Origin of the sequence: Lysinibacillus sp. FSL M8-0216, assembly GCF_038595555.1 — a bacterium.
GTDB classification, from domain to species: Bacteria; Bacillota; Bacilli; order Bacillales_A; family Planococcaceae; genus Lysinibacillus; species Lysinibacillus fusiformis.
On the sequence record NZ_CP152007.1, the window covers coordinates 1,210,586 to 1,325,928 of the forward strand.

The following is a 115,343-nucleotide window of genomic DNA, read 5'->3' on the forward strand; positions in this document are numbered from 1 at the left end:
GCCATATGGGATTTTTACACCATTTAGTAGAGCGAAAGGTAGCAGCGCGCTATAAAATTTGTTCGGAGGTTCCAGCGTTATCCCGACCATTGTATGAAACTATTTTAACAGGGACACCCCCCATCGTTCATGGTGTCACAAGCAATATGACCGTCCGTTTATCGACTCAAAAAAGTGTCTTTCATGTTGCGAAGGAACACGGATTGACTACTGCAGCCTCAGCCTATTATTGGGTAAGCGAACTTTATAACAGAGCACCATTTAACCATATGGCTGACAGAATTCAATTGGATACATCCTTACCAATTGACAATGGATTGTTCTATTTTGAGGATCATTATCCGGATAGTCATGTATTTGCAGATGCAGCGTGGCTAATGGATGAAAAGCAGCCTGATTTCCTTTATATTCATCCGATGAATGTTGATGATGATGGTCATAAATTCACTGCGGATTCCGCACAATATCGCAATCGTGTTTTAGCGATGGATGCCTTATTATCATTATTCATCCCAAAATGTATGGCGCAAGGGTATGAGGTTATTGTTACAGCGGATCATGGCATGACGAGTGATGGCAATCATGGAGGAACAACGGATGAGGATCGTTATGTTCCACTGTTTGTGATAGCCGATTCTATCAAGGCAGGGATAAATGAGGGTGTCGTTTCACAATTACAAATTGCACCACTATGCTGTCATTTATTGAATATGGAGCCTACTGATGAGATGGTGCCACTTTTGATTGAAGGTGTGTATGCAGCAAAAGAGGTTTAACTAATAATAGTCGCTCCTATTAGACTGACTGGAGCGACTATTATCCCCTTGAGCAGCAGTAATTATAGAAAGAAGTGATTGTGTTGATATCGAAGCGGCAATCCATTGCCTGGCTTTCTCCTTTTCTAGTATTACTATTATTATTTTTCCTTGTCCCTTTATTGTATATGCTCATAACTAGCTTTCAAAATAGTGATGGCTTTACGCTGGCACAATACAAGGGGGTTTTTACAAACGGCTATATTCTACAGGGGTTTAAAAATAGTATTACCTTATCCGTCATTTCAGCTATTATCGCGTTAATGGTTACATTGTTCGCGGTCTATGCCATGATGAAGTTTTCTGAGCCAGTAAGGGAGAAAATTTTAATACTAACAAATTTAACATCTAATTTTTCGGGTATTCCGTTAGCGTTTGCTTTTATCGTGTTACTTGGCAACAGTGGTTTATTTACACTGTTATTTGAAAAATGGGATATTGATGCACTGTCATCATTTTCACTTTATAGTTGGGGTGGTCTTTTATTAATTTATATTTACTTTCAGCTTCCGCTATCGCTTATGCTATTATATCCGATTTATGATGGAATCCAGCAGCAGTGGAAGGAGGCAGCTGCACTTTTAGGGGCATCCAGTTGGCAGTTTTGGATGAAAATTGGTTTACCAGTTATGCTACCAGGGATTGTCGGAACTTTTAGTGTGTTATTTGCTAATGCTATGGGGGCGTATGCCTCTGCCTATGCGCTGACGAGCAGTAATTATAACTTAGTGGCGATTCGTATTGGCTCATTAATTAAGGGTGATATCTTTGCCCAACCAGAGCTAGCAAGTGCGATAGCGGTCATTTTAGCCGTATCCATGGTAACGGCTATGTTAATTAGTGAGTGGAGCATCTCAAAAACAAGGAGGAAACTTAAATGAAGAAGAGGGGCTTGGCCGATTTATTTTTCCTCCTATTAGTTGGGTATCTTATATTGCCCGTTCTAGCAACGATGCTCTATGCTTTTGCATCAAAATGGAATAAAACGATATTACCTGAAGGATTTACATTAAAATGGTTTACCGCATTGTTTCAGGATAGTGATTTTATTCAAGCATTTGGACGTTCAGTATTATTAGCAGGAGGTGCTGTTAGTATTGCGCTCCTTGTTATTGTGCCAGCCATCTTCGTTATTGTCTTGTACTTTCCTACGTATGAAAAGTGGATACAGATGGCCGTTGTCATGGTTTATTCTTTTCCAGGAATCATTTTAGCGGTAGGACTTATCCGCGTTTATAGTAAAATAGGGATACCGATGATTTTCGTTGTTTTAGGGGCCTATGTTGTTGGCATTCTACCTTATATCTATCAGGGCACACGAAATAGTTTGCGAAATATAGATGCAAGGCAACTTCTTGATGCAGCTCAATTGCTTGGCGCCTCTAAAAGGCAAGCATTCACAAAAATTTTACTGCCTACAGTTTATCCCGGCTTATTTGCAGGTGCGCTGTTATCTTTCTCTGTTTTATTTGGCGAATTTGTCTTAATTAATCTTGTTGTGGGCTCTCGCTTTGAAACCGTTCAAATTTATTTAATGAAAAAACTGAGTACAAGTGGACATATTGCTAGTGCAGTAGTTTTCATTTATATCGTGCTGATGGGTTTATTAACATTTGTCATTGCAATAGTAACGAAACGATCGAAAGGTGCTACAAATCTATGAGTTATCTTGTTATTGAAGGGCTTCATAAAAACTATGGGTCATCAACTGTTTTATCGAATATTAATATGAAAATTGACAAAGGTGAATTTATTACTTTATTAGGACCGAGTGGCTGTGGAAAAAGTACGATTCTTCGTATTGTTGCAGGCTTAACGGATGCAACGGCAGGCAAAATTTCCATTGAAGGCAAAGATATGAATGGTGTACAGCCGAAGGATCGTCAAGTGGGGATGGTTTTTCAATCCTATGCACTTTTCCCGAATATGACCGTGCAAGAAAATGTCGCCTTTGGTTTGCGTATGCAAAAAGAGAATTCAGTTGAGCTAGAACAGCGCGTTCAAGACATGTTGGAGCTTGTTCATTTAAGCGAAAAAGCGCACGCTTATCCGAAAGAACTATCGGGAGGTCAACAACAACGTGTTGCACTAGCGCGAGCGTTAATTGTCCGACCTAAAGTATTGTTATTAGACGAGCCACTTAGTGCGCTAGATGCTCAAATACGTAAGAAGCTTCAGGCAGATTTACGGGCCATTCAACGGAAGCTCAATATGACGATGATTTTAGTAACGCATGATCAGGAAGAGGCCATGGCTGTTTCAGATAGAATATTTGTAATGAATAATGGCAGTATTGCGCAAAGTGGGACACCAACTGAGATTTATACAAGACCTGATAATGAATTTATTGCTAATTTTATTGGGCATTATAATGTTTTTTCTCGACAGGTTTTACAGCAAATGCTCGGAGAACCTTTACCAGAGCCACACCGTAAATTTGCGATTCGTCCTGAAGCTTTGCATTTCGATAAAAGAAATGGTGATCTGTGTTTAACAGGAATAGCGAAACAATCGTTAATGAGTGGCAATATCATTCGAACAATGTTTGAGGGGGAGGTCTTATTTACAATCGAGCAGCTGCATCAACAGGGCTATTCAATTGAAATGGGAGCAACCTATAAGTGTTATGTCGCAAAAGAAGATGTGATTGCATTATCATGACTTACGCAAAACTAGAAAGATTCGAATTCATATTAAAACAATTAGAGTGGGAAGGGAAAATTATTGTTGCGAATATTGCTGATGCGCTTCAAGTAGCTCCTGAAACAATACGAAGAGACTTTGATGAATTAGAGCAACAGCGTTTGTTAACAAGAGTGCATGGTGGGGCTATTAAATATACGAACGTACGCAATGAGCCTGCCTTTTTGCGTAAGCTACAAATGCAGAAAGAGGCTAAGCGTCAAATTGCTCGTATGGCCGCAAAACGGATTAGCGATGGAGATACGATAGCAATTGATACGGGGACGACAACGGTTCATATTGCAGATTTTCTACTAGCTGTTGACGATATAACAGTTGTTACAAACTCGATTGCAGCAGCTGTCCAGTTTAATTTAGCTATAGAGGAAAGACGCATGACTGGGAAGGTTATTTTACTAGGTGGTACCGCGAATCCGCGACAATCCTCTGTCGCAGGAGCTATGACTTTGGAAATGTTAGATAATATGAATTTTGATAAAGCATTTATTTCATGTGGTGGCATTAGTGATGGTGTTGTTTACGATTATGATTTAGATGAATCTCTCATTTCAAAAAAAATGCAAAAGCATAGTAAGGTCAATTATTTATTAGCGGATGCATCGAAAATTAATGGAAAATCATTTTTTCAAATTTGTCATCTTGAAGAATGTACGGAAATTTTTTGTGAAAATACCTGTCCATTAGAATGGCAGGCTTATGAAGAAAAATGGACGGTATGTAATGGAGGGAAAAGTTGATGACAATTGATTATCATGTACATTTAGAAGAGGGGCCTTATTCATCGCGCTGGCTAGAGCGTACATCACAGGCGCTTGAGTTCTTTCAACATGTGGATGCTACTGCACAGGGTTCAAAGGAGCAGATGACCTTTCAACTACAGAGGTTAACAAAGAGGGTTCAAAATGGCTGCTATAGTGAGGAATGGTTGGATTTATATCTTCAGCAAGCAAAGCAGCTTGGTTTACGAGAGGTTGGCATTGTTGATCACTTATATCGTTTTAAGGAGACGCGTGCTTACTTCGAGCGCTTTATGAAATTGGACGATAGTAAGATTGGTCAATTACAGCGATATTGGCTAGATCGTGTCATGACAGAAAATATCGATACTTTTGTCTCTACTATTCAACAGGCGAAGGAAAAATGGCACCGAGAAGGCATTGCCTTGAAGCTAGGTATAGAGGCAGATTATTTTATAGGTGGGGAAATGGAGCTAACTTCATTATTAGCCGAACATCCGTGGGATTATGTAATCGGTTCAGTCCATTTTGTAGATGGCTGGGGCTTTGATAATCCCCAAACAGAATATCTATTTAAGCAAATGAGTCCGCAAGCATTACAAGAAAACTATGAGCGATTTTTTATGACTGTTGAAAACATGATTCAGTCCAAACTATTTGATTTTGTGGCCCATCTTGACAACTTTAAAGTATTTAATTATCAGGTAGAGGATCAGGCATTTCTAAAAGTTTGGTATGAACGTATCGCACAAGCTTTAACGTCAACTGAAACTGCCACGGAGATCAATGCCGGGTTGTATTATCGTTATCCTGTAAAAGAAATGTGCCCTGGCCCTCGCTTTTTACAAACCTTACTTGACTATGGGGTTATTTTTACAGTTTCCTCAGATGCCCATTTCCCTGATGATTTAGGAAAGCATACATTTGCCAATACAGACTTGCTAAAGAGCCATGGGGTTCAATCCATCGTCTCTTTTGAACAACGCATTAAAAAATTTATAGAAATATAGATACGGGAGAAGGCACTAAAGTTTTTATATTAGTGTCTTTTATTTGTGCTACATATGTCCAATCTAGTTCGCATACAAATGAATAAATTCATTTTTACTAGAGAGGTGATCCAATTGTCATACCTACATGTACAACCATTTTTGCCTATTGTTATACAATCAGGACAGCATGCCTACGGGGTAGCTCGTTCATTTTATGAGGCCTATACTATTAAGAGCCTTGTCATCGAGCCAGCTAGAAAGCGGGGGAATTTCCAATCATTTTTCTCCAGTGGTACGCGGGGAATCGCTACGCAAAATAGTGGTATCCTTGACTTTCGATATGTAGAGAATTTAGATGACCCTAACCATTTTGTACAAGCGCTGTTGACGCTGGCAAAGCAGTTTCAGCATCAACGATTGATATTATTAGTTTGCGACTGCTTCTACGCAGAGCTGATCATTAAAAATAAAGAGCAGCTAAAAAAATATTTTATTTTACCCTATATCGACCAAGTTTTGCTCAAGAAGGTTCAAACAAAGGAAAAATTTTATCAACTTTGTGACTTGTATAAGTTAAAATACCCCCAAACAGTGACTGTAACAAAGGAACAACAGACAAACTGCTTCATACCATTCCAATACCCAATCATTATTAAACCTTCCAATTCTGTGGCGTACTCTAGCTGCTCCTTTCCTGAGAAGAAAAAAATTTATCTAGTCCATAATGACAGTGAGATGCAACAGATTGTTCGCAGTATTTATAGCTCAAGCTATCAGGACACTTTAATTTTACAAGAGTTTATCCCCGGTGATGATTCGTTCATTCGCGTATTAGACGTCTATGTAGGGAGAGATAAAAAAGTGAAATTGATGTGTTTAAGCAATAAGCTTTTTGAGGACCCCTCCCCGCAAAACAAAGGTATCTCTTTAGCTGTCATGATCGATTATGATGAGCAATTGATGGATACAATCCGGCATCTGTTAGAGGACATCGGTTATACGGGTTTTGCCAATTTTGATATGAAATATGATCCGCGTGATGGGGAGTATAAGTTATTTGAGCTCAATTTACGAGCCGGTTCTTCCAGCTATTATGTAACAGCGAGCGGCCATAACTTCATGCAATATGTAGTGGATGATTATCTATTCCACATCCCGCTTGAACGAACATATGTCCAAACTAAGCATTTGTGGTCACTACTGCCTCCAAAAACTTTATATAAATGTATGGGAAATGAAAAATTAAAAATTGAAGCCAAACGATTAGTGAAACAAGGCCGATATACAAATGCTTTATTTTATAAAGAGGATATGAGTATGAAGCGTTGGGTCAAGCTGAAATTATACAATGGATACTTATATATAAAGCATAGGAAGTATTTTATTGATCGTAACGTTTAGCTCTCTTATTAGATAAGATAAAACTTGAAATTGGACGGATTTATCCTTTCAGCTACTTGTAATTAAGTCGAAACCACGACATTTGAAGCGCAAGCCTTGTAGGAAGTATCAACTATTCAGTATAATAGTAAGATGGAAATTCAAGTGCATGGATTTCGTTTGAAAGGAGTTACCTGATTGCGATGAATGAGGAACAACGCTTAGCTAATCAACAGGTCAATCAACCAAAAAAAGAAGACAAGCCTGAAAAGGATTACAGTAAATATTTTGAGAAGGTCTTTACGGCACCTTCCTTAAAAGATGCTAAAAAACGTGGTAAAGAAGATGTGAAATACCATAAGGATTTTAGCATTGATGATCAATTTGCAGGAATGGGTAAAGATCGTACTTTCTACATTCGTACTTATGGCTGCCAAATGAATGAGCATGACACAGAAGTAATGGCTGGTATTTTTATGCAGTTGGGTTACACACCAACTGAAATAATTGAAGAGGCTGACGTCGTCTTGCTGAATACATGTGCCATTCGAGAAAATGCAGAAAACAAAGTATTTGGAGAACTTGGTTTCCTGTTGAAATATAAACGAAAAAACCCAGAGATGCTAATCGGGGTTTGTGGCTGTATGTCGCAAGAGGAATCGGTTGTAAATAAAATTTTAAGAAGCTATCCACATGTCGATATGGTTTTTGGAACGCATAATATTCACCGCCTTCCAAACATTCTTAAAGAAGCGTATATGTCGAAAGAAATGGTCGTAGAAGTTTGGTCTAAAGAAGGCGATGTGATTGAAAATCTGCCGAAGAAACGTCTTGGTTCCATTAAAGCATGGGTTAATATTATGTATGGTTGCGATAAATTCTGTACGTATTGTATCGTACCGTATACACGTGGAAAAGAGCGTAGTCGTCGTCCAGAGGAGATCATTGCTGAGGTCCGAGAGCTAGCGGCAGCGGGCTATCAGGAGATTATGTTGCTTGGTCAAAATGTCAACGCTTACGGAAAAGACTTTGAGGATATCGAATATCGTCTTGGGGATTTAATGGATGCTTTAAGAAAAATTGATATTCCACGAATTCGTTTTACAACGAGTCACCCTCGAGATTTCGATGATCAACTAATCGAAGTACTTGCAAAACGTGGTAATTTAGTAGAACATATTCATTTGCCAGTACAATCTGGCTCTAATGACATTTTAAAAATTATGGCTCGTAAATATACACGTGAGCATTTCCTGACATTAGTAGAAAAAATTAAAGCTGCAATTCCTGAAGTAACATTAACGACAGATATTATCGTTGGCTACCCAAACGAAACGGAGGAACAATTTGAGGAAACGCTTTCCCTATACCGTGAAGTTGGCTTTGAGGCAGCATTTACGTATATCTATTCTCCTCGTGAAGGGACTCCGGCTGCAAAAATGGTCGATAATGTACCTGAAGAGGTGAAAAAGGAACGACTTCAACGTTTAAATGAAGTGGTGGGTGAGTATTCACGCAAAGCCTTAGAGCGTTTAAATGGTGAGGTTGTCGAAGTATTAGTTGAAGGAACAAGTAAACGACGAGATGATGTGCTAGCAGGCTATACGCGAAAAAATCGTCTGGTTAACTTTAAAGCACCAGCAGAAGTAATTGGTCAATTAGTAAAAGTTAAAATTATAGAGACTACATCTTATTCACTTACTGGTGAGTTTTTGGAAGTCGTAAAAAATGAAAAGGTGGAAGCGTAAATGACACAAATCTTATTCACAAAAGAAGATTTAATTAAAAAATCACATGAAATTGCACATATGATTGCAAATACACCAGAGGTTGAATTTTTCAAAAAGGCAGAAGCTCAAATCAACGAAAATCAACAAGTACGTGAACGAATCGCAAGTTTAAAAAGTTTACAAAAACAAGCGGTTAATTTCCAACACTTAGGAAAAGAAAAAGCGCTAAAAATGATAGAAGATAAAATTGCTAAAATCGAAGAAGAAATTAATGACATCCCAGTTGTTCAACAATTTAAAGAATCGCAAGGCGATGTAAATGATTTATTGCAATTAGTATCAAATACGATCGCTAATAATGTAACAAATGAAATTATCCGCTCAACAGGTGGCGATGTGCTACGTGGTGAAACGGGTTCATATGTAGACAATTCTCAACCAGGTAGCTGTTCTTAACAGATTATAGAAGTAAAGCTCGAATGACAACATTCGAGCTTTTTTATGTTTATTTCTATGGGGGAATGCTCTCGCTATAGCAGTCATCTTTTGAAAAGAGTTGTGGAGGAATCATTTAATTCTCTAAAATATATGTTCACCCAATGGGCGCTACCTGCATATGATGGAGTGAAAAGAGTCGAAGGAGGAATTGCGCTGAAACGTTTACGACAAATCGTGACGAAAGCAGTAGTTGCCAAAGGGAAGAAGAGAACGGAAGAGCGTGTAACATTATCACCAACAAATAAACCGACAAGTATTTTAGGATGCTGGGTAATTAACCATACTTGCTCTGCTAAAAGAGTCGGGAAATTTGTAGAAGTAACAGGGAAATTTGATGTCAATGTATGGTATGCCTATAGTAATCATTCAAAGACAGCTGTGTTTTCGGAAACAATTCACTATAAAGACAAAGTGAAGCTTCACTATCGAGAAGGGGAAATTAGCGTTGGTGATGATGTTCGTGTACGGGTAATACAAGAACCGAATTGTATTGAAGCAGTAATTTCTTCATGTGGGACGAAATTTGAAATTGTAGTAGAACGTGAAGTGGTTGTGGAAGTAATGGGTGAAACAACAATTTGTATTAGTGTACATCCGCTAGATTATGAAGAAGACTGGAGCCTTAATGATGAGAGTTCATCATCATCGTCCTCATCTAGCTCAAGCTCAAGCTCATCGTCAAGCTCTGATGGAGAAGGTAGGTATGTATTAGAGTCATCATCGTTTCCTGATGAACGACCAAGATAATTTTAGAAACCATTATTTTTCGATACATGCGAAACGCTAGCATCTTAAAAAAGGTGAATGAAGCGTTTCGCATGTATCTTTTGTTATAATAAAACTATCTATAGGTAAGAGCGAGGTAAATATTTATATGACAACATATACACCAATGATGCAACAGTATCTACAGGTTAAAGAAGATTACAAGGATGCCTTTTTATTTTTTAGATTAGGTGACTTTTATGAAATGTTTTTTGAGGATGCCATTAATGCCTCACAAATTCTAGAAATTACGTTAACGAGCCGGGATGCTGGCGCAAAAGAACGAATTCCAATGTGTGGTGTGCCGCATCATTCGGCTAAAAATTATATTGAAACACTTGTGCAAAAAGGCTATAAAGTGGCTATTTGTGAACAAACAGAAGATCCAAAGCAAGCAAAAGGCGTGGTCAAACGTGAAGTCGTTCAACTCATCACACCCGGTACAATTATGGAAGGTAAGACACTTGAAGGGAAATCCAATCATTTTATTGGAGCAGCCGAACAACTGGATGACACAACATTTGGCTATGCATATCTAGATTTATCAACAGGTGAAGCCGTGGCTTCGTCCATTGAAGGCGATGGCAAAGCATTATTAATGCAAATGCAGGCCTATGGTATTCGGGAACTTATTGTAACGGATGGTTTACAGTTATTGTTAGCAGAACATGCTGCAAATGCCGCCATTGTACTGTCAGTGGAAACCGATGAAATGACGGTGGATAAAGCAGCTAGCTATGTAGAAGCTGTTCCATCAGCCCTACAAATTTCATGCCTTCGATTATTGGCCTATATAGATAAAACACAAATGCGTTCGTTATCACATATTCAAGCATTTACGTTTAATGAAATGAAACATTATTTACGCATTGATTCTAGCTCAAAGCGAAATTTAGAGCTCATTCAATCCATTCGCGGTGGAGATCAAAAAGGGACACTGTTATGGTTGCTCGATGATACCGTCACAGCAATGGGTGGCCGTAAATTAAAACAATGGCTCCATCAGCCTCTTGCCACACGCTCAGCTATTGAGTCTAGACTAGCGATTGTGACTGATTTATTAGAAGAATATTTTGTTCGAACAGAGTTACAAACTGCCTTAAAACAGGTATATGATTTAGAGCGGCTAGCTGGTCGCGTTGCTTTTGGCAATGTAGGTGGCCGTGATTTAGCGCAATTACGTGATTCGTTGCGCCAAGTGCCAGCTATTCAGCAGCAGTTATTAGGTGCGGGTAAGGAGACACTTCAACAATTAGGAGCAGCTCTCGATACATGTACAGCTGTTGAGGAGCTTTTAGCAAATGCTATAACGGATAATCCGCCAATTACCATTAAAGAAGGGGATGTGATTCGAGACGGCTATCATGAACGATTAGACGAGCTTCGATATGCCGCTCGCAATGGTAAGGATTGGATTGCTCAGCTCGAGCAAGAAGAGCGTTTGAAAACAGGCATTAAAAACTTAAAAATTGGCTATAATCGCATCTTTGGTTATTATATTGAAATTACAAAATCGAATATCCATTTAGCGGATTTAACTCGTTATGAGCGCAAACAGACGCTAGCTAATGCAGAGCGCTATATTACACAGGAATTAAAAGAAAAAGAAGCATTGGTTTTAAATGCTGAAGAAGAAAGCCTTACACTAGAGTACAACCTATTTGTAGAAATTCGAGATGCATTAAAGGAATTTATTCCACGTGTACAAGCACTGGCAGCAAGTATAAGTGAGTTAGATGTTTTGCTAAGCTTTGCGAGCATCTCAGAAAAATATCGTTTTACAAAACCACAATTCCATAATGGACGAGCGCTTGAAATCATTGAAGGTCGCCATCCTGTTGTAGAAAAAATGTTGAATAAGCAAATGTATGTACCAAACGATTGTGTGCTAGAAGAACAGAATAATATGATGCTTATTACTGGGCCGAATATGTCTGGTAAAAGTACCTATATGCGTCAGGTAGCATTAATTGTTGTCATGGCACAAATGGGCTGCTATGTACCTGCTGAAAAGGCGAAGCTACCTATTACTGACCAAATTTTCACTCGCATCGGTGCAGCTGATGATTTAGCAGCAGGGCAATCTACATTTATGGTAGAAATGCTTGAATCTCAACACGCCATTATGCATGCTACAAAAAACAGTTTAATGTTATTTGATGAAATAGGTCGTGGTACCTCTACTTATGATGGGATGAGTTTAGCTCAATCCATGATGGAATATATTCATGACAAAATCGGTGCTAATACGTTGTTTTCTACGCATTATCATGAATTAACAGCTCTTGAAAAGGATTTACCACGCTTACAAAATGTACATGTCGCAGCGACCGAAAAAAATGGCATGGTTGTGTTCCTGCATAAGGTGAAAAAAGGTGCTGCTGATAAATCATATGGTATTCATGTGGCACAATTAGCGCAATTACCAGAAGAAATTTTGGCAAGAGCACGTGTGCTATTGGAAAACTTTGAGGCTGGGAACGAAGTAGTGGCTGAAACACAGAAAATAGTAGAACCGCCACTGCAAATGTCCTTATTTACTGAAGAAGAGCCAATTGCACCAGCTGGGGCAGAAGCTGGGGCAGAGGTGTTAAAAAAATTAGAGAAAGTTAATATTTTAGGAACTTCACCGATGCAGGCAATGAATATTTTATATGAGTTACAGCAAGAGTTATTAAACATGAAAAAATAAAGGAGTGATTCGTTAGTGGGAAACATACAAATTATGGACGAATGGCTCTCCAATAAAATTGCAGCAGGAGAAGTAGTTGAAAGACCAGCTTCAGTTGTCAAAGAGCTTGTAGAAAATGCGATTGATGCGGGAAGTACGTCCATTGATGTTTTTTTACTAGAAGCGGGTCTCACTTCCATTCAAGTAATTGATAATGGTAGCGGTATGGATGAAGAGGATGCCATCATGTCATTCTCTCGCCATGCAACAAGTAAAATCCATCAAGAACATGATTTATTTCGTATTCGGACATTGGGCTTCCGTGGTGAGGCATTAGCATCTATAGCTTCTGTTTCAAAAATGACTTTAATTACATCGAACGGTGAATCCGGTACACATTTAGAGCTGGAGGGTGGTCATATGTTGACGCATAAGCCCGGCCCTTTACGTAAAGGGACAGATCTGACGGTATCACAATTATTCTTTAACACACCTGCTCGCTTAAAATATATGAAAACTATTCAAACTGAACTTGGGCACACTATAGACTTAATGAATCGTCTTGCGCTTAGTAACCCTCAAATTGCTTTTCGATTATTGCATAATGGTCAAATATTACTCCAAACAAATGGACGAGGAGATGTGCAACAAGTGCTTGCTGCCATTTATGGGGTACATAATGCTAAGAAAATGGTGTCATTCCAAGGGGAGTCACACGATTATCGCATTTCTGGCTATGTGACCCTACCAGAGGTGACGCGGGCTTCAAAAAATTATATGTCTCTATTCGTCAATGGTCGCTGGGTTAAGCATTATTTAGTACAGAAAGCTATTGTTGATGCCTACCATACGTATTTACCGATTGAACGTTTTCCTATTGTGGTTCTTTATATAGAGGGAGATCCATTTTTGACAGATGTTAATGTGCATCCTGCGAAACATCAAATTCGTTTAAGTAAGGAGCCAGAGCTTTTAAAATTAATCGAAGACACTATCCGTGAAAGAATACGTAGCGTTATTCGCGTACCACAAATGGAGAAAAAAGAAAAAATCGTCAAGCCGGCTACAGAGCAATTAAATATTTGGAAGCCTGCACCTCAGATAGATGTGGAGAAGATGAATGCAATTGTAGAGAAGTTATATGATGTGCAAACCGTTCAAGAAAACAATCGAGAAACTACAGTAGAGCCAGAGCCTGTTTCTACTATTGTGGAGGATTACGCGCAGCCTATTCAGCCATTACAGGCTGAAGAAATAGAAGAAGTAACTGTTGTGGAGCAACATGAGGAATTAGTAAATGAGATGGCTAAGGAACCGTTCCCTGAGCTAGAAGTAGTCGGGCAAATCCATGGCACATACATTGTCGCCCAAATGGAGGATGGTTTTTATTTAATTGATCAACATGCTGCACAAGAGCGCATTAAATATGAATTTTTCCGGGAAAAGGTCGGACAAGTTAATCCACATGAGCGTCAGGCATTACTGCTTCCACTAACATTCCATTATGCGGCCGATGAGGCACTTTTATTACGAGAACACAAACATGAATTAGAAGCAATAGGCGTATTCTTAGAGGAATTTGGACAATCTTCCTTTGTTGTACGCGAGCATCCTAGCTGGTTCCCTAAAGGTGAGGAACAGGAAATTATTGAAGATTTAATTGAACAGGTGCTGACGACTAAAAAGGCAGATGTAAAGAAATTACGTGAAGCCGCTGCGATTATGATGAGCTGTAAAAAATCTATTAAGGCCAACTATTATTTAACGAAAGAACAAATGGAAATATTGCTGAGAGATTTACGCAAAGCTGATAATCCATTTACATGTCCACATGGACGTCCAGTGCTCATTCATTTTACATCGTATGAAGTGGAGAAAATGTTCAAACGGGTCATGTAGTGAAAAGGGGGAAAATAATGGGCGAATTTATTTTAGCAATTGATCAAGGCACAACAAGCTCAAGAGCTATCTTATTCAATAAAAAAGGTGAAATTGTTCATGTAGCACAAAAGGAGTTTCAGCAAATTTTTCCGAAGGCTGGCTGGGTAGAACATAATGCCAATGAAATTTGGGGTTCGGTCCTTTCAGTAATTGCAACTGTCTTAACAGAAAGTGGGCATGATGCTAGTGAGGTCCATGCTATTGGAATAACGAATCAGCGAGAAACAACCGTAGTGTGGGATAAACATACAGGAAAGCCTATTTACAACGCCATTGTCTGGCAGTCGCGTCAAACGCAGGAAATCGTGAATGACCTGAAAGAACAAGGGCATGAGGAGCTTTTTCAGCAAAAAACGGGATTACGACTAGATGCTTATTTTTCAGCCACAAAAATTAAATGGATGTTAGATCATGTAGAGGGCGCCCGTGAAATGGCTGACAATGGAGATTTATTATTTGGCACGATTGATTCTTGGATTGTTTGGCGATTATCAAAGGGAAAGGCCCATGTTACCGATTATTCAAATGCGGCTCGAACGTTACTATACAATATTCATGAATTACAATGGGATACGGAACTTTGTCAGCTATTAGATATTCCGATGTCGATGCTTCCTGAAGTGAAAAATTCATCAGAAATTTACACTGAAACGGCAGCAAGTATTTTCTTTGGCGAAAAAATTCCGATTGCCGGTATTGCGGGTGATCAGCAGGCAGCACTTTTTGGTCAAACTTGTTTTACAAAAGGAATGGCTAAAAACACTTATGGTACTGGCTGCTTTATGTTATTGAATACAGGGCAACAGGCAGTAAAGTCGGAAAATGGGTTATTGACGACAATTGCTTGGGGAATAGATGGTAAGGTGACCTATGCATTAGAGGGAAGTGTTTTCGTAGCAGGCTCAGCGATCCAATGGCTACGAGACGGACTACGTATGATTCGGACTGCTGAGGATTCAGAAACCTATGCTAAAAAAGTAGCCAATACGGATGGTGTCTATGTTGTACCTGCCTTCGTTGGACTAGGTACACCTTATTGGGATACAGATGCTCGTGGTGCCATTTTTGGTTTAACGCGTGGCACGTCTAAAGAACATTTCATCCGTGCGACACTTGAATCATTAGCCTATCAAACGAAGGATGTACTCGATGCGATGGAGGAAGCAGCCGGTGCACCTATTGAAGTACTCCGTGTAGATGGTGGTGCTGTAAAAAATGAGTTATTAATGCAATTCCAAAGTGATGTTTTACAGTTGCATGTAGAACTGGCAAAACTCAATGAATCAACAGCACTAGGTGCAGCTTATTTAGCAGGACTTGCTACAAATTTTTGGCCAAATCAAGAGGTTTTATCAGCACTGTGGGTAAATGGTCAAACCTACCAGCCAAAAATGGAAAAAGACCAAGCGACAGCTCTTTATGCTGGCTGGCAAAGAGCTGTAGAGGCAACACGAATTTTTAAATCTTAGCTATTGGGGGAAAAAGGTATGTTTTCATATGAGCATCGTCCAAAAATTTTATATTATTTAGAGCACTATAGTTTTGACGTTTTAGTCATTGGTGGAGGCATTACGGGTGCAGGTATTGCCCTGGATGCTGCCTCAAGGGGATTGTCCGTCGCATGTATCGACATGCAGGATTTCTCTGCTGGAACATCGAGTCGATCGACTAAACTCATCCATGGTGGACTACGATATTTAAAGCAATTTGATGTAGGAGTTGTAGCAGAGGTGGGACGTGAACGTGAAATCGTCTATGACAATGCTGTTCATGTGACAACACCAGAAAAAATGCTTTTGCCTTTATATAAAAAGGGTTCCCTTAGCCCAATGACAACATCTCTAGCCTTAAGAGTTTATGACCGTTTAGCAGGTGTCAAAAAACAGGAACGTAGAACGATGCTAAATGTGCAAGAAACATTAGCATTAGAACCTTTACTCAATCAAGAAGGACTTGTGGGTGGAGGCTATTATGTTGAATATCGTACAGATGATGCACGTCTTACAATTGAAGTATTAAAAAAAGCTGTTGAATATGGGGCACTTTGTCTTAATTATGCGGAGATGAAGGAGTTCATCTACGACAAGAAAAAGCTTGTTGGAATTAAAGTAGAAGATCATTTAACAGGACGCATGTTGAATGTACATGCTGCTCAAATTGTCAATGCTACAGGTCCTTGGGTGGATGATGTACGACAAAGGGATAAAGTAGCTGATAATAAGCAATTAAGATTGACGAAGGGTGTTCATATTGTCCTGAATCAAAAAGATTTTCCATTAAAGCAAGCAGTTTATTTCGATATTGCTGATGGACGTATGGCATTTGCAATCCCGCGTGATGGTAAAACCTATGTAGGTACAACGGATACTGTCTTTGAGGGCAATCCAGTACATCCTGTTGCAACACAGCAAGATGTGGACTATTTAGTTGAGGCGGCAAAGAAAGTTTTCCCTACCGCCAATATTACAAGAGCTACAATTGAATCATCGTGGGCAGGCGTTCGTCCATTAATTTATGAAAAAGGAAAGAATCCTTCAGAAATTTCAAGGAAAGATGAAATTTGGACGGCTCCGAGTGGTTTAATGACGATAGCAGGTGGCAAGCTAACAGGCTACCGCCAAATGGCAGAATCGATTGTAGATAAAATCGTAAAAACCCGTCGTTATAAGCATGCGAGTGCATCCATCACTCGAGAATTATCATTGTCAGGAGCAAAGGGTATTAACGCCATCAATTTCCCAGATTATATTGCTTATAAAGCTCGAGAGGGTGTTCAGTATGGTTTAAATTATGATGAAGCCAAGCAACTTGTCCAAAAATATGGCACGAATGTGGATGCTTTATTTGATCGTGTAAAATACTTACATGAGCATGGTAGTACAATGCCACTTACTTTACATGCGATGCTATTATATGGCTTAGAAGCTGAAATGGTCTATACTCCAAGTGACTTCTTTATTCGTCGTACTGGCATGCTATATTTTGACATTGAAGCAGTCAAGCTCTATAAGCAACAAGTGCTTCAAGTGATGCAACAACACTTGAATTATACGGAGGAACAACGAAATGCTTATATGGCTGAATTAGATCAAGCCATCATGGATGCCACTATTTTCGTGAAAGAAGGGGAATAAGCGATGGAGCGTTATATTCAAATGTCGGATGGACATTTTGTATTCACACGAACACTAGAATCTAAAAGGACATGTATTGGACATATCCATATTTTACACGGCATGGCAGAGCATAGTGGTCGTTATTTAACATTTGCTCACACGCTTCAAAATGCCGGCTATGTAGTGACGATGCACGATCATCGTGGACATGGTGAAACAGCTGCTTATAATGGAACTTTAGGATTTTTTGCTGAAAATAACGGCTTTGAACGTGTTGTAGAAGATGCACATGAAGTCATTACTCAATTACATGCACCGGTTGCTGACAAACCGCTCATTATTTTTGGTCATAGTATGGGCTCATTCATTACGAGACGCTATATCCAACGGTATGGGGGACAGGTAGACAATGTTGTGCTCTGTGGAACTGGCAATGTTACAGCTTTACATGCAATTGGTAATATTGTATCCAAGGCTTTAGCAAAAGGTCTTGGTAAAGAGACAGAAAGCAGGCTCCTCAATCAATTAAGTTTTGGTAGTTTTAATAAGCAGTTTCCAAATCCGAAGACTGCCTATGATTGGCTATGCTCCGTACAGGGAGAAGTTCAAAAGTATATAGATGATCCATATTGTGGCTTTATTCCAACCAATCAATTTTTTGTAGATTTGACTACAGGCTTTTCAATATTGAATCGCAAAAAGGAGATTGCCAAAGTAAGAAAGGATCTTCCAATACTTTTGATAAGTGGCAGTCAAGATCCAGTCGGTGAACAGGGACTAGGCGTGTACGCAGTGGCAGAACAATTAGCAACTGCTGGTGTGGAGGATGTCACTGTTTATTTATTTGAAGATAAGAGACATGAAATTTTAAATGAAGACAATCAAGAAGCAGTCTTTCAACTATTATTACGGTGGTTAGAAAAATATGATAGAAAATAAATTACAGCAGGCAGAGGTTGTAGCAATAGTGGGACCAACTGCTTCTGGAAAAACAGCATTAAGTATTGAACTTGCCAAAAAGTATAATGGAGAGATCATTAACGGTGATTCCATGCAAGTTTATAAAGGGTTAGATATAGGTACGGCGAAAATTACGGAAGAAGAGATGGAGGGAGTCCCTCATCATTTATTAAGTTTTCTGGAGCCGACAGAATCATTTTCAGTGGCCGATTATCAAAAGCTAGTCAGAGCGAAAATTGCTGACATACAAGCTCGTCATAAGCTACCGATTATAGTAGGTGGCTCAGGCTTATATGTACAAGCTGTTCTGTTTGATTTTCAATTTACTGATGAAAAAGTGGATGAGGCAGCACGTCAAGCCTATTATGATGAATTAGCGAAGCTTGGTCCTGAGGCCATGCACGGTAAATTAAAACAACTAGACCCTCAAACTGCAGAGGCCATTCATCCAAATAATACACGTCGTGTCATTCGCGCATTAGAGATGCTAGAATTAAGCGGTGTATCGAAGGCAGCTGAAGCTCAAAATCGAGGTGAAGTGCCTCTCTATAATCACTTGATCTTAGGTCTAGGTCAAAATATGTCACGAGACGTGCTTTATGACCGTATTAACCGTCGTGTCGATTTGATGATGGAGAATGGGCTTTTAGAAGAGGTCAGAGGGCTATGGCAACAAAATATCCGAGGTGTGCAGTCTATACAAGCCATTGGTTATAAGGAATTATATGATTATTTAGATGGTAAATGTTCGCTAGAAGGCGCTCTTGACAGCTTAAAACAAAACTCTCGCCGCTATGCGAAAAGGCAACTTACTTATTTCCGCAATAAAATGGATGTCCATTTTGTGATGACAGATGAGCAATTATAAAATTAAAGAAAAATTTCTAAAAATTACTAATTGATAAATTGGTAGAACGTGCTACTATAGGAATGAAGAGGTAGAAAGTTAGTAGGGAGGCTATTTGATGAAATCAATCAACTTGCAAGATACGTTCTTGAACCAACTACGTAAAAACAGTGTTTTTGTAACTGTATTTCTATTAAACGGATTTCAGTTAAAAGGGACTGTGAAATCATATGATAATTTTACAGTTTTATTATTGGATGCTGAAAATAAGCAGCACCTAATTTACAAGCACGCCATTTCTACATTCGTTCCAGCTAAACAAATAGAATTTTTAGAGACAGAAGCTTAAAAAAATTGTTAAACAGTTAGTGTGTTCTCCACACTGGCTGTTTTTTTTGCTACAGGCTATAATGATAGAGGAAATAGATATTTGGAGGACGAGTTTGATGAAATCAATGGAAACAACACAATTATTAGAACTATTAGATGCAAATGAAGACCTATATATTATTGATGTACGTGAAGAGGATGAAGTTGCACATGGCATGATTCCTGGTGCTCAGCATATTGCTCTTGGGACAATCCCAGAACGTCTAGAGGAATTAGATGAAACTAAGCCATATATTATCGTTTGTAAGGCTGGTGGTCGTTCAGCTAATGCTTGTTCTTATTTAGAGGCACAAGGATTTGATGTGACAAACCTAGAAGGCGGCATGTTAGCTTACGATGGTGAATTAGAATTTAAATAATGACATAATGAAAAAAGAAAGAGTGTATACTCTTTCTTTTTTCATATGCTTATTTTTGGAGTGAGTCCATGATAAGGCTAAAGTTTTTTTCAAAGTTCTTGTACGGGTTCACATTTTTTTGCCCGCGAACCTTTGAAGCATAGCTGGCAAAATTTAAACCAGCACCGTATATTTGTAAAGCGCCATTCGCAAGATCTCCCTTTTGTAAAAGCTCAATGCCATCCTTTAAGAAATTTTCACTCTCATCGAAATGACATTCCGCCATGTATTTATCTCCATTATAAAATAATTTCAAATTTTCCATAATGACATACGCTGTTTCTTCACTGATGGAAGCATCAACATTCATTAATAACTGATTAATCGGTTTCACTAACTGAGCGTAATGACTATCATAATTTTCACAAGTCTCTGCAATAGCGTTTCTTAATTCTCTTGCATTCATTCTAACTCCTCCTTAAAAGAAAATTTTATCCATACCTATGAAGTAATTAGCGATTCCTTTTCCCTTTATCTATAAATCGTACTCTATAATTTTCAGAAATATGTTACAATTATATCGGTGAAGGAGGGATTTTGTATGTTTCGTTCAATAGCACCCCCAACAATGTCTTGACAGTAGAATCTACTGTCAAGGCATACAATAACAGTTTGCTCATTTTCAATAGATTCTACTGTGTAGGTTAATGCTTATACGTAGAAAGTAGGAATTGTAATGAGCGGAAAATTAGCGTTTGTATTATCCATGATTATTTTTGGCGCAGTTGGTGTTTTTGCCAAGTATATCCCTTTGTTTTCAAGTGAAATCGCTTTTTGGATGAGTTTGATTGGTGCTTGTTTTTTGATAGTGATTTTTATTTATATAAAGGAAAGTTTAACGAAAAGAAGTATTCTCAAAAATAAGTGGAGATTAATACTTTCTAGTGTTGCCTTATGTGGGAATTGGATTTTCTTATTTCAGGCTAAGAAACAACAATTGCTAATGCTGCACTCAGCTATTATTTTGCACCAGTACTAGTAATCTGTTTATCTCCAATAGTCTTAAAAGAGAAGCTAGTTAGCAGAAAAATACTGTATGTCTGTGTGGCCATTTTTGGCCTATTTTTGATTGTCCAAAGTCAAGGCACTGGAGACAGTAAACATTTTATTGGCATTGTCTACAGTCTTATCGCCGCATGCTTTTATACAGCTCTAACATTTACAAATAAATGTATATGTGGCTTAAAAGAACTGGAAAATACAATTATTCAACTATCTTTAGCAGCTTTTTTCCTTTGTTTTTATATACTTGGGACAACAGGGTTTCAGGTTATGACACTCAGTTTTAAGTCAGTCCTATTATTAATGACATTAGGTATTGTCCATGCAGGGGTTGGATTTTTATTGTTCTTTTGGGGCATGTCAAAGCTGAAAGGGCAAAGTATAGCCATACTTAGCTATATAGCTCCACTAACATCATTAGTCATTTCAACGATGATTATTGGAGAAAAAATGACGCATCTACAAATAATAGGAGCGGTCCTATTATTAGGGTCAACATTGCTAAGCGAGCTAGAAAAAGAATAGGCATACGAGTATCGCATTTAAATATTGACAGAAGAAATATGCTGTCGTAGATTAAAAGTAGTTTAATACAAGCATTAGGTGCCCATTAAGGGAGAATAGGGAATAAAGTGAAAAGCTTTAGCGGACCCGCCACTGTAAAAGGGAGTTTAATAGTGAAGACCACTAGCTCATTGCTGGGAAGGTACTATGAAATGTTGAACTTAAGCCAGGAGACCTGCCTATTTGCTTTAAGTGGATATAGATGATGGAAAAGTCTGTAGTTTATTTGTCATGACAATAAACTACAGGCTTTTTATTTTGTCTTCATGAAGAACGAGAGGAGAAATGACAATGCAATTATTACATGACACAATTCAAAACATTCAAGGCGCTAATAAAAATAGTAGGGAGCAAGCAAGGAAGCGAATAGATATTCTATGTAAGCCGCCAGGTAGCCTAGGTAAATTAGAATCCATTGCTGTGCAACTTTCTGGGATTACAGGACAATTATATCCGGTGATTGATCAAAAGGTGATGATTGTCTGTGCAGCAGATCATGGAGTTTGTATGGAAGGTGTGACGACGAACCCACAAGATGTTACTTTATTTCAAACATTAAATTTTCCAAAAGGAGGTACGGGTGTTTGTGCGATTGCAAGTGTGACGAATACGAAGGTTGTAACGGTAGATGTTGGAGTAAAGGATGATCTTCCACTCAATGCGGGCGTAATCGTTCATAAAGTAAAATATGGTACAGATAATATGGCACAAGGCCCTGCTATGTCTAGAGAGGAGGCCATTCAATCTATTGAAGTGGGGATTCGTGTGGCAACAGATGAAATTATAAAAGGAGCCAATCTACTTGGAACAGGAGAGATGGGCATCGGTAATACAACGCCGAGTACTGCGATTTTAGCTGTTTTGACTGGCTATGACCCAATTGAAATAACAGGGTTTGGAGCAGGTGTTGGTCAAGGAGGAATTGCTCATAAAGCAGAGGTCATTGAAAAAGCAATTACGCTCAACAAGCCCAATCCTAACGATATCATTGATGTTCTAGCTAAAGTTGGAGGGCTAGAGATTGGGGCTATGGCTGGTATCATCCTTGCAGCCGCAAGTTACCGAAAACCTGTTGTGATTGATGGATTTATTTCAACTATTGCTGCGCTTATTGCTTATCAAATTGAACCAAAAGTAAAGGACTTTATTATACCTTCTCATGCATCGGAGGAGCCAGGGGCTAAAATTGCCGCTGAATTACTAGGAGTGGAACCCATGCTAAACATGAATATGCGGCTAGGAGAAGGTTCCGGTGCAACACTAGCCTTTCCTCTATTAGATGCTGCTTGCTCAATGATGAAAAATATGGTGACACTGGAAGAAGCAATGAATCTTTTGGCTAAATAGTTACCGAAAAACAATTAAGCGCAAATAGTTAAGGAACAATTTGCGCTTATTTAATCAATGATAGACTCTATGCCCGATTCAACCTTCGCAAAGGTAAACGCCATTTCATCATATAGGAAAGAATACGTAATGCTGTAATTACCGCAAATAACATATAAAGGAAAATGTCTCCTGTAAAAATATCAAATCCAATAACAAGCCCTGCGAGAGCAGCCCAAACACCATAGACTTCGTCACGAAGAACAAGTGGTTTTCGTCTAGCTAATAAGTCACGCACGATTCCACCACCTGACCCTGTTAAGACCGCAGCTACAATGACAGCACTAATCGGCATATCCAGCTTTACAGCGTAGAGTGCGCCTTGAATAGCAAATGCTGATAAGCCAATTGCATCTGTGAAATTGCCCCAACGATGCCAGTGTTGAATCAAATGATGAGGGAAAATAAAAAATATGGTAATTGCTGCAAGTGCAATTTGAAACATCATATCCTGTCCCCATAATGTTGTGACAGGTAGCCCGATAAGTAAATTTCGGATAGCCCCTCCACCAAAAGCAGTGACGATACCGAGTATATAAACACCGAATAAATCGTATTCCTCTTCCATTGCAATAATTGCCCCAGAAATAGCAAAGGCAATTGTACCAATAATACTAAAAACTTCCCAAGCCATCCCTTTCACCCCTTCTATAAATAAATGAATCTCATTCCTAAAGCAGAAAGATCCTGTAAGTAACAAAATCTATGAATTTAATAGCCAAAATCCATCATTAAATACTCTTCTTGAAATAAGTCCGCACATTAGCTTAGCGTAAATTTCGCTGAGAAACAATAGGCAAGTTTTACAGGTACCTATACAAATTGATAAGATGTTAATGAAATAAAGAAAAACATCTGTTATAAGCGTTCATTACAAGTAGACGATTAGGGAATTCTAGCATAATCGAGGTCCATTTAGATTCAAGTTTACGGAATGATATGCATGACAATTGTGAAATGGAGAAGAAAAAGAATGACGTTTACATCTAATTTATCAGCATCGACGCTATCTTTAGCGGCAACAATAGAAGAGAGAGTGAGACCTTTTCATGCTAAGGTGGAAGAGATGGCGTTTTATAACCAGCAAAAAGTGCTAGCGGCATTTCGAAAACATCAAGTTAGTGATTATCATTTACACCCATCCAATGGCTATGGCTATGACGATGAGGGACGCGATAATTTAGAGCGTGTCTATGCCGAGGTGTTTGGAGCTGAGGCTGCCATTGTTCGACCGCAGATTATTTCAGGGACACATGCAATTACGCTTAGTCTATTCGGTGTGCTACGTCCTGGTGATGAGCTGCTGTATATTTCTGGTCAGCCATATGATACGTTACAATCCATTGTCGATGGTGGTGACAAAGATACAGGTTCCCTGAAAGATTATCAAATCGGTTATTCACATGTTGATTTACTGGATAATCAAACCATCGATTGGGCCGGTGTGAAAGGGGCCATAACAGCAAAGACGAAAATGATTGCCATTCAACGATCAAAAGGCTATGCAACACGTCCATCCTTTTCTATTGCAGAAATTGCTGATATGTGTGCAAACATTCGTAAGTTAGCACCGGAGGCCATTATTTTTGTTGATAATTGCTATGGTGAATTTGTAGAAAAGCAAGAGCCTACAGAGATTGGTGCTGATTTAATGGCAGGCTCCCTCATTAAAAATCCTGGTGGAGGATTAGCGAAAATTGGAGGCTATATTGCAGGCAGAGCAGATTTAGTGGAGAAATGTGCGTACCGGATGACATCACCAGGGATTGGGGCAGAAGCAGGAGCGACATTAAATACATTAGGTGATTTTTATCAAGGATTTTTCCTAGCTCCACATGTTGTATCACAAGCGTTAAAGGGTGCCATTTTTACGGCTGCTATGCTGGAGGAAATCGGGATGAATACATCTCCAAGTTACCAGGCACATCGGACAGATTTAATACAATCGGTTTCTTTCCAAACCGCACAGCAAATGATCGCCTTTTGTAGGGAAATACAAGCCAACTCGCCAATTAATGCTCATTACGCACCAGAACCAGCCTATATGCCAGGCTATGAAGATGATGTCATTATGGCAGCGGGAACATTTATTCAAGGCTCTAGCATAGAGCTTACAGCAGATGGTCCAATACGTCCGCCTTTTACAGCCTTTATACAGGGTGGACTAACATATGAGCATGTAAAATTTGCCATTTGTAGTGCGGTACAAGCTATTCAAAAATAGAGAGGAGGAAATGGACAAACCGTAAATTTGAATAGTTTTTTACAATTTTCTCTCGGATTGAAAAAAATAGTGCCAACCATGTTAGGAAACCTAACATGGTTGGTTGACAGTGAAAAAATTTCGTTATATGATAAGCGGGTATTGGAGGAGGACTTAAATGAGTCGTGAAATTAGACGAACTATGCCGTTATTATCAATGAGTATTGTAATGCAATTAACTGAGCTCTCGGCACGACAAATTCGTTATTATGAAGAACACCATTTAATTGAGCCGCACCGAACAGAAGGCAACCGTCGAATGTTTTCATTAAATGACGTCGACACATTGCTTGAAATTAAAGACTACTTAGAACAGGGTATGAATATGGCGAAGATTAAAAAAATATTTGCTAAAAGGAAAGATCCTGTTGCTACAATTGAAGAACAAGATTTAAGTGATTCTGAATTACGTCAAATTATGCGCGAAGAAATGCGACAAGCACAGCGCATGCAAAAATCATCCATCCGACGAGGGGATTTATCTCGATTCTATTAAAAATAGGGTAGGGTAAACATAAAAGCTAGACAAATTATAGGAGTGTGGAAAACTGTGGGTAAATACACAAAAGAGGACATTAAACGTCTCATCGAAGAAAAGAACGTAAGCTTTATTCGTTTACAATTTACAGATATTCTTGGCACAATCAAAAACGTTGAGATTCCTGTAAGTCAATTAGACAAAGCAATGGAAAATAAAATGATGTTTGATGGCTCATCTATTGAAGGCTTCGTTCGAATCGAAGAATCAGATATGTATTTATATCCTGATCTTGATACTTTCGTAGTATTCCCTTGGACTTCCGAAAAAGGGAAAGTAGCACGTCTTATCTGTGATGTATATACTGCGAAAGGCGAACCGTTTGCTGGTGACCCACGTAACAACCTAAAACGTATTCTTAAAAAAATGGAAGATATGGGCTTCTCAAGCTTCAATTTAGGGCCAGAGCCTGAATTCTTCTTATTCAAATTAGATGCAAAAGGCGAACCAACATTAGAAGTAAATGACCATGGTGGTTACTTCGACTTAGCTCCAACAGATCTAGGTGAAAACTGCCGTCGTGATATCGTATTAGAGCTAGAAGAAATGGGCTTTGAAATCGAAGCTTCTCACCATGAGGTTGCTCCTGGACAACATGAAATCGACTTTAAATATGCGGACGCTGTTACAGCTTGTGACAATATCCAAACATTTAAATTAGTAGTGAAAACAATCGCTCGTAAACACGGTCTACACGCTACATTTATGCCAAAGCCATTATTTGGTGAAGCAGGTTCTGGTATGCACTTCAACGTGTCGCTATTTAAAGGTAAAGAAAATGCATTTTATGATGAATCTACAGAATTAGGACTATCTAGTACAGCTATGCAATTTATGGCTGGTGTCCTTGCACACGTACAAGGTTTCACAGCGGTTACAAATCCAACAGTTAACTCTTATAAACGTCTAGTACCAGGTTATGAAGCACCATGTTATGTAGCATGGTCAGCACAAAACCGTTCACCACTTATTCGTATTCCTTCAGCACGTGGCCTTTCAACTCGTGTAGAAGTTCGTTCAGTGGACCCTTCTGCAAACCCATATTTAGCAATGGCTGTTATTTTAGAGGCAGGTCTAGAAGGTATTCGTCAAAACTTGACGCCACCAGCAGCTATTAACCGCAACATCTACGTGATGTCAGAAGAAGAGCGCCAAGCAAATGGCATTGAAAACCTACCAGCGGCACTTGATGATGCTTTAACATTATTGGCTAAAGATCAAGTAGCACAAGCTGCTTTAGGTGAGCATATTTACGCTAACTTTAAAGAAGCAAAAGAAATCGAGTTCGATATGTATCGTACAACTGTACATCAATGGGAACGCGATCAATATTTAAAAATGTATTAATAACGCATAAAACCGAGTACCTCTGAGAGAGGCTACTCGGTTTTTGTTTTGTTTGAAATAATAAAGGGGCATTACTCGCCCCTCACTATCTATTAATAGCCCATATGTTTATGGGGATGATGCGGCATATGACAAGGGTTAGGTGGCATACCGCACATTGTATGTGTTTCACAGCATTCATTAACAACTGATTCTGTGCATGGGAAATAGTATTGATGATCAATCATATGTTTATTCACTGTTGTGACATGTGCTGGTTGTACATGTGGAACAACTGTATGGATATAATTTGTACGGACATATTGCTCGGGTGGTAAAAATTGTGGTGGATCAAATTGCATTGGCATTGTTTGTGGCGGACAGCAGTGTGGACCTTTTGCCGGATGGCGTCTTCGTTGAAACATGTTATAACCTCCTGTTTTGATAAGTTGTCGTTCATTATTAAGATATGAGATAGACGTCAATAGGGACTATTTATTTGCCTATTATTGAATAGGTAAATCTAACAAGTCGCTGAAATGGTAGAAAATCTAATGTTGATTTGCCTACAAATTAGGTGAAAGAATGAACTACCAAAAGCTTTTTTCACATTTTACCGCTGTCATAATGATGTTGAATCGACCTAATGTTGAAATAATAATTCCCTACATCTTGGCATGATTGTGTCGAAATTTTTACAAATAAACAACAAACCTAATGCTTCTAAACTATAGATAATCGAGCTGGAAGCTAAATGAGCATAAAAAATTAATAAAAAAGTATATTTTTTGAAAAAATAGATATTGTCAATAAAACAGTCATACAGTATACTCTTTAATTGATAATGATTATCGTTATTGATTATAACTTAGGAGGAAATGTATGTCGAAATTATCACTACGCAATAAAAATATTTTTATTCTTTTTGCTTTATTATCAATAGTATCTCTCTTGATGGTTGGATGTGGAGATAAAGCAACAAACTCTAGTAGTAGTTCACAAGAAACGGATAAAGCTGAAGAAGGTAATAACGAGTCTTCTAGCCGTGAAATTACCCACGCTATGGGCACTACGACAATTGAAGGAACACCTACAAAAATCGTTACTCTATACCAAGGGGCTACTGATGTAGCAGTAGCAATGGGCATTAAGCCAGTAGGAGCAGTAGAATCTTGGGCTGAAGCACCTTTTTATAATTATTTGAAGAAAGATTTAGATGGTGTTGCGGTTGTTGGACAAGAAACACAACCAAATCTTGAAGAAATTGCAAAGCTTAAACCAGATCTAATCATTGCATCGAAAGTTCGTCATGAGGAAATTTATGATCAGCTATCACAAATTGCACCAACTGTTGCTCATGAAACGGTATTTGATTTCAAAGGTACAGCTGAAATGATGGGTCAAGCAATGAATCAAGAAGAAAAGGTTAAAGAGTTATTTGGAGAATGGGATACGCGAGTTGCTGATTTCCAAACAAAAATTAAAGAGAAGCTTGGCGATAAATGGCCATTCCATGTTTCGGTTGTCAATTTCAGAGCAGACCATGCACGTATTTATGTAACTGGGTATGCAGGGTCTATATTGTCGGAGCTTGGCTTCCAAGGTCCTAAAAATTTAACAGATGACTCATTGGAGATCGTCAAGCTAACGGATAAAGAGAGTATTACGCAAATGAATGCCGATGTCATTTATATGTTCATGGAAAATGATGAGGCAGTGAAAAAGAATTATGAAGAATGGACAAATCATCCACTATGGAAAGAGCTTGATGCTGTGAAGGCAAATCAAGTTTATCAAGTAGATGAAATCAATTGGAATCTAGCTGGTGGATTTATTAGTGCTAATTTAATGCTAGATGATATTTATGACAAATTTGAATTAGATAAATAGAGAAAGTGATTAGGGCTGTTTAAATGACAGCCCTCTCCTTGTAGTGTTTAACCTATAAAAACCTGCAACTTTTCTCATAAGTTAAAATGTGGATCAAGAAAGTTGGCGCAAAATGAGAATTTTTCTTTCTACTACCTCGATGAAACAAATAGGGTTGTTCATCAGTTGTTTGATCCTTTTGCTGACGTTTATGTTCAGCATAACTATTGGTCAAACATCCATTCCCTTCTCGTCAATCTATGATGCCATTTTTCATTATGATGCTGCTAATAAGGAGCATGTCATTATTCGAACATCTAGATTTACAAGAGCTGTGATCGCTACAGTAGTTGGCGCAAGCCTTGCTATCTCGGGAGCATTAATGCGGGCATTAACTAGAAACCCTTTAGCAGCTCCTGATATTTTAGGTATTAATGCAGGGGCAATATTTTTTATTGTCAGTGCCATTACTCTTTTTTCTGTTAATTCCTTAATGAGTTATATGTGGATTGCCTTTTTAGGTGCTGGTGCAGCGGGAGCTATGGTGTTTTTCCTTGGATCATTAGGGAGAGATGGTTTAACACCGATTAAAATAGTGTTAGCTGGTGCAGCGATTACAGCTCTATTTGTCTCGTTTACGCAGGGGCTTTTAGTGATTGATGAGCAAGGTTTACAAAGTGTACTCTTTTGGTTAGCGGGGTCAGTATCCGGTCGAAGCATTGACATGCTCATACCTGTCCTACCATTTATTTTAGGGGGCACAGTCGTGGCAATAGGTATGGGTCGTTCAATAAATATTTTACAATCAGGCGATGATATTGCAAAAGGCTTAGGACAACGAACGATGCTGACGAAACTCACACTTGGTATCATCATTATTATTCTTGCAGGTAGCTCAGTTGCTGTAGCAGGTTCAATTGGCTTTATTGGTTTAATTGTCCCTCATATTGCGATTCATCTTGTTGGTATGGATTATCGTTGGATTATACCGTACAGTGCGGTATTAGGAGCTATCTTGCTGCTGCTTGCAGATATAGCAGCAAGATACGTAATTATGCCATTAGAAATGCCAATTGGTGTAATGACTGCATTAATTGGTGCTCCTTTCTTTATTTATATTGCACGAAAGGGGTTAGCAAAAAATGTCTAATTATAGGACGATTCGAATGAAATCCGATCGCATATCTTTTCAAATCGCCAAAAGAACTTGTTGGATTATACTATTATTAAGCTTATTATTAGTCATCATTACGATTATTGGCTTATCTGCAGGTAGCGATTTTATTCATCCTTTCATAGTAGTGAAGGAGTTATTAGGCTACGGGAACGGAGAGTATGATTTTGTCTTACATACATTAAGGCTCCCACGTATATTGATGGCCTTATTAGTTGGTGCTGCGCTAGGAGTTGCTGGTTTAATTTTACAAGGAATCATACGCAATCCGTTAGCTGCTCCAGATATTATTGGTGTAACGAGTGGAGCGTCTATGGGTGCAATTATTTTTATCGTGTACTTTATGGGATCAGTCGGTATTCAATTTTTACCGTTAGCGGCCATTTCAGGTGCGGCCATTATCTCCTTTATCATTTACTTGCTATCATGGAGAAAAGGTGTCACACCTATTCGCATGGTGCTTATTGGAATTGGGATTTCCGCATTAGCAAAGGCAGTTGTAACCATGTTACTGGTCATCAGCGAGGTAGCTGCTACTACGAAGGCCTATCTATGGCTGACTGGAAGCTTGTATGGGGCGAATATGACAGATGTCTATTTGCTTTTACCGTGGGTGGCTCTTTTATTACCTTTAACATTTGTATTAGCGAGAACAGTCAATGTGAAGGAATTAGGAGATGACATTGCGACAGGGCTGGGCGTAAAGGTTCAAGTGTACCGTTTGCTTTTTTTACTCATTAGTGTCATGCTAGCTGGTTCTGCGGTTGCTTTTGCAGGTGGAATTGCCTTTGTTGGATTAGTAGCCCCTCATATGAGTAGACTGCTTGTAGGGCGTTCTTTTGCAGGATTAATACCCGTTACTGCTATAATTGGTGGCATTATTGTCATTGTAGCTGACATTGTTGCACGAACAGCCTTTTTACCAAAGGATTTACCAACAGGCGTCTTTACGGCTGCTATTGGAGCACCATTCTTTATTTATTTACTATTTAGAACGCGCAATCAATAATGCCTAATGATAAATGAGTTAAAAGCGTGAGAGAAGAAGGTGAAGGGATTTTGAAAAACGTCTTAGAAGTACAAAATCTAGATGTTAGCTATGGTGAAAATCTTATTTTGGAAGATTTGAATCTTCAAATACCAAAAGGGAAAATTACGGTACTAGTAGGTGCCAATGGTTGTGGAAAATCTACGCTCCTAAGAACGTTTGCCCGACTGCAAAAACCAAAGTCGGGTGAAATTTTTTTAGAAGATCATCCACTAGATACGATTTCAACTAAAGAGGTGGCAAAACGTTTAGCCATTCTCCCACAGGGACCTGTTGCGCCAGAAGGATTAACTGTTCAACAATTGATTAAACAAGGTCGTTATCCTCATCAAAGCTGGTTAAAGCAATGGTCTACAGAGGATGAAAATATTGTGAACAATGCTCTTGAGGTGACACAGATGACCGAATTTGCAGATCGCCCAGTAGATGCATTATCCGGGGGGCAGCGCCAGCGTGTGTGGATTGCTATGACATTAGCTCAAAAAACAGATCTTATTTTACTTGATGAACCTACAACTTATTTAGATATGGCTCATCAAGTAGAAATTTTAGATTTACTATTTGATTTAAATGAAAATGAAGGCCGTACAGTTGTTATGGTATTGCACGATTTAAACTTAGCTTGTCGTTATGCTCATCATATTGTAGCTGTGCAAAATAAACAGGTGTACGCACAAGGTAAGCCAGAGGAAGTGGTGACACCTGAGATGGTACAAGCTGTCTTTCGGATGGACTGTACCATAATGAGAGACCCTCTATTTGGAACGCCGTTATGTGTTCCGCATGGTAAGGGACGAACAGTTCAGATGGAAGCATTTGAGGAGGTTGCGGCCACTTGAGCAACAAACTGTCAGCTGAAGAAATACCAATATTATTAAGGGATTATCGATTGACGTTTGAGCCAGCAATAGACGCTACTTACTCCATAAGTGCCAAAAATCTATTGGACGCTGAACAGGCTCTAGTCTATTTACAAACAATCGCTCCTTTTTTTCAATCGCCTTCTTTATTAGTGACGGCATCGTTATTTGGAAAGCGCTATAGTGTTTTGACGATGGCTTCAGCATTCTATGCCATGTCGAGATATGATAAAGGGCTACAAGTTGCTATCGAAAATATTTGGGTAGAAGCAGAAGGTCATGCGAAACCATGGCTGCCTAACGTTCGGTTTATTGATCATACAGTGTCAGAACCTACAACAGATCGTAACGCATGGCGTGACGAGGTGCTTAAAGGGATTTTTGCGGATAATCTAGCAAAAGTGTGGCAGTCATTAACGAAAATAAGTAAAATTCCAAAAACAATTTTATGGGAAAATACCGCTATTTATGTCAATTGGCTATACGAAACGAAAATAAGAGAAGGGGCCAATGAGCAAGAAATCAATCGCCTACAAGAGGACTATGACTACATTGTAAATCAGGCACCAGGTGCTCTCTTTGGCGAGAAGAAGAATCCTTTGACGAAATATTGTGGACCGAAAGTGAAGATAAAGGAATCCAAGCACCCTATACGCTTAAGAAAAACATGTTGTTTTTATTATCATACATCTGACGAAACAAATGACTATTGTATCTCCTGTCCTAAAATCAAAAGGCTCGTTTAACCTCATAAAGTATATCATTCCTCAAAGTGAATAAATGTCGTGTTTATTCACTTTTTTTTCCTAAAAAATTTCTGTTTGTTATGTTGAAATATTGTTATACTAGATTGAAGTGTCAGTAGTTTGTCTGTATAAAAATTCAATTAGCTGTAAGTTTTAACCAATTTACTTGTGGCTTTTAACTAGTTTTATAACAAAGTAATGTTATAAAAACATGAATGATGTAAGTGTTTTTCTGTTTAAAGCTCAAAACTCAATTGTTTTTGTAATAGTATTTTAACAAGGTATGATGGGAGATTTTGAATGGACACAACATATCGAGCTCGTAGAATAGTAGATTGGGAAATAGATCAAATTGCAATTTCATGCTTAATAGAAATGAGGTTTTAATCAAAAAATGAAAAAGTATGCTGTTTCTACATATGTTTATTTTATTATCCCTTCTTTAATTGGTATTTTTTTATTTATGACACCTGTCTTAACAGAAGAAGGCTGGAAGGTACCGATTGCGATTTTAGCAAATGTTTTAGCAACTATTGTTGCTCCTATCATTAGTTATTTTACAATTATTATGTTTGCCATTTCAGCAATTGGCGCACTTATGGCTAAATTCATACCACGTAAAAACGTGAAAGAGCCAAGTATTTTAGATACATTGTTTTATGTTAATTGGTTTTGGACGATTACCCGCTGTATCGGCTTAGTTTTTGCTTCGATGGTTGTCTTTAACTTTGGTCCTTTTGCCATCAATAACGAAAATACTGGTGGATTACTGATGGACCCTAATGGTGGACTTGTAACATTTTTATTTACCATCTTCTTGTTTGCAGGATTCCTTCTGCCGTTTTTGACTAATTTCGGACTTCTTGAATTTTTCGGTACAATGATGGTGAGAATTATGCGCCCCCTATTTAAAAGTCCAGGACGATCTTCCATTGATGCCCTTACATCATGGGTCGGTGATGGAACGATTGGTGTGTTAATGACAAGTAAACAATATGAAATGGGGAACTACACCAAAAAAGAAGCAGCCATTATTGCAACAAGCTTCTCTGTAGTATCTATTACATTTTGTATCGTAGTATTGGATACGGTTCATTTGGCACGCTATTTTATTCCTTACTATTTAACAGTTGTCTTTTGTGGAATTGTATTAGCGATTATTATGCCTCGTATCTATCCACTTGCACAAAAGGAAGATACCTATATAGATGGTACGCCTGTAGACTATTCACGTGAGGAATTACCAGAGGGCTATAATTTAGTCTCACATGGTTTAGAAAATGCACTAGCTGTTGCCCATGCCAATCGTGATCCACGCAAATTTATAAAAGATGGATCTAGAAATGTCATTGATTTATGGATAGGTGTTGCGCCTATTGTAATGGCTTTTGGTACGGTTGCTCTGATGCTGGCTGAATTTACAAGTATCTTTGTGATTTTAGGCAAACCCTTCGAGCCTATTTTAACGGTACTTGGCTTACCAGAAGCGGCAGAAGCTGCACAAACAATGGTGGTGGGCTTTGCAGATATGTTCCTCCCTTCTATTTTAGGTGCGGGTATTGAATCTGATACCACTAGATTTGTCATAGCAGTTGTTTCTGTCACACAGTTAATTTATATGTCTGAGGTGGGTGGACTTATTTTAGGTACGAAAATTCCATTGAAATTTTTCGATTTAGTGGTGATATTTATATTACGTACACTTATCTCACTTCCAATTGCTGCATTAGTGGGACACCTTTTATTCTAATCAAAATGCCAAGCCCTAGGTGGACTTGGCATTTTTCATGAAATTAATAGCATAGGATTTCTTTACTCGCTTCCATAAAACAAGCATATAGACAAATAACACTAAAATAATAAGATAACCACTAAGCGTAGGGCTCTCTACATTTCCCATAAAGTTAAAGAAATTATTGAATCCATGGAAAAGAATCGTAATAATAATCGATTGCCCATCTAAAATAAGTAAAGAAAGAACAAGGCCCACTAAAAGGGCATAGATGATTTGAATAATAGTATCTTCAAGCGATTGCCCACCAAGTAATTGTAAAGCATGTGTAATGCCAAACAATAAACTAGAAATGAATACCGCTGTAAATGCACCTTTGGCAAGAAGTATTCGCAGCATAAGGCCCCTAAATACGGTCTCTTCTATAAATGCCACAATAAGCACTTGCATTAAAAACATAAAAATAAGATCGCTAAATGATGTGAGATTTAATCCTTTTGTACTTACAAAGATGATTCCTAAAACGAAAAGTAGCGGTAAAATCATTAATAAATGATTCTTTTGAATGGGATGAAAGAAATACATTTGCCAGTTTTTTTTCAGAGCAATATAAAAGAAGAGTCCCAATGCTAGCGGAACTAACATAACAAACTGTAACAAAGGGCCAGATGGTTGTTTAATAGAAACAAAAGCTCCGTTACCAACATAGAAAAGTATGATAAGAAACTCTAAGCCAATTATTTTGGCAATCACTTTTTGTTTCATTCTGTTCATTTCCTCCTAATCATGCTAGCAGTAATTAATAAGAAGACACTTAAAAGAAAGTACTTCCGAAAAGAATAGGGAAATACATTCTAAAATGATGTTAAAATTCTCAACACGTAATAAATGTACTCGCCATAATTAATGAACTATTATCCATTGTATCAAATTTTTACCTTAATCACGGATTGGCTTTTTTTGGTGAGATTTGCCGATCAAGTAAGCACTAAAGGGGAGAAAGGAAATAATTTTTATGAGCAGCATACAGACGAGTAAAGTAGCTAGAAAAAGTGAAGTAACTTGTAGAGAAGTAGTAGGGAGTAAGGCACTATAGGGTGCTAGATATTCTTGAATAAGCCAGTGAATTAAAAAGATACCAAAGGAATAACGACTGATGATATGGATGAAGGGGAGCTTAGGCAAAATTTGAGCAAACGCTAAAATAAAAATCGTCATCGCTAACACGAATAGCATCATATCGATTCTTCGTGATGTAATTTGCTGGTCGCCTAAATAATAATTTATATAGATCATGACTGTTGCAAGTATGACCGATAAAACGGTAAAGAACTTATATTTAACGATATAATACGTGAATTTTTCATAATGACGACCAATGAAATAGGCAAATACAAAATAAGGAAGCCAGCCTATGAAGAGCAGTCGCATAAAATGATCATTTTCTACGAAGGTATCTAGATTTAATTTTGCTAGTGTCATATAAAAAATCCCCAGTAAGAACATAATAGGAGCAAACCATATACTGGATAGCTGATATTTTTTCACAATAAAAAAGAGAATATAGAGCTGAAAAATGGTCATGACAAACCAGCCAGAAAAATCCCCTAAAATAATGTGACGATACAAGGCATTCCAAAAATTTTCGTGATAATGAAAGGCTGCATTAGCCGCATATAAAATACCAGCAGCTACAAACGGCATGACAATAAACTGAAATCGATGCCATAAAAAATGGGAAGGTAGCTGATGTTGATAGCGATTAGCTAATATTAGTATAGATAATAAAATGAAAATGGGTGTAGCGGCACATAGTAATAGTCTAAAAAATTGATAGAATGGTTGATCAATAAAGCCATTAATAATTTCAATATTTGTCGTTGCGTGCAATAGCACAATACTTAAACAAGCAATAGCTCTCAATGCGTTCCACTCGTACACTATCTCAATCACCCTCGATTTCAGTAAATTGGCGAGCATCTCCTCCAGGATGCAACCTAACTAACTATATGAATTTGGCATTCTGGTTACAACTGGTCTGTCTCGTCACTCGAAAATAGTTTAGTTCGCAAATTATTATTAAAAACATCTAGTAAACTTGTCAAAAGCTCCATTTTTGCATATGTGTCACATAACCTCCCTGCATATACTGGGTCAAGAGGGGGGGAGGTGAGCTTTTATGAGAATTAACTGGAAGGTTCGTCTTCAACATATACCATTTTTACTAGGGCTATTTTCATTGTTACTCTTACTCGCACAACAAGTAGGGGCGATTTTCGGCTTTGATTTGACAGCTGCAATGAGTGAGCAAATTGCATCTATTTTAAATACAGTTCTATCTATTCTTGTATTAATGGGTGTCATAGTGGACCCAACGACAAAAGGTACAAGTGATAGTGAAAAGGCATTAATGTATAGGAGACCACGATAAATTATTCAAAAAAGTGTAATTTTACAATAAGGATAAATATGTTATAATGTTAGAAAATTGATAAAGTGGGGAGGATGATTGAATGTCCCTTGAAATGGAACGAAGAGTGGCTAAACTTGAGGAGGAAATGGCAGATTTACGCCAGGAGTTAAGTGAATTAAGGCGAATTCAAAGCAATGAAAAAATAAATACTCTTGATGCAAGACAGTCCATGATCGAGCAATCGGTTCCAATACAACCAACACCAACACCAACACCGAAACCGACAGTGGAGCCGAAGTCTACCCCAGTCAAAACAGCACAAAAAGAGGTGCAACCACAGCCATCGATGGAGGAACGTGTTATGTGGGCACTTCCAAAAGTATTCATGGTTATTTTAGTTATGGGGGTACTTTGGGGTCTCAAACTTGTTAGTGACTATGGTTATTTATCGAATGGCGTGAAAATCATCCTTGCCTATTCATTATCGGTAGGATTGGCGATTATCGCTTATATTCTGGAACGTAGAAAAGTAGGCTCACCTGCTATTACGGTCTCATTATATGGTGGAGCATTCATTGTTGGGATATTAACGACTGCAGCTAGTGCCATTTTGTATGAAATCATCCATCTTACACCAGCACTTGGTATTACGGTTCTTTATATTGGCTATGGTATTGCCATAAGTTACTTAAAGAAAAATGAGGCATTAACTGTTTTTGTTGCTTTTACCTCGTTATTACTACCTTATTTATTAGAATATATGGACTTTAGTGCCGTCATTATTTTACTATTTGTTATCGTTTTATTTGCCATGCTGCAATTGGTTGTCCAACAGCACAAGCAAAAGCTTGCTCTTTATATTTCAACCTTTTTCTCAGTGCTAGCAATAGGTGTTGTAGCATTTATGAATCATGACAAGCAAGTTGTCTTTGCTTTTGGTTTACTTGCTATACTAGCAATCTTTTATGTAAGCTGGTGTCGATTATATAATGCACAATCTAAATGGAAACCTCTTCATATTGGTCTCCAATTTTCGTTAGGGTCATTTAGTTTATTGCTGATGAACCTGATCATACGTTCACTCGAATATGGAGAAGCGGTGCTACTTATTTTCATTGGTTTATTAATAGCATTAGCGTTTTATAGTCATCGTCAAAAATGGCAGGAAGTATTTGATAGTGCTATAACACTCGCATTTATTGCCGTATGTAATACGCTACTTATTATGAATATCCCTGATAAAGTGGATGATTTACTATATCCATTGATCGCTTTTGCAGGTGTAATGATGAGCTTACGATTACGTGCCAGTATGATGAAGGTAGTCACATCATTTTTCCTTGTGATTACATTATTGCTAAACTTCATTTTCCATGAACCGACACCATTTATTAGCTTTGAGCATTTAAGTCTGTTCATGCCAATTATTTATCTAGTAGTCATTTACTTGTATGCTAGACGCCCAAAAGAAACGTTATCACCTTTTGAGAAAGTCATGAAGGATTTATATGCCATAGATATTTTAGCAGTAATAGCCACAGGCTACTTCTTAGCATATATGAGCAAACTAGATTCAGCCTATTTCGCGGCAACAAATGGTATTCAGTATTTGATGTGTATTGCACTAGCTGCTTTGTTTGCAGGATCTCTGCTCGTGTCAGAGAAATTCAAAGGGCGTGCTTTAACACCTGTCCTTGGAGCATTCTTTATAGTATTATCTTTGATGATCAGCACAAAGCCTTCTATGATGGATAGCTTAAATATGATGACCAGATTAGTTTATATAGCAGTAATTATGGCGATTATTGTAGACGTTCTAGTAAAGGGCCGTATTTATCGGCTGTATGAAGAGCGAATGGGGAAATATGTAGACACTATTGTTAGCTCAGGTGTCGTACTCACAATGATCTCAATATGGGGGCTTGTTCATCAATTTACGTATAGTCATCTACTTGATTGGAAGCTAAGTATAGCTCTTACAACGATTACATTATTCCTCACAGCGAGCATTTCGCTATGGCTTAGTTCCACACAACATTTAAAAACGCTTCGTACTACAGGTTTTGTTATTTTAGTCATTGCGTTTATCAAGCTTATTTTCTTTGACTTATCAGCCCTTGATTTATTAATTAGAGCTGTTCTATTTATAACAATTGGTGGCATTGGCATGCTGTTGTCAGGTAGGTTGCTGAGGAAATAAATTGAAGAGATTCCAATGATTTTTGGAATCTCTTTTATATTGTGCTAAACTGATACTACTCTTACTCTACTCCCTCTTTCTTCGTACCGTATGACTTCAAACCTTTTATGAAATATTCTTCAAATACATCACTCATTTTCAATGTCCATTGTTTTGAATAACATTCGATACGTGGATTGCTGAGCAAGACTACAATAATTATATGAATAGGCGCATCATACTTATTGTATGGGCGCCTATTGGTTTAGGAGGACATAAATTTGGAAATGGCTTATACAATTATCATTTTTTTAGTTGGTCTAGTCTTTGGCTCTTTTTATAATGTAGTTGGCTTACGTGTGCCGCGGAAGGAGTCTCTTGTATATCCTTCCTCCCATTGTACGAGCTGTCAGAGACAATTGACGGCTCTTGATTTAGTGCCAGTATTGTCTTATCTGTTTTTAAGAGGAACATGTAGAGGCTGTGGCTTTAAAATTTCTTGGCTATATCCAGTGATAGAATTGTTAACTGGGGGTTTATTCGCCTTTGCTTATTTGGAGCTAAACTGGAGTTTAGAATTTATAGTAGCTTTATCGTTCATCTCATTGTTAGTCATTATAGTTGTTTCAGATTTTATCTATCTGTTAATTCCAGATAAGATTCTTTTATTCTTTTTGCCTTTTTTGGTCATAGGACGTGTACTGTCACCCTTAACACCTTGGTGGGACAGCCTAGTGGGTGCACTCGTTGGTTTTGGCATATTATACAGTATTGCGGTCTTATCGAAAGGTGGAATGGGAGGGGGCGATATTAAATTCTTCTTTTTAATTGGTCTCGTTCTCGGTACTATTCATACGTTGTTGACTTTATTTATTGCCGCTATCATAGGTATGATAATCGGAATAGTTGTCTTATTAAAGCATAAACAAGGAAGACAAACACATATTCCCTTTGGTCCATCTATTGCATTAGCCGCTACTATTGTTTATTTCTACGGAGATTCGTTCATCAATTGGTATTTAGGTTATTGGTAAGTGTTTAATCTTCAATGTTGTGGAGGGGAATCAAGTGAAGCCGATTATTGGAATTACAGCTTTTGTAGAAGATGATTTATCAGCTCATTTAAATGCTGCTTACAGCAAAAGTATTATTAAGGCGGGTGGTATCCCCCTTATTATTCCGTTAGGTGTGGAGGAAGATGCTGCTCAAATTTTAGCCCTTACGGATGGCTTAATGCTATCGGGAGGCTATGATGTACATCCTTTTCTATTTGGAGCGGAGCCTTCACCAAAGCTAGGTAAAATTCATCCAGCTAGAGATGCCGTGGAATTAGCATTAATTGAGGCTGCATTTGTACGGAAAATGCCTATTTTTGGCATTTGTCGGGGTATCCAAATATTAAATGTTGCATTAGGTGGGACGTTATATCAGGACATTGATAGTGACCATTATAGTACGAAGCTAATCAAACATATGCAACAAGCTGGTAGGTCAGTAGCAACGCATTATGTACAAATTATTGCGGAGAATTTATTAGCGACTATTCTGGAACAAGAGAAAATTGCCGTCAATTCTTTTCATCATCAGTCAGTGAATGTACTAGCGGAGAATTTAAAAGTTGCAGCGAAATCAAGTGATGGCATTATTGAAGCAGTGGTGCATGAAGAATTACCATTCTGTTTGGCTGTCCAATGGCACCCAGAGGAATTAGCTGTAGCGGGAGATCAGCATGCACAAAAGTTATTTGCAGCATTTGTTGAAGCGAGCTTGAAATTTAAAAAAGAAGCATAGAGAGATCATTGTAAAAAGAATCCAATAGTTAATGGATTCTTTTTTTTGCGTAAAAAAGAGGATATATGCTCAGTGAAGGAACACAATCCTCAAACCCTCATTTAATTAATGTACACGGCGGTAAAGACCAACAACTTGTCCCAAAATTGATACTTGATCGACGATAATCGGTTCCATTGATGAATTTTCAGGCTGTAAACGGAAATGGTTTTTTTCCTTAAAGAAGCGTTTTACAGTAGCTTCATCCTCAGCTGTCATGGCTACAACAATGTCTCCGTTAATGGCCGTTGACTTTTGCTTTACGATCACTAAGTCACCATCTAAAATTCCTGCTTCAATCATCGATTCACCCATAATTTCTAACATGAATAACTGATCCTCACTCGTGCCATATGTATCTGGCAGTGGGAAATACTCTTCAATATTTTCGATAGCTGTAATAGGAGAACCTGCTGTAACCTTCCCTACAAGTGGTACATGGATGACATGTTGCTTTTGGATGGATTCCTCAGGCTCAAGAATTTCAATAGCACGTGGCTTAGTTGGATCTCGACGAATAAAACCCTTTTGTTCTAATCGAGCCAAATGACCATGAACAGTTGAACTTGAAGCAAGTCCAACAGCTTCCCCGATTTCACGGACTGATGGCGGATACCCTTTAGCTCGTACCTCGTCTTTAATGAACGCTAAAATGTCCTCTTGTCTTTTCGATACTTTTTTCATGATTGCTCACCTCTTTTTTCTAATATCAATCTTCTTATTTGATAGTATAACAGAATGCGAACACGTATGCAAACATAGGTTCGAAAAGCGTTTGACAAAAACGTTTGTTCGCTTTATTATGAGAACATACATTCCGAACAAACATTCTAGAAATGAGGTTTTAATGATGACATGGCTAAAGAAAAATACACATATCACTATATTATTAGGTGCTTGTTTACTCTTCGCAAGTTACCTTTACATCACTGATCCGGGGGATGTTAATTACGCTGAAATTCAAATCGAACATGGGGATAGCTTGTGGTCGTTAGCAGAACAATACCGTGGTAAAATGAGTAAAGAAGATTGGATTAAGCTTGTCAAATCAGAAAATGAGTTAGCAGACATTAAAATCGTGGCAGGTAAATCTCTAGTCATTCCAGTTTTGAGTGATCAAGCCAGTCCCATCAAAACTATTGAAATTGCGAGAAACGAACAATGAAAAATAATCAAATGACGGCTGTTATCTATTGCCGAGTAAGTACTGAAAAAGAAACGCAAAGCTCCTCATTAGAGCGCCAACAAGAAGAATTAGTGCACTATGCTAAAGAACAAGGCTATGAAGTAAAGGGTGTTTTTAAAGATAAGCATAGCGGTTATGATGTTGAACGCGAAGGCTTACTTGAAATGCTTGATTTTATAAAAGAGAAGGAAATAAAAGCTCTTTTTGTACAAGATGAAACTCGTTTAGGTCGTGGAAATGCAAGAATGGCAGTATTGCATTTATTACAAAAATCAGCAACAGATGTTTATTCGATGCGTGATGCAGGACCAGTCCAATTAAACGAAATGGATACGATGCTACTAGAGATTTTAGCAATTGTAGAGGAATATCAACGTAGAATACATAATGCAAAAATCCGCAGAGGTATGCGACGTGCTGTTGAAAATGGCTATCGCCCTGAAAATAACCTATCCAATCGTGGCAATCCACATGGTCAGGAACGTAAAGAACTCCCTGTTGATGAAATTGTGAAGCTACGGAATCGTGGTTTTACCTTTGAGGAAATTTCCATTACGCTTAGAGGACTAGGCTTTGAGGTAAGTAAGGCAACCGTACATCGCCGATTCCAAGAGCATCAAGAAAGATTAGCAGGCAAATAATATAGCCCGCTAATTTTTTTTAATATAAGCTTTCAATAATAACATTTTTGGGTAGCTGAAAAGGGTTATCTTTATTAATTCGATCATAAAACATAATGCCGTTTAAATGATCGATTTCATGTTGTACAACGATAGATTCATAGCCTTTTAAAGACATAATAAATTCCTGTCCATCAATATTATAGGCTTTTACTTTAATTCGTTCATATCTTGGTACAAAACCGTGAACAGGTCGATTAACAGACAGACACCCTTCACCCTCAGGCAAATAGATCATATTGAAAGAATGGCTCATTACTTTTGGGTTAATGAACATCATTTCATGTTTTTGATCGTGATTCTCAAAAAGTACAGCAAACATTCTCTTATCTACGCCAATTTGATTGGCAGAGAGGCCACTACCAGAACGGAGTTTATACTTTTTTATTAAAATCGGGTCTTGGCTGTTTTTTAAATATTGAAGCATAGATAATAATATATGTCGGTCCTCTAAGGGAACTGGTATGGCAACGTCTTGCGTTTGTTTTCGTAATAGGTTTGAGTGTTCTTTTACAAAATCTTTCATAGTAATCATGTAATCAGGATGAAATTTTGCCATCGAAACATACCTCCTCAATAGGACTTCTTCAGAAGTTCATCAAGCTAAATTGTATGGTCGGATCATAGATGCAGTGCCCAACAACGTTTATAGGCGCGCATTTTCACAAGTGTTTAACGTTCTTCTAATCTTCTAATAAAATATTCCAATCTTCACGTAAAACTGCGTAATAGTATTCGTCCCACCATCCATTCCCATATGGTATACACTTTTTAAAATATCCTTCACGCCTCATTCCGATCTTTTCCATAACTTTATAGGAAGCGATATTTTCGGGCTGACACGTTGCAATAATTCTATGAAGTTTCTTTTCATTAAATCCATAGTCTAATACAGCTCGAGCAGCTTCAGAAGCAAAGCCTTGATTTTGATAAGCTGGATTTAGTACCCAACCGATTTCATAAGTATGATCGCCGAAACAAGGATGGAAAACGATATGACCAATCACTTGCTCGCAATTATTTGAAACAATAGCAAAATGTTTTGCTTTGTCGTTACTATTTTCTGCAATAAATTTCTTTGCCTGTTCTTCATTGAAAACACCTTCAGGCATATAGTGCATCACTTTTTCATCTGAAGTATAGCTATAAACAGCTTCCCAGTCCTGCTCTTGAAATGTTCGAATGAGTAATCGCTTAGTTGTCACGTTCACATGTATATCCTCCAATAGATAGTTAAATTTTTCCTTCCATATAATATTTATACACTTCAAACATCTGGAAGTCATGTATTTTTTATTTCAACAGCTTGAATAGGGGTTGGTATAACTGCATTTAATGGGAAACCGTGCTATACTTTGCATACTGAGTTCAATAAGGTAGGTACTGAAAGGTGTGTAACGATGTTATCAAAAGAAAAAATTAACCGTATAAATGAACTTTCTGCTAAAGCGAAAAGCGGTCAACTAACGGATGAAGAGGCAAAGGAGCGAACAGCGCTTCGTAAGGAATACTTAGATACATTTAGAGCAACAATGCGTGATACGATTGAAAACGTAAAAGTGGTTGATGCAGAAGGAAATGATGTCACGCCTGAGAAGGTAAGACAAGCGAAAAAAAATAAATTTCTAAATTAATGTGACACAATTCAATAAAGTATGTATGAAAATACAAATAGTATTACAAAAGCATTGTTTTCTAAAGCAATGTTGACTAAACTGTAGAAGAACAATTATAGGACGAGAAAGGATGTCACAATATAATGACTCAACATGCGGATTTATTAGCAATTAATGCTATCCGAACTTTGTCAATCGATGCTATTGAAAAAGCAAATTCTGGTCACCCAGGTTTACCAATGGGGGCAGCGCCAATGGCTTATACGCTTTGGACAAAACAATTACGCCATAATCCAGCGAACCCAAAATGGTATAATCGCGATCGTTTTGTATTATCAGCTGGTCATGGTTCCATGCTTCTATACAGCCTACTTCATCTAGGCGGCTATGGTTTACCAATGGAGGAAATTCAGAGCTTCCGCCAATGGGATTCATTAACACCAGGACATCCTGAATATGGTCATACAGTAGGTGTGGAAGCGACAACTGGTCCTCTAGGACAAGGTATTGCCATGACTGTAGGTATGGCAATGGCTGAGCGTCATTTAGCAGCTACTTACAATAAACCAGGTCATGACATCGTTGACCACTATACATTTGCATTATGTGGTGATGGTGACTTAATGGAAGGCGTTGCAGCAGAGGCTATTTCATTAGCTGGTCACTTAAAACTTGAAAAATTAATCGTGCTTTACGATTCTAATGATATTTCTTTAGATGGTGACTTAGAAAAGTCATTCTCAGAAAACGTACAAAAACGTTTTGAATCTTATGGTTGGAATTATTTAAAAGTTGCAGATGGCACAGATGTTGATGCGATTAATGCAACTATTGAAGAAGCTAAAAAATCAACTGGCAAACCAACATTGATTGAAGTGAAAACAGTGATTGGTTTCGGTTCTCCAAATAAATCGGGTAAAGCAGATTCTCATGGTGCTCCACTTGGTACAGATGAAGTGGTATTAACAAAAGCTGCTTATGAGTGGGCACACGAGCCTTTCCAAATTCCTGCTGAAGTATATGATACGTTTAATGCTGCAGCTGAAGTGCAAGGAGCACAGTCTGAAGAAGCTTGGAATGCGAAATTTACTGCTTATAAACAAGAATTCCCAGAGTTAGCAGTTCAATTTGAACATGCTATGAATGGTGAATTACCAGCAGACTTCGCTTCTGAATTACCAGTGTATGAAGCTGGTAAATCTGTAGCAACACGTTCTTCTTCTGGTGATGCGATTAATGCTATCGCTAAGAAAACACCATCATTCTTTGGTGGCTCTGCTGACCTTGCAGGCTCTAATAAAACAACGATGAAGGGTGCAGGCGATTTTTCTGCAGACGATTATGCTGGTCGCAACATCTGGTTTGGTGTTCGTGAATTTGCAATGGGCGCTGCTTTAAACGGTATGGCACTTCACGGTGGTTTAAATGTATTTGGTGGTACATTCTTCGTGTTCTCAGATTATGTTCGTCCGGCAGTTCGCCTTTCAGCATTAATGGGTCTTCCTGTAACGTATGTATTTACACATGACTCGATTGCTGTAGGAGAAGATGGTCCAACACATGAACCAATCGAACACCTTGCATCATTACGTGCAATGCCTAATTTATCTGTTGTTCGTCCTGCGGATGCCAATGAATCAGCTGTTGCATGGGAGCTTGCCGTTGCATCAGAAAATACGCCAACAGTATTAGTATTGTCTCGTCAAAACTTACCTGTACTTAACGCTTCTATTGAAACAGTACGTGAAGGTGTGACGAAGGGTGCTTACACAGTATCTCCTGCTACTAAAGAAGTGGCGGATGCGATTTTAATTGCAACAGGCTCAGAGGTTTCACTTGCAGTTGAGGCACAAAAAGCATTAAAAGCTGAAGGCATGGATGTAGCTGTCGTTTCAATGCCATCTATGGACCGCTTTGAAAAACAAGATGCTGCTTACAAAGAATCTGTTTTACCAAAAGCTGTCACTAAACGTCTTGCGATTGAAATGGGTGCATCATTCGGCTGGCATAAATATACCGGCTTTGAAGGTGATGTGCTTGCAATCGATAAATTTGGCGCATCAGCTCCAGGGGAAATTGTAATGGAAAAATACGGATTCACTGTAGAGAATGTAGTTGCAAAAGTAAAAGCACTATAAGATTTTTAATAAAATACCACAACACTCAGCGTACGTATGAATTCGCAGGGTGTTGCGGTATTTTTTTTACTATTGGCTGTCGTATCACTAAAGGAATACATCCGGTGGCAAGGGTCTTCTAAAATATGTCTAATTAAAAAAACTGCATATGGTTATGCAGTTTTTTATGTAGAAATTATTTCGCAAGCCCATTCTGAAAGGCATAGACAACGGCTTGTGTGCGATCTTGAACCTCAAGCTTTGCTAGAATATTGCTTACATGTGTTTTGACAGTTTTTAAAGCAATATATAGCTCGTCAGCAATTTCCTGATTGGCTTTGCCTTGTGCCATCAGCAATAAAACTTCCATTTCACGGTCAGTAAGATGGTCGTAAAGGGGTGTATTATTGCCGTGGCGCATACGGTGCATCATTTTAGATGTAACTTCTGGTTCTAATACCGTTTCGCCACCCATTGTTTTACGAATGGCTTCCGCAATTTGTTTTGCATTAGATGTTTTTAATATATAACTCACTGCTCCTGCCTCTAAAGCAGGGTAGACTTTGTCATCATCTAAAAAGCTAGTCACCATCATGATTTTTGCCTCTGGCCAGGCGGCTAAAATTTCTGCTGTTGCCTCAGCACCAGTCATAATGGGCATAACATTATCCATTAAAATAATATCAGGCTTTAGGGCAAGGGCACGCTCAACTGCTTCTTGCCCGTTTTCAGCCTCTCCCACAACTGTAATATCTGGCTGTGCGGATAAGTACGCCGAAACGCCGATACGCACCATTTCATGATCATCCACTATGAGCACTTGTATCATTGTCATTGACCTCCTCTTTATGTAGTGGAATTTTAACTTCGACAATCGTTCCTTCTTCAGGGACTGACACAATTTTATATGTGCAGCCAATTTCAACAGCTCGTTCCGCAATATTTTGCAAGCCGTAAGAAGTGGATTTATCTGCCTCTACATCAAAGCCTAAACCATTATCTTGAATGCGTAAAATGGCTAAGTCATCTCGTGCAACAAGCAACAATTCAACCTCACTGGCTTTGGCATGTCGAAGTGTATTAGAGAGGGCTTCCTGGGCAATGCGGAATAGGTGATCTTCTTCTGCTTTCGTTAATGCCATTTCTTCTAGCTCATATTCAATATGGAAGTAAACCTTTTGCTGAAGCTCAATAATTAATTCCTCTAAGCCTTGCGCAAGTGTTTTATTGCGAAGTGCAACAGGTCGTAAGTGTAATAATAATGCACGCATTTCGAGCTGTGCTTGCTGAACTATTTTTTCCACTTGCTTTAAGCTAGTCGCATTTTCGTCATTTTCCGTTAATGCAGAAAGCAACATGGAGGCCGCAAATAATTGCTGCGACACAGAATCATGTAATTCTCTAGCCAGACGTTGACGTTCAGCAATGATGCGTTCCTGTATAATTTTGTCATGAGCTTCTGCACGTTCATTGGATAAGCGCTGTAGACTTTTACGCTGTGTATCTATTAATTCACTTGTTTGCACAAGTGCTTTTTTTAATGGTTTCGGAAGGGCTTGCTTTTTAGAAAGCACAAAATCAGGTTCGATTAACTGCTTTACAATTTTCGTTGCTTGAGCCTCTCGGGCACGAGCAGTCATACTAATCCAACTGGCAAAGAGGAAGCTAAGAGCAAATAAGCTGACTACAATAATTCCCCCAAGAGGAAAATTATCATAATTTTGTCGCCATAAAGGTTCCCAAGTTTTCTCATCAGGATTTCCCCATACTGCAACAAGCAATCCGAATGTAGCGCTCATTAAAATGAATAATAAGGTAAATAATCTTGAGATAAAGGCAATCATTTACGCAGCACCTCCAAATCTCCAAGCCATGTTGCAACATGAATAATTAAAATGCGTTTTGCATCCTCAGGATTTCCATCAGAAAAGCTAACACTTTCATTTAAAATACGTTGTGGACCCACATGTAAGCAAGTAAGCTCACCAAATAGGGTTGTATAGTGTATACGAAAAGGTATTTCATAGGGGATATAGATTTGAACTTTACCGATACCTTGACGAATTGTAATTAGACTTGTGCCAGCAGGCAAAATCGTTTGCGTCGTATCAACTGTAATATCTCCTGCTAAACGTTGAATTTGCACATCTTGCCATTTATATGCTTCAGTTGGTGCTGGTATGGTGCCAATTAAGTCATTTTTCGAGGTAGATAGTTTTTCAAAAAGCTCAGCACCAACTATTTTTGGTTCATTTTCTCGTTGTAAGTATTGATAAAGCATATATAAGAGCATAATTACAATGAATAGACGGAGGCTCCACATTGTGAATAATGCAATCGCAATGAAGAATATGCCGGTCCATTTAAAAAAGCGGACTTTTTTAGAAAAGCTTAAATAAAGCAGTACGGCCCCAATCAATAAACAAAAGGCGCCACCATTATTAAAAATAGTAAGCTCCACAAAAACGAGTAAAAAGAAGCATAGTACCCAAAATGTGAGCTTATTTGTAGTGAAATTTTGCAAGAGGGTCACCCTTCTTTCTACTAATAGTATAAAAGAGGGAATGGGACCCTCTGTTTTAAAACGTGAAAGAATGCGCCGGTTAGAGTTGGCGCATTGCTTCCATTATAACATGTTATTTATTTTCAATTAGCAGTGGAGAGCTTTCCTCTGAAGCTTTTTTTTCTAATTGTGCCAATCTTGCTTCAAATGTTGTAACTTCATGATCTTTGTCAATTTGATAAGCCAATTTATCAATATAAGCTTCCAAATCTTCAAAATTTGTTTTATTATTTTTGGCAATCATACCATCCATTTGATGATGGGCACGAGTGACGTTTTCTTTGCCCATTAACTGTAATTGACGAACTTTCATGTCTTTAATTTTATGTTTCATTGTTTCAAATTTACGCTCTAACTCGAAATATTCACGTGTACTTGCTTCGATACTGGCCTGTAACGTATGATTACGGGCAGTGTAAGCTGTCACTTCATCTGTTGCAAAATCAATTAAATCTTGCTCGCCACTAGTTTGTGCTAATGTCAGTTGAGATTCACGCTTAGCAAGTAAATCTGCATTTTGTTGATATTCTTGCTCAAGCTTTTCTTTTAATTGTCCTTGACGTTCTAATAATTTACCTGTTTCTTCCGTTTGTTTTTCAGCTTCACGGATGTACTGATTTAACATAGCAATTGGATTTTTTTGTTCCTTCTTATCAAATAACTGATGTAAGTCTGCCTCTACTGTATATCTAAAACGTTGAAATAAATTCATATTCATTCTCTCCTTTTATTTTGTTAAATTTGACCATTCTTTTTCGAAGTTTGTAAATGGATCTTCTTCTTTTTTATTTTCAATTGTTGGGATTTTTACATCTTCGCCATTCCATTTTTTATAAATGACATAGACAATTGCGATTGCTGCAAGACCAATCATTGCAGGAATGTTCGATACTGCTGATAGGATACCGATTAGACCAACCGCGAACCAAAAGATTTTACCAAAATTAGACTTGCTCGCCATGTAAAAATGCATCCCTAGTGCTACAAATAATCCGGAGAATAGTAAGCCTGCCAATGGTCCGATTAAGGCTAGTGCAACACATGCTGCGATAACCCCTCCAGTTAATAAAAGAAATTTTCTCATTTGTTTTAGCTCCTTTCGTTTGTACCTTTATGTTACCTATTTACAAGATTGTCTAAAACGGACTCGAAATTGATTTTCTACTAGGTCTTGAGGCTGAGAACTATCTAGGCTGCAACAAAAGTGGGTTTTTGGCGTACACAATGAGTGTATCTTGCTTGTTTTCATTGAAAAATAGCAGTTCATTTTAAGAGCTAATTATCATCTGCCATAAAGTAATTTTTAGATCCTAAACTAGAAGCTTTTCGACAAAAATAGAAGATGAAACCTTCCTCCGTTTGACAAATTAACAAGATGGGATGAGCTATACTTATGGAAAATAAACTGAGCGAAGGAGGATTTCTGGTGAGAACCTATTCCATATATAAGATAAAAGAAGAGCATTTAACGTTTATTTTTGGCAGAGAGCGAAAGTTGTTAGAGATGATGCAAGGCTGTGAAGACGCCAATGAGAAATCCTTAAAAGAGCTTGCGTATATATGTGAATCCGTTCGTTTTGATGAAATAGCAGCAATGTTGGAGCATCAACTTGATTCCAAATATGCACATTTAGAAAGAGCTCGTAATGCTTTGTTTTTAGAACATCCGATAAAAGGCAAAATGGCTATTTATTTAGTCGATCGTAAGATTTGTGTTTATTGTGAAGGTTCACGAATGCTAGATTTAGATTTATTTCAAATGCTTGCCAAGATGAGTGAACGATTCATTGCTTTCAATAAACAAGATAATGAATGTGGGTGGTTGAAACCTATGAAGTATACAATGCACTAGGAAATTTCACTACAATATATAGTAACATGCTATCATTTGGTGTATAATGGAGCGTGGAGAGTTTTTTCTCGGTATATTGTAGTGGAGGAGGTTGGTTGTATATGCCTACATGGGGCTGGATTATTATCGTAATTATCGCATTAGCAGCGGGAGCGGCACTTGGTTTCTATTTCGCTCGTCAAGCTATGATGAAATATTTAAAAGAAAACCCACCTATTAATGAGCAAATGATTCGTATGATGATGGCACAAATGGGTCGTACGCCGTCTGAAAAGCAAGTACGTCAAATGATGGCACAAATGAATAAATTCCAAAAATAATTGGAATTTTTAAGGAGCAGCTGGTTAAGGTAACTGGTTGCTTTTTTCATGGACTCATAATAAAAGGGGATGTCTCAAAATGGTTGAGACATCCCCTTGTTTTTAGTGATGAGAAGCGTTCAGCCAGTTAATTGCACTATGTACAACAACTGCTACACCTAACGGTAGAACACCCTCATCTAAAATAATATTTGGATTATGAAGTGGATAGTTTTGATTTCCTAAACCGTTTGATCCAGCCCACATAAACATCGTTGGTACACGCTGGCTAATATGTACCAGCTAAAGGTTCTTCGTTTATCTGTAAGTTTTCCTCACTGACTATTTCTTTGACAACATCGGGGTTGAAGGAGCTTAATGTTGCCTCGATAACAGCTGTATCGGGAATAATATTGGCAACTGTTCCGCCGCCCATTTTCCCAATAATGAGTATGGCTCTTTCTTTTGGGTCGACTTCTTTTAAGGATCCACACATTTCTGTAGCTCTGAGCTATGACCACCCTTACCTTGTATTTTCAAAAAGAAGCCATCAAGTGAAGAAGCGGCTACACCTGGCTTGTAGCCAAATTTTCCAACTTCTAAATCAGGACTCACATGGAGAGCAAAGGCTGCATCTACTTTTGGGTTTTCGAGTAATCCATCTTCAATCATGTCCTTTGCGCCTAGTCCAATTTCTTCTGCTGGCTGAAACATGATTTTTACTATACCGTTAATGTCATTTTCTTTTGCCTTTAGAAGCTTGACTGCACCCAGCATAAATGTTGTATGGATGTCATGTCGGATTCGGACCTTTGAGTAGCCCTACCTAAAAAGGATTCACCCCTTGGATTTTCTAATGATCCGTAAATATTTAGTTCCCCCGTCTCAACTGGTTTCAGCGATTTAGAAATTTGAAACTGACTATGATATTACAAGCCGTCTATACGGAAGTAAATCCTGAAAAATTCTTTAACAAAAGGCTGTAAAAAATTTTTTACAACGCAATTTCTTTTGTTGGTAAGATGTGTAGCAGTCTTTTAGAAACAAGAATGAAAAAATTTTTAACTCTATTCGTTTGAAATATTCTATGAAAACATAAAAAAACTAGCAATTTAAAATATTCCCACTAATTTTGGGAAAACTAGCTATAATAAATAGTATTCATAGAAAAGGAGCTGTTAAATATGGAACGCGAAAAGACAAATGTAGAAAGCTTTGATCTAGATCATACAAAAGTAAAAGCCCCGTATGTTCGGTTAGCGGGAGTTAAAGCAGGGAAAAACGGCGATGAAGTGTACAAATATGATATTCGCTTGAAGCAACCTAATAAAGAGCATATGGAAATGCCGGCTTTGCATTCCTTAGAGCATTTATCTGCGGATATCATTCGTAATTATTCTGACCATATCGTTGATTTCAGTCCAATGGGTTGCCAGACAGGCTTCTATGTATCCCTTATTAATCATCAAGATTATGAGGACTTATTAACTATTTTAGAAAAGACATTTACTGACGTGACAAAGGCGACAGCAGTGCCTGCATGTAATGAGGTACAATGTGGCTGGGCTGCGAGTCATAGCTTAGAAGGAGCACAAGCATTAGCGAAGGAATTTTTAGCGAAACGAGAAGAATGGCATATCGTTTTTGAAGAATAAATATGGAAAAAAACCTTGCGGGAATAATATAAGCAAGGTTTTTATTTGCGTTAAAAATGGAATGGAATGACATTGGAGGAGGAGGAATCACGATTTATTTTTTGGTAAATAAAACTTTCTAAAAAATCATGAATTAAATCTTCGTATTCATCCATATTTTCATTAAAGGATTGGGCATGTGCCCCAGTATCAAAAAGCTTTAATTTTTTAGGACCTACTTTTTTATTGTAAAGATCTAGTGACATGGACGCTGGAATAAATGAATCAGGGATACTATGGATAAAAAGTACAGGTTTTTCAATATGGGTCACTGCTTCGGCGGGGGTCACACTTTTGAAGGAGTAGCCGTCCCGGAGGCGGACAAAGAAATCGGCAAAACGGATGGGAATAATAGAGCCATATTTAAATTCAGTTTTGGCAATTTGCTTGAGCAACATGGAAAAATCGGAGAATGCACAATCAGATATATAAAAATCAGCACCATCTTCAACCGTACCTGCATAAAGTAACATTGTTGCTGCACCCATTGATTCTCCATGAATACCTAGTATTGCATCTTCACCAATCATGGCTTTCACTGTATTGACTACAGCATCAAGATCATTTTTTTCATAGTGGCCATAGCTAGTTGTTTTGCCACCAGATTCGCCATGACGGCGATGGTCAAAGATGACCGAATTATAGCCAAGCCTTTCAAATAACCGAGCGTATTTAACGGAATTTATTTTATTTTCGGTAACACCGTGACATATGATGATCGTGTTATTGGTTTGCAACGGCTGAAGCATAATTCCTCGAATCGTATAACCATTAGGAGAATCAATATTTAATTCGCATTTCAAGTTTTTATTGTACCAAGCCTCATCAAAGCGTTTGGCTGTCGTTTCTCGTTCACGAACAAATTCAGGATCTTTTTGTTGAATATACATTAATTTATTGGAAAGCGCGAAGCCGAACAGACCAGTAGCTGCTGCGGCAAGCGTTGTTGTAATACCAGAGAATAAAAGCATCTTTTTTTTCATCATAAAACACCTCCACATGCTGTTTCTTATTTGTAATGTTCCCAACTGAGATTGTTTAAAACACGTCAACATTTTACAATAACTTTGGCAAAACTGCGATTATTTCTATTATCGAAAATCGTCAAAATATTTGTTAAAATATACATATCTGCTAGTAGCATATGCAGCAGTGTTGATTTTTGAACGGGGAAAAGGGGAGAATGGACATGATAAATGAGGTAGTAATCGTGAGTGCTGTACGAACAGCTATAGGCTCATTTCAGGGGACATTAAAAGACGTACCAGCAGTAACTTTAGGTAGCATTGTTATTAAGGACGCTTTAGCGCGTGCAGGAGTAGCAGGGGAACAAGTCGATGAGGTCATTATGGGGAATGTGTTATCGGCTGGTCTTGGACAAAATCCAGCTCGTCAGGCAGCGATAAAGGCTGGTTTACCACATGAGGTATCAGCATTAACAATTAATAAAGTATGTGGATCAGGTTTAAAAGCTGTGCATTTAGCAACGCAAGCTATTTTAGCAGGTGATGCTGATATTATCGTGGCTGGTGGCTTTGAAAATATGAGCCAGGCACCTTATGTTTTAAAAAATGCGCGTGAAGGCTTCCGAATGGGCGATCAAAAGGTGGTGGATACTATGATCCATGATGGTCTATGGTGTGCTTTTAATGATTATCATATGGGAATTACAGCTGAAAATTTATGTGATAAGTATGAAATTTCAAGAGAAGAGCAGGATGCTTTTGCAGCTCGTTCTCAGCAACGCGCAGAGGCAGCAATTGCAGCAGGCAAATTTGAAAATGAAATCGTCGCTGTTGAGATTCCACAGCGTAAGGGAGAGCCTATTGTATTCGCCAAGGATGAATTTCCACGTGCAGGTGTAACAGAGGAATCTCTAGGTAAGCTACGTCCCGCATTTAAAAAAGATGGCTCCGTAACAGCGGCGAATGCTTCAGGCATTAACGATGGGGCAGCGGCAGTTGTTGTGATGTCGAAGAAAAAGGCACAAGAGCTTGGTATTCAACCAATGGCAATTATTTCAGCCAATGCAAGCGTAGGAGTAGATCCTGCAATTATGGGAACTGGTCCAGTTAAAGCAGTCCAAAAAGCACTGGCAAAGGCAGCAGCAACATTAGATGAAATAGATGTAATTGAAGCAAATGAAGCATTTGCAGCACAATCGATTGCTGTTGATCGTGAATTACGCTTTAATCATGATAAACTAAATGTCAACGGGGGCGCGATTGCTCTTGGTCATCCGATCGGTGCAAGTGGTGCTCGTATTTTGGTCACACTCTTACATGAGATGGAAAAGCGTGATGCGAAAATGGGTTTAGCCACATTATGTATCGGTGGTGGTCAAGGTGTAGCCACAGTAGTAAAGCGTCCTTGATGTCAATAAGAAGGTGAATGAAATGGGAAAGAAACGAAAACAACAACAGACAAGCAATAGCATGACAGCAAGCTTGCCAAAGCAGGAGGCAGTCACATTAGCAGACCAACTAGGTGGCGATGTGTTAGCTAAATTAAAAGCGGCAAAGCAAGATTTAACCGTGAAAGAACAGGCGGCAGAAGAAGAGCGCCAAGCAAAACTAGCTTTTGAACGTAAGCAACGAGAAAAAAATAAATCGTTTGAAGAATTATTAAACGAGTATGGCGATAAAGGCACGAAATATTAATAAGGAAACAGTGAATTCGCGCATGTGGGTTCACTGTTTTTGGATAACAGAAAAAGCCGATAATATATAAGTAACAATTCATGATGTGGGAGACGCTGCCAATAACATATACCTTATTATAGTTTAGTAAGTAGATTAAATTATGATAGGAGAACAATGATGTTTGAATTATATTCTAAAAGATTAAGATTAATTCCTTTAAATGCTAAGTATTTACAATTGCTAATTGAGCATGAGAATGATTTAGCAATTGAATTCTCTTTACATAAGCTAGAGGGAATTATTGATGATGAGCTAAAACAGGCATTGGACTATAGACGCTCCAAAGTTTTGGAAGATGAAGAAAATTATATTTGGCATACGAATTGGTTGATTGTATGTAAAGAACAGAATTGTGCTATTGGGGGCATTTTGCTAAAAGGGATGCCAAATGAGAGGCAGGAAGTGGTGATTGGTTATTATACCTTTCCTAGTTTTCAAGGACGTGGTTATATGACAGAAACCATTATAACAATGATAAACTGGCTACATCATCAACCAAATGTTCAGTCTATTATTGCAGATACAGAAAAAGATAATTTCGCTTCCCATCGAGTTTTAGAAAAAGCAGGGGCTACCTTATATAAAGAAACTGAGTCTCTTTATTATTGGAGATTCCTATAAGGATTATATAGGTAAGACAAAAGGCTAAACTAGTGCCTTTTGTCTTTTATTTTTCAACAATTTCCTGAAGACCACAACGACACCAACAAAAATAATGGCTCCAGCTGTATCAACAAGTACATCTTGGCCGCTCATTGTGCGACCTGGTGTAAAGCTTTGACGAAATTCATCAAGCATAGCAATAAAAGCCGTTCCAGTAATAGCAATAGTTGCTGCAAAACGGTGTCTTCCCCATGCAAAGTACAAACCAAGCGCAATGCATCCAAAACCGATAAAATGTGTTAGTTTACGAATTAAAAATTCAACAAATGGAAAATAACCACGTTCTTCAACTGATACGACTGTGTCCCAATAAGGGATCTTTAAAACGGATAGTTGTTTTTCAAAAGGTTTATTAGCTAATAAATCTTTAAGCTCTGGTAAAATACTTTGTTGTTCGTAAGTCATGCTCGAGGAAATGATAAGCACAACTAGACAGATGATGAAGATTAACCACTTTTTCATCGATGTTCTACATATTGCTCATTTTTTGTTAACGTATTTGCTACTTCAAAATTGGTTATAGCAGCCATATTTTCATAGGCAGAGAGGGTCTGTGCTAGTTGCTCCTGTGAACTTGCTCCAATTACTGTAGAAGCGATTGCAGACTCTTTTAAATTAAAGGCTAGTGCCAATGCATGTAAATCATTATACTGTGAAGCTAAGTTTGTTAACGTTGTTGTTAACTCTTCTGAAGAATAGTTGTTAAAACCGTTTACTCGTTGAAGGCGTTGCTGCCAGCTATTTGTTAATAAGCCCTTTGCCACTGTGCCACGAGTTACAACAGAAGCACCTTCGTTCGCAATGAGCTCCAACCACTCTTCGGGGCGGCGATCTAATGCACTATATTGCATCATGACACTTTTAGCAGAGCTTGCAGGTAAAAAACGTTGTAAAACATTTGGACGAATGGAGGAAATGCCATATTCACGGATAAGTCCTTCTTTTTTCAAGCCCTCAAAAGTGTCGATAATACCATTCCAGTCATCTTCGATTGTACCACCGTGTAACTGATAAACATCGATGTAGTCCGTCCCTAACCGTTTCAAACTAGCATGAATAGCTTGTTTTATATAAGATGGTGAAGCATCCCATTGCCAGCCTTCTACACCTTCAGTCCAACGATTACCTACCTTTGTGGCAAGGATAATCTCTTGACGACGCTTTCCTAATGCCGCGCCAATGATCTCCTCATTAGCCCCTAAATCATATAAATCGGCAGTATCCATATAATTTATGCCCGCATCTAATGCCATATCGACAATAGTAGCTGCTTGCTCTTTATCTGTCGAAAGTGACATGCCTCCTAAACTAATTTCAGAAATGAATAATTCACTAGAGCCAAGCTTCCTCTTTTTCATGAAACGACCTCCTTCGATTTCTTTACTTGTAATGGTACAATGAACATATCTGAAGGACAAGCGAGGTTATCGTCTATGAAAAAGTTTGAGGAAAAAACGACAAAAACGACACCAATCTATGACGGAAAAATTGTAAAACTACAAGTTGATGATGTCATGTTGCCAGATGGTCAGGTTGCAAAGCGCGAAATTATTAAACATCCTGGAGCGGTTGCGGTTATTGCCGTGACAGATGAGGGTAAATTAGTGTTAGTGGAGCAATATCGTAAGGCACTTGAACGTTCTATTGTTGAAATTCCAGCAGGGAAACTTGAACCTGGTGAAGAACCAGCAATGACAGCTCGCCGTGAATTAGAGGAAGAGACAGGCTACGGCGCGCATAGCCTTACATATTTACAAACATTTGCAACGTCGCCGGGATTTGCAGACGAGGTCATTCATCTATATGTAGCGAAGGATTTGTATAACATCGACAATAAAGCAGCATTAGATGAGGATGAGTTTGTCGAACTTTTAGAAGTTTCGTTGGAAGTAGCACAATCAATGGTCGCAGATCAACGTATATTTGATGCTAAAACTGCATTTGCTGTACTTTGGCTTGCTGCCCATTTAGAAAATAATCTTTAGCATAATAGAGACGGACGAGCATAAGCTGTACAAACCTTGATAGAAAAGGAGCATGTTTATGTCTCGTACGGTGTCTATATTTTATCACGCTTCCATCATTGCCGTTAGCTTTGTTTGTGGCGTTATTTTCTTTCATATTTTTGGTGGACCGAAAGCGGAACCGTTTATTTTATTTATAGAACCTCGTTTAGCCGATGGGGACAGGCATTCGATTTTTCGTTTAGTGCTTCCTGTCGCCATTTCCATAGGTCTTGTATTATTACTAGCAACTCACAGTGTTTTAAAAGTTTTAGTACGTGTAACTGTAGCCATGCGTGCCACTTTTTTTGGCTTTAGTTCTGTTTTTTTATTACAAAAACTTGAAGCTTTTTGGCTTTATACGATTTGGTGGTTTCCATTTCAGCTTATCTATTGTATATTGTTGCTAGTCCTATGCAATTTACTTGTACCTGCTTGGTCAAAGCGAAAAATCGGGAAACAAGTATCTGGTCGGACAATTTTGTTGAATTTTATCGCATTTTTCATCATAATAGTTGCTGAGTTTATTGTTGTTTCTTATGTGTTAAAATGATGGGTTTAATAGACAGACATTGTGATCAGATAAAAAAGTAGAACATGTTAGAAATCTATTCACTATCTTGTAATAGGATTTACTCCTTTGGTATAATGGAAAGAGTTTAGGGGGGCGTCACATGGAGAGCCGAATTGATCGTATAAAAAAACAGTTGCATAGTGCTAGTTACAAGCTGACGCCGCAGCGAGAAGCAACAGTTGCTGTCTTGCTTGAGCACGAAGAAGACCACCTAAGTGCTGAGGATGTATATCTTTTAGTAAAAGAAAAAGCACCAGAGATCGGTCTAGCTACTGTTTATAGAACGTTAGAATTATTAACTGAGCTCAAAATTGTCGACAAAATCAACTTTGGCGATGGCGTGTCGCGCTATGACCTACGCCAAGAGGGAGCTGCCCATTTCCACCATCATCTAGTTTGTATTGAATGTGGAGCTGTTGATGAAATTCAAGAAGATTTACTTGAAGATGTGGAAGCCGTTGTTGAAAAGCGTTGGAACTTTATCATAAAGGATCACCGACTAACTTTCCACGGCATATGCTGGCGCTGTCATGATAAAAACGACGAATCGAATGAAGAAAATTAACGAAAAGCTGTCTGTTTTAATCTCTGTTATAGATTAAATCGGGCAGTTTTTTGTTTTTTTATGAAATAATAAATCCTTATTACCGTTGGTTTATGTCGAATAGAGGAGGCTTTAGCACATTTCTAATAGCCATGCTAAAATAGAAAATAATTGACAGTAAGGGGGCGTTGTGATGAATGAATTTCAATATGCAGTAGAGGATTATATCCATTTTATCCAAGTGGAACGGCAGTTATCTGTTAATACATTAGCATCCTATCGCCGAGATTTAGAAAGCTATGTGAATTTTTTGCAAAATGCAGAAGGTATGGCTGATTTTAATCGTGTAGAAAGAACGACCATACTACGACATTTAGAGCAACTACGTGCACAAGGGAAGACAAGCCGTACGATTGCTCGCCATATTTCATCTATTCGTAGTTTCCACCAATTTTTACTCCGAGAAAAGCGTGCTGAATCAGATCCAACAGTACACTTAGAAATGCCGACAATTGAGCAAAAATTACCGAATATTTTATCTATAGAAGAAATTGAAGCCTTATTGACGGCGCCGAATCGAAGTAAGCCACAAGGTATCCGTGATTTAGCGATGCTTGAATTATTATATGGCTCAGGTATGCGAATCAGTGAGCTTATTGCTTTAGATTTAGCTGATATTCATTTAACAATGGGCTTTGTTCGGGTGTTTGGGAAGGGTGGAAAAGAAAGAATCATTCCTCTTGGCAAAAGCGCCTTATCAGCCATAAGCACCTATTTAAACAATGCTCGTGGTCAATTACAGGGAAAATATCCAAAAACTGATGCGTTTTTTATTAATCAAAGAGGGAAACGTTTAACAAGACAAGGTTGTTGGAAATTAATGAAGGAGCATGCTTTAAAAGCTGGCATCCAACATGAGTTAACACCACATACATTGCGTCACTCTTTTGCTACTCATTTAGTCGAAAATGGGGCTGATTTACGTGCCGTACAAGAGATGCTAGGTCATGCAGATATTTCAACAACGCAAATATATACACATATTAGCAAAACAAGATTATCGGAAGTATATAAGCAATTTCATCCCCGTGCTTAAAAATTTCAGAAAATTTTTTTCGGTCGGATGTCTGACCTTTATTTTTCGCATTTTTTTGGTAAAATAGAGTCATGAGATTGGAGGCAATAATAATGAATAAACCGTTTAACAAAATCCATGTAGTTGTGATGGACTCTGTAGGAATTGGTGAAGCGCCAGATGCTGCAAATTTTGGCGATGTAGGATCACATACATTAGGACATATCGCTGAAAAAATGAATGGGCTTACAATGCCAGTAATGGAGTCAATGGGTTTGGCAAATATCGAGCCGCTGCAAGGTATGCAAGCGACAAATGAGCCGAAAGCATACTATGGAAAAATGCAAGAAGCTTCTGTCGGAAAAGATACGATGACAGGACATTGGGAAATTATGGGTTTGAATATTGATAAGCCTTTTAAAGTATATCCGGATGGATTTCCTGCAGAGTTGATTGCTGAGCTAGAAAAACGTACGGGTCGTAAAGTACTTTGCAATCAACCTGCAAGTGGTACGCAGGTTATAGAAGACTTCGGTAAAGAGCATATGGAAACTGGAGCAATTATTGTCTATACATCAGCTGATCCAGTTTTACAAATTGCTGCTCACGAGGAAATCATACCATTAGATGAATTATATAAAATCTGTGAAATTGCACGTGAATTAACATTACAGCCTGAATATTTAGTGGGTCGCGTAATCGCACGTCCATTTATAGGTACTCCAGGGGACTTCTCGCGTACTTCAAATCGACATGACTATGCACTAAAGCCATTCGGTCGTACAACGATGAATGTTTTGAAAGACGCAGGCTTAGATGTAATTGCAATTGGTAAAATCTCTGATATTTTCAACGGTGAAGGTGTTACAGATGCTGTACGTACTAAAAATAATACGGATGGAATGGACAAATTTGCTGAAGTTGTCCGCCGTGATTTCCATGGAATGAGCTTCTTAAACTTAGTAGACTTTGATGCTAATTTTGGACATCGCCGTGATCCACTAGGCTACGGACAAGCTCTACAAGAATTCGATGCACGACTACCAGAAATTACAAGTGCAATGTCAGAGGATGATTTATTAATTATTACAGCAGACCACGGGAATGACCCAACCTTCCATGGCACAGATCATACACGTGAATATGTACCGTTAATTGTCTATTCTCCACGTTTTAATGGTGGAGCTGAATTAGAGCTTCGTGAAACTTTTGCTGATATTGCAGCTACAGTGGCTGAGAACTTCCAAGTAGAGGCCCCAGCATTCGGCAAAAGTTTCTTACAAGAATTGAAATAAGGGGGATTTTAGAATGAATATGGTGCAATTGTTTGAAAAGAAAAAACAAGGATTAGAGCTCTCACAAGCTGACATTCAGTATTTTGTAGATGGCTATACGACAGGTTCGATTCCTGATTATCAAGCAAGCTCACTGTTAATGGCGATTCGACTTTTAGGAATGTCTGATGATGAAACGTTTTATTTAACAAAAGCAATGATTGAATCAGGAGATGTTATTGATTTAACGTCTATTGATGGTTTTAAAATTGATAAACACTCAACAGGTGGCGTTGGAGATAAAGTAACACTTGTGGTCACACCTATTATTGCATCTCTAGGAATTCCAGTAGCCAAGTTTAGTGGTAAAGGTCTAGGTATTACAGGTGGTACAATCGATAAATTAGAGTCAATCCAAGGCTTCAAAACAGAGCTTTCCTCACAGGAATTCATTGACAATGTCAATAGACATAAAATTGCAGTTGCTGGGCAAACAGGCAATCTTGTACCAGCTGACAAAAAGTTGTATGCATTAAGAGACGTGACAGGAACGGTCGATTCGATTCCATTAATTGCTGCATCCATTATGAGTAAAAAAATCGCTAGTGGTGCGGATGGTATTGTGCTAGATGTTAAATGTGGATCAGGAGCGTTTATGAAAACGCAAGAAGAAGCTCAGCGATTAGCTGATACAATGACAGCTATTGGGGAAAAACTTGGGCGCAGAGTTGTTGCTCATATTAGTGATATGGATAATCCACTAGGTAAAATGATTGGCAATAAACTTGAGGTATTGGAAGCCTATGCATTATTAAGCGGTCGTATGGAAGAAACACATGAGGATTTACTAGATGAATGTGTAGTCATTGCTTCTTTAATGTATCAAGTTGCCGCAGGTGTTGATGAAACGGAAGCAACAGCCGCTGTTAAGCGCGTACTGGCAGATGGTTCTGCCGCTGCTAAATTTGAGGAGTTTATTGTTGCTCAAGGTGGGGACGTATCAGATATCGTACAAAATGAAACAGCCCATAAAGTTTCAGTAACGGCAGTGACAGAGGGTACTGTGGAAACAATTAATGCCCTTTTAGTTGGTGAAGCTAGTGTTAGTCTAGGTGCTGGACGTTTAACGAAGGAATCTGCGCTGGATTACGATGCAGGCATTCAGCTGATTGCTAAAAAAGGCGATCGTGTAAAAAATGGGGATATTATTGCTTATTTATATTCCAATAACCAAATCGATCAAGATACGATTCATAAAATACAGCAAGCTTATACAATTGCATAACATTTTATTTGCGAGAGCTCTCACATACGAGGGTTCTCGCTTTTTTTATCGTTCCAACATTAAACCTATGAAATGTTTACATTTTCGTAGAAATTTCATATTGAGATAACAGCAGCTTGTTTAAAACACGTTCACTTATCCCATACTGCACTTAAACCTAAAAAGCTATAAGTATGTCGATTTGACACTATTTCAGAAGACTTTGCACTAGTTCTGTCAGCCGCAAGGAATCAGCGTATTAAATGTGGAATTGCACGAGGAGGAGGCGATGTTCATGCATTTTCAATTAGAAATGGTCACAAGAGAGACAGTCGTTATACGTTTATTTGGGGAGCTCGATCATCATGCAGTAGAGCAAATTCGAGCGAAAATTTCTGCAGCAATTTTCCAAGGCACTGTGACGACCATCATATGGAACTTAGAAGGGCTATCTTTTATGGATAGTTCGGGAGTAGGCTTAGTGCTTGGTCGTATGCGTGAGTTAGAGGCAGTTGCTGGGCGAACTATTTTATTGAATCCATCGCCAACCATGCGGAAAGTTTTTCAATTTTCAGGTTTAGGGCCTTGGATGATGGATGCAACAGAGGAACAAGCGATTGATCGCGTAAGGGGGATTGTAAATGGATAACGAAATGACATTAACTTTTTTAGCACTTAGTGAAAATGAAGCCTTAGCCCGTGTAGCAGTCACTGGCTTTATTGCTCAATTAGACCCAACTATTGATGAGCTATCTGAATTTAAAACAGTCGTCTCAGAAGCAGTTTCCAATGCCATTATTCATGGCTATGAAGAGGATGGCAGAGGTGTTGTTACTGTTCATGCTAAACGTGAAGATGACATTGTAACGGTGTCTGTGATGGATAAAGGGGTAGGCATTGAAGACGTGAGTCAAGCAATGGAGCCGTTATTTACTACAAAAAGTGTAATGGAGCGCTCAGGTATGGGCTTTACGATTATGGACAGTTTTTCTGATCAGCTAACAGTTATGTCCAAGTGGCGTGAAGGCACAACTGTAACATTTACGAAGAAATTTTACACAGTTCGCACAGCGGTAATGTGAGGGTATCATCGTGAAGCCGTTAGAACAGTCGTCCGAAAAGCTTTTGTCTCAGGAGGAAATGCGTGATTTAATAGCACGTGCACAGAAGGGCGATCATGAGGCTCGTAAACGAATGGTAGAAGGCAATACGAGGCTTGTGTGGTCCATTGTTCAACGTTTTACAACGAGAGGTGTTGAGCTCGAGGATTTATTCCAGATAGGCTGCATAGGACTCATGAAATCAGTAGATAAGTTTGATTTATCGTATGATGTTAAATTTTCAACCTATGCAGTACCTATGATTATTGGTGAGATTCAACGCTTTTTAAGGGATGATGGCATGGTGAAGGTGAGTCGCTCTATCCGGGAGCTGAACTTTAAAATCCGACATGCTACAGACGAATTTATTAAAAAGAATGAACATCCGCCAACGATACAGGAGCTGGCACAAGTACTTGGTGTGACAACCGAGGAAATCGTGACAGCATCGGATGCATTAAGAGATCCAGCATCTCTACATGAGCAATTGTATGAAAGTGAAGGAGATTCCATCACATTGATGGATCAAATGAAGGATGAAAAATCTGAGCAGCCATTTGATTATATCCCCCTTAAAGAAGTGCTTACAAGGCTTGAACCGAGAGAACAGTCTATCATTTATTTACGCTATTTTTCAGATTGTACGCAAACTGAAATTGCAAATAGGTTAGGCATATCACAGGTGCAAGTATCCCGTTTGGAGAAAAAAATTCTTGCTCAATTAAAAAGTTGGATGGCTACAAGCGCAACTGTAGAGCAAGAAGCAATAAAAAAAGACATCTAAGAAAATGGTGACAGCATGACAAATAAATTATTTAGCAACTTAGAAGCAGCCGAAGATTTTCTTAAGGAGCAATTTGGTGACGGCGAATCATTTGACGTTGGAATTAAGCATTTATTTGTCAAAGATTTGCCGGTTCTTTGTGCCTATATTAGTGGACTTGTGGATGGAGAAGCCCTAACACAATTACTTTCAAGTATGCTCCCAGATGAGGACTATGAAATTGATGTGGAGGATGAGAAGGAGTATTTCGAGTCCTATTTTAACTTTCACGGACGTTCAGAGGAAACTGAGCGTAAAGCTTATTTATTAGCCATTTTAAGCGGGCAAGTGACCTTTATTACTAAAAGTGGCTATTGCTACGTTGCCGAGCTCAGAAACTATCCAGGACGTTCCCCTGAGGAGCCCGACAATGAAAAGGTTATACGTGGCTCAAGGGATGGTTTTACAGAAGGAATATCTCAAAATACAGCTTTAATTCGTAGGCGGATTCGCAATAGTAATTTACGTTTCGAGCTACATAAAATATCCAAAATCGGCCAAACCGACGTCGCCATAGCGTATATGAAGGATGTTGCCAATGAAGATATGCTCGAAAAATTACGACAGCGCCTTGACCAAATTAACCATGATGGTTTGACAATGGCTGATAAATCATTAGAAGAATGGCTGTTTAAGCAAAAATTCCATCCAGTTCCGTTTGTCCGTTACACGGAAAGGCCAGATATTGCTGCGGCGCATTTACTGGAAGGGCATATCGCCATAATGGTAGATACTTCACCGTCTGTTATTCTTGTGCCAATTACGATTTTCCATTTACTACAGCATGCGGAGGAATATAGACAGGCGCCACTAGTTGGTACATTTGTACGTTTTATGCGGTATTTCGGCGCCATTATGGGTTTACTTTTATTACCTTTGTGGTATGTATTTGCAACAAATGAATCATTGCTTCCTGATGCTCTTTCTTTTTTAGGGACGCAGGAGAAATCGCATGTACCCTTATTATTGCAAATACTTATTGCAGATATTGGTATTGAATTTTTGAGGATGGCCGCCATTCATACTCCAACACCACTGTCTACAGCGATGGGCTTGGTTGCGGGGGTAATTATTGGTCAAATTGCGATCGATGTGGGACTGTTCTCAGCAGAGGTTGTCCTCTATACGGCTGTTGCAGCTATTCTCATCTTTATTATTCCGTCCTATGAGCTAAGTATCTCCATAAAAATATTTAGGTTATTCTTATTGCTTATGGTAGGTATTTGGGGAGTTAATGGTTTATTCATTGGCATATTCTTAGTGTTTACGTATTTATGTTCATTACGACCAATGCAGGCACCCTATTTTTGGCCGCTTGTTCCATTCTTCCCAATGGCGATGCTACGTGTCCTAATTCGTTTCCCAATGACGGCAGATGCATTAAGACCTTATGTAGTCGCTTCCAAACAGCGAAAAAGATCATAGGAGCCGTTGCACTCGTTTTTTTCATGTGATAAAGTTCACATATAGTATTTTGTGATTTTTGCAAAAATTATTTTCATTCAGCAAAAGGGAGGTTTTATACATACGCCTCTTGAAGCTGGATGAAATTAATTTTTGATGGGATAGCTCTATTTCCAATGGTAGATCCTATCATATTTCTGTAAAAGTGACAGAATGGAACGAAGTGAAAAGGGAGAGATGCACATGCATTTATATGGAACACAAGCGATTTCTGAGAATGGTCATTTAACAATTGGACAGGTAGACACACTAGAGCTTGCCAAAGAGTACGGTACACCACTTTTTGTGTATGATACTGCACTTATTCGTAAGCGTGCTCGCAGCTTTATCGATACGTTTAAAAAACTAGGCGTAAAAGCAGAAGTAGCTTATGCTTCAAAGGCATTTGCATGTGTAGCTGTGTATCAATTAGCAGCAGAAGAAAACTTATCTTTGGATGTTGTATCAGGTGGAGAATTATTTACAGCCATAAAAGCAGGTTTTCCAGCTGAGCGCATTCATTTCCATGGCAATAATAAAAGCATTTCAGAATTAGAGCTAGCTTTTGACTCCAAAATCGGTTGTATTGTTGTAGATAATTTCTATGAGATTCAGCTTTTAAAAGAAATATCTGAACGTCGTCAACAAAAAATGCGTATATTATTACGTGTTACACCAGGGGTTGAAGCACATACGCATGATTTCATTACGACAGGTCAAGCTGATTCTAAATTTGGTTTTGACTTAAACAATGGTCAAGCGGATGAGGCATTCCAACAAACATTTAACCATGAATTCCTAGAGCTATTGGGCTTACATTGTCACATTGGCTCACAAATTTTTGACACTGCTGGCTTTGGGTTAGCAGGAGAAAAATTGATTGACAAAATTTCTGATTGGAACAAGGCTCACGGATTTACATGTACTGTGTTAAACTTAGGTGGGGGCTTTGGTATTCGTTATACTGAAGAAGATGCACCGCTTGAACCACAAGTATATGTAGAGGACATGATTACAGTAGTGAAAAACAAAGCAACTGTACTTGGACTGAAAATGCCAGAAATTTGGATTGAACCAGGTCGATCACTTGTCGGTGATGCAGGAACTTCTCTTTATACAATCGGATCACAAAAAACAGTACCAGATGTGCGAAAATATATTGCTGTAGATGGTGGGATGAGTGATAATATCCGCCCAGCATTATACGACGCTAAGTATGAGGCAATCATTGCAAGTAAAGCGAATGAGCCAAAAAATGAAATTTATACGGTTGCTGGTAAATTATGTGAATCTGGCGATAAATTAATTATTGATGCTAAACTACAAGATGCAGCTTCAGGTGATATTTTAGCCATTTTCTGTACAGGCGCATATGGTTATTCTATGGCAAGTAACTATAACCGTGTTCCTAGACCTGCTGTTGTATTTGTAGAGAATGGACAGCATCAATTAGCTATTCGCCGCGAAAGTTATGAAGATATTGTGCAAAACGATCTCCCGCTAACTTTAAAAAAGGGTGAGTAAAATTGAGAAAGAATAAATGGGTATTACTAGCATCCATTTCAACTTTTATTGTGTTGTGGGGTATTGTCTATTGGGTGTTGGCGTCTAAAGGAATTCTCGGACCTGGTTCGTAAGACAGAAATTGGCTTGCGGTAAAAGTACAAATCGTGTAGGATAGTCAAAGATTATGTACAGCTAGAAAAAGAGGGAATAGACAAATATGTTAATTCGATATAAAAAAGCTTTAGAGAAAATAGCAATGGGGCTACTTTCGTTTATGCCGAACGAAAAAGACGTAAAAAAGCTTACCGAGACCATCCACTCCTATGAAAATGATGATAATTGGGTTTTATACTTATGGAAAAAAAATGATGAATATGTTGGCATTGTTGGGCTTGTAACAGATGAGAATAATACTGCTACGATCCAACATGTATCTGTTGTGCCTTCCTATAGAGGCGAGGGTGTTGCGAAGGAAATGCTTCAGGAAATAGGAGAGCTAGGCCAATATGAAAATGTACGTGCGACAGATGAAACACGTCAACTAGTTCAAAAATGTATCAATTGCATCGATAAAAAAGCAGACGAGTAACATCGTCTGCACATAATGTAAACAAAGACCATCGAGAGTAAACTGATCTGACCCAAAAAAGTTAGACATATTTAGTTAAGCAACTGCTAAGACCTGAGTTCGGTACTCCACCGGGCTTAGGTCTTTTAATTTTTCTTTCATTCGTTTGTGATTGTAGTAGTGAATATAGTCATTGAGCTCCTGTTCAAAATGTGCCATAGATTCAAATTCTTGTAGATACAGGAGTTCAGATTTTAATAAGCCAAAGAAATTTTCGATGACTGCGTTGTCCAAACAATTACCCTTACGGGACATACTCTGCGTAATACCATGTTGCTTTAATGTTTGTTGATACTTTTTCATTTGATAATGCCAACCTTGATCTGAATGAAGAATAACTTGATCACTTGATTCAAGGCGCTCCAATGCTTGTTCTAACATATTATGGACTAGTTTATACACTGGACGCTTCATAACCGAGTATGCAATGATTTCGCCATTACATAGATCAAGGACGGGTGATAAATAGCGTTTCTCACCAAATAGATGGAACTCTGTCACGTCTGTTACCCATTTCTCGTTCATTTTTTCCGCTGTAAAATCGCGTTGTAATATGTTTGGGGCAATTTTTCCGACGTTACCTTTATACGAACGATATTTCTTCATGCGGACTTCACACTTTATGCCAATGGCATTCATCAAGCAGTTAATCGTTTTCGGATCATGATGAATACCAAATTTTTTTAGTTCTTTGGTGATCCGACGATAACCATAACGTCCCTTATGTTCATGATAAATGGACTGAATTGCGACTTTCACATCAGCGTATTTATCATGACGATTCAAACGCTTTTCCCAGTAATAATACGTACTACGTGGAATATCAGCGACTTTGATTAATTCCACTACTTCATAGATTTCCTTTAGTTCATAAATTACTTGCGCTTTGATTTGATTGGTAATTTTTCTTGCATTTGAACTAAAGTATTCAACTTTTTTAAGTACGCATTCTCCATTTCTAATTGTTTGATTCGTGCTTCTAACGCCTCAACAGATCCTTCAGCTGGTGTTGATTTCGTTGTTCTTTTTGTCTCTTTTTTCATAGATAGATGCCCCTTTTTCTTAGAAACAAGAGCATCATAACCACCAACTTCAAACTTCAACTTCCAATTCCGAATCATGCCAGGAGATGAAATATTGAATAGTGCAGCTGTGTCTCTCGAAGATGTACCTGTCTCGTTCATATAATTAAGTACATTCATTTTATAGTCAGCTGAATAGTTTGTATAGGACTTTAAGAAAGTCTCTACGCCATTTTTTTGATAACGGCGAACCCATTCACTGACAATCTGAGCTGTAACACCGATATCATTCGCAATTTCGATCAAAGTTTCATTTCCATTTAAATATCGTTGAACTGCTTGAATACGTTGTTCAACACTTACTTTTGTCATAAAAAAACCCCCGTAAAAGTTAGATTAATGTCTAACTTTTACGGGGCAGTTCAAACTCTTATCGATGGTTTTTGTCGTTCTATAAGTGGTCAACTACTAATTGACCACGTTCATTCATTCACTACTCGGCTATTATTGGTTAGCATCGCCAAAGTTTAGTTGAATGGAATAAAAGCCGGCAACACCTGCGGGAAAAGCGATGAAATCGAGATTCTGGTCAGAGTGAAGCTAGGGAAGCGATGAAATCAACTCATTTCCACAAGCCGAAAGCGTCTGTCTAAAGTGGAAATTAACGTCTACTTTTTCTTTGTTTGCTTTCTTGTCGCTCTGCAAGTATATGTGAGCGATCCCTTAGCATATGCTTATGAAGAAGATAGTTTGAGTTACTAGGTGGCATAATTTCTATACGCGCTAGTGCTAATTCCAGCAACTTGGGTGAAAGGGGGAGCTGGAATGCATGGAAGGACTTGCCTGCTTGGATCGCGGCGAGACAATTTTTTAGTTCGGTCAGGAGTTGATAATAACTAATTTCATGGAAAAAGATATGACCTTCATTTTGTTGAAAATTATGAAGTGCTTTTTCTAAAATTCGTATAGCGCCAGTATCATTACCACGCCGCCAATGGTATAAGCCTGTTGCGAGCTGTACATAGCCAACCAATGGGTGCATTTTATCACCAGGCGCGATTTCCTTCCAATATTCCTCAAGCACTTCATGGCATTCGAAAAAATCCTGATTGCCATTAAAATAAGCACAGTATTCGATAAATAAAGTATGATGCTGTGGATGCATTTTGAACTCCTTTCCACTATACTATAAGAACATAGAATCTCAGGGTGGTAAAATAATGTCTTATGAAGTAAAATTAGATGCCTTTTCAGGGCCTCTTGATCTATTATTGCATTTAATTCACAGGTTGGAAATTGATATCTATGATATCCCAATGGCTGAAATCACACAACAATATATCGACCATATACATGCCATGCAAGTATTGGAATTAAATGAAGCAAGTGAATATTTAGTAATGGCCGCAACACTGCTGGCGATTAAAAGCCGTATGCTATTACCTATTCATGAGGGTGAAATGGAGGATGCCGAATTGGAAGTAGATGGCCCAGACCCGCGTGAGGAGCTGGTGCAGCGATTAATCGAGTATAAGAAATACAAGGAAGCTGCTAGCAATCTGCAAGAGCTTGAAACAGATCGAGCACAAGTATTTACAAGGCCGCCAGCCGATTTAACAGGTTTAGCTTCAGATGAACAAATGGCTTTGTTTGATTTGAATGTAAATATTTATGATATGCTTGGAGCATTTCAAAAATTGATGCGTCGAAAAAAATTAAAGAAGCCTCTAAAAACGACAGTAACGAGGCAAGAACGGTCCGTGAAGGATCAAATGCGTTCGGTTGTAGATACTTTACGATCAACAGGTGGACGTGCATCATTTTTCGAGCTTTTTCCCTATGAAGATAAGCCGACACTTATTTTGACGTTTGTATCCCTTCTTGAATTGATGAAACGTCAAGTCGTCATCGTAGAGCAAGATGGTAACTTTGAAGAATTAATGGTTACCCTACAGAAGGAGGAATGGGAAGATGACGAAAACATCGATGTTACAGAGTAAAATTGAAGCCTTATTGTTCGTTGTCGGAGATGATGGCTTAACGATTAAACAACTTTCTCAGCTGTTAGGTGAACAGGATGAGATTATTATACAGGCAATGGATGCCTTGCGAAAAGTCTATGATGAAGATTTAGCTAGAGGAATAACTGTGAAAGAAATGGCAGGCGTTTTTCAGCTTATTACAAAATCCGATTTAGCAGATACTATTCAAAGATTAGTAGAAAACCCTACTGCACAATCATTATCCCAAGCCTCTCTTGAGGTATTAGCAATTGTAGCTTACAAACAGCCAATTACTAGGGTAGCTATAGAAGATTTACGAGGTGTTAAATGCGAAAGACCTATTCAGACTTTAGTGTCTAGAGGGTTGATTAAAGAGGTAGGACGTTCAGAGGGAACTGGACGTGCTATCCTATATGGAACAACTAAAGAATTTTTACATTATTTTGGTTTAAACAGCGTAGAGGAAATGCCACCTCTGCCTGAGGAAGAGCTTGCAGAAAATGAACAAGAAACCGATTTATTTATGACTAAATTCCAAGAAGCGTTTAATGGTGCAAAGTAATGTATAGGAATAAAGCATAACGACCAACATAAATATAAATCTATACTTTCCTATCATATTGAATAAGGAGTGGCTCGTTGCTTCGGTTATTTCGATTAATAATGTTGATGATCATTGTGTTAATGGTAATACTTCCGCAAACAAGCTTTGCGAGAGGTGGAAGTGGCTACGCGGTTTTAGATGGAGATACAGGTCGCGTATTAATAGGTTCAAATAGTAATGAACGGCTACCAATTGCTAGCTTAACGAAGATTTGGACGGCCCTAGTGGCCATCGAAAATAGTGATTTGCAAGAGGAAGTTGTCATTTCACCTAAGGCTGCCATGGCTGAAGGGAGCTCCATTTATTTGCAGGCAGGCGAAACGGTGACCGTAGAAACGTTATTATATGGTTTAATGCTGCGTTCAGGCAATGATGCTGCGACTGCTTTGGCAGAGCATGTAGGTGGTTCTGTAGAAGGCTTTGTCAAATTAATGAATGAAAGAGCTGTTATTGCGGGTCTTACCAATACGGTTTTTATGAACCCCTCTGGCTTACATCATGAAGACCACTTATCTTCTGCAAGGGATACAGCCGAGATGCTAAGAGTTGCCTTGCAAAACAAAACATTTGAAAAAATTGCTTCAACGGTTCTTTATCGAGCGAATACGGTGAACGGCATGCTATGGGAAAATAAGCATCGACTATTAAGAGAAGGCTCAGGAATGGCTGCGGAAATTGATGATGAGACGGAGCAGCCTGTGAGTTCTTTAAAATCTGCTACTGGCGTTGCTTATGCAGGTAAAACAGGTTTTACAAAGGTAGCTGGTCGTACGCTTGCAACAGCCTTTCAAAAGGACGGGCAAACCTGCATAGTTGTCACGTTAAATGTATCGGATGATTGGAATGTTCATCGAAGCTTTTCCAATCAAGTGTGGACAGATTATGATCTTGAAACAGTGGTGAAGAAGGGCAAATACAACGTGAATAAAAAGTTGGCTATTCGATTAGAAGAGCCAGTTCGCCTGCAGTTAAATAAAGAGGAAAAAGCGCAAGTGCGGCAAGTTTTACATGTTTCTAGAAAGCGTCAGGAAGCTGTCCTATCCATCTTTCTAGGCGAAGAACGTATTTATGCAATACCAGTAAAAGTTGAATCAGCGGATCGTTGAAAAACGATTGGCTGATTTTTTTGTTCTACAAAAATTTCCACTACATCGGAGTGCAAACAGGAAATATAAACATTTTTTTAAAACGATTTGCTTTTTGGTAAAAAGAGTATACTACTAGCATGGTGCAAGGAAAATTCTATTCTAATATTGATCAATATGGTGTTCAATGCGCTAATGAAAAAGTATTACGAATACTCCAACAATGAATGTGAAATTTGTTTTTCTTTAATATTACGCTAAAGTATGACATAATTTTCACAGATTAGCGGGAAAATTAACCCTATTCAATTGAACGAGAAATCGATTTTCGACGAAATTGTTAATGTGAAAGAAAACTAGAGGTGAAGAAATGGAAAGATTACAGAAAGTCATTGCCTATGCGGGGATTGCTTCAAGGCGAAAAGCAGAGCAATTGATACTAGAAGGTAAAGTTAAAGTGAACGGTAAAGTTATCCGTGAATTAGGAACAAAGGTGTCTAACTCAGATACAATTGAAGTGGAAGGCGTAAAGCTTGAAAAAGAAGATAAAGTTTATTTCTTACTGTATAAACCACGCGGAACAATTTCGGCCGTGACGGATGATAAAGGACGCAAAACTGTCACAGATTTATTTCATCACATTCCGCAACGTATTTTCCCAGTTGGTCGTCTTGATTATGATACATCTGGATTATTGCTATTAACAAATGATGGAGAATTTTCCTATATGTTGACGCATCCGAAATTTAAAATTGACAAAACGTATATCGCTCGTGTCAAAGGTATTCCAACAATTGAAGGTCTGAAAAAGCTTCAACGTGGTATTAAATTAGAGGATGGCAAAACTGCACCTGCCAAAGTAAGTATGACGTCCTTTGACGAAAAAGCTGGCAAGGCAATTTGCGAAATTACAATTCATGAAGGCCGTAATCGCCAAGTTCGACGTATGTTTGAAGCAATTGGTACACCTGTTGTCAAATTAAAACGTGAACGATTTGCCTTTTTAGATTTATTTGGCCTTGCACCAGGTGAGTTCCGTGAATTGTCGAAGCACGAAGTCAAGCAATTACGCGTGTTAGCAGAGACAGGGAAACTGGATTAAATAATTTGCCAGAAGAAAGTGATAGTACCTTAAAAGGTAATAAAAACTATTTTCACTTTCTTTTTGGTGAAATCGTTCATAAATCATTCATAATTAATAGCTAAGTGTTTTTGTATCATTTTGCTATAATAGGTGAGAATAGTACACCTAGTTACATTTTAGCCAGAAGAACTTCGTACATTGTTAACGTACAATTTTCATAGATGTTTGTACATACGTAAAGACGTTTATAAAATGAAAAAGTTCTATGCTAAAGTCTTTATAATGTAAAAGCTTCATGTCTACAATGTTTACGCAAAGTCGTAAATGATAGGGGGTTTATTAACTTGGAGAAAAAGAAAAAGCGTCTCGTACTACGGACTGTCATTTTAGCAGTATTAGCATTGGCAATCGGGTACACGGTATATGGAACAGCAACAAAGGAAAAAGTAGAGTTAGTAGCAGTTGGCTCAGAAGCACCTGACTTCACGTTAGTAGATTTAAACGGTGAAAAACATAAATTGTCGGATTATAAAGGACAAGGGGTATTTTTAAATTTCTGGGGAACTTGGTGTAAGCCGTGTGAAAAGGAAATGCCTGCGATGGACAGACAGTATCAAATATTTAAAGATCAAGGTGTACAAACTTTAGCGGTCAATATCGCTCAAACAGATTTTGAAGTTCAGAATTTTGTTGATCGATATAAATTGTCTTTCCCAGTTGTCATTGATAAAACAAAAAGTGTTATGACTGCTTATAACGTAGGTCAATTACCTGCTACAGTGTTAATTGATCCAGAAGGAAAAGTGGCAAAAATTATTACTGGTGAAATGACAGATGCAAATATTGCTTCGTACATGGAATTAGTGAAGCCGAAATAAGGAGTAAATGACGATGGAAAAAATCATTTGTGCTTGTGGTCATAGTAACCCTTACGGCACGAAGCTCTGTGAGAAATGTGGTCGTCCTTTAACGGAAGAAGAGAAGCAAAATAAAGTTGTCGATATGCGCTATGATGGTACTGCCATTCGTTCTAAGACTTATAATAAATCGATTGTCGACAAAATTTGGAATTTCTTCTCGAGTGTTAAAGTGGGTATATCTTTAATTATTATCACATTAATTGCTGCTTCAATCGGAACATTACTACCACAAGAGTTTTACGTAAAAGCCTCTGATATGGAGAAGGGAGCTTATTACGCTGACGTATATGGTACGTTCGGTAAAATTTATTACACGCTAGGACTCTCAGATTTATATAGTTCATGGTGGTTCCAAATTTTAGTTGGCATGTTAGCTGTGTCAATTATTGTAGCCAGTCTGGACCGAGGAATCCCGCTCTATAAATCTCTAAAGAATCAACGTGTTAAAAGACATGAAAGCTTTATGAAGCGTCAACGCATTTTTGGTGAGGGTCAAATAACGGCTGACGCTGAGGAAACGCTTGATAAAGTGGCTCAAAAGATGACTGAAATGAGATACTCTGTCCGTCGAGATGGTAGCGCTCTCTTAGCTGAAAAAGGTCGCTTTTCTCGTTACGGTCCGTACATAAACCATGTTGGGCTCATTATCTTCATAAGTGGGGTTATGTTACGTCTTGTACCAGGCTTCTATGTGGATGAGTCGATATGGGTCCGCGAGGGAGAAACACGTGCTATTACTGGCATGGACGGTTATTTCATTGAAAACAGAGATTTTATTTTAGAAACTCATGATAATGAACCCCAAGGAGAGCAAGTAAAGCAAAATGTTAATGTGGTTGCAAAAAACTTCCAAACTGACATTACGCTTTACAAACAGCCTAAAGATGCAATCCCGGGTGATACGGAAAATCTGGAAAAAGTTAAAGATTATTCGATTCGTGTCAATCACCCATTAAAAGAAGATGGCTATGCTCTTTATCAAATGGATTATCGTCTGAATGAATTAAAGCAAATGAATTTTGAATTAATTAATAAGGCGAGTGAAAAATCACTTGGTAAAGTGGAAATTGATTTAACAAATCCTAAAAAAGAATATGATTTAGGTAATGGGTCTTCCGTGCAAATTCTAGTTTATACACCAGATTTTGATGGCTTTGAAAATGGAGAACCCCAAACAAAAACATCGATTCCAAATAATCCAGCATTTTTATTTAAAATGACTACGCCAGAAACACCAGAAGGCGAAGTAAGCTTTGTGGAAATTATGCAGCCACCACTAGAACCGCTGGGGGAAAATCAATATAGAATGAAATTTGCTGCAGCAGAGATGCGTGATATGTCTGGTATTACGGTTCGTAAAGATAGTACAATTCCTATCTTATTTGTTGGTGGCGTTATCTTTATGATTGGTGTTGTAATTGGATCTTACTGGAATCACCGTCGTTTATGGCTTCAAGTAGAGCCGGATGGCCGTGTTTTAATGGCTGCCCATGTTAATAAAAATATGTTCAGCATGAAAAAGGATTTAGATGCTGTTACAGCATTTGCTGCATTGCCTTCATACAAAGATCAGTTAGAGAAAGAAGAGGCTGACGAAGAGTCCACTGATGGTGGCATTAAAGAAAAGGAAGGTGACAACACCTTATGAGTTTGATTGACATAAGTGGAAACCTGTTATTTGTAGCTTTTATTGCTTATTTAGTTGCGACGTTATTATTTGGTGGTTCCATTAAACAAGCGAATGCTACAGGTAAAAACACTGGTAAATGGGGTAAGCTTGCCATTGTGGTAACAATTATTGGATTTGTATCACAGCTTGCCTACTTTATTACACGATGGATTTATACTGGACATGCGCCAGTAAGTAATATGTTTGAATTTACAACTGCCTTTGGTATGTTCATTGTTGGTGCGTTTATTTTAATTTACTTTATTTATCGTTTATCTGCACTTGGATTGGTAGCATTACCAGTAGCACTTTTAATTATCGCTTATGCTTCAATGTTCCCGAAAGAAGTAAGTCCATTAGTGCCCTCATTACAAAGCCATTGGTTAACAATTCACGTGATTACAGCGGCATTAGGGCAATCTATTTTAGCGATCAGTGCTGTGGCTGGACTTATTTACTTATTAAAGGTTGTAGATTTAACGAAGCCTTCTAAACAACGATTTTGGTTAGAAGCCGTTATGTACTGTCTTGTAGTAGTTGTTGGGTTTGTCGCTGTGACATCTACATTCAGTGCAATGGATTATGAATCTAGCTACAATTATGTGGATAAAGAAGGAACTACGCGTAAAATCATTTACAATTTACCACCAGTTTTCGGTATGAATGAGTATGAGGCGGTTGAAGAGCATGGCATGTCACCAATAGTAGAAATGCCAGCATTAATTAATGCGAAGAAATTAACAACTGTCTTTTGGTCATTATTAGTAGGGTCAGTATTGTATTTATTAATTCGCTTAATTGCACGTCGTCGAATAAGTGCTATTTTCCAACCACTTGTGAAGCGTGTTAATTTACAATTACTTGATGAAATTGGTTATCGTTCAGTGCTAATTGGTTTCCCTGTATTCTCCCTAGGTGCTTTAATCTTTGCGATGATTTGGGCGCAAATTGCTTGGAGTCGCTTCTGGGGATGGGATCCTAAGGAAGTATGGGCTCTTATTACATGGTTATTCTATGCGGCATTCCTACATTTACGTTTATCAAAAGGCTGGGAAGGTCAAAAATCTGCTTGGTTAGCATTAATTGGTTTTGGTATTATATTATTTAACCTAATTGCTGTTAACTTAATTCTTGCAGGTTTACACTCCTACGCATAACCTGTGAAACAACAAGCCTTTTCGCTCTAGCGAAGAGGCTTTCTTTTCTTTTCAATATGTGTCACACCATGTACAATAGAAGTTAGAGAAAGATTGGAAGAGAGGGATCGTGAAAGTGTCAGAAAATATTTCAGTATTAGTAGTAGATGACGAGGATCGAATTCGCCGCTTATTAAAAATGTATCTGGAGCGAGAAGGATACCTTGTTGACGAGGCAGAAAATGGTGAACAAGCGATCGAAAAATCTTTAGAAAAAGAATATCACTGTATTTTACTTGATATTATGATGCCTGAAAAAGATGGGCTAGAAGTGTGTGCAGAAATTCGTGAACGCGCTGCAACTCCTATTATTTTATTAACTGCTAAAGGCGAGGAAGCTAATCGTGTTCAAGGCTTCGAGCTAGGAGCAGATGATTATATTGTAAAACCATTTAGTCCTCGTGAGGTAGTGTTACGTGTGAAGGCCATTTTACGTCGTTCACAGGCATTCTCACCAACGACAAATGCATCCTCTTCAAAAGATTTAGTGGTGTTCCAGCATTTGATGATCGATCATGATGCACACCGTGTAACGGCAGAGGGCATTGAGGTGAATTTAACACCAAAAGAGTATGAATTACTTTACTTCTTAGCGAAATCGCCAGACAAAGTATTTGACCGTGAACAACTACTAAAAGAGGTTTGGCATTACGATTTCTTTGGTGATTTACGTACAGTTGACACACACGTAAAACGTTTACGTGAAAAGCTCAACCGTGTTTCTGAAAACGCTGCTAAAATGATCGTGACGGTTTGGGGCGTTGGTTACAAATTTGAGGTTGTCAATGAATAGAATATGGAATAGTGTTGTCGGGAAGCTATGGGTAACCATATTGCTTCTCGTTTCATTTGTATTATTTGTTTTCACGGTATTAATGCTTGAATTTCTTCAAAACTACCATATGCAGCAAGCGGAAATATCTTTACGTCAAACCGCTGCCACTGTGGCAAGTATAGTGGATGACAATGAAACAGCTGAATCGACTTCGGAATTATTAAAAGATATTTTACCTAAAGGCACCAACGCACTAATCGCAATCAGCCATGTAGAAGTATCCTTTGCCATGCAAGAGGGACTCAATAAAAAGGAAATTCAAGATACTATTTTGGCAAATAAATCTTTCCGTGAGGTTTTTCAATCAGATGAACCAATTACTAAAGAAATGATGATGCCCTCCTCTACAGATCAAGAGAAAATGGAATCTTACGTTGTACTTGGTTTCCCATTAAATGTAGAGAATGCTGTACATGGAGCAGTTTTCATCTATCAAAGCCCCGATGCCCTACATAAAACGTCCAAGGAAACGACGAAAATTGTCTTTTTGGCAGCTTTCATAGCATTTGTTTTGACTACATTTTTTGCGTTCTTCTTGTCTTCACGTATTACTTCTCCACTTAGAAAAATGCGTGAGCTGGCATTTGAAATTGCAAAAGGGAATTTTGAAGCGAAAATGCCTACGACTCAAAATGATGAAATTGGACAGCTTGCAGTTGCTTTCAATCAAATGGGTCGTCAATTAAAGCATAATTTAGAGGTCATCAATCAAGAGAATGAACAGCTATCCAATATTTTGACATCTATGACAGATGCAGTGATTACATTTAATCGCGACCGTACAATATTATTAAGTAATCCACCAGCGGAACGCCTGATGCAAAAATGGTTTGTAAACAAAGGCTCACAAAGTGCGAAGCCAATACCGCCAGAGCTGTATCATATGCTGGATCATGTACTCATGTTTGAGGATAAGCTAGAAGAGGAAATTGAAATGGATGGTAATTACTATACGTTTACAATTAGTCCTCTTTATAGTGGAGAAAACATTCGTGGTGCAGTCGCTGTTATTCGTGATATGACTGAACAACACCGCTTAGAAAAACTTCGATCCGATTTTATTGCGAACGTCTCTCATGAATTGCGGACGCCAATCGCCATGCTTCAAGGCTATTCTGAAGCATTGATGGATGATGATTTTATTCAAGATCAGGAAGAACGTAATGAAATAACAAAAATTATTTATGATGAATCCAAACGAATGGGTCGCCTTGTCACGGATTTATTAGATTTAGCACGCATGGAATCAGGGCATATGACACTCTATAAAGATGAATTGCCAATTAATTCTACATTCGAACGTATTACCCAAAAATTTGCACAGGTTGCAAAAGAAAAGCATATTCGTCTACTATTTGATAGTGAATTTAATGACGATGCGATGATTAATATAGATGAGGATCGCATCGAGCAAGTACTCACAAATTTAGTCGACAATGCACTAAGACATACGGAAGAGGGATCTGTCACAGTAAAAGTGGAGCAGGAGCCAACATTCGCTAAAATTTCTGTTCAAGATACAGGACATGGTATTCCTCAAGATGATTTACCTTATGTCTTTGAACGCTTTTATAAAGCAGATAAGGCACGTACTCGATCTAAGGGTGGTACGGGACTTGGCTTAGCCATTGCACGAAATATTATAAAGGCACACTCAGGAAATATTATGGTAGATAGTGTGCTTAAGGAAGGTACTACCTTCACATTTTATTTACCGTTCGATTAATAACATGGTTTGTTATTAATTGACTGTAACTTCTGTGAATGTAAGACGACAAATAATATAGAACGGGGGTGGAGTGCATTGAATGACTCCGTGTTCCATCGACTATACGATGCCTATCATCAAGACGTGTTCCAGTTTCTAATCTATCTAGTAAAAAACCGTACACTTGCTGAAGATTTAGCGCATGAAGTTTATGTAAGAGTATTGCGCTCATACGATCAATTTGCAGGCAATAGTAGTGAGAAAACATGGCTTTTTGCAATAGCCAAAAATGTTGCGATTGATCATTTTAGAAAGCAAGCAGTGCGTCAGAAGCATTCGCTTGATTTCTTTGACTGGGAAACGGAACAGCTCCATTCAAACACACCATCACCGGAGGAAATGCTACAGGCCAGTGATGAATTTATGCAAGTAGAGTCAGCATTAGAAAACTGTACTGGCGATCAAAAAATGGTCATTATTATGCGCTATTTCCAGGATTTATCGATTGCAGAAACGGCGCAAATACTTGATTGGACAGAAGCGAAGGTAAAAACAACCCAGCATCGAGCCATTAAATTTTTAAGGCAACACCTACAGCCGATCAGAGAACAGGAGGCGAAACGGCAATGACACATAAGGCATTTGATGATGAGCAGCTTGAACATGTACTGAACAATGCCCCTAAGCTTTCTGACCACCGTTCGAAAGAAGATATATTAAATCGGTTAATGGCAGATGCTCGCTTGCAAGATAATATCCACCTTCAAGAAGCTATGCAAGAACCTATAGAAGATGAACCATCTCAACAGGAAGGTGCTATCATTCAAAAGCCTGCGACGAAATCAAAAGTACGTAATATGCAGATTTATATGAGTGTAGCCGCAGTCTTTGTGCTAACAATACTAGTTGGCACAATATTGAAGAACAATCAAGGTGAGCAAAAAGATCAAGCGAGTATGCCTGAAACGGCTCAGTTTTCGACGATGCAAGAGGATTCAGCAGCAAAGGAAGCGGCCACGCAGGATGAAATGCTGGATTCCAAAAGTATTGTTGCGGAACATGAGCGCATTTTATCTTTACGTACATCTGTCTATGAGGAGGATGTAAAAGATGCTGTCGTATTCCGTATTGGTTTGGCAGGGCGTGATGCGGAAAGTGTTCCTATGACGTATGTGATTCCAAATGAACGTGTGGCTACGGATTTTGGAGAAGAGAAGCCTTCTACCTTACGGATATATGAAAAGTATGCTCCTCAAATTGACGAGGAGGCCAAAGGGTTTACAGAGTATCATCCTTATAAAGGTGAGCTGAAGGAAAAGGATGATAAGCTTATCCATGTCTTGCCAAAGGGGAATGACTATGATGTTGCCTCTGCTGCAGTAAATGAATATAAAGGCACAATGGAAGACACATTCTCGGACTCTGAATACACCGAAGTGGAAATCCAAAATGAAGATGGAACCCCGTATGAGTTTTCTCAAGAAGGTGAGCCAAGTCAAGGAATGTCCTTAACGAATGCAAAGCACTATAATTATTACTTGTACCATGATTCCAATGGTGCAGAATATTTATCACCAGATTTCCGTCAATCTTTTGAGACAGTCACAGAGGCACTTACACTGATGAAAAATAAAAATGATGATGTCTATACATCCGTAGTGCCTGAAAATGTAACATACACAGTCACTGAACAAGCGGAAGGTGTCGTTGTTACTTTTGATATTCCGCTTGATTTAACATCTATGGAACCAATACGAGCTACTCAATTAATTGAGGCCATGATGTTAACTGCTGCTAGCTTTAATCAACAGCTCCTTTTAGATAATGTTGTGCAAGAAAGCTGGGAAGGCTTTGATTTGAAGGGTTATTTACCAAAGCCAGTGGGACCAAATAAACAATTTTTACCATAGTCGAAGGAAGAAAAAAACAAGAGAGGCATTCCTGTATGGCGGGAGTGCCTTTTCTATTTATAAAACATAGCAATTTAATCGGATTTTTTGAGCAGAACTATTTACTTTTACTTCGTAATTCATTATAGTAAAGCTGTAGTATAAAATAATATGATTCATCTTCGGGGCAGGGTGAAAATCCCGACCGGCGGTAATAGAGTCATAAATCGCTAGTGAATATATTCATTAGCTCGCTTGATTTATGTTAAACTCTTCAGCCCGCGACCTGTGCGAATTTTCGCATGGCTGACTTGGTGAAATTCCAAGGCCGACAGTTAAAGTCTGGATGGGAGAAGATGAAGGTACGATCGTCATTCATTGTCATGAAATGAACTATGACCGAGCGCTTTTTTGTATGTTTTATTAAACTGTGCTCAAAAATTAGTTGATGAGGACGCTTATTCGTTATGCCTTTCTCCCTTATGCTTTATTAAACGCATAAGGGTTTTTTCATGAAACAATTGAAAGATCGTCACCTTTCTTCTTGCGAGATTGAATCAGCAAAGAGGAGAGAGTTTTCTATGAAGAAAAATGTCAAACTTCAATCGTTTATTACGATTGGGATGCTGAGCAGTATTTCATTTTTATTAATGCTTTTTAATTTCCCAATTCCGCCATTCCCAGCATTTTTGGAAGTGGATTTCAGTGATATGCCTGCCTTGCTTGCAGCAATCACAATGGGACCTGTAGCTGGTATTTTAGTAGAATTGTTTAAAAATGTGTTGGATTGGATTTTCTCAGGCACTCCAACAGGCGTTCCGGTAGGGCATATGGCCAATTTTGTAACAGGTATTTTATTCATCTTGCCAGTAAGCTTTATTTTTAATCGATTTAAAACAATCGCTGGTCTTGTTGGAGGTTTAGCAATAGGAACAGTTGTGATGGCAGTAGGAATGAGTGTTTTAAACTATGCTGTATTTTTACCAATGTACACTTACTTCTTAGGAATGGAGCCTGTTGTAGGTGACTCACTTTATAAAATGATTATCGCTGGTATTTTACCATTTAATATTGTCAAAGGGATTTTATTAACGGGTATTATGGCGTTATTATTTACGACAATGCGTAAATGGATTGACCGCCAGCGTTCTATGTATATAACAAAATAAAATGTACTAAGCCTCGAGGGATGAACTCGAGGCTTTTTTATGGCGAAATGTAGAAAAAATAGAAAAAGGTAATGGGTTGTCCAAGTATAACTAGTTCTTTTTTAGTAATACCTAGTCGAAAGCTATAATTTCATGTAAAATTAGAGAAGAGTTTAGAAAGTTAGAGGAGTTTGAAGAGATGAGTGGAAAAAAAGGACAGTGGTCTAGTAAGTTAGGATTTATTTTAGCATCAGCAGGTGCTGCAATAGGACTAGGAGCGATTTGGAAGCTTCCGTATGTAACCGGACAAAGTGGCGGAGGGGCGTTTTTCTTAATCTTTGTATTGTTTACATTGTTAATTGGGCTCCCGATGCTATTATCTGAATATATTTTAGGACGAGGTACACAGTCAGAGGCAATTACTGCCTATAAAAAAATTGCTCCTACGAAAAAGGGATGGGCATGGATTGGCCGCATGGGTGTTCTCGGATGTTTTTTATTACTAACATTTTATAGCGTTGTCGGTGGCTGGATTTTTATTTATAGTGGGCTAGGCGTAGCGGGTGCTGTCATTGATCCGGCTATTGATCCTGGAGAACTATTTGGAAAGATAATTGGTACACCTTGGATTACAATTGTAGGTTTGGCTTTGTTTACATTAGCAAACGTACTTGTTATTTCGTTAGGTGTCCAAAATGGTATTGAAAAGGCGAATAAATGGATGATGCCATTGCTCTTTATTATGTTCATTGTCCTAGTGATACGTGCTGTCACATTAGATGGCGCCATGGACGGGGTAAAATTCTTTTTATGGCCTGATTTTTCAAATATTACCGGAAAAGCCTTATTAGAAGCTTTAGGGCAATCCTTCTTTGGGTTAGCTGTTGGATTTTCTTGCCTTGTTACATATAGTTCCTACCTCAAAAAAGATGTGAGTTTACCGAATTCAGCAGGCTCCGTCGTTATGCTAACGGTACTTGTTTCATTTTTAGCTGGACTAGCTATCTTCCCGGTCGTTTTTGCTTTTGATTTAGAGCCGGCAGCTGGGCCAGGCTTGTTATTTATGGTGTTACCGACAGCATTTAGCCAAATGCCATTTGGGGAAGTATTTTTAGCGATGTTTTTATTATTATTCTTATTTGCCACATTAACGTCCTCGTTTAGTTTATACGAAATTATTGTTGCGGCATTTATGGAAAATAGTCAGAAGTCTCGTCTCGTATGGACTTCTTGCCTAGGTATAGTCGTCTTTCTTGCGGCCATCCCAGCATCCCTTTCCTCTAGCCTGCTAGCGGATGTATCGGTTTTTGGGAAGAATATTTTTGATGCAACTGACTTTTTAGTATCAAACTTAATGCTGCCATTGGGTAACTTGTCCATTGCGATTTTTATTGCATATGTAGTGGATAAGGAATTTGTGAAAAGAGAACTGCTAATGGGAAGCCAGATGGGGCAGGGGTATTATGCGATTTACAGGATGTTAATGTTAATCATAGTACCTGCTGTCATACTCGTAGTATTCGTTAATATGCTATTTCAATTTTAAAAATATATATAAGGTGTATCCATTTAGTAAATGGGTACGCCTTTTTTATGTATCGAAATTCAAGATAAATATATTCTAAAAAAACGATGTTATAAAACCTTACATACATATTGCTAATAACAATAAAATGATGTATTTTAAAAGCAGTTATAAAAAATGTGTTAACTAAATTTACATTGGAGTGGTGGAAAATGAAACATTATACAAAAGAAGGTATTATACGCCGAGTAAAGGAAGAAAATGTGAAGTTTATTCGCCTACAATTTACTGATATATTAGGAACGATTAAAAATGTAGAAGTACCTGTGAGTCAATTAGAAAAAGCTTTAGACAATAAGGTTATGTTTGATGGCTCTTCGATTGAAGGCTTTGTACGTATAGAGGAGTCTGATATGTACTTGAGACCAGATTTCAATACATTTGTCATTTTTCCTTGGACAGCTGAAAAAGGTAAGGTGGCACGCCTTATATGCGATATTGCAAGGCCAGATGGGTCACCATTTGAAGGAGACCCACGCTCCAATTTAAAGCGCGTTTTAAAGGAAATGGAGGAGTTAGGTTTCACTTCCTTTAACTTGGGCCCAGAGCCAGAATTTTTCCTTTTTAAGCTGGATGAAAAGGGGCATCCGACACTTGAGCTAAATGACAGCGGAGGTTATTTTGACTTAGCTCCGACAGATTTAGGAGAGAATTGTCGTCGGGATATTGTTTTAGAGCTAGAAGGGATGGGCTTTGAAATTGAGGCATCTCACCATGAAGTAGCACCTGGACAGCATGAAATTGATTTTAAATATGCTAGTGCCATTGAAGCATGCGACAATATTCAAACATTTAAATTAGTCGTAAAAACAATCGCTGCACAGCATGGGCTACATGCAACATTTATGCCGAAGCCATTATTCGGAGTTAACGGCTCTGGTATGCATTTTAATCTATCATTATTTGAAGGGGATAAAAATGCATTTTATGATGAACACGCAGAACTTCAATTAAGTGCAACAGCTCGTAGCTTTATGGCAGGAATCATCCAGCATGTACACGGATTTACGGCAATTACGAATCCACTTGTTAATTCTTATAAACGATTAGTCCCAGGCTATGAGGCCCCATGCTATGTTGCTTGGTCTGCTCAAAACCGTTCACCACTTATTCGTATACCAGCAGCTAGAGGATTATCAACACGTGTTGAATTACGTTCAGTTGATCCAGCGGCGAATCCTTATTTAGCAATGGCTGTGATCTTGGCTTCGGGGCTTGATGGCATACGCAAGGATTTAACGCCTCCAGCAGCGGTAGATCGAAATATTTATAAAATGACAGGTCCAGAGCGTGAATTAAATGGCATTGATAGCTTACCCTCTTCATTAGAACATGCGTTAATTGAATTAGAAATGGATTCAGTTGTACGAGATGCTCTAGGTGATCATATTTATGAAAAGTTTAATGTTGCCAAAGAAATCGAATGGGATAAATACCGCACACGGGTCCATAACTGGGAGCGTGAGGAATATTTAACGATGTACTAAAAAATATTGGAGCTAAAAAGCTCCAATATTTTTATACTGACTTTCATACCCTTTATTAAAGAAAAGGGGTGTGGGCAATGACACAAACGACTCAAGTTGTGACAATTCAAAACAACGATATTGTGCAATTTGAACATGATATTAATCGGGCTTTATTAGATTTAAGTTACTTTTTCATACTTGATATCAAATACAATACCCTCTATATCGGAGAACAAACGGTCATCCATTCTGCCTTAATTATTTATCAACATCCAGACGAGAGTAGCCATTAAATTTATATGTAAAAGGATGGTCATGTCGAGAAGACGTGACTTTTTTTTATGGAAATAAAGATAAGAGAAATGGTCGATCTTCTGGGAATGTCAATGGTAGTCGTGCAACATCATCTTTAGATTGCCATGCGATATCGTACATTAATTTATTCAAGATTAAGAAGGGTCATTTGTCCGCCAATTATGATGGCTTCAAAGTAACAGAATTCTACAGCTGCATTTGATTTATCATCAATACTACCTGTAGCCTAATCCTTCGTATACTTCATGATTACAACATGCTTGGAAATTTCCCATTGCCTCCTTTTCATCTGAAGGCATAGCCTAAGTCTTTTCTTCCTCCTTTGGTAAGATACGATGTTGACTATCCTTGATTTAAGGACAATAAAGGCCTTGTCCGTTATTATAAATATAATGGTTATTTTTCGATATTTTTTGATAGTTAGTACAATGGATTTTAGTGGAGAAAGAGCGAAAATCGTATGTAAAGTAACGAAAATAGAAGGAGTGTTAGTGATGAAAAACTGCTTCTACACATACCTGTCCAAAGTTAGCATAAAAAGACAGGCTGGAAAGCATGAACTATTTTAAGATGTTATCAGGGAGTGAGAGCAATGAGTTGGATTGAGTCGATTCAAAAAGCCATTAATTTTATGGAGGATCATTTATTAGAAAACATAACCATTGAACAAATTGCACAGGAGGTAAATTCATCTGTCTTTCATTTTCAGCGAACGTTTGCGATTTTAACGGATATGTCGATTGCGGATTATTTAAGACGGAGGAGATTAACATTAGCAGCTCAGGAATTAATGGATACAGATCAAAAAATAATCGATCTCGCCTACAAATATGGCTATGAAACTCCTGAAGCCTTTACAAAAGCGTTTCGTAAACAGCATTATGTAACGCCGAGTGAAGCGAGAAAGAAGCAAGGACCATTACAATCATACAATCGCCTGGTTATACAGGTAAGCTTGAAGGGAGCAGAACCAATGAAGTATAAAATCGTAGAAAAAGACAAGTTTCAAGTTGTTGGGGTAAAAAGAACGTACAACTGCCAAGATGGAGAGAATACTCGAGAAATACCATTATTCTGGCAGGAAATCAATGAGAGTGCCTTCGATCACCATCTATATCGATTAAATAATGGCAATATCAATGGGGTACTGGGCGTATGTGTACCTAATACAAGCCAAGGACAACAGGGGTTCATTGATTATTGGATTGCTACAAATCATGAAGGGGATGTAGGAGAAGATCTATTAACAATGGAAGTACCTGCATCAAAATGGGTTGTATTTGAGGTACATGGCCCTATGCCAGATGCCATGCAAAATACGTGGAAACAAATATATTCAGAATGGTTCCCATCCAATCCATATGAGCCAGCAGGAACAGCGGAGCTTGAGGTGTACCCTGAAGAAGATGCATATAGTCCTGATTCATACTCAGAAATTTGGATTCCAATTAAATAACGATAAAGTAAAGCCAAGAATGCTAAACAAATGCATTCTTGGCTTTACTTATTGTTGAAAGAAAAAATATCCTTTTTTTAGGTGTCACAAAGATGTAAAATATATATATGTTTAGAATGAACGATTTTTTTTTAATCGTTCCATATTTGGATGTGGGGGTTAAAATAAGATAAGGGGTATGATTCAAAACAAATGGGTAGAAATTTCTCATGATGAAGTACTGCAATTTTTAAAGATGGGGAAAGTAGCACATGTTGCGACGGTTGATGAAGAAGGATATCCTTATGTGATTCCATTTGTTTATGTGTATGAGAGAAATGATAAACTTTATTTGCATATCGGTAATATGCGAGAAAGCCATTTTTGGTCCAATATTAAACAAAACCCTAAAATCAGTATAGAAGTAAGTGAAATGGGCGATTTACACTCAGGGAAAAAATATGCTTGTCAATCTGCACTTGTCTACCAAAGTGTAGTACTATTTGGACAAGTTGTAAGAATTGAAGAGGAGTCAAGGAAGGAATGGCTCTTTGATGCGCTTTTAGAGAAATACGGTAATCCTGAATGGACATTTGAAAAAAGAGGGCTATCCAATTATGCCTAAAATAGAGTTATTCGAAGTACAAATAGAAAAGTTGACGGGGAAAATTTATCACGGCATGTATCACTAAGCAGAAAGCTAAGAATGGTTATCTAACCATTCTTAGCTTTCTATATTACCTTTTACATAGTGTGTATACTTGTAAATTTTCTTCATTGCTATCATAGCCCTGCAAAATAAAATTCAATTTCTGCAAGACTTTGATGGAATTAATATTCGCGGCATCGACCTTTGCTACAATTGTCTTCATCTCCAAATGTGTAAAAGCAATATCGATTAAAGCGATAATAGCTTCTGTGGCGTAGCCCTTGCCCCAATGAGTCTTCGCCAAGTCATAGCCAATTTCTGCGGTAGCTTTATCGAAATCTACGTTATTAAATCCACAGGAGCCAATGATACAATTGCCTATCTTTTCAATGATAGAATAGCGAATGGCCCTATGTTCATTAGCTAATTGATTGAGTAATTCAATCATTTCCAGCGCCTGTTCTTCGTGTGTAAAGTTTGAGATATTCATAAATTTGGTCACAGCAGGATCTGACCAAATCGCCCATAAACTTTTAGCATCAGCACTAGCCACTTTTCGTAATAATAATCTTTCCGTGTCCATACATTCAATCAATACTTTTACCTCCAAGATTTTAATGGTGTTGGATGAAAAATATTGCTATCTGTGCATCATTCAGTCCCTTCAACTAGATCTATATTTTATTATAAAATATAAGGTGCTTAATGCCAATAAAAGGGGGAAACGTCGTGATAAAAGTTACAGCGAATCATTATCCAATCATTAAACAAAACATTCTAAGGGCTCCAACATTTGTTTATAGTATTCTTGATCAATTAATAGAAGGGACAGTCTATGCAGATACAGCTACTTTTCAAACGCTCCTAATACATACAAAATCAGGAATTTATTTTGTATATGGTGATTCAACTACAACTGAGTTTGACCGTCAGCTTGCCATTTGCCTCGAGCAATCTGTAGAGCAAGGGAAGCGTTTTACCTTATTTTCTTATTCAGAGCAATGGAATACTAAAATTGAACAACTTGTAAATGGGCAGCTTAGAAAATTAGAACGCTATACCTTTACATTTGATAAAAGCTTGTATGGTGGGAAGGAGAAGCAAGAAGTATCCAATTTTGAGGTCATGCCAATTACTCAACATCATATAAATAACGCAATGGAGTTTACATGTGCTTACTATGATGAATATTGGGATTCTACGGCTAATTTCCTGACAAATGGTTTTGGCTTTTGTCTAATACATAAGGAGCAAATCGTCAGTGAAGCCGTTTCTATTTTTAAATCAAATGACTATGCTGAAATTGATATTATGACCGATTCGAATTATAGAGGTCAGGGATTGGCTAGTTTGATCGCGACAACATTTATCAATCATTGTTTGGCCAACGAGCTAAAGCCTTGCTGGGATTGTGATATCTCCAATACAGCATCCATTTATTTAGGGACAAAGCTTGGCTTTATGGGTCCACAGAAATATGCGATTTATACAAAAAAGTAGCCCACGCTGTTTTCAACATAACGTGAGCTTCATTGTTAAAAGAATCGATTACGTAGTTCGAATACCCGATTGAATAGTCTTGCATCTCTCGCCATCTTATTGGGTGCATGCATGTGAGGTCTGAGGCATTTCTGAAATAGTTCATCACAATATCTTATGCTACCGTAACGATCATAACATTCATCATGTTGTTTACAGCAACTATCCACAGCATTTGTGGGTTCACCTGGTCCCGAGCAACCAGGTCCACAGTATCGATAGCCCGGGTAACAAAAACCAAATTTGCGATTTCTTTTCATCGGAGAAACCTCTTTTCTACTATGTTCTTACTATAAAATATGTTATTTTTTTCGGGAGAATCGGATAAAAAACTATAAAGTTAATCTTTTGATTTGTAAGGTTCCTGTAAGCTTAAAAAAAAATAGTTGTAAGGATGAAGAGTTATGCTAGCTATAGCATAAAAGATAAGGAGTTATTTGAACATGAATCCATCCGTTACACAAAAAGAACGAATTCTTTCCTTGGACATTATTCGAGGATTAGCATTATTTGGTATTTTATTTATTAATGTAGGCGCCTATCAGGTCATAATAGAGGGCGGCCCTATGCCTGATTATAGTGGCATCAATGGAGTGATCGATTCACTTATTGATATCTTTATTGAAAAGAAATTCTTTTCAATCTTTTCATTCCTATTCGGTGTTGGTTTTTATATTTTTGCTTCTCGGGCAGAAGCTCGTGGGGATAAACCAAAACGACGCTTTGCAAGACGTTTAGTTGCATTATTGATTATTGGTATCATTCATATTTTCCTGTTTTGGGGTTCAATCTTAGCTATCTATGCAGTTATTGGATTTTTATTGCTACCATTTTACTCTGCGAAAATTTCAACAATTTGTAAATGGCTTTTTACAATCATTACACTTCATATTCTTGCTATATTAGGTCAATTGTATATGCCAACTAATTCGATAATGGCCACTATTTTAGGTCTTTTAGGGAATGATGCTATCGCTATATTTATCATGTTTTTAAGTGGATTTTTAGTAGCGAAAGCTGGTTGGATTGGTCATATTGGCGCTCATATCCAACAAATAAAATGGCTGCTTCTTGTTACGGGCCCATTCTTTATTGGTTTTTCACTATGGATATGGTTTGCCTCACAAGCTGATGACCAACAGTTACAATCTATTATTGGTTTAGGAGTAGTTCCAACAACATATTTTTATTTAGCTTGTTTATTTACTATTTTAGAGAATCGTCAAATAGAGAAAATTTTTCAGCCAATCGGACGAGTGGGACAAATGGCATTTACCAACTATTTAGCCCAAAGCTTTATTGGTATGGCCATCATCTCGATTATGGGCTTAGAAGTCGTTTCACCATCAGATATTGTAGTAATCGCAAGCATTATTTTTATCATCCAAATTATCTTTAGCATGATTTGGTTCAAATTCTTTTCCATTGGTCCATTTGAAAAGCTATGGCGCTATATGACATATGGTAAAAAAATTGTGAAAAAGCAATCATAAAAGCTCTATGATTTTTTTCATTGATGAAAGAGAATAGGAGAAATAACTACAATAAAAATCGGTGAGACTGTTGAAAAGTTTCACCGATTTTTGTTCGTCTAATCATGCCAGCCCTTACAGACATCAATCCATTCTTCATAGGGCGTATAGGTTTCAAGCTCAGAAATAGTAACCTCTATCGCGGAATTACTACTGCCACATGCAGGAAAAACCGTTGTAAACCGTTTAAGGGATTCATCTAAATAAATAACAACACCTTCATTCACACCAAAGGGACAAACTCCACCGACATCATGACCAATCATACCTTCCACATCATCTTTGCCTAGCATCTTTGCTTTTGTCCCAAACACTGCTTTATATTTGGCATTATCGATTTTTGCATCACCGGCTGCCACAATTAATATAGCGCCATCATTGACAAGAAAGGATAAAGATTTTGCTATGCGGGCAGGCTCACAGCCAAGTGCCTGAGCTGCTAATTCAACAGTTGCAGAGCTCTCCTCTAACTCTTGTATTTTGTGTTCCACATGCCATTGGGCTAAATGGCTGCGTACTTTTTCTATTGCCATATGTACATTCCTCCTAATCATCAGTTACGCCTTGGCGATTTTTCTTCCATCACCTTAGGCATGATCTTGTTTCAAATAGATGTCGAATCAAGATAAATTTAATTTTAACATAATTTTCAGATTATAATGTTGCGAATGCCTGCTTTTTCTAGTACGATGAATTTGAAAGTGTAAAATTACACTGGAGGGTTGCGTCTTGATTAAATTTTTACAAATCGTGAGCGTTATGATTGGTTTATCAGTAGTGACAGTAATGGTAGCACTTATTGTCATTCTGAATGGTCATATGCACTTTCTACCACTAGTTTATACAGTTCCCGTTTGTTTATTTGTGTTGTTTGTTGGTGGAATATTTAATTGGATACATACAAAAAAGAAAAGGAGATGGTTAATGAGTGTATTAGGTGTAGCAATAGTAATTGCTTTAATTACTCCTATTCAACATTATTATAAGCTGAGTATTCCCACTGTAGATGCAGAAATTGATATATCTGCCTATCAACCATTTACGCGGGGCAATCTAGTGGTAAAGCCTGACGAAGTAGCCTCATTACAATTGACAGAGTCATTACCGCGATTAGATGGAGCCACGGCTATGTATCCTTTATATGCAGCTTTTGTGGAGGCTACTTACCCTAAAGGAGACTACCAGCCATATAATAGTAGGGTCCAAGTGAGCCGTACGCCAGAAGCCTATCAAAGTTTAATAGCGGGAGATGTGGATCTTATTTTTGTGGCAGCACCTTCTGTCTCGCAAGAATGGCAAGCAGAAAAAGAAGGACTTACGTTTGATATGACACCAATAGGGCGAGAGGCATTTGTTTTTTTCGTCCATCATAAAAACAATGTGGATAATGTTACATTAGAACAGGTGAAGAAAATATATGCTGGTGACATTACCAATTGGCGTGATGTAGGCGGTGAGGATGAAGCCATCCGTGCTTTCCAGCGTCTGGCGGATAGTGGAAGTCAAACGGCATTAGAGAAATTAATGGGCAACATGCCGATTATGAAGGCACCTTCTGAAAATATTGCTTCAGGAATGGGGGGCATTATCCATGGAGTATCACAATATCGAAACTATAAAAATGCGATGGGCTATACCTTTAGATATTATTCGACAGAAATGGTTCAAAATAAAAAAATCAAATTACTATCCATTGATGGAGTAGCTCCAACTAAAGAGAATATTCGAAATGGAACATATCCTTTAGTATCCGAGTTTTATGCAGTCACTGCAGGGACAGAAAATGAAAATGTTCAAAAGCTAATCGATTGGATACGTACCGATGAAGGTCAAGCATTAGTAGAAAAAGTCGGCTATGTTCCAGTGGAAAATTATTAAATAGTTTGCTATACTAAGGTTAATAAAATATTGTAAAGTTTTCTAGGGTTCCGTAGCTGATGCTAGTCTGGTCCGAGAGAAAACCACAATTTTTTTGTGACACGGAGGGATAAAAGCCTGGGAGATACTGTCGATGGACAGTTTCTTCTAGGCTTTTTTCTTTGGCTAAAATCAGGTGATTTGGCGAAAGCTGAGAAAGGATAGTCATCTAGGTAGTCATTCATCGTGTCCTATAAAATGGAGGGATTTTTTATGAATAAGCATTGGTTAAGTGTCATTATCGCTGCTTGCTTTGAAGTAGGCTGGGTCATTGGTTTAAAGCATGCTTCAACTGTATGGGAATGGATAGGCACTGCAATTGCAATCTATGTTAGTTTTTATTTGCTTATTAAAGCGGGAGAGCATTTACCAGTTGGCACGGTATATGCAATTTTTGTAGGCTTAGGGACAGCGGGCACTGTATGCGCGGATAGTTTGCTGTTTGGAGAGCCATGGAAGCTAGCAAAAATACTATGTATTGTTGTTTTATTGGCAGGGGTTGTTGGCTTAAAGCTTGTGACAGGAGAGCCGAAGGAAAAAGAGGTGACTGAATAATGGCGTGGATGGCATTAATAATTGCAGGCTTATGTGAGATGATGGGTGTCTATATGATTAGTAAATATAATAACGAAAAGAATAAAAAAAACTTGGGGTTATTGATATTTGCATTTACATTAAGCTTTGCAGGTCTTGCATATGCTATGGAAACCTTACCAATGGGTACTGCTTATGCAATTTGGACAGGGATAGGTGCGGCTGGAGGAGCCTTGCTAGGAATGTTCTTCTTTAATGAATCAAAGGATTGGAGAAGAGTTGTTTGTATAGTGCTTGTTTTAGGAGCAGCCGTCATGTTGAAAATATTGTCATAAAAGAGGCCTATAAAAAATGCACTTCCCGTTGAAAAAAGGAAGTGCATTTTTTTACATTATTTTTTTACATCTTTTGTCCATTCAGCTACTTTTTCTGGATTTGCTTCAATCCAATCTTTAGCAGCGTCTTTTGGATCCTTACCATCCATTACTTCTAGCATAACGCTTTCTAAATCTTCAGCTGTCCAGTGAAAGTTATCTAATACGGAATACACTTCAGGTAAATCCTCTTTTAAACCTTTACGAACAAAAGTATTGATTGTTTCTTCACCACCGAAAACACCTTTTGGATCTTCTAAATATTTAAGATCATATTTAGCAAATTTCCAGTGTGGTGACCAACCAGTAACAATAATTTCTTCCTTTTCTTTCAAAGCCTTAGCTAAAGAAGTAGTCATTGCACCAGACGAAGACGTAACAAAATTCCAATCTGCTAAACTATCATATTCATCTAATGCTTTCTCTGTTGCGGCTGTTATACCAGCGCCAGGCTCGATACCAGTAATTGTACGATCAGCCTCATCTGTTAAATCTTCAATAGAGTTTGCTTTCATATAGCTTGGTACAACTAAGCCAATTTTTGCGCCAGCAAGGTTTTCGCCCAGCTCATCTAATTTATCTTTATATTTTTCATATTGTGATTCATGTGTATGTGGTAACCATGCAGCGACCATGCCGTCTGCCTCGCCTTTAGAAACTGCTTCCCACATAATGGCATTATCCAAAGGAGTTAATGTCACATCATAGCCTAAATCTTCAAGGACTTGCCCCACTACATTTGTAGAGGCGATTTCAGTATCCCACTCTACATAGGCTAAGTTTACCTCCTTAGAATCACTATTTTTTCCAGAACCAGAGTCTCCTCCGCTACATGCAGCGAGCATGAAGCCTAAACCTAAAGCCATTCCTAATTTCGATAGTGTTTTCAGTTTCATCTAATCTCCCTTTCTGTACATCATTTCTATCTATTAAACTGCCTTCATGGCAAGAAAATAAACTAATTTTATAAGGCTTTCTTTTTATTAAAGCTTTGTGTTAAACGGTCAATAATAATAGCAAAAATAACTAAACCTAAACCTGCAACGAAACCATTCCCAACCTGTGTACGTTGTAGGGCTGTTAAGACTTCACGTCCTAAACCTGGAGCACCAATCATCGAGGCGATAACTACCATAGAAAGGGACAGCATTACAGTTTGGTTAATACCTGCCATAATCGTTGATTTAGCAAGTGGGATTTCTACTTTAAATAGTTTTTGACTAGCTGTACTACCATAAGAGTCTGCGGCTTCCACTAATTCTTTAGGTACCTGACGGATACCTAGGTTTGTCATGCGTACAGTTGGTGGCAAAGCAAAGATAACGGATGCGAAGACACCAGGTACAATTCCTATGCCGAAAAAGGCAACAGCAGGGATGAGGTAGACAAAGCCAGGCATTGTTTGCATGAAATCGAGTATTGGTTTAATAATACTTTCAGCGATTGTAGACTTCGACATTAGAATCCCAAGTGGAATACCGATGATGATGGAAATAATACTTGAAAAGATGACGAGCGTGGTTGTTTCCATCAGATTTGTCCAAAGACCTTGATTATAAATAAACAACAAGCCTATTAATGAAAATGAGGCAAGCCCGAATTTTTTACCAGTTGCATAAAAGGCAAAAACAACGACAAGTAATATTAAAATAATGGCTGGGATACTATTTAACAAATCAGTGACCTGATTCATGAGTAGTTTTCCAAATTGCTGAATCGAGTTAAAGAACGCTGAAAAATTACTCGTCAACCAGTCCATAGCTGATTCTACCCATGGAGCTAGTGGTATTGTTGGAATATTATCTAAAAAATTATTCATGTACATCGGCCTCCTCGTCACTCGTTGAAAGTGCTTGGATGACAACGCCTCTAATCAGCACACCAAGCAAGCGACCATCTTTTACGACGGCAATAGGAGTAGGTGAATTATAAATCATCCCTAATATATCCTGTAATAGCATGTCTGGTGGAACTGTTAACACCTCTGATTGCACAATGGAATGGACAGTTTGCTCTTGCTTCTTAGCAGAAGCTAATGCGTCGTCTGCTGTAATAAAGCCTTTTAAATGTCGGTTTTTGTCGACAGCCATTAATAAACTAACAGCCTCTTGTCGCATACGTTTTAGTGCTACTTTAGGGCCGTCTAAATCTACGTTGACATAAACAGGTCGCACCATGACATTTTCAGCCGTCAATACTTTAGAGCGGTCCACATCTTCCACGAATGTTTTGACATAATCATTCGCTGGATTGGTTAATATTTCTTCTCCCGTACCAATTTGAATGATAGAGCCATCCTTCATAATAGCGATTCGATCCCCAATGCGTAATGCTTCATTCAGATCATGAGTGATAAATAAAATTGTTTTTTTGACTTTTTGTTGTAGATCGAGTAGCTCATCTTGCATTTCTTTACGAATTAATGGGTCTAATGCTGAAAAAGCTTCATCCATTAATAAAATTTCAGGATCATTGGCAAGAGCACGCGCTAATCCAACACGTTGCTGCATACCACCTGATAATTGGCTTGGATATTGATCTTTATAAGCGAGTAATCCAGCATTTTCAAGAGCTTGCTCTGCTTTTGCTTGGCGTTCATCCTTTGAAATGCCTCGGATTTCAAGGCCGTATTCGGTGTTTTGAAGTAATGTACGATGAGGGAATAAACCGAAGTTTTGGAAAACCATGCTCATTTTGTTTCTTCTTACGGTCCGTAAACTTTCTTTACCCATTTTAGAAATATTTTCTCCATCGATATATATATTTCCGCTCGTTGGTTCAATAAGGCGGTTTAAGAGCCGTATTAATGTTGATTTACCACTTCCTGATAATCCCATGATAACGAAGATTTCTCCTTCGTTCACTGTAAAGCTTGCATCGTATACACCAACAGTTGCACCTGTTTCTTTTAAGATATCAGTTTTACTTTTTTGTTGCTTGACGAGTTCTAGTGCTTGGGGAATATGTTTGCCAAACACTTTTGATACGTGTTCTACTTTTAATTTTTCCATAGAAGCACTCCTTTCGTAGATTATTACTATTTGAAGATAGTGATACCCAAAAATAAACAAGTAACAACCTTACTGTAACAAAGGGTTGTTACTTTTGTCAAACCGACCAATAAGAAAAAAACCGCTTAAACGCTGTGATATCAGCGCTTAAACGGTTTTTAATTTGGGTATAAAAAGCTTTGTACTCTAGCGAAGCTTTCATCATTTCCAACAAAATAAATAATATCACCTTCTTCGAATGATACATAAGGACCAGGTGATAGTAATAATTCATTACCACGACGAATACCGACGATGGTACTTGATGTATTTTGCCAAAAATTTAAGGCTTGTACAGTTTGATGAATGCATGGACTTTCAGCAGTCATTTCTAATTGATAAGGAATAAATGGATTTACTGAACGGAAATGCTCCGTACGACTAATTAGCTGCTTTGCCTTGTCTTGTAAATTTATTAATTCATGCTGTTGCTTTTGAATACTAGTCAGAAGTTCATTTTGTATTTCATGAATGGATTGAACGTCATGAAATTGTCGGACAAAATGCGCTGCTTTTTCATACGACTTAATAATTACACCGCTACCTTTCGATGCCTCTACAATTTCTAAGTCTTGTAAGACAGCGATTGCTCTTCTCGCAGTCTCAGCAGACACATTATATTGACTTGCAAGAGAAGATCTTGCATATATTTTATCGCCGATGCGGTATTTTCTTTCTACGATTTTGGAGGCAAGGTCGATAGCGATTTGTTGATATTTTGGCTGCTTCAGTTGCACAGTTTTTTCTAAGTTCATTTTAAACTTCCTTTCGTCATTACAGGTACCACAGCTTATTATAGACTAGCCTGCACAGAAAAAATAGCATCTCCATAAGCTAGTAGTATATGATGAAAAAGTAATGCTAAAATTTTTGTATTTACTATTAAAAATCATAGGATAGTAGCTGTTGTTTGACACTTTTTAGTTATTATTATAAACTAAGTTACGTTATGTAAGTGTTGTGAAAATACATGTGCTCAGTTGGTGTTTTTAACCAACTGTTTCCTATAGAAGGTTGGAGATTAATATGACAATTACTACTAAAATTATGGACATAGTGAAAGATAAAATGACAGTTATAAAGCACACGAATACAGAAAATATTTGCCTAGTTGGTCCTGTGAATTTGCCTGTTAAACAAGGTGACTTTTCTGCTACATTTCAGTGGTATAACTGGCTTACAGTAGATGTGAATGTATCGAAAGAAGAAATCATTGATGGCTTAGCTACAGCCAATTTGGCTTTTTTACAGCAATCATCAGTTCTTGTATATGGTGATTTTACCCATTCAGAAGATGCTTTAATCCGCATGCATAGTATTTGTCACACTGGTGACATATTTGGCAGTCAGCGCTGTGATTGTGGCTATCAATTGCATGAATCTATGAAAATGATTGTAGAGCACGGCTGTGGAGCTATTTTTTATTTAGCTGATCATGAAGGGCGAGGCATCGGATTATTCTCTAAATCACTCGCTTATTTATTACAAGAAGAAGGGCTAGATACAGTAGAGGCAAACCATGCACTTGGCTTCCCTGACGATACACGTTCATATGAAGAAGCACTCGCAGTTTTAGCTACTCTACGTGCAAAGCCTGTGACACTTATTACAAATAATCCTAAAAAATTGGCTGCTTTACTGGCTCGAGGCTTAGCGGCAGAAGGGCATGTTCCTTTATGGGGTGGCTTAACGGAAACGAATCGTTTTTATTTGGAAACGAAGGTTGAGAAATCTGGACATTTACGAGAAAAACAATAAGTGGAGGTGGAGGCTATGACTAATAAAGACGAAAAATACATGCAACTAGCTCTAGACCTAGCAGCTAGTGCAAAAGGCAATACAAACCCTAATCCACTTGTCGGGGCGGTAATTGTCAAAAATGACATTATTGTAGGTACTGGTTTACACAGAAAAGCAGGCGAACCACATGCAGAAGTTCATGCTTTTCGTATGGCTGGTGAACATGCAAAGAATGCTACGCTATATGTCACGCTTGAACCTTGTTCACATTTTGGTAAAACGCCTCCTTGTGCGAATTTAGTGAAGGAATCTGGTGTTAGTCGAGTGGTGGTTGCCATGCAAGATCCTAATCCTACTGTAGCAGGTCGTGGCATTCAATTGCTACGCGATGCAGGTATAGCAGTGGAGGTCGGTGTTTTGGAGCAACAAGTACGCCGTTTAAATGAACGCTTTATCCATAATATGCTCACTAAAAGACCGTTTGTTATTTCAAAATTTGCTATGACTGTAGATGGGAAAATTGCTACGCATACAGGTCATTCTAAATGGGTAACAGGTGATGCTGCGCGTGAGGATGTTCACCATATTCGCCATGAGGTAGATGGTATTCTAGTTGGTGTTGGTACAGTCATCGCTGACAATCCGTCTTTAACAACAAGATTAAGCGAAGGCTATGGGAAAAACCCAACACGCATCATTATGGATAGTTTATTACGTTCACCATTAGATGCGAATGTGTTCAATACGGAAGAAGCCCCAACAATTCTTGTTTGCAGCAATGAGGTTAGCCAGGAAAAGGTCGATTCATTTACAGATAAAGGCCTTACAGTTTTACCTATAGAGAAGAACGAGCGTGGGCTAAATATTGATGAAATGCTTGCAAGACTTTATGAACACGGCATTACAGATATTTTGCTAGAGGGTGGTAGTAAAGTGAATGCTTCATTTTTACAGCAAGGTGCCATTGACAAGTATGTGATTTATGTAGCGCCAAAGGTTCTAGGAGGGAATTTATCCTTAACGCCATTTGCGGGCGATAACCCCTCTTTCATGAATGAGGCATGGGATATTGAATTTGCCTCATTTGATAAGATAGGCGAGGATTTACGTATTATCGCTTATCCAAAGCAAGGTGAAGGAAATTGAACTATGAAGCGGATGTTTGTATAGTAGGGGCTGGACCAGCTGGTGCTCTTTTATCTTATTTACTAGTCAAAAAAGGGCTATCGGTCATTCTACTAGAGCAAAATGTGGTCCTAGGTAAGTCTTTTCGTGGCGAACATTTAAATGAAGAAGGCGAGGCTGTTTTAAAAAGTCATCAACTTTTCGAAGCAGTCGAGTCGCTCGGCTTACTACGTATGGAAAAGCTAGAATATTATGCAGATGGTAATGCCTTTAAAACAATTTTTCCTAATGACTCTGTCGGCCATCTAGGAATTCATGTTCCTCAAGCTAATCTATTAAAAGGAATTTTACAAAAAACGCTGCTATTTTCTCACTTTACTTGCCTGCTACATACGAAGGTAACGGAGCTCATCCAGGACGCATCAGGTAATTATAAAGGCGTAATCGCCATAAAAGATGGAACAACCATAAAGATCAATAGTCAACTAATAATCGGTGCTGATGGACGCTATTCTACGATTCGTAAGGCAGCACATATTGATGTTCAAAAACAAAAACATGGCTTTGACTTATTATGGGCTAAAATTCCAGCTCCTTCAGACTGGGAGCCCTCTATTAAAATGGCATTAATCGGAGATAAGCAACTATCATTGTTCACGCAAGCTGGTGGCTTTATTCAAATTGGGTGGAATATTGAACAGGGGAGCTATCCACAGCTCAGAAAACAATCATTTATACCTTTTATCCAACAGCTTACGACGCAATTTCCCGCATTATCTGAGCCAGTAAAGGAACATATTCAGTCTTGGAAAGATTTTGTGTTGTTAGATGTTTTCAGCTGCCTCTGTAACTGTTGGGGTACGAAAGGTCTTGTGCTATTAGGCGATGCGGTTCATACGATGACGCCAACCGGAGCATTTGGCCTGAACAGTGCGTTAAAAGATGCTGATTGTTTGGCGTCTCTATTAGATAAGGAATCATTAGCTCATTTTAATGTTCAAGATTTTCAGCATATGCGAAAGCAAGCTATTGAGGATGTCTTAGCAGTACAAATAGAGAGGGAACAAACTTTTTCTGCTCATTTTGTCAATAGAGCATCATGAAAGGAAGTAACACCTAATGAAATTTGGTTTTGACATTGATGATACACTAATAGATTTACGGGCACATGCCTTTGCTATTTACAATAAAAAAATGGGAAAAAATATTCCGATTGATATTTTTCATACGCTAAAAAGAGTTGAAATTCATGAGCCATTTGGCTTATCAGATGCAGAGGGAGCAGCGATGTGGAACAGTTCATTAGAAGAGATTTATTTTACGAACTGTCCTTCTTTTGAAGGGTCATTAAAAATGCTACAAGCTTTAGCGGAGCATGGCCATGATATTTACTACATTACCTCTCGTCCGAAGCAATTTTGTACGCAAACAAAAGAATGGATGGGAGCACAAGGATTTCCAATAAAAGAGGGCCATTTTTTCTGTGGTATGCAAGATGCAGAGAAGGTAGCGATTATAAAAGATCTTGCTTTAGATGTTTATGTAGATGATAAACCAGCAGTGCTGGAGACACTTCACAATATACAGACAAAAGTAGTGTTAAAAAATCAATCGTATAATCAGCATGTTGAGTTACCAAGATTGCATCATTGGCAGGATTTTTTAGCACTTATTGAAGCGTAAGATTCTCTATATGGATGAACCCCAAATTATAGTGACTGATAAAGTTACTATCATTTGGGGTTCTTTTTAGTCTAATAAAAATGAAATAGTAGATTGATTTAGAATGAATTAAAGTAACGTCGCTTATTTCCAGGACTGAAATTGCCGCCTTACGTTCCCATCTGCTTTTATGATGAAGCATCCAATTAATGCCGTTTCCCACATGTATCCAAAATTAATGGAATCGACTAAGGTGGAAGCGTGTTAGATCCTGCTGACATTCACCATATAACGTTAATTCTGCGAGAGCTTCTCCAACAGCACTGCTAAATTTAAAGCCATGACCTGAAAAACCTGCCGCGATTATAATATTTTGATGAGTAGGTAAGAAATCAATGATGAAGTCTTCATCTGGCGTCATGGAATATTTGCATGTTTTCCCGTATTTTAATGCGCCATGCCGAGGCATAAATTGCTGAATAAAATGTTGTAAATCTGCACGATCCTTGTCATCGAATGGATGAAGAGGCCTATTTGGATTTATTTCTTCGCCACCATCATGTCGACCTAGCTTTAGTCCTGCACCATCAATGCTAGGGAAGCCATAGTAAGAGGAATCGGCGAATTCAAAGCAATAGGCTGGAAAGACCTCTTCACTATAAAGCTCTTCATCCGCTTCGAACCATGCAAAGGTTTTTCGCGTTGGTGTAACAGGGAGGGAGATATCCAACGTTTGCAGTAGCTCAGTTGCCCATGCCCCAGCAGTGACAATTAATTGCTTTGTTTCATAGACTTGATTGGCCGTTTGAACTTGCACCATTTCTCCCGCTTGGATGCTAACAACTTTTTCATTTGTTTGTAAGCGTGCCCCAGCTTCCAAAGCTAGCTTTTTATAGGCTCGAATACATGCTTCGACTCGAAGGACACCAGCTGTCGGCTCAAAGCAGGCCACTAAATTAGCTGGTAAAGATAATCCAGACCATTTGTTCATGGCTTCAGCTGCTGAATAGTGTTCGAGTGCTAATTCATGAAGTGTAGCACTGGCTCTTACATTTTGAATAAAACTGCAGGTTGGTTCTCCGATATTTACTACACCAGTTTGTAAAAATAAGTTTTCATCTGCTAAAGATTCGAGCTCCTGCCATAGCTCCCCAGCTCTTTTCACGAAAGGTACATAGCTAGCTCCCTCCCCATAGGCAAAGCGAATAATTCTTGTCTCTCCATGATGGCTACCTTCCTCATGTGGGGGATCAAAAGCATCCAGCAACAAGACATTTTTTCCTGCCTTCGCTAAATAATAACCTGCCGCCATCCCCATAGAGCCTGCCCCAACTATAATGACATCATATACCATAATAATCCCTACTTTTTTGCTCAAGTATAACAGATTGCTAGAAAATGAAACAGAAATTTTCGAAAAATTAAAAAAGCACAACCCTCGCTCACTAATAGTGAAAGTGGGTTGTGCATGAAATTGTTGATTATTTTGAGCGTGGTAATATTTTATTGAGGATAATGGCTACAAGTGCAGCTGTGGCAATTGGTGAGCCGAATAAATATTGAACAGTTGTCGGTAATGAATACAAGAAATCATCTGGTAATAATGTCAATGCTAACGTTAAAATAACTGGAATAGCAATCACATACATTTCCTTTTCGCCAATATGTTCATTTTTCATGACCTGTAAACCACTAATAGCAATGATGCCGCAAACAATGACAAATACTCCTCCAATGACAGCCGAGGGAATGGCTGAAATGAGAGCGGCTAATTTACCAGAGAAGCCAAAAACAATAAACCAAATACCCGCAGCGATAAATACGCGACGACTGGCAATTCCTGTAATGGAAATTACCCCTGCATTTGTTGAGTAACCAGTTACTGGTGTAGAACCTAGTAATGAAGCAATAAAACAGCCAATCCCTTCACCGACAACACCTCGATTAATTTGCTGATCCGTTAAAGGCTTATCGATAACATTACTAATAGCAAACCATGTTCCTGTTGTTTCCGCCATTAAGACAATATAAATAATGACCATTGTAATAATGGCAGAAATATTAAAGCTAAAGCTGAAATCCGCGAATGGAATTTGAGGCATACTAAACCATTTTGCTTGTGAAACAGCTGATAAATCTAAAACTCCCATCATATTTGCAGCAATACTACCAACTATTAAGGCAATAATAACGGAGCCAATACGGAATAGACGCCCCTTTTGATGGAAGACTGTACCTAGCATTACACAAATCATTAGGACTACTGCTGATATCAATGCTAAATAAATATTTTGTTGAATGGATGCACCTGCTCCATTAAAAATATTATCGCTTAAACCGACAGGCATTAACGATAGACCAACAACAAAAATAATTGTTCCCCCTACAATTGGCGGAATAAATGTTTGTACAATTTTATTGAAGATACCTGTGTAGCCTAAAATAATTACTAAAATGGCACCAACTAAGCTTGCGCCTAATATTGTGCTCCACCCTAAATCCCCACTGCCACTGGCTGCGTAAATACCAACGATGGCTCCTAGTGGAACATAGGAAGGGCCCTGCGCCATTGGTAATTTCATACAGAAATGTGTTTGTATAATAGTTGCAAGCCCTGCAGCAATAAAGGTTGATTGGATTAATGCACTGGCTTGACCAGTTTGTAAGCCAATTAGCATGGCGATTAAAAATGGGACAACGTAAACATCCATTGCCATGACATGCTGTAAACCTAGTAACGCTGATTGACCAATCGAAACTTTTTCATCTGGCAGTACGGTTAATTTGGTTGTTTTTCTCGTTGTATTAGTTAGTTTGCTATGTTGCGTTTCCACGAAAATGTGTACCTCATATTGATAAATTTTTAATAGACAGTTGATGAATCATTAGTCCCTAGAATGAACTTTATTCCCTTGGACCCAAACCTCACGGATATTTTCAGGACGGACAAGATACATCATTTTTTGGAAAATATCGTGTAATGCTTCTTGGCTATCGAAAATCGGAAGTTTTGCAGAATGGGTCTTTGTATCAATAATTTGTACATCCCATGTATAGTTTTCCTGTAAACGACCAATTGGAAGGCTTAAGCTATCACCGCCACCAGCTGTCGCTAGATAAAAGGCTTCATTAATCGTAATACGTGAATTTGGAACACCACGTTTATTGGCTGCGATTGCTGTATCTACCCCATCTTCAAGCATTCTCGATGACATGACAGCTTGTCTTGCATTATCGAAAAGGCTAGGGGAAAATCCACCAGATATATCTGAACCTAATCCAATATCAACGCCGAGTGCATGGAAACGGGCAATGGGAATAACGCTATTTGCAAAATAGGCATTAGATATTGGGCAATGACCGATAGCTGTGCCTGTCTCAGCAAATAAACGTGCATCATCATCGCTTAGGAAATTACAATGGGCCATAACAGATTTTTCGCCTAATAAACCAAAATCATGGAGAGCCTCAGCATCATTTTTATGGAATCTTTCCTTGACGTAGCCATGTTCCCAATCACTTTCACTACAGTGAGATTGGATATGTGTATTGTATTTTGCTGCTAATTCCCCTAAGCCCTTTAAAGCATGGTCGGTACAACTTGGAATGAAGCGAGGAGTGACAACAGGATATACACCTTGCTTAGTTGTCTTTGCTAAATCCTTAACAGCTAAAATGAATTCTTCTGTATCAGCAAGAGCTGTTTGTGTAGTAGCATCTCGGTAAAAATGAGGATTTTGTTCAGGATCATCCATCACCACTTTTCCGACTAATCCTCGTTGCCCCTTTTCAGCACAAATTTTTGCTAAAAGAATACTAGCCTCTTTATGAACCGTCGCAAAATATAAGGATGTTGTAGTGCCGTTAGCAAGGAGTGTGCTCACTAAATCTTCGTAAACCTCTTGAGCAAATACTAAATCCGAAAATTTTGATTCGATAGGGAAGGTATATGTGTTCAACCAATCATAAAGTGGTATGTCTAAAGCTGTACCAGATTGCGCCCATTGTGGTGCATGTACATGCAAGTCGACAAATCCTGGTAAGAAATATTGACCTTCATCTAATGGATGAAAATGTTTATGGTGTTGGTATGTAGTTAATAGTTGTTGGTAATCAACATGTTCAGGAGAGACTGTTTTTTCAATCATGCCATCTGCATTAATGAAAAATAAATAATCTTTTAAAATCTGAACTTCAGTAGCAGATTTACTAGTAAAAGCTGTTCCTTTGAAAATTTGCGTATATTCAGCCATAAAAACCACCTTAATGTTCGTTTATTGATAATAACACGGATTATTATAGGCTATTTAAACTATTAAGTCTATAAAAAAACGAATAATAATAGGGAGTGGTTAGTGGTAAAAAAATGGCTCAGCCTACATTTTTACAGCTTTGACAGACGCTGAAAGATAGAAAAAGGCACTCTTTTTTGATGCTAGAGTGCCTTTTTTCTAAGAAGTTGTTTCATGAATGATATGAAGAAAGTTATTAAATGAAGAAGAATGAGGTTGTTCATTTTTCCGTGTACAAAGATAAACTGGGCGCTGAATGTCAATATTTTCAATAAACACTCGTGCTATTTGTTGCTGCTGGATAAAGCTGGATGCTGCTATGGATGGGGCAAGCATCGTCCCGAAACCAGCTGCAATTGCATGAATGGACTCATTGATTCCATCTAGTTGTAGTCCCACTTTAGGTGGGGGTATCTTATGTACTTTACATAATGCATTTAAATATTCCTTTGTGGAGCTACCATCTTCTCTTGTGACAAAGGGCTGTTGCATGAGTTCGGAAAGTGAAACCGTTTGACCGGCTAATGAGTGATTGTATGGCACAATAAACCAATAATCTAAATTCATCAGAAATTGGTAATGAATATCAGGGTGATGACCATCTTCTTTAACGATAAAGGCTAAATCTGCTTTATAATGGAGTAACTCCTCTATTACTTGCTGTGAATTAGCTGTTTTTAAATGAATATGCGTAGTTGGGTAGACTTGTTTAAAATGGGCTAATAATTTAGGTAATAAAAAATGAGAGGGCACATGTGTGGAAGCAATTTGTAATTCCTCATGGCCTGTATTTTTTAACTGTTCTACTTTATTTTCGATATCTATTTCTAAATCAAATAAGCGCTGTGCTTGTTTATATAAAAAGGCACCGCTCTGAGTTAGTGTAATACCTCTACCTTTCGATTCTAGCAATGTTAAACCTAGTTCTTTTTCTAAATTTCGAATTTGAATGGTTACAGCGGGCTGACTAATCATAAGGGCTTGCGCAGCTTTGGAAACACTATTGAGCTCGGCTACCTTTGTAAATAACCGCAGTGCATGTAGATTCATGATAGACACACCTTTTATAAATTATTTTTATGCATTTATATAGATTATATATTAGATTTATTAATTTTTGCTCGGTATCCTTTTAATTACAATAGGGGAAAGGGGGGACACTATGAATCGTCAACATATGGGGATTGTTTTCGGAGGAATTTTATTACTCGTCATCGCTATGGGCATTAGTCGATTTGCTTTTACGCCGATTCTACCGTTTATGCGACAGGATGTAGGATTTTCTTTAGAAGTTGCTGGGTTTTTAGCTTCAAGTAATTATATTGGCTATTTCATTGGTGCACTATGGGCGGGCTTTATTCATCGTCAGCGTAAACAAATTTTAATGGTAAGTGTTATTTTTAATGTCCTATCAGTTGGATTAATGGGCTTGATGGAGCTGTATAGTATATGGTTAATTCTTCGATTAATCGCTGGTATTACAGGTGGACTAATTTTTGTTTTAACGTCTAGTATTGTCATGGATTATTTGGCGAAACACTCACTATCCCGATGGTCGGGCTATGTATTTAGTGGTATAGGGCTAGGAATTGCCATTTCAGGCATATGCGTTCCTCTTATTGAAGCGAGACTTGCATGGCAAGGAACATGGTTAGGACTAGGCATACTATCAGTTGTTTTTTTACTGATTACTACTATTTTATGGAGAGGTTTAGAGATTCAAGATACGTTAAAAGTAGCGAATTCTTCTAATACGAAAATGACAAAGGGCTTTATGCCATGGCTTATTTTGTCATATGGACTTGAGGGACTAGGGTATATTATTACAGGTACTTTTTTAGTGGATATTATTCATAATATTCCTTCTCTCCAAGCGTACTCCTCGTATAGCTGGGTCATTGTAGGATTAGCGGCAATCCCATCGGCACCTGTTTGGACGATCTTATTAGAGAAGTTTTCAGCAATGAAAATTTTGTTTGTGGCATACATACTTCAAGTAATAGGCATCTTGTTACCTGTATTTTCACAAACTGTATGGAGTGTATTAGTAGCATCATTTTTATTCGGTCTAACCTTTGTAGGTATTGTGACACTGACTACATCCTATGCACGGCAACTTTTTCCTACACAAAGTGGATTTGTTGTATCATTACTAACAACGTTTTATGCGTTTGGACAAATAATTGGACCTATTGTCGCGGGTCAGCTGGTCAATATTTATAATAGCTATAAGGCAGCGCTAGTCTTTGCGGGTATAATCGTCTTTGTGGCATTACTAGTGATGTTAGTGGGCAGATGGCTGACCATAAAAAAAGAAGCTGTTGCTGAACATACCATTTCGATATAAAGCATAAAAGCCAGAAATCCTATATGGATTTCTGGCTTGAGTCATTTACTTAAAGAAGGCGTGCCTCTATCTACATGATATTAAAAAATTAAATAAAAGTCTATATATTTTTTTCTTTATATGGAAAAATAGACAAGTGCACATGGGACGTAACGTTACGATTTTACATTGAAATGAGGTATTTTTATGAATACAGAACAAGCCATTAAACGTTGGAATCAATATGCGGAAAGGTATATCGCTAATTATCATGAGTATGGTGATATTCATCGTGAAGTACTATTAAACCCCACTATATTTTCTCTACTGGGAGAGGTGGATGGAAAGCATCTATTAGATGCGGGGTGTGGCGAAGGATACTTAAGTAGATTACTAGTGAAACAAGGGGCTATCGTAACGGCTGTTGATTTTTCACAAAAAATGCTAGACATTGCTATGGAAAGAACACCACAGCAGTTGCCCGTTCAATTTTTTCATGGTAATTGTGAAAATTTAACGTTCTTAGCAGACAATCAATTTGATTGTATCGTTTCGAATATGGTACTTCAAGATTTAGAGGATTATCGTGCTACAATACGTGAGATGTATCGTCTTTTAAAGCCGAATAGCACTTTTGTTTTTTCAATATTGCATCCCTGCTTTGTCACGCCAAATAGTGGATGGATTAGACATGAGCAGCTGGATCAGCAGTATTGGAAGGTACAGCGTTACTTTTATGAAGGTGTTTATCAACAACTAGCTGCAGACCCACCTATTGTATTGTTTCATCGCACATTAACAAGCTATGTGGAAGCAATTACGGAAGCGGGCTTTCATATAGAAAAAATTATAGAGCCGAGACCGTCACAAGAGATGCTTGAAAAGTACCCTCAATTTGAGGAAGATTTGCATTGTGCTGATTTTATAGTGTTTAAACTGAAAAATTAAGGAGGAGAGACCGTGAGATTATTTCATGTTAGTGAAGACCCTACGATATCGATTTTTCATCCTCGTATACCTGAGCGACCAGATTTAGATGCAAGCAAAGGTCTTGTATGGGCGATCAACGAGAGATGCCTGCCTAATTATTTAACTCCGAGAGATTGTCCGCGTGTTTGTTTTCATGCTGGGAGTAAAACGACAGATCAGGACAGACAGCATTATCTCACAACAGCTCCTCATGTAGTGGTTATCGAACGCAAATGGGTGGAGGTATTGAAAAGTACAAGATTATACTTATATGAGTTTGAGGGTAACGGATTTACGCTACAGGATGAAAATGCGGGCTATTCGGTTAGTGAAACGCCTCAAATTCCTATTGCGTTATTTGAAATCGATGATATATATAGTGCAATGTTAGAACGTAATGTCGAATTGAGAATAGTAGATAGCCTATGGGACATTCATGATGAAATTCAGCATACAACGTTACATTGGTCAATGTGTCGAATGCGCTGCGCCCAGCCAAGATATTAAGTAAACAAGCCTCGTCATGTATTTTTTACATAGACGAGGCTTAGTTATTTATTATACGTTAGATGTTTGTTCAATCGGTGTTGAAGAGATATTGACTAATTTTTTGTCTTGATAAGTAAAGATGTATTCGTAGTTCGTAGTTTCATTAAGCATTGTAGGCAAATAATACTTTAAATCTGCAATGCCTACATTTTCAGGGTGGAAAATCCAAGTAAGCTCCTTCCAATCAAGAATGCCCTCTGCAACCTTTATCGGTGTAACATATGTAAATGAATCAGGAATTTCTGCTATAAACGCATACATACAGCCATAATCAATGACCCCATCTGTCCATGTGATTTTACCTTTATAAGTAATATCCTCAACCGTAATACCTGTCTCTTCTTTAATTTCTCTTAGGGCACCAGCTAAAGGTGTTTCATTTTGTTCAATTTTTCCACCTACACCATTCCATGCGCCCATCCAAGTTGGATAGTCTCTATTAAGTAATAGGATGTGCTCACCCTTTTTTAAAAAACAAATCGTAAATTCCACGACAATCTACTCCTCCTTCTTTTCTTTATAAATTCCCTTTCCATTTCTAAGAAACTAGAACTGCTTTGATACGTATTGTATCAGAGAAAATACTAGGCCACTTAGTAATTTTTCAGAGACACATGTTAAAATGATGTTATTCATATAGACGATGATCGTAAAGGGGAGAGGAATAGAGTGATTTTAATAAGTGCTTGTTTAGCAGGATTAAATGTTCGTTATAACAGTACGAACTGTATAGATGACAGATTACAAAAGCTTGTGTTAGAGAAAAAGGCTATCACCGTTTGTCCTGAGCTCATGGGAGGATTTTCAACACCTCGTGAGCCTGCTGAAATAGTGGGAGGCAATGGAGACGATGTTCTTGATGGCAAAGCTACCGTTATTGAAAGGTCTGGCCGTGATGTCACAGAGCTATATATGAAGGGGGCGTATGCGACCTTACAGAAAGCGCTAGAGGTGGGAGCGACACAGGTCGTCTTAAAGGAAGATAGCCCGTCCTGTGGTAGTGCAGCGATTTATAATGGCGAGTTCAACGGTACTAAAATAGTCGGGGAAGGCGTAACCACTGCCTTACTTCGAAGAAATAATATTGTCGTGCTATCGGAAGAAGATATTTAATGAATTACGGTTCCTCCAAAAATCACTCCATGGAAATGGCCCCTAATTTGTAGGGGCCAAGCTTATTCCACAATTAATATTCGAGGTGAAGTCTTAGCTATAACTTTTGTAGAGACCCAGCCGCCAAAACAAGCTGCCATTACACTTACAAGGCTTATTCCGATACTCATCGGCCAGTTGATCACAAGCGGAAGTTCAAGTAAGCCGTATTCTAAAATAATGGAATGGAGAGCAAGTGGAATTAATTTTATACCGATAATAAATCCTCCGATTGCGCCGAAAATAGAAAGAATTAAAATACCGGATGTAATCGACCACCTAATATTTGGAGAGGTCATTCCAATGGATTTATAAATTCCATACGTACTACTTTCTTTTCTAACATTAATTCTCGATACACTAAAAATAATGATGCATGTTACGATGATAAATAAAAAGCCAACGATTGAAAGTGGGATAACTAATACGGCTGCAACTTCTTTAAAAACAGCATCTAGTAATACTTGTTGTGTGACTGCTGATATAGAGCTTTTAAAGTGAGCATTCAAATCCTCGACAATTTGAGGAGCGGATGTTACATCTAATAGATTCATCATACTAATTTCAGAAGCAGAATAGGTAGCGTTATAAACTTTAATAACATCTGCTGAAATTCTCGCTGAGTTGGACATATTTGCTATAGATTGATAGATTCCTGTAATGATCAGAAAGTGCTGCTTCCCCTCAATGTAAACTTCTACAATATCTCCAATATTTTTATTTAAAGACCGCGCGACATTAATGCCGATAGCTATCTCATTTTTACTGACAGGATTACGTCCAAACATGGTTTCATAGCCAACGGCATCAAAGCTACCCTCAATGACATTGACACTGATATTTAATGGCGAATTGTTGTCGTTAGGAAGTACTCCCGTTAATTGATCTAGCCATGCATAATCTTTAATACGTTCATCTTCCAGTAAAAAATCTTCAAATTGTTGTTTTGAAAATGTCTCTTTATTAAATACGGTTACTACTACATGTGATGCATCATACCCCCACGAGGGTGAAGTCTCTTTGATGGAGATAAAACTATTCAATATGACCACACTAAAGACGAGTATGGCAGATGTTATAGAGGTAAGCGCTATAATTAGTATGGAACTTTTTAAATTTTTTGTTATGCTTTTCAGTCCAATTTGAAGTTGAATAGGTAGATTAGATAAACGAAATAGTCTACTCGAGCTGCTTCTACGACGATTTATTTTACTATTTGCACTTTCCGACATACCATATTTGATTGCTTGGACAGGTTCCACCTTGCGTGCCTTGTTCGAGTAGAAAAAGGCGGTGAGTAGCACAATCCCAAATAGGATGAGGGCAATTAGCACGGTTAGTCGAGTATCTTGGTGAATGGCTAAATGATTTCCTGCTTTAAGGTAGGATAAGGAGCTTTCTATAATGATTCTGGAAAGAAATTTACTTACGATGAGTCCAGGTATGATCGAGAAAGCAGATAACAAGCCAAATTGTAATACGTAAGTAGCACTTATCTGTAGAGACGATAGACCGAGAGATTTCATAACGCCTATTGTTCTGTAGTTCGCTAAAATGGCGTCGGAAATGCTAAAACCAATGATAAATAAAGATACCAGAAGCATAGCTATACCAAAGGCAATCATGATAAAACCAATGATTTTATTAATAATTAAATAAAAAGAAGCTATTTCTTCATATTCCATTTTAGATTCGAGATAAGGTCCTTGCAGATAGTTTTCAAAATCACGCCAATAGCTAGAGCTTTGCTGATAATCGTCAAAGCGTAGTGCCATCATGTATTGTTCAGTACCGATCATGGATGCTAAATGCAACTGATAGTCAATATTGTTCATCCAAATACGAGCGTTTGTTGTAAAAGGACCACCATAGGGCATATCTACTACAACACCTGAAACCATTAAGCTAAACGTTCTCTCACCTGTATTAAATTCAATTGCATCGCCAAGTGAAATGTGAGCACTTGATGCCAATGAGGTAGGAATCCATATGGTCCCTTTAGGTGGAGATGTTTGCTTTTCTCCCTCAGAAAATAATAATTGATCGATCATTGAAGGCATTTTTTGCGTATCCATCATAAATAAATAGAGATTGGGCATTTCTTTCCCATCGAAGGTAATTCCAGATAAATTTCTATAGGGTATTAAGTCGGAGGAAGTTACCCCTTGCTGCTCCTGCCACCAATCGTTTACGGCAAAAGGGTTATGAACATCATCACCCATTGTTAAAATTTGATGGGCACCATTTGAATCAAAATGGGCTTTTTCAAAAATATTGTTCGTATTTATTAGTATGGTTACAGAAGTAGCGAGTAAAAGCGTTGATAGGAAAATAAGGACAACCATCAGACTATTTTGCAATTTTCTTTTTCTTAAATGGGAGGAACAAAGAGTGACAATTGCGTACATCGACTACTCCTTTCCAGCAACATAAGAAAAGATAATATGTTCTCGCTCTTGTATATTAAGATGATCATATTTTTCGAAGTTTAATACCCCATCTATTTTTCCATCTTGAATGATAATAAGACGATTTGCACGACAAGCTGCCTTTATATCATGGGTTATCATAACAACAGATTGCCCTTTTCTATTTAAATTAGTTAAGATATCTAATACGGCTACCCCTTGATCGTAATTTAAACTACCAGTTGGTTCATCCGCAAAAAGCACTTCAGGATTATTAACCAATGCTCTAGCTATTGCAGCTCTTTGTTGCTGACCACCTGATGTTTGAGAAGGTAAACGATTTCGTTGCTTATCAAGACCCATTAAATGTAGTAGCTGTTCTGCTTTTTGGATAATTACTTTTTTATTAGTTTTGGCGATGTATCCAGGAAGGGCGATATTTTCTAGCAGCGTCAAATCAGGGATGAGATTGCTATTTTGATAGATATAACCAACCTTCTGTGAGCGAAAGGACGCTAGCTTTCTTTCTGAAAAGGTATCTAGCTTATCCCCTTGAAAGTAAATTTCACCTGCCGTAATCGTATCCAGTCCACTTAAAAGATAAAGAAGCGTTGACTTACCAGAACCAGAATTCCCCATAATAACAGTGAAATCCCCCTTATAAATATCAATATTCATATTTTTAATGGCATGGAATTGTTCGCTACCCGTTGAAAAGGTTTTACATACATTTTGGGCTCGTATCAGTACTTCTTTTTCCATAGTAAGGCCTCCTTTTGATTTATTTTCTTTAGTGTAATATGTAATTATTAGTAGGTCCTTATGAAATTATTAATAAATTCTTACAGTCAAAGTAACCTTTTGAACAAAAAAACGTTGTAGTAAACGATTTGAAAGATGTCATAAAAGGAGATGGAAGTTATGCCATTAACATTTGCTCATCCAGCAGCAGTCCTACCTTTTTCTCGAAAAAGTAAATATATTCATTTTTCTGCCTTGGTATTAGGTAGCATGGCTCCAGATTTCGAATACTTTTTAAGGGGACGCCCAATAGGGGAGATTGGTCATACATTTGCAGG

The 115,343-nt window shown here is 38.1% G+C and carries 122 protein-coding genes and 3 riboswitches (2 of these 125 running past the window's edge); of the genes, 87 read left to right on the forward strand and 35 right to left on the reverse strand.

Annotated features, from left to right (window positions below):
* From MKX57_RS05620 to MKX57_RS05705, 18 genes are all read left to right on the forward strand, one after another.
* Window positions 1-776, forward strand: the 3' portion of a protein-coding gene (locus MKX57_RS05620) for an alkaline phosphatase family protein (RefSeq protein ID WP_342532324.1). It extends 61 nt beyond the left edge of the window; 776 of the gene's 837 nt are visible here — the last part of the coding sequence; its start codon lies off the left edge, out of view; its stop codon occupies window positions 774-776.
* 74 nt (window positions 777-850) lie between these two features.
* Window positions 851-1,696, forward strand: a complete 846-nt coding sequence (locus MKX57_RS05625) for an ABC transporter permease subunit (RefSeq protein ID WP_342532325.1) — start codon at window positions 851-853, stop codon at window positions 1,694-1,696.
* Window positions 1,693-2,478, forward strand: coding sequence for an ABC transporter permease subunit (locus MKX57_RS05630; RefSeq protein WP_342532326.1), 786 nt, complete (start codon window positions 1,693-1,695; stop codon window positions 2,476-2,478). Before MKX57_RS05625 ends, MKX57_RS05630 begins: the two co-directional genes overlap by 4 nt.
* Complete coding sequence (locus MKX57_RS05635) at window positions 2,475-3,476, forward strand: ABC transporter ATP-binding protein (protein ID WP_008178894.1); 1,002 nt, start codon at window positions 2,475-2,477, stop codon at window positions 3,474-3,476. Before MKX57_RS05630 ends, MKX57_RS05635 begins: the two co-directional genes overlap by 4 nt.
* Window positions 3,473-4,255, forward strand: coding sequence for a DeoR/GlpR family DNA-binding transcription regulator (locus MKX57_RS05640; protein ID WP_008178893.1), 783 nt, complete (start codon window positions 3,473-3,475; stop codon window positions 4,253-4,255). Before MKX57_RS05635 ends, MKX57_RS05640 begins: the two co-directional genes overlap by 4 nt.
* Window positions 4,255-5,265, forward strand: a complete 1,011-nt coding sequence (locus MKX57_RS05645) for a histidinol phosphate phosphatase domain-containing protein (protein ID WP_090001043.1) — start codon at window positions 4,255-4,257, stop codon at window positions 5,263-5,265. Before MKX57_RS05640 ends, MKX57_RS05645 begins: the two co-directional genes overlap by 1 nt.
* 78 nt (window positions 5,266-5,343) lie before the next feature.
* Complete coding sequence (locus MKX57_RS05650) at window positions 5,344-6,648, forward strand: ATP-grasp domain-containing protein (RefSeq protein ID WP_342550834.1); 1,305 nt, start codon at window positions 5,344-5,346, stop codon at window positions 6,646-6,648.
* Window positions 6,649-6,830: 182 nt separating this feature from the next.
* Entirely contained in the window at window positions 6,831-8,375 is a 1,545-nt protein-coding gene (gene miaB / locus MKX57_RS05655; protein WP_008178889.1) for a tRNA (N6-isopentenyl adenosine(37)-C2)-methylthiotransferase MiaB, read from the forward strand.
* The gene (locus MKX57_RS05660; protein ID WP_008178888.1) at window positions 8,376-8,813 is read left to right on the forward strand and encodes a RicAFT regulatory complex protein RicA family protein; all 438 of its coding nucleotides are present in this window, start codon (window positions 8,376-8,378) and stop codon (window positions 8,811-8,813) included.
* A gap of 132 nt (window positions 8,814-8,945) precedes the next feature.
* Window positions 8,946-9,602: an outer spore coat protein CotE gene (gene cotE / locus MKX57_RS05665; protein WP_225316246.1), complete on the forward strand. Its 657-nt coding sequence runs from the start codon at window positions 8,946-8,948 to the stop codon at window positions 9,600-9,602.
* 127 nt (window positions 9,603-9,729) lie between these two features.
* Window positions 9,730-12,312 carry a DNA mismatch repair protein MutS gene (mutS, locus tag MKX57_RS05670; RefSeq protein ID WP_342532328.1) on the forward strand — a complete coding sequence of 861 codons (2,583 nt, stop codon included), beginning with the start codon at window positions 9,730-9,732 and terminating at the stop codon, window positions 12,310-12,312.
* Window positions 12,313-12,327: 15 nt separating this feature from the next.
* Window positions 12,328-14,190 carry a DNA mismatch repair endonuclease MutL gene (gene mutL / locus MKX57_RS05675; protein WP_089985381.1) on the forward strand — a complete coding sequence of 621 codons (1,863 nt, stop codon included), beginning with the start codon at window positions 12,328-12,330 and terminating at the stop codon, window positions 14,188-14,190.
* 17 nt (window positions 14,191-14,207) lie between these two features.
* Window positions 14,208-15,701, forward strand: coding sequence for a glycerol kinase GlpK (gene glpK / locus MKX57_RS05680; protein ID WP_089985383.1), 1,494 nt, complete (start codon window positions 14,208-14,210; stop codon window positions 15,699-15,701).
* Window positions 15,702-15,719: 18 nt separating this feature from the next.
* Window positions 15,720-17,366 carry a glycerol-3-phosphate dehydrogenase/oxidase gene (locus MKX57_RS05685; RefSeq protein WP_043990821.1) on the forward strand — a complete coding sequence of 549 codons (1,647 nt, stop codon included), beginning with the start codon at window positions 15,720-15,722 and terminating at the stop codon, window positions 17,364-17,366.
* Window positions 17,367-17,369: 3 nt separating this feature from the next.
* On the forward strand, window positions 17,370-18,287 hold the full coding sequence (locus MKX57_RS05690; RefSeq protein ID WP_089985385.1) for an alpha/beta fold hydrolase: 918 nt from the start codon (window positions 17,370-17,372) through the stop codon (window positions 18,285-18,287).
* A complete protein-coding gene (gene miaA / locus MKX57_RS05695; protein ID WP_008182020.1) occupies window positions 18,274-19,176 on the forward strand; it encodes a tRNA (adenosine(37)-N6)-dimethylallyltransferase MiaA in 903 nt (300 codons plus the stop codon). Before MKX57_RS05690 ends, miaA begins: the two co-directional genes overlap by 14 nt.
* A 97-nt stretch (window positions 19,177-19,273) precedes the next feature.
* Entirely contained in the window at window positions 19,274-19,504 is a 231-nt protein-coding gene (gene hfq / locus MKX57_RS05700; RefSeq protein ID WP_025114023.1) for an RNA chaperone Hfq, read from the forward strand.
* Window positions 19,505-19,601: 97 nt separating this feature from the next.
* On the forward strand, window positions 19,602-19,904 hold the full coding sequence (locus MKX57_RS05705) for a rhodanese-like domain-containing protein (protein WP_025114024.1): 303 nt from the start codon (window positions 19,602-19,604) through the stop codon (window positions 19,902-19,904).
* A 49-nt stretch (window positions 19,905-19,953) separates the two neighbouring features.
* On the opposite strand, the gene MKX57_RS05710 is transcribed toward MKX57_RS05705, so the two are convergent.
* Window positions 19,954-20,349, reverse strand: coding sequence for a hypothetical protein (locus MKX57_RS05710; protein WP_089985387.1), 396 nt, complete (start codon window positions 20,347-20,349; stop codon window positions 19,954-19,956).
* A 270-nt stretch (window positions 20,350-20,619) separates the two neighbouring features.
* Here MKX57_RS05710 and MKX57_RS05715 point away from each other — a divergent pair, with 270 nt between their 5' ends.
* The 3 genes from MKX57_RS05715 to cobT all read left to right on the forward strand — a co-directional run bounded on the left by MKX57_RS05715 (window position 20,620) and on the right by cobT (window position 22,856).
* A complete protein-coding gene (locus tag MKX57_RS05715; protein ID WP_239355306.1) occupies window positions 20,620-20,922 on the forward strand; it encodes a hypothetical protein in 303 nt (100 codons plus the stop codon).
* A 65-nt stretch (window positions 20,923-20,987) separates the two neighbouring features.
* A complete protein-coding gene (locus MKX57_RS05720) occupies window positions 20,988-21,470 on the forward strand; it encodes a DMT family transporter (RefSeq protein WP_342550835.1) in 483 nt (160 codons plus the stop codon).
* Window positions 21,471-21,529: 59 nt separating this feature from the next.
* Window positions 21,530-21,707: riboswitch (cobalamin riboswitch) on the forward strand.
* A gap of 93 nt (window positions 21,708-21,800) precedes the next feature.
* Window positions 21,801-22,856: a nicotinate-nucleotide--dimethylbenzimidazole phosphoribosyltransferase gene (cobT, locus tag MKX57_RS05725; RefSeq protein ID WP_342550836.1), complete on the forward strand. Its 1,056-nt coding sequence runs from the start codon at window positions 21,801-21,803 to the stop codon at window positions 22,854-22,856.
* A gap of 67 nt (window positions 22,857-22,923) precedes the next feature.
* On the opposite strand, the gene MKX57_RS05730 is transcribed toward cobT, so the two are convergent.
* Window positions 22,924-23,529 carry a trimeric intracellular cation channel family protein gene (locus MKX57_RS05730; RefSeq protein ID WP_043989801.1) on the reverse strand — a complete coding sequence of 202 codons (606 nt, stop codon included), beginning with the start codon at window positions 23,527-23,529 and terminating at the stop codon, window positions 22,924-22,926.
* 339 nt (window positions 23,530-23,868) lie between these two features.
* Between MKX57_RS05730 and MKX57_RS05735 the strand changes: the two genes are divergently transcribed.
* The 3 genes from MKX57_RS05735 (at window position 23,869) to glnA (MKX57_RS05745) (ending at window position 27,043) form a co-directional block, all read left to right on the forward strand.
* Window positions 23,869-25,119 (forward strand): methionine gamma-lyase family protein, encoded by a 1,251-nt coding sequence (locus tag MKX57_RS05735; protein WP_089985390.1) that lies wholly within the window; start codon window positions 23,869-23,871, stop codon window positions 25,117-25,119.
* Window positions 25,120-25,276: 157 nt separating this feature from the next.
* A complete protein-coding gene (locus MKX57_RS05740; protein ID WP_008174727.1) occupies window positions 25,277-25,654 on the forward strand; it encodes a MerR family transcriptional regulator in 378 nt (125 codons plus the stop codon).
* 54 nt (window positions 25,655-25,708) lie between these two features.
* Window positions 25,709-27,043 (forward strand): type I glutamate--ammonia ligase, encoded by a 1,335-nt coding sequence (gene glnA, locus MKX57_RS05745; RefSeq protein ID WP_008174724.1) that lies wholly within the window; start codon window positions 25,709-25,711, stop codon window positions 27,041-27,043.
* 92 nt (window positions 27,044-27,135) lie between these two features.
* Here the strand turns inward: glnA (MKX57_RS05745) and MKX57_RS05750 are convergent, their stop codons facing one another.
* Window positions 27,136-27,447: a CotD family spore coat protein gene (locus MKX57_RS05750; RefSeq protein WP_025114030.1), complete on the reverse strand. Its 312-nt coding sequence runs from the start codon at window positions 27,445-27,447 to the stop codon at window positions 27,136-27,138.
* 457 nt (window positions 27,448-27,904) lie between these two features.
* Between MKX57_RS05750 and MKX57_RS05755 the strand changes: the two genes are divergently transcribed.
* From MKX57_RS05755 to MKX57_RS05780, 6 genes are all read left to right on the forward strand, one after another.
* Window positions 27,905-28,912, forward strand: coding sequence for an iron-siderophore ABC transporter substrate-binding protein (locus tag MKX57_RS05755; protein WP_008174719.1), 1,008 nt, complete (start codon window positions 27,905-27,907; stop codon window positions 28,910-28,912).
* Between the two features lie 112 nt (window positions 28,913-29,024).
* Window positions 29,025-30,041, forward strand: a complete 1,017-nt coding sequence (locus tag MKX57_RS05760) for an iron ABC transporter permease (RefSeq protein ID WP_036124211.1) — start codon at window positions 29,025-29,027, stop codon at window positions 30,039-30,041.
* Window positions 30,034-31,074 carry an iron ABC transporter permease gene (locus MKX57_RS05765; RefSeq protein ID WP_008174715.1) on the forward strand — a complete coding sequence of 347 codons (1,041 nt, stop codon included), beginning with the start codon at window positions 30,034-30,036 and terminating at the stop codon, window positions 31,072-31,074. The genes MKX57_RS05760 and MKX57_RS05765 overlap by 8 nt, the downstream gene beginning before the upstream one ends.
* A 50-nt stretch (window positions 31,075-31,124) precedes the next feature.
* Window positions 31,125-31,952 carry an ABC transporter ATP-binding protein gene (locus MKX57_RS05770; RefSeq protein ID WP_342550837.1) on the forward strand — a complete coding sequence of 276 codons (828 nt, stop codon included), beginning with the start codon at window positions 31,125-31,127 and terminating at the stop codon, window positions 31,950-31,952.
* Window positions 31,949-32,719: an IucA/IucC family C-terminal-domain containing protein gene (locus MKX57_RS05775; RefSeq protein WP_107921494.1), complete on the forward strand. Its 771-nt coding sequence runs from the start codon at window positions 31,949-31,951 to the stop codon at window positions 32,717-32,719. Before MKX57_RS05770 ends, MKX57_RS05775 begins: the two co-directional genes overlap by 4 nt.
* Before the next feature lie 394 nt (window positions 32,720-33,113).
* Window positions 33,114-34,469 carry a YjiH family protein gene (locus MKX57_RS05780; RefSeq protein WP_008174711.1) on the forward strand — a complete coding sequence of 452 codons (1,356 nt, stop codon included), beginning with the start codon at window positions 33,114-33,116 and terminating at the stop codon, window positions 34,467-34,469.
* 15 nt (window positions 34,470-34,484) lie between these two features.
* Here the strand turns inward: MKX57_RS05780 and MKX57_RS05785 are convergent, their stop codons facing one another.
* Window positions 34,485-35,216, reverse strand: a complete 732-nt coding sequence (locus tag MKX57_RS05785; protein WP_089985393.1) for a CPBP family intramembrane glutamic endopeptidase — start codon at window positions 35,214-35,216, stop codon at window positions 34,485-34,487.
* A 174-nt stretch (window positions 35,217-35,390) separates the two neighbouring features.
* Window positions 35,391-36,392, reverse strand: coding sequence for an acyltransferase family protein (locus tag MKX57_RS05790; RefSeq protein WP_239355311.1), 1,002 nt, complete (start codon window positions 36,390-36,392; stop codon window positions 35,391-35,393).
* Between the two features lie 238 nt (window positions 36,393-36,630).
* Here MKX57_RS05790 and MKX57_RS05795 point away from each other — a divergent pair, with 238 nt between their 5' ends.
* The 4 genes from MKX57_RS05795 (at window position 36,631) to MKX57_RS05810 (ending at window position 40,834) form a co-directional block, all read left to right on the forward strand.
* Complete coding sequence (locus MKX57_RS05795; protein WP_025114039.1) at window positions 36,631-36,882, forward strand: phage holin; 252 nt, start codon at window positions 36,631-36,633, stop codon at window positions 36,880-36,882.
* An 82-nt stretch (window positions 36,883-36,964) separates the two neighbouring features.
* Window positions 36,965-39,064 (forward strand): DUF2339 domain-containing protein, encoded by a 2,100-nt coding sequence (locus tag MKX57_RS05800; protein WP_342550838.1) that lies wholly within the window; start codon window positions 36,965-36,967, stop codon window positions 39,062-39,064.
* Between the two features lie 260 nt (window positions 39,065-39,324).
* The gene (locus MKX57_RS05805; protein ID WP_090001060.1) at window positions 39,325-40,077 is read left to right on the forward strand and encodes an A24 family peptidase; all 753 of its coding nucleotides are present in this window, start codon (window positions 39,325-39,327) and stop codon (window positions 40,075-40,077) included.
* Between the two features lie 34 nt (window positions 40,078-40,111).
* Window positions 40,112-40,834: a gamma-glutamyl-gamma-aminobutyrate hydrolase family protein gene (locus MKX57_RS05810; protein WP_043989788.1), complete on the forward strand. Its 723-nt coding sequence runs from the start codon at window positions 40,112-40,114 to the stop codon at window positions 40,832-40,834.
* A gap of 105 nt (window positions 40,835-40,939) precedes the next feature.
* On the opposite strand, the gene lexA is transcribed toward MKX57_RS05810, so the two are convergent.
* Window positions 40,940-41,557 carry a transcriptional repressor LexA gene (gene lexA, locus MKX57_RS05815; protein ID WP_008174697.1) on the reverse strand — a complete coding sequence of 206 codons (618 nt, stop codon included), beginning with the start codon at window positions 41,555-41,557 and terminating at the stop codon, window positions 40,940-40,942.
* A gap of 163 nt (window positions 41,558-41,720) precedes the next feature.
* On the opposite strand from lexA, the gene MKX57_RS05820 reads away from it, so the two are divergent.
* Together MKX57_RS05820 and MKX57_RS05825 are read left to right on the forward strand one after the other, a co-directional pair.
* Window positions 41,721-42,038 carry a LysM peptidoglycan-binding domain-containing protein gene (locus tag MKX57_RS05820; protein WP_225316244.1) on the forward strand — a complete coding sequence of 106 codons (318 nt, stop codon included), beginning with the start codon at window positions 41,721-41,723 and terminating at the stop codon, window positions 42,036-42,038.
* Entirely contained in the window at window positions 42,035-42,700 is a 666-nt protein-coding gene (locus MKX57_RS05825; RefSeq protein ID WP_089985401.1) for a recombinase family protein, read from the forward strand. Before MKX57_RS05820 ends, MKX57_RS05825 begins: the two co-directional genes overlap by 4 nt.
* A gap of 19 nt (window positions 42,701-42,719) precedes the next feature.
* On the opposite strand, the gene def is transcribed toward MKX57_RS05825, so the two are convergent.
* Window positions 42,720-43,298, reverse strand: coding sequence for a peptide deformylase (gene def, locus MKX57_RS05830; RefSeq protein ID WP_008174692.1), 579 nt, complete (start codon window positions 43,296-43,298; stop codon window positions 42,720-42,722).
* Between the two features lie 124 nt (window positions 43,299-43,422).
* Entirely contained in the window at window positions 43,423-43,950 is a 528-nt protein-coding gene (locus MKX57_RS05835) for a GNAT family protein (protein ID WP_043989785.1), read from the reverse strand.
* A gap of 189 nt (window positions 43,951-44,139) precedes the next feature.
* On the opposite strand from MKX57_RS05835, the gene MKX57_RS05840 reads away from it, so the two are divergent.
* Window positions 44,140-44,373, forward strand: a complete 234-nt coding sequence (locus MKX57_RS05840; RefSeq protein ID WP_008174688.1) for a DUF896 domain-containing protein — start codon at window positions 44,140-44,142, stop codon at window positions 44,371-44,373.
* Between the two features lie 125 nt (window positions 44,374-44,498).
* On the forward strand, window positions 44,499-46,493 hold the full coding sequence (gene tkt / locus MKX57_RS05845) for a transketolase (protein ID WP_342550839.1): 1,995 nt from the start codon (window positions 44,499-44,501) through the stop codon (window positions 46,491-46,493).
* A 175-nt stretch (window positions 46,494-46,668) separates the two neighbouring features.
* On the opposite strand, the gene MKX57_RS05850 is transcribed toward tkt, so the two are convergent.
* The 5 genes from MKX57_RS05850 to MKX57_RS05870 form a co-directional block, all read right to left on the reverse strand.
* On the reverse strand, window positions 46,669-47,301 hold the full coding sequence (locus tag MKX57_RS05850) for a response regulator transcription factor (RefSeq protein ID WP_008174684.1): 633 nt from the start codon (window positions 47,299-47,301) through the stop codon (window positions 46,669-46,671).
* Window positions 47,276-48,316: a sensor histidine kinase gene (locus MKX57_RS05855; protein ID WP_025114050.1), complete on the reverse strand. Its 1,041-nt coding sequence runs from the start codon at window positions 48,314-48,316 to the stop codon at window positions 47,276-47,278. Before MKX57_RS05855 ends, MKX57_RS05850 begins: the two co-directional genes overlap by 26 nt.
* Window positions 48,313-48,996 carry a cell wall-active antibiotics response protein LiaF gene (gene liaF / locus MKX57_RS05860; RefSeq protein ID WP_043989784.1) on the reverse strand — a complete coding sequence of 228 codons (684 nt, stop codon included), beginning with the start codon at window positions 48,994-48,996 and terminating at the stop codon, window positions 48,313-48,315. Before liaF ends, MKX57_RS05855 begins: the two co-directional genes overlap by 4 nt.
* Window positions 48,997-49,108: 112 nt before the next feature.
* Window positions 49,109-49,747, reverse strand: a complete 639-nt coding sequence (locus MKX57_RS05865) for a PspA/IM30 family protein (protein WP_036124247.1) — start codon at window positions 49,745-49,747, stop codon at window positions 49,109-49,111.
* A 15-nt stretch (window positions 49,748-49,762) separates the two neighbouring features.
* Entirely contained in the window at window positions 49,763-50,119 is a 357-nt protein-coding gene (locus tag MKX57_RS05870) for a hypothetical protein (RefSeq protein ID WP_008174677.1), read from the reverse strand.
* Window positions 50,120-50,461: 342 nt separating this feature from the next.
* Between MKX57_RS05870 and sirA the strand changes: the two genes are divergently transcribed.
* Together sirA and MKX57_RS05880 are read left to right on the forward strand one after the other, a co-directional pair.
* Complete coding sequence (gene sirA, locus MKX57_RS05875; protein WP_025114054.1) at window positions 50,462-50,887, forward strand: sporulation inhibitor of replication protein SirA; 426 nt, start codon at window positions 50,462-50,464, stop codon at window positions 50,885-50,887.
* Window positions 50,888-50,988: 101 nt separating this feature from the next.
* Complete coding sequence (locus tag MKX57_RS05880; protein ID WP_004232154.1) at window positions 50,989-51,207, forward strand: YneF family protein; 219 nt, start codon at window positions 50,989-50,991, stop codon at window positions 51,205-51,207.
* A gap of 102 nt (window positions 51,208-51,309) precedes the next feature.
* Here MKX57_RS05880 and MKX57_RS05885 read toward each other — a convergent pair whose 3' ends face one another.
* From MKX57_RS05885 to MKX57_RS05895, 3 genes are read right to left on the reverse strand one after another with little or no spacing between them, the layout of a single operon-like run.
* Window positions 51,310-51,459, reverse strand: coding sequence for a hypothetical protein (locus MKX57_RS05885; RefSeq protein ID WP_008174666.1), 150 nt, complete (start codon window positions 51,457-51,459; stop codon window positions 51,310-51,312).
* A gap of 16 nt (window positions 51,460-51,475) precedes the next feature.
* Window positions 51,476-51,682, reverse strand: coding sequence for a hypothetical protein (locus MKX57_RS05890; protein ID WP_008174664.1), 207 nt, complete (start codon window positions 51,680-51,682; stop codon window positions 51,476-51,478).
* Entirely contained in the window at window positions 51,667-51,990 is a 324-nt protein-coding gene (locus MKX57_RS05895) for a M20/M25/M40 family metallo-hydrolase (RefSeq protein ID WP_309545011.1), read from the reverse strand. Before MKX57_RS05895 ends, MKX57_RS05890 begins: the two co-directional genes overlap by 16 nt.
* A gap of 380 nt (window positions 51,991-52,370) precedes the next feature.
* Here MKX57_RS05895 and MKX57_RS05900 point away from each other — a divergent pair, with 380 nt between their 5' ends.
* The gene (locus tag MKX57_RS05900; protein WP_008174660.1) at window positions 52,371-52,841 is read left to right on the forward strand and encodes an S-ribosylhomocysteine lyase; all 471 of its coding nucleotides are present in this window, start codon (window positions 52,371-52,373) and stop codon (window positions 52,839-52,841) included.
* 50 nt (window positions 52,842-52,891) lie between these two features.
* Here the strand turns inward: MKX57_RS05900 and MKX57_RS05905 are convergent, their stop codons facing one another.
* Window positions 52,892-53,863: an alpha/beta hydrolase gene (locus MKX57_RS05905; protein ID WP_036127701.1), complete on the reverse strand. Its 972-nt coding sequence runs from the start codon at window positions 53,861-53,863 to the stop codon at window positions 52,892-52,894.
* Window positions 53,864-54,069: 206 nt separating this feature from the next.
* On the opposite strand from MKX57_RS05905, the gene MKX57_RS05910 reads away from it, so the two are divergent.
* From MKX57_RS05910 to MKX57_RS05920, 3 genes are all read left to right on the forward strand, one after another.
* Window positions 54,070-55,254, forward strand: coding sequence for an acetyl-CoA C-acetyltransferase (locus tag MKX57_RS05910; protein WP_085961713.1), 1,185 nt, complete (start codon window positions 54,070-54,072; stop codon window positions 55,252-55,254).
* 22 nt (window positions 55,255-55,276) lie between these two features.
* The gene (locus tag MKX57_RS05915; protein ID WP_008174653.1) at window positions 55,277-55,540 is read left to right on the forward strand and encodes a YqkE family protein; all 264 of its coding nucleotides are present in this window, start codon (window positions 55,277-55,279) and stop codon (window positions 55,538-55,540) included.
* A gap of 156 nt (window positions 55,541-55,696) precedes the next feature.
* Window positions 55,697-56,203, forward strand: coding sequence for a GNAT family N-acetyltransferase (locus tag MKX57_RS05920; RefSeq protein ID WP_258954912.1), 507 nt, complete (start codon window positions 55,697-55,699; stop codon window positions 56,201-56,203).
* 24 nt (window positions 56,204-56,227) lie between these two features.
* Here the strand turns inward: MKX57_RS05920 and MKX57_RS05925 are convergent, their stop codons facing one another.
* Complete coding sequence (locus MKX57_RS05925; protein WP_342532338.1) at window positions 56,228-56,707, reverse strand: VanZ family protein; 480 nt, start codon at window positions 56,705-56,707, stop codon at window positions 56,228-56,230.
* On the reverse strand, window positions 56,704-57,603 hold the full coding sequence (locus MKX57_RS05930; protein WP_342550840.1) for an aldo/keto reductase: 900 nt from the start codon (window positions 57,601-57,603) through the stop codon (window positions 56,704-56,706). The genes MKX57_RS05925 and MKX57_RS05930 overlap by 4 nt, the downstream gene beginning before the upstream one ends.
* Before the next feature lie 75 nt (window positions 57,604-57,678).
* On the opposite strand from MKX57_RS05930, the gene MKX57_RS05935 reads away from it, so the two are divergent.
* The 12 genes from MKX57_RS05935 to MKX57_RS05990 all read left to right on the forward strand — a co-directional run bounded on the left by MKX57_RS05935 (window position 57,679) and on the right by MKX57_RS05990 (window position 68,440).
* Window positions 57,679-58,230: an NUDIX hydrolase gene (locus MKX57_RS05935; protein ID WP_008174644.1), complete on the forward strand. Its 552-nt coding sequence runs from the start codon at window positions 57,679-57,681 to the stop codon at window positions 58,228-58,230.
* A 58-nt stretch (window positions 58,231-58,288) separates the two neighbouring features.
* Complete coding sequence (locus tag MKX57_RS05940; RefSeq protein ID WP_025114062.1) at window positions 58,289-58,801, forward strand: hypothetical protein; 513 nt, start codon at window positions 58,289-58,291, stop codon at window positions 58,799-58,801.
* A 121-nt stretch (window positions 58,802-58,922) separates the two neighbouring features.
* Window positions 58,923-59,387, forward strand: a complete 465-nt coding sequence (locus tag MKX57_RS05945) for a Fur family transcriptional regulator (protein ID WP_008174639.1) — start codon at window positions 58,923-58,925, stop codon at window positions 59,385-59,387.
* 172 nt (window positions 59,388-59,559) lie between these two features.
* The gene (gene xerD / locus MKX57_RS05950) at window positions 59,560-60,462 is read left to right on the forward strand and encodes a site-specific tyrosine recombinase XerD (RefSeq protein WP_008174638.1); all 903 of its coding nucleotides are present in this window, start codon (window positions 59,560-59,562) and stop codon (window positions 60,460-60,462) included.
* Window positions 60,463-60,554: 92 nt separating this feature from the next.
* Window positions 60,555-61,736 (forward strand): phosphopentomutase, encoded by a 1,182-nt coding sequence (gene deoB / locus MKX57_RS05955; protein ID WP_008174636.1) that lies wholly within the window; start codon window positions 60,555-60,557, stop codon window positions 61,734-61,736.
* Window positions 61,737-61,749: 13 nt separating this feature from the next.
* Window positions 61,750-63,000 carry a thymidine phosphorylase gene (locus tag MKX57_RS05960; RefSeq protein ID WP_008174633.1) on the forward strand — a complete coding sequence of 417 codons (1,251 nt, stop codon included), beginning with the start codon at window positions 61,750-61,752 and terminating at the stop codon, window positions 62,998-63,000.
* Window positions 63,001-63,274: 274 nt separating this feature from the next.
* Complete coding sequence (spoIIAA, locus tag MKX57_RS05965; RefSeq protein ID WP_025114066.1) at window positions 63,275-63,628, forward strand: anti-sigma F factor antagonist; 354 nt, start codon at window positions 63,275-63,277, stop codon at window positions 63,626-63,628.
* The gene (spoIIAB, locus tag MKX57_RS05970; protein WP_008174630.1) at window positions 63,621-64,061 is read left to right on the forward strand and encodes an anti-sigma F factor; all 441 of its coding nucleotides are present in this window, start codon (window positions 63,621-63,623) and stop codon (window positions 64,059-64,061) included. Before spoIIAA ends, spoIIAB begins: the two co-directional genes overlap by 8 nt.
* Before the next feature lie 10 nt (window positions 64,062-64,071).
* Window positions 64,072-64,863, forward strand: coding sequence for an RNA polymerase sporulation sigma factor SigF (gene sigF, locus MKX57_RS05975; protein ID WP_008174628.1), 792 nt, complete (start codon window positions 64,072-64,074; stop codon window positions 64,861-64,863).
* Between the two features lie 15 nt (window positions 64,864-64,878).
* Entirely contained in the window at window positions 64,879-66,327 is a 1,449-nt protein-coding gene (locus MKX57_RS05980) for a spore germination protein (RefSeq protein WP_036124270.1), read from the forward strand.
* A gap of 222 nt (window positions 66,328-66,549) precedes the next feature.
* Window positions 66,550-67,869, forward strand: a complete 1,320-nt coding sequence (gene lysA, locus MKX57_RS05985; RefSeq protein WP_089985414.1) for a diaminopimelate decarboxylase — start codon at window positions 66,550-66,552, stop codon at window positions 67,867-67,869.
* A gap of 199 nt (window positions 67,870-68,068) precedes the next feature.
* Entirely contained in the window at window positions 68,069-68,440 is a 372-nt protein-coding gene (locus tag MKX57_RS05990) for a GNAT family N-acetyltransferase (protein ID WP_008174622.1), read from the forward strand.
* 75 nt (window positions 68,441-68,515) lie between these two features.
* Here the strand turns inward: MKX57_RS05990 and MKX57_RS05995 are convergent.
* A protein-coding gene (locus tag MKX57_RS05995) for an IS3 family transposase (RefSeq protein ID WP_085961709.1) occupies window positions 68,516-69,873 on the reverse strand; the annotation gives its coding sequence in 2 pieces (ribosomal slippage) (window positions 68,516-69,420 and window positions 69,420-69,873; 1,359 coding nt in all).
* A 289-nt stretch (window positions 69,874-70,162) separates the two neighbouring features.
* Window positions 70,163-70,666 (reverse strand): DUF309 domain-containing protein, encoded by a 504-nt coding sequence (locus tag MKX57_RS06000; protein WP_008174621.1) that lies wholly within the window; start codon window positions 70,664-70,666, stop codon window positions 70,163-70,165.
* Window positions 70,667-70,721: 55 nt separating this feature from the next.
* Here MKX57_RS06000 and MKX57_RS06005 point away from each other — a divergent pair, with 55 nt between their 5' ends.
* The 17 genes from MKX57_RS06005 (at window position 70,722) to MKX57_RS06085 (ending at window position 89,071) form a co-directional block, all read left to right on the forward strand.
* Entirely contained in the window at window positions 70,722-71,501 is a 780-nt protein-coding gene (locus MKX57_RS06005; RefSeq protein WP_008174619.1) for a segregation/condensation protein A, read from the forward strand.
* Window positions 71,473-72,066: an SMC-Scp complex subunit ScpB gene (gene scpB, locus MKX57_RS06010; protein WP_043989780.1), complete on the forward strand. Its 594-nt coding sequence runs from the start codon at window positions 71,473-71,475 to the stop codon at window positions 72,064-72,066. The genes MKX57_RS06005 and scpB overlap by 29 nt, the downstream gene beginning before the upstream one ends.
* A 77-nt stretch (window positions 72,067-72,143) precedes the next feature.
* A complete protein-coding gene (locus MKX57_RS06015) occupies window positions 72,144-73,214 on the forward strand; it encodes a serine hydrolase (protein WP_052301724.1) in 1,071 nt (356 codons plus the stop codon).
* Between the two features lie 349 nt (window positions 73,215-73,563).
* A complete protein-coding gene (locus MKX57_RS06020) occupies window positions 73,564-74,295 on the forward strand; it encodes a pseudouridine synthase (protein ID WP_008174614.1) in 732 nt (243 codons plus the stop codon).
* A gap of 326 nt (window positions 74,296-74,621) precedes the next feature.
* Complete coding sequence (gene resA / locus MKX57_RS06025) at window positions 74,622-75,155, forward strand: thiol-disulfide oxidoreductase ResA (protein WP_008174612.1); 534 nt, start codon at window positions 74,622-74,624, stop codon at window positions 75,153-75,155.
* A 13-nt stretch (window positions 75,156-75,168) separates the two neighbouring features.
* On the forward strand, window positions 75,169-76,845 hold the full coding sequence (locus MKX57_RS06030; protein WP_043989778.1) for a cytochrome c biogenesis protein ResB: 1,677 nt from the start codon (window positions 75,169-75,171) through the stop codon (window positions 76,843-76,845).
* The gene (gene ccsB, locus MKX57_RS06035; protein ID WP_008174608.1) at window positions 76,842-78,023 is read left to right on the forward strand and encodes a c-type cytochrome biogenesis protein CcsB; all 1,182 of its coding nucleotides are present in this window, start codon (window positions 76,842-76,844) and stop codon (window positions 78,021-78,023) included. The genes MKX57_RS06030 and ccsB overlap by 4 nt, the downstream gene beginning before the upstream one ends.
* Before the next feature lie 115 nt (window positions 78,024-78,138).
* On the forward strand, window positions 78,139-78,855 hold the full coding sequence (locus MKX57_RS06040) for a response regulator transcription factor (protein WP_004232215.1): 717 nt from the start codon (window positions 78,139-78,141) through the stop codon (window positions 78,853-78,855).
* Complete coding sequence (locus MKX57_RS06045) at window positions 78,848-80,623, forward strand: ATP-binding protein (RefSeq protein ID WP_342532339.1); 1,776 nt, start codon at window positions 78,848-78,850, stop codon at window positions 80,621-80,623. Before MKX57_RS06040 ends, MKX57_RS06045 begins: the two co-directional genes overlap by 8 nt.
* A 57-nt stretch (window positions 80,624-80,680) precedes the next feature.
* Window positions 80,681-81,235, forward strand: a complete 555-nt coding sequence (sigX, locus tag MKX57_RS06050; protein WP_107921730.1) for an RNA polymerase sigma factor SigX — start codon at window positions 80,681-80,683, stop codon at window positions 81,233-81,235.
* On the forward strand, window positions 81,232-82,515 hold the full coding sequence (locus MKX57_RS06055) for an RNA polymerase subunit sigma (RefSeq protein WP_089985416.1): 1,284 nt from the start codon (window positions 81,232-81,234) through the stop codon (window positions 82,513-82,515). Before sigX ends, MKX57_RS06055 begins: the two co-directional genes overlap by 4 nt.
* A 153-nt stretch (window positions 82,516-82,668) precedes the next feature.
* Window positions 82,669-82,856, forward strand: a riboswitch (FMN riboswitch).
* Between the two features lie 219 nt (window positions 82,857-83,075).
* Window positions 83,076-83,663: an ECF transporter S component gene (locus MKX57_RS06060; protein ID WP_008174600.1), complete on the forward strand. Its 588-nt coding sequence runs from the start codon at window positions 83,076-83,078 to the stop codon at window positions 83,661-83,663.
* Between the two features lie 178 nt (window positions 83,664-83,841).
* Window positions 83,842-85,188, forward strand: a complete 1,347-nt coding sequence (locus tag MKX57_RS06065; RefSeq protein ID WP_089985417.1) for a sodium-dependent transporter — start codon at window positions 83,842-83,844, stop codon at window positions 85,186-85,188.
* A 191-nt stretch (window positions 85,189-85,379) separates the two neighbouring features.
* Complete coding sequence (gene glnA / locus MKX57_RS06070) at window positions 85,380-86,714, forward strand: type I glutamate--ammonia ligase (RefSeq protein WP_008174595.1); 1,335 nt, start codon at window positions 85,380-85,382, stop codon at window positions 86,712-86,714.
* A gap of 77 nt (window positions 86,715-86,791) precedes the next feature.
* Complete coding sequence (locus tag MKX57_RS06075) at window positions 86,792-86,989, forward strand: hypothetical protein (protein WP_043989777.1); 198 nt, start codon at window positions 86,792-86,794, stop codon at window positions 86,987-86,989.
* A gap of 614 nt (window positions 86,990-87,603) precedes the next feature.
* The gene (locus MKX57_RS06080) at window positions 87,604-88,467 is read left to right on the forward strand and encodes an AraC family transcriptional regulator (RefSeq protein ID WP_342550841.1); all 864 of its coding nucleotides are present in this window, start codon (window positions 87,604-87,606) and stop codon (window positions 88,465-88,467) included.
* A gap of 178 nt (window positions 88,468-88,645) precedes the next feature.
* Window positions 88,646-89,071 carry a pyridoxamine 5'-phosphate oxidase family protein gene (locus MKX57_RS06085; protein ID WP_258954913.1) on the forward strand — a complete coding sequence of 142 codons (426 nt, stop codon included), beginning with the start codon at window positions 88,646-88,648 and terminating at the stop codon, window positions 89,069-89,071.
* Window positions 89,072-89,183: 112 nt separating this feature from the next.
* On the opposite strand, the gene MKX57_RS06090 is transcribed toward MKX57_RS06085, so the two are convergent.
* Complete coding sequence (locus MKX57_RS06090) at window positions 89,184-89,690, reverse strand: GNAT family N-acetyltransferase (RefSeq protein ID WP_090001085.1); 507 nt, start codon at window positions 89,688-89,690, stop codon at window positions 89,184-89,186.
* Between the two features lie 134 nt (window positions 89,691-89,824).
* Between MKX57_RS06090 and MKX57_RS06095 the strand changes: the two genes are divergently transcribed.
* Window positions 89,825-90,595, forward strand: coding sequence for a GNAT family N-acetyltransferase (locus tag MKX57_RS06095; protein WP_043989774.1), 771 nt, complete (start codon window positions 89,825-89,827; stop codon window positions 90,593-90,595).
* Window positions 90,596-90,630: 35 nt separating this feature from the next.
* Here the strand turns inward: MKX57_RS06095 and MKX57_RS06100 are convergent, their stop codons facing one another.
* Complete coding sequence (locus MKX57_RS06100; protein ID WP_083796472.1) at window positions 90,631-90,894, reverse strand: Parvovirus coat protein VP1-like protein; 264 nt, start codon at window positions 90,892-90,894, stop codon at window positions 90,631-90,633.
* Between the two features lie 183 nt (window positions 90,895-91,077).
* On the opposite strand from MKX57_RS06100, the gene MKX57_RS06105 reads away from it, so the two are divergent.
* Window positions 91,078-92,127 carry a DUF418 domain-containing protein gene (locus MKX57_RS06105; RefSeq protein ID WP_089985422.1) on the forward strand — a complete coding sequence of 350 codons (1,050 nt, stop codon included), beginning with the start codon at window positions 91,078-91,080 and terminating at the stop codon, window positions 92,125-92,127.
* A gap of 98 nt (window positions 92,128-92,225) precedes the next feature.
* On the opposite strand, the gene MKX57_RS06110 is transcribed toward MKX57_RS06105, so the two are convergent.
* On the reverse strand, window positions 92,226-92,699 hold the full coding sequence (locus MKX57_RS06110) for a YbaK/EbsC family protein (protein ID WP_342550842.1): 474 nt from the start codon (window positions 92,697-92,699) through the stop codon (window positions 92,226-92,228).
* Window positions 92,700-92,895: 196 nt separating this feature from the next.
* On the opposite strand from MKX57_RS06110, the gene MKX57_RS06115 reads away from it, so the two are divergent.
* From MKX57_RS06115 to MKX57_RS06125, 3 genes are all read left to right on the forward strand, one after another.
* Window positions 92,896-94,044 carry a substrate-binding domain-containing protein gene (locus MKX57_RS06115; RefSeq protein WP_342550843.1) on the forward strand — a complete coding sequence of 383 codons (1,149 nt, stop codon included), beginning with the start codon at window positions 92,896-92,898 and terminating at the stop codon, window positions 94,042-94,044.
* 31 nt (window positions 94,045-94,075) lie between these two features.
* Window positions 94,076-94,170, forward strand: a riboswitch (guanidine-I (ykkC/yxkD leader).
* Between the two features lie 126 nt (window positions 94,171-94,296).
* The gene (locus MKX57_RS06120; protein WP_036124306.1) at window positions 94,297-94,638 is read left to right on the forward strand and encodes a multidrug efflux SMR transporter; all 342 of its coding nucleotides are present in this window, start codon (window positions 94,297-94,299) and stop codon (window positions 94,636-94,638) included.
* Entirely contained in the window at window positions 94,638-94,952 is a 315-nt protein-coding gene (locus MKX57_RS06125) for a multidrug efflux SMR transporter (RefSeq protein ID WP_008174577.1), read from the forward strand. Before MKX57_RS06120 ends, MKX57_RS06125 begins: the two co-directional genes overlap by 1 nt.
* A 56-nt stretch (window positions 94,953-95,008) precedes the next feature.
* On the opposite strand, the gene MKX57_RS06130 is transcribed toward MKX57_RS06125, so the two are convergent.
* The 4 genes from MKX57_RS06130 to MKX57_RS06145 all read right to left on the reverse strand — a co-directional run bounded on the left by MKX57_RS06130 (window position 95,009) and on the right by MKX57_RS06145 (window position 98,796).
* Window positions 95,009-95,887, reverse strand: coding sequence for a glycine betaine ABC transporter substrate-binding protein (locus tag MKX57_RS06130; RefSeq protein ID WP_008174572.1), 879 nt, complete (start codon window positions 95,885-95,887; stop codon window positions 95,009-95,011).
* A 68-nt stretch (window positions 95,888-95,955) separates the two neighbouring features.
* Complete coding sequence (locus MKX57_RS06135) at window positions 95,956-96,810, reverse strand: proline/glycine betaine ABC transporter permease (RefSeq protein WP_008174570.1); 855 nt, start codon at window positions 96,808-96,810, stop codon at window positions 95,956-95,958.
* Window positions 96,803-98,002: a glycine betaine/L-proline ABC transporter ATP-binding protein gene (locus tag MKX57_RS06140; protein ID WP_008174567.1), complete on the reverse strand. Its 1,200-nt coding sequence runs from the start codon at window positions 98,000-98,002 to the stop codon at window positions 96,803-96,805. Before MKX57_RS06140 ends, MKX57_RS06135 begins: the two co-directional genes overlap by 8 nt.
* 158 nt (window positions 98,003-98,160) lie before the next feature.
* Window positions 98,161-98,796 (reverse strand): TrkA C-terminal domain-containing protein, encoded by a 636-nt coding sequence (locus tag MKX57_RS06145; protein WP_008174565.1) that lies wholly within the window; start codon window positions 98,794-98,796, stop codon window positions 98,161-98,163.
* A 271-nt stretch (window positions 98,797-99,067) separates the two neighbouring features.
* On the opposite strand from MKX57_RS06145, the gene MKX57_RS06150 reads away from it, so the two are divergent.
* The 4 genes from MKX57_RS06150 to MKX57_RS06165 are packed head-to-tail and all read left to right on the forward strand — an operon-like array spanning window position 99,068 to window position 102,589.
* Window positions 99,068-99,799, forward strand: coding sequence for a GTP cyclohydrolase II (locus tag MKX57_RS06150; RefSeq protein ID WP_008174564.1), 732 nt, complete (start codon window positions 99,068-99,070; stop codon window positions 99,797-99,799).
* Between the two features lie 15 nt (window positions 99,800-99,814).
* On the forward strand, window positions 99,815-100,927 hold the full coding sequence (gene ribD / locus MKX57_RS06155) for a bifunctional diaminohydroxyphosphoribosylaminopyrimidine deaminase/5-amino-6-(5-phosphoribosylamino)uracil reductase RibD (RefSeq protein WP_342550844.1): 1,113 nt from the start codon (window positions 99,815-99,817) through the stop codon (window positions 100,925-100,927).
* Window positions 100,924-102,009 carry an FAD-dependent monooxygenase gene (locus MKX57_RS06160; protein ID WP_107921481.1) on the forward strand — a complete coding sequence of 362 codons (1,086 nt, stop codon included), beginning with the start codon at window positions 100,924-100,926 and terminating at the stop codon, window positions 102,007-102,009. Before ribD ends, MKX57_RS06160 begins: the two co-directional genes overlap by 4 nt.
* Window positions 102,010-102,025: 16 nt before the next feature.
* Window positions 102,026-102,589 carry a hypothetical protein gene (locus MKX57_RS06165; RefSeq protein WP_008174559.1) on the forward strand — a complete coding sequence of 188 codons (564 nt, stop codon included), beginning with the start codon at window positions 102,026-102,028 and terminating at the stop codon, window positions 102,587-102,589.
* 214 nt (window positions 102,590-102,803) lie between these two features.
* Here MKX57_RS06165 and solA read toward each other — a convergent pair whose 3' ends face one another.
* From solA to MKX57_RS06185, 4 genes are all read right to left on the reverse strand, one after another.
* A complete protein-coding gene (solA, locus tag MKX57_RS06170) occupies window positions 102,804-103,922 on the reverse strand; it encodes an N-methyl-L-tryptophan oxidase (RefSeq protein ID WP_043989772.1) in 1,119 nt (372 codons plus the stop codon).
* A 127-nt stretch (window positions 103,923-104,049) separates the two neighbouring features.
* On the reverse strand, window positions 104,050-105,402 hold the full coding sequence (locus tag MKX57_RS06175; RefSeq protein WP_008174557.1) for a solute carrier family 23 protein: 1,353 nt from the start codon (window positions 105,400-105,402) through the stop codon (window positions 104,050-104,052).
* A gap of 51 nt (window positions 105,403-105,453) precedes the next feature.
* Window positions 105,454-106,821, reverse strand: a complete 1,368-nt coding sequence (guaD, locus tag MKX57_RS06180) for a guanine deaminase (protein ID WP_342550845.1) — start codon at window positions 106,819-106,821, stop codon at window positions 105,454-105,456.
* 198 nt (window positions 106,822-107,019) lie between these two features.
* Window positions 107,020-107,910: a LysR family transcriptional regulator gene (locus MKX57_RS06185; RefSeq protein WP_089985435.1), complete on the reverse strand. Its 891-nt coding sequence runs from the start codon at window positions 107,908-107,910 to the stop codon at window positions 107,020-107,022.
* 112 nt (window positions 107,911-108,022) lie between these two features.
* On the opposite strand from MKX57_RS06185, the gene MKX57_RS06190 reads away from it, so the two are divergent.
* The 3 genes from MKX57_RS06190 (at window position 108,023) to MKX57_RS06200 (ending at window position 110,662) form a co-directional block, all read left to right on the forward strand.
* The gene (locus MKX57_RS06190; RefSeq protein ID WP_342550846.1) at window positions 108,023-109,207 is read left to right on the forward strand and encodes a YbfB/YjiJ family MFS transporter; all 1,185 of its coding nucleotides are present in this window, start codon (window positions 108,023-108,025) and stop codon (window positions 109,205-109,207) included.
* A gap of 186 nt (window positions 109,208-109,393) precedes the next feature.
* The gene (locus MKX57_RS06195) at window positions 109,394-110,134 is read left to right on the forward strand and encodes a class I SAM-dependent methyltransferase (protein WP_107921476.1); all 741 of its coding nucleotides are present in this window, start codon (window positions 109,394-109,396) and stop codon (window positions 110,132-110,134) included.
* Between the two features lie 12 nt (window positions 110,135-110,146).
* Complete coding sequence (locus MKX57_RS06200) at window positions 110,147-110,662, forward strand: DUF6886 family protein (RefSeq protein WP_107921475.1); 516 nt, start codon at window positions 110,147-110,149, stop codon at window positions 110,660-110,662.
* Window positions 110,663-110,713: 51 nt separating this feature from the next.
* Here MKX57_RS06200 and MKX57_RS06205 read toward each other — a convergent pair whose 3' ends face one another.
* Entirely contained in the window at window positions 110,714-111,196 is a 483-nt protein-coding gene (locus tag MKX57_RS06205; RefSeq protein WP_008174551.1) for an 8-oxo-dGTP diphosphatase, read from the reverse strand.
* Window positions 111,197-111,373: 177 nt separating this feature from the next.
* On the opposite strand from MKX57_RS06205, the gene MKX57_RS06210 reads away from it, so the two are divergent.
* Window positions 111,374-111,817 (forward strand): DUF523 domain-containing protein, encoded by a 444-nt coding sequence (locus tag MKX57_RS06210; RefSeq protein WP_239355322.1) that lies wholly within the window; start codon window positions 111,374-111,376, stop codon window positions 111,815-111,817.
* Between the two features lie 62 nt (window positions 111,818-111,879).
* On the opposite strand, the gene MKX57_RS06215 is transcribed toward MKX57_RS06210, so the two are convergent.
* Together MKX57_RS06215 and MKX57_RS06220 are read right to left on the reverse strand one after the other, a co-directional pair.
* Complete coding sequence (locus MKX57_RS06215; protein WP_342532351.1) at window positions 111,880-114,264, reverse strand: FtsX-like permease family protein; 2,385 nt, start codon at window positions 114,262-114,264, stop codon at window positions 111,880-111,882.
* Window positions 114,265-114,267: 3 nt separating this feature from the next.
* On the reverse strand, window positions 114,268-115,026 hold the full coding sequence (locus MKX57_RS06220) for an ABC transporter ATP-binding protein (protein ID WP_089985443.1): 759 nt from the start codon (window positions 115,024-115,026) through the stop codon (window positions 114,268-114,270).
* 159 nt (window positions 115,027-115,185) lie between these two features.
* Between MKX57_RS06220 and MKX57_RS06225 the strand changes: the two genes are divergently transcribed.
* Window positions 115,186-115,343, forward strand: the 5' end (the start) of a protein-coding gene (locus MKX57_RS06225; protein WP_220388013.1) for a DUF4184 family protein. Its footprint extends 601 nt past the window's final position; the window shows 158 of its 759 coding nt (coding positions 1-158); the start codon lies at window positions 115,186-115,188; its stop codon lies off the right edge, out of view.

Excerpts from the sequence above, each read along its gene's own strand:
- MKX57_RS06140 (WP_008174567.1), bottom strand. The coding sequence starts at position 98,002 with ATGGAAAAATTAAAAGTAGAACACGTATCAAAAGTGTTTGGCAAACAT.
- MKX57_RS05710 (WP_089985387.1), bottom strand. The coding sequence starts at position 20,349 with ATGAATGCAAGAGAATTAAGAAACGCTATTGCAGAGACTTGTGAAAAT.
- MKX57_RS06105 (WP_089985422.1), top strand. The coding sequence starts at position 91,078 with ATGAATCCATCCGTTACACAAAAAGAACGAATTCTTTCCTTGGACATT.
- MKX57_RS05910 (WP_085961713.1), top strand. The coding sequence starts at position 54,070 with ATGATAAATGAGGTAGTAATCGTGAGTGCTGTACGAACAGCTATAGGC.
- hfq (WP_025114023.1), top strand. The coding sequence starts at position 19,274 with ATGAAATCAATCAACTTGCAAGATACGTTCTTGAACCAACTACGTAAA.
- MKX57_RS06065 (WP_089985417.1), top strand. The coding sequence starts at position 83,842 with ATGAGTGGAAAAAAAGGACAGTGGTCTAGTAAGTTAGGATTTATTTTA.
- MKX57_RS06220 (WP_089985443.1), bottom strand. The coding sequence starts at position 115,026 with ATGGAAAAAGAAGTACTGATACGAGCCCAAAATGTATGTAAAACCTTT.
- MKX57_RS06150 (WP_008174564.1), top strand. The coding sequence starts at position 99,068 with ATGACAATTACTACTAAAATTATGGACATAGTGAAAGATAAAATGACA.
- MKX57_RS05760 (WP_036124211.1), top strand. The coding sequence starts at position 29,025 with ATGAGAATTTTTCTTTCTACTACCTCGATGAAACAAATAGGGTTGTTC.
- tkt (WP_342550839.1), top strand. The coding sequence starts at position 44,499 with ATGACTCAACATGCGGATTTATTAGCAATTAATGCTATCCGAACTTTG.
- lexA (WP_008174697.1), bottom strand. The coding sequence starts at position 41,557 with ATGAAAAAAGTATCGAAAAGACAAGAGGACATTTTAGCGTTCATTAAA.
- MKX57_RS05935 (WP_008174644.1), top strand. The coding sequence starts at position 57,679 with ATGAAAAAGTTTGAGGAAAAAACGACAAAAACGACACCAATCTATGAC.
- MKX57_RS06055 (WP_089985416.1), top strand. The coding sequence starts at position 81,232 with ATGACACATAAGGCATTTGATGATGAGCAGCTTGAACATGTACTGAAC.
- MKX57_RS05840 (WP_008174688.1), top strand. The coding sequence starts at position 44,140 with ATGTTATCAAAAGAAAAAATTAACCGTATAAATGAACTTTCTGCTAAA.
- MKX57_RS05930 (WP_342550840.1), bottom strand. The coding sequence starts at position 57,603 with ATGAAAAAGAGGAAGCTTGGCTCTAGTGAATTATTCATTTCTGAAATT.
- MKX57_RS05825 (WP_089985401.1), top strand. The coding sequence starts at position 42,035 with ATGAAAAATAATCAAATGACGGCTGTTATCTATTGCCGAGTAAGTACT.
- glpK (WP_089985383.1), top strand. The coding sequence starts at position 14,208 with ATGGGCGAATTTATTTTAGCAATTGATCAAGGCACAACAAGCTCAAGA.
- ccsB (WP_008174608.1), top strand. The coding sequence starts at position 76,842 with ATGAGTTTGATTGACATAAGTGGAAACCTGTTATTTGTAGCTTTTATT.
- def (WP_008174692.1), bottom strand. The coding sequence starts at position 43,298 with ATGGCAAAATTTCATCCTGATTACATGATTACTATGAAAGATTTTGTA.
- MKX57_RS05855 (WP_025114050.1), bottom strand. The coding sequence starts at position 48,316 with ATGATTGCCTTTATCTCAAGATTATTTACCTTATTATTCATTTTAATG.
- MKX57_RS06075 (WP_043989777.1), top strand. The coding sequence starts at position 86,792 with ATGACACAAACGACTCAAGTTGTGACAATTCAAAACAACGATATTGTG.
- MKX57_RS06085 (WP_258954913.1), top strand. The coding sequence starts at position 88,646 with ATGATTCAAAACAAATGGGTAGAAATTTCTCATGATGAAGTACTGCAA.
- MKX57_RS06060 (WP_008174600.1), top strand. The coding sequence starts at position 83,076 with ATGAAGAAAAATGTCAAACTTCAATCGTTTATTACGATTGGGATGCTG.
- MKX57_RS06110 (WP_342550842.1), bottom strand. The coding sequence starts at position 92,699 with ATGGCAATAGAAAAAGTACGCAGCCATTTAGCCCAATGGCATGTGGAA.
- MKX57_RS05735 (WP_089985390.1), top strand. The coding sequence starts at position 23,869 with ATGACGTTTACATCTAATTTATCAGCATCGACGCTATCTTTAGCGGCA.
- MKX57_RS05795 (WP_025114039.1), top strand. The coding sequence starts at position 36,631 with ATGAGAATTAACTGGAAGGTTCGTCTTCAACATATACCATTTTTACTA.
- MKX57_RS05645 (WP_090001043.1), top strand. The coding sequence starts at position 4,255 with ATGACAATTGATTATCATGTACATTTAGAAGAGGGGCCTTATTCATCG.
- scpB (WP_043989780.1), top strand. The coding sequence starts at position 71,473 with ATGACGAAAACATCGATGTTACAGAGTAAAATTGAAGCCTTATTGTTC.
- MKX57_RS06000 (WP_008174621.1), bottom strand. The coding sequence starts at position 70,666 with ATGCATCCACAGCATCATACTTTATTTATCGAATACTGTGCTTATTTT.
- MKX57_RS05925 (WP_342532338.1), bottom strand. The coding sequence starts at position 56,707 with ATGAAAAAGTGGTTAATCTTCATCATCTGTCTAGTTGTGCTTATCATT.
- MKX57_RS06080 (WP_342550841.1), top strand. The coding sequence starts at position 87,604 with ATGAGTTGGATTGAGTCGATTCAAAAAGCCATTAATTTTATGGAGGAT.
- mutS (WP_342532328.1), top strand. The coding sequence starts at position 9,730 with ATGACAACATATACACCAATGATGCAACAGTATCTACAGGTTAAAGAA.
- MKX57_RS06005 (WP_008174619.1), top strand. The coding sequence starts at position 70,722 with ATGTCTTATGAAGTAAAATTAGATGCCTTTTCAGGGCCTCTTGATCTA.
- xerD (WP_008174638.1), top strand. The coding sequence starts at position 59,560 with ATGAATGAATTTCAATATGCAGTAGAGGATTATATCCATTTTATCCAA.
- miaB (WP_008178889.1), top strand. The coding sequence starts at position 6,831 with ATGAATGAGGAACAACGCTTAGCTAATCAACAGGTCAATCAACCAAAA.
- MKX57_RS05990 (WP_008174622.1), top strand. The coding sequence starts at position 68,069 with ATGTTAATTCGATATAAAAAAGCTTTAGAGAAAATAGCAATGGGGCTA.
- MKX57_RS05780 (WP_008174711.1), top strand. The coding sequence starts at position 33,114 with ATGAAAAAGTATGCTGTTTCTACATATGTTTATTTTATTATCCCTTCT.
- MKX57_RS06165 (WP_008174559.1), top strand. The coding sequence starts at position 102,026 with ATGAAATTTGGTTTTGACATTGATGATACACTAATAGATTTACGGGCA.
- MKX57_RS06190 (WP_342550846.1), top strand. The coding sequence starts at position 108,023 with ATGAATCGTCAACATATGGGGATTGTTTTCGGAGGAATTTTATTACTC.
- miaA (WP_008182020.1), top strand. The coding sequence starts at position 18,274 with ATGATAGAAAATAAATTACAGCAGGCAGAGGTTGTAGCAATAGTGGGA.
- MKX57_RS06020 (WP_008174614.1), top strand. The coding sequence starts at position 73,564 with ATGGAAAGATTACAGAAAGTCATTGCCTATGCGGGGATTGCTTCAAGG.
- MKX57_RS05945 (WP_008174639.1), top strand. The coding sequence starts at position 58,923 with ATGGAGAGCCGAATTGATCGTATAAAAAAACAGTTGCATAGTGCTAGT.
- MKX57_RS05650 (WP_342550834.1), top strand. The coding sequence starts at position 5,344 with ATGAATAAATTCATTTTTACTAGAGAGGTGATCCAATTGTCATACCTA.
- MKX57_RS06185 (WP_089985435.1), bottom strand. The coding sequence starts at position 107,910 with ATGAATCTACATGCACTGCGGTTATTTACAAAGGTAGCCGAGCTCAAT.
- cobT (WP_342550836.1), top strand. The coding sequence starts at position 21,801 with ATGCAATTATTACATGACACAATTCAAAACATTCAAGGCGCTAATAAA.
- MKX57_RS05690 (WP_089985385.1), top strand. The coding sequence starts at position 17,370 with ATGGAGCGTTATATTCAAATGTCGGATGGACATTTTGTATTCACACGA.
- MKX57_RS05715 (WP_239355306.1), top strand. The coding sequence starts at position 20,620 with ATGAGCGGAAAATTAGCGTTTGTATTATCCATGATTATTTTTGGCGCA.
- MKX57_RS05785 (WP_089985393.1), bottom strand. The coding sequence starts at position 35,216 with ATGAAACAAAAAGTGATTGCCAAAATAATTGGCTTAGAGTTTCTTATC.
- MKX57_RS06045 (WP_342532339.1), top strand. The coding sequence starts at position 78,848 with ATGAATAGAATATGGAATAGTGTTGTCGGGAAGCTATGGGTAACCATA.
- MKX57_RS05635 (WP_008178894.1), top strand. The coding sequence starts at position 2,475 with ATGAGTTATCTTGTTATTGAAGGGCTTCATAAAAACTATGGGTCATCA.
- MKX57_RS06145 (WP_008174565.1), bottom strand. The coding sequence starts at position 98,796 with ATGAACTTAGAAAAAACTGTGCAACTGAAGCAGCCAAAATATCAACAA.
- glnA (WP_008174595.1), top strand. The coding sequence starts at position 85,380 with ATGAAACATTATACAAAAGAAGGTATTATACGCCGAGTAAAGGAAGAA.
- lysA (WP_089985414.1), top strand. The coding sequence starts at position 66,550 with ATGCATTTATATGGAACACAAGCGATTTCTGAGAATGGTCATTTAACA.
- MKX57_RS05685 (WP_043990821.1), top strand. The coding sequence starts at position 15,720 with ATGTTTTCATATGAGCATCGTCCAAAAATTTTATATTATTTAGAGCAC.
- MKX57_RS06215 (WP_342532351.1), bottom strand. The coding sequence starts at position 114,264 with ATGTACGCAATTGTCACTCTTTGTTCCTCCCATTTAAGAAAAAGAAAA.
- spoIIAA (WP_025114066.1), top strand. The coding sequence starts at position 63,275 with ATGCATTTTCAATTAGAAATGGTCACAAGAGAGACAGTCGTTATACGT.
- MKX57_RS05850 (WP_008174684.1), bottom strand. The coding sequence starts at position 47,301 with ATGATACAAGTGCTCATAGTGGATGATCATGAAATGGTGCGTATCGGC.
- MKX57_RS06030 (WP_043989778.1), top strand. The coding sequence starts at position 75,169 with ATGGAAAAAATCATTTGTGCTTGTGGTCATAGTAACCCTTACGGCACG.
- MKX57_RS05630 (WP_342532326.1), top strand. The coding sequence starts at position 1,693 with ATGAAGAAGAGGGGCTTGGCCGATTTATTTTTCCTCCTATTAGTTGGG.
- MKX57_RS05940 (WP_025114062.1), top strand. The coding sequence starts at position 58,289 with ATGTCTCGTACGGTGTCTATATTTTATCACGCTTCCATCATTGCCGTT.
- MKX57_RS06130 (WP_008174572.1), bottom strand. The coding sequence starts at position 95,887 with ATGAAACTGAAAACACTATCGAAATTAGGAATGGCTTTAGGTTTAGGC.
- guaD (WP_342550845.1), bottom strand. The coding sequence starts at position 106,821 with ATGGCTGAATATACGCAAATTTTCAAAGGAACAGCTTTTACTAGTAAA.
- MKX57_RS05800 (WP_342550838.1), top strand. The coding sequence starts at position 36,965 with ATGTCCCTTGAAATGGAACGAAGAGTGGCTAAACTTGAGGAGGAAATG.
- MKX57_RS06100 (WP_083796472.1), bottom strand. The coding sequence starts at position 90,894 with ATGAAAAGAAATCGCAAATTTGGTTTTTGTTACCCGGGCTATCGATAC.
- MKX57_RS05885 (WP_008174666.1), bottom strand. The coding sequence starts at position 51,459 with ATGTTTATGTGGGCTGGATCAAACGGTTTAGGAAATCAAAACTATCCA.
- MKX57_RS05980 (WP_036124270.1), top strand. The coding sequence starts at position 64,879 with ATGACAAATAAATTATTTAGCAACTTAGAAGCAGCCGAAGATTTTCTT.
- MKX57_RS06135 (WP_008174570.1), bottom strand. The coding sequence starts at position 96,810 with ATGAATAATTTTTTAGATAATATTCCAACAATACCACTAGCTCCATGG.
- MKX57_RS05820 (WP_225316244.1), top strand. The coding sequence starts at position 41,721 with ATGATGACATGGCTAAAGAAAAATACACATATCACTATATTATTAGGT.
- deoB (WP_008174636.1), top strand. The coding sequence starts at position 60,555 with ATGAATAAACCGTTTAACAAAATCCATGTAGTTGTGATGGACTCTGTA.
- MKX57_RS06195 (WP_107921476.1), top strand. The coding sequence starts at position 109,394 with ATGAATACAGAACAAGCCATTAAACGTTGGAATCAATATGCGGAAAGG.
- solA (WP_043989772.1), bottom strand. The coding sequence starts at position 103,922 with ATGGTATATGATGTCATTATAGTTGGGGCAGGCTCTATGGGGATGGCG.
- MKX57_RS06125 (WP_008174577.1), top strand. The coding sequence starts at position 94,638 with ATGGCGTGGATGGCATTAATAATTGCAGGCTTATGTGAGATGATGGGT.
- MKX57_RS05870 (WP_008174677.1), bottom strand. The coding sequence starts at position 50,119 with ATGAGAAAATTTCTTTTATTAACTGGAGGGGTTATCGCAGCATGTGTT.
- MKX57_RS05915 (WP_008174653.1), top strand. The coding sequence starts at position 55,277 with ATGGGAAAGAAACGAAAACAACAACAGACAAGCAATAGCATGACAGCA.
- MKX57_RS05920 (WP_258954912.1), top strand. The coding sequence starts at position 55,697 with ATGATGTTTGAATTATATTCTAAAAGATTAAGATTAATTCCTTTAAAT.
- MKX57_RS05765 (WP_008174715.1), top strand. The coding sequence starts at position 30,034 with ATGTCTAATTATAGGACGATTCGAATGAAATCCGATCGCATATCTTTT.
- MKX57_RS05740 (WP_008174727.1), top strand. The coding sequence starts at position 25,277 with ATGAGTCGTGAAATTAGACGAACTATGCCGTTATTATCAATGAGTATT.
- MKX57_RS05960 (WP_008174633.1), top strand. The coding sequence starts at position 61,750 with ATGAATATGGTGCAATTGTTTGAAAAGAAAAAACAAGGATTAGAGCTC.
- MKX57_RS05705 (WP_025114024.1), top strand. The coding sequence starts at position 19,602 with ATGAAATCAATGGAAACAACACAATTATTAGAACTATTAGATGCAAAT.
- MKX57_RS05660 (WP_008178888.1), top strand. The coding sequence starts at position 8,376 with ATGACACAAATCTTATTCACAAAAGAAGATTTAATTAAAAAATCACAT.
- MKX57_RS05755 (WP_008174719.1), top strand. The coding sequence starts at position 27,905 with ATGTCGAAATTATCACTACGCAATAAAAATATTTTTATTCTTTTTGCT.
- MKX57_RS06120 (WP_036124306.1), top strand. The coding sequence starts at position 94,297 with ATGAATAAGCATTGGTTAAGTGTCATTATCGCTGCTTGCTTTGAAGTA.
- MKX57_RS05890 (WP_008174664.1), bottom strand. The coding sequence starts at position 51,682 with ATGTGTGGATCCTTAAAAGAAGTCGACCCAAAAGAAAGAGCCATACTC.
- MKX57_RS05900 (WP_008174660.1), top strand. The coding sequence starts at position 52,371 with ATGGAACGCGAAAAGACAAATGTAGAAAGCTTTGATCTAGATCATACA.
- MKX57_RS05750 (WP_025114030.1), bottom strand. The coding sequence starts at position 27,447 with ATGTTTCAACGAAGACGCCATCCGGCAAAAGGTCCACACTGCTGTCCG.
- ribD (WP_342550844.1), top strand. The coding sequence starts at position 99,815 with ATGACTAATAAAGACGAAAAATACATGCAACTAGCTCTAGACCTAGCA.
- MKX57_RS05905 (WP_036127701.1), bottom strand. The coding sequence starts at position 53,863 with ATGAAAAAAAAGATGCTTTTATTCTCTGGTATTACAACAACGCTTGCC.
- MKX57_RS05865 (WP_036124247.1), bottom strand. The coding sequence starts at position 49,747 with ATGAATTTATTTCAACGTTTTAGATATACAGTAGAGGCAGACTTACAT.
- MKX57_RS05880 (WP_004232154.1), top strand. The coding sequence starts at position 50,989 with ATGCCTACATGGGGCTGGATTATTATCGTAATTATCGCATTAGCAGCG.
- cotE (WP_225316246.1), top strand. The coding sequence starts at position 8,946 with ATGTTCACCCAATGGGCGCTACCTGCATATGATGGAGTGAAAAGAGTC.
- MKX57_RS05730 (WP_043989801.1), bottom strand. The coding sequence starts at position 23,529 with ATGGCTTGGGAAGTTTTTAGTATTATTGGTACAATTGCCTTTGCTATT.
- spoIIAB (WP_008174630.1), top strand. The coding sequence starts at position 63,621 with ATGGATAACGAAATGACATTAACTTTTTTAGCACTTAGTGAAAATGAA.
- MKX57_RS05640 (WP_008178893.1), top strand. The coding sequence starts at position 3,473 with ATGACTTACGCAAAACTAGAAAGATTCGAATTCATATTAAAACAATTA.